General features: G+C 58.0%; 107 protein-coding genes, 1 tRNA gene, 4 pseudogenes and 1 riboswitch (1 of these 113 only partly in view). Of the genes and pseudogenes, 31 read left to right on the top strand and 81 right to left on the bottom strand.

Features of this window, described 5'->3' with window-relative positions; all coding sequences use genetic code 11:
- The 5 genes from GXM22_RS06370 to GXM22_RS06345 form a co-directional block, all read left to right on the top strand.
- On the top strand, positions 1-400 hold the 3' portion of the coding sequence (locus tag GXM22_RS06370; RefSeq protein ID WP_005933814.1) for an ABC transporter permease. It extends 338 nt beyond the left edge of the window; only the last 400 of its 738 coding nucleotides appear in the window; its start codon lies off the left edge, out of view; it ends in the stop codon at positions 398-400.
- 462 nt (positions 401-862) lie between these two features.
- Positions 863-1,303: an RNA polymerase sigma factor gene (locus GXM22_RS06365; RefSeq protein ID WP_021421424.1), complete on the top strand. Its 441-nt coding sequence runs from the start codon at positions 863-865 to the stop codon at positions 1,301-1,303.
- Complete coding sequence (locus GXM22_RS06360) at positions 1,284-1,544, top strand: helix-turn-helix domain-containing protein (protein ID WP_005933821.1); 261 nt, start codon at positions 1,284-1,286, stop codon at positions 1,542-1,544. Before GXM22_RS06365 ends, GXM22_RS06360 begins: the two co-directional genes overlap by 20 nt.
- 432 nt (positions 1,545-1,976) lie before the next feature.
- Complete coding sequence (locus GXM22_RS06350; RefSeq protein WP_009905235.1) at positions 1,977-2,180, top strand: excisionase; 204 nt, start codon at positions 1,977-1,979, stop codon at positions 2,178-2,180.
- 79 nt (positions 2,181-2,259) lie between these two features.
- The gene (locus tag GXM22_RS06345; RefSeq protein ID WP_022398882.1) at positions 2,260-3,453 is read left to right on the top strand and encodes a site-specific integrase; all 1,194 of its coding nucleotides are present in this window, start codon (positions 2,260-2,262) and stop codon (positions 3,451-3,453) included.
- 194 nt (positions 3,454-3,647) lie between these two features.
- Here GXM22_RS06345 and GXM22_RS06340 read toward each other — a convergent pair whose 3' ends face one another.
- The 10 genes from GXM22_RS06340 to GXM22_RS06295 all read right to left on the bottom strand — a co-directional run bounded on the left by GXM22_RS06340 (position 3,648) and on the right by GXM22_RS06295 (position 18,309).
- Positions 3,648-4,637: a diacylglycerol/lipid kinase family protein gene (locus GXM22_RS06340; RefSeq protein ID WP_035394383.1), complete on the bottom strand. Its 990-nt coding sequence runs from the start codon at positions 4,635-4,637 to the stop codon at positions 3,648-3,650.
- Between the two features lie 388 nt (positions 4,638-5,025).
- A complete protein-coding gene (locus tag GXM22_RS06335; protein WP_050762802.1) occupies positions 5,026-7,332 on the bottom strand; it encodes an ATP-dependent Clp protease ATP-binding subunit in 2,307 nt (768 codons plus the stop codon).
- 278 nt (positions 7,333-7,610) lie between these two features.
- Entirely contained in the window at positions 7,611-7,871 is a 261-nt protein-coding gene (locus GXM22_RS06330; RefSeq protein ID WP_035394508.1) for a TIGR03905 family TSCPD domain-containing protein, read from the bottom strand.
- A gap of 191 nt (positions 7,872-8,062) precedes the next feature.
- Positions 8,063-8,911: a PHP domain-containing protein gene (locus GXM22_RS06325; protein ID WP_005933828.1), complete on the bottom strand. Its 849-nt coding sequence runs from the start codon at positions 8,909-8,911 to the stop codon at positions 8,063-8,065.
- A 269-nt stretch (positions 8,912-9,180) separates the two neighbouring features.
- Positions 9,181-11,457: a hydratase gene (locus GXM22_RS06320; protein ID WP_099357202.1), complete on the bottom strand. Its 2,277-nt coding sequence runs from the start codon at positions 11,455-11,457 to the stop codon at positions 9,181-9,183.
- A gap of 205 nt (positions 11,458-11,662) precedes the next feature.
- On the bottom strand, positions 11,663-12,862 hold the full coding sequence (locus GXM22_RS06315; protein WP_147585142.1) for an aspartate kinase: 1,200 nt from the start codon (positions 12,860-12,862) through the stop codon (positions 11,663-11,665).
- Positions 12,863-12,898: 36 nt separating this feature from the next.
- The gene (gene thrB, locus GXM22_RS06310; protein ID WP_005933837.1) at positions 12,899-13,804 is read right to left on the bottom strand and encodes a homoserine kinase; all 906 of its coding nucleotides are present in this window, start codon (positions 13,802-13,804) and stop codon (positions 12,899-12,901) included.
- Between the two features lie 16 nt (positions 13,805-13,820).
- Complete coding sequence (locus tag GXM22_RS06305; protein WP_005933838.1) at positions 13,821-15,056, bottom strand: homoserine dehydrogenase; 1,236 nt, start codon at positions 15,054-15,056, stop codon at positions 13,821-13,823.
- Positions 15,057-15,097: 41 nt separating this feature from the next.
- Positions 15,098-15,538 carry an ACT domain-containing protein gene (locus GXM22_RS06300; RefSeq protein ID WP_035394385.1) on the bottom strand — a complete coding sequence of 147 codons (441 nt, stop codon included), beginning with the start codon at positions 15,536-15,538 and terminating at the stop codon, positions 15,098-15,100.
- 320 nt (positions 15,539-15,858) lie between these two features.
- The gene (locus GXM22_RS06295; protein WP_005933844.1) at positions 15,859-18,309 is read right to left on the bottom strand and encodes a transglycosylase domain-containing protein; all 2,451 of its coding nucleotides are present in this window, start codon (positions 18,307-18,309) and stop codon (positions 15,859-15,861) included.
- Between the two features lie 658 nt (positions 18,310-18,967).
- On the opposite strand from GXM22_RS06295, the gene GXM22_RS06290 reads away from it, so the two are divergent.
- Positions 18,968-19,357, top strand: coding sequence for a hypothetical protein (locus GXM22_RS06290; protein ID WP_035394388.1), 390 nt, complete (start codon positions 18,968-18,970; stop codon positions 19,355-19,357).
- 158 nt (positions 19,358-19,515) lie between these two features.
- On the opposite strand, the gene GXM22_RS15040 is transcribed toward GXM22_RS06290, so the two are convergent.
- The 3 genes from GXM22_RS15040 to GXM22_RS06280 form a co-directional block, all read right to left on the bottom strand.
- Positions 19,516-19,653, bottom strand: a complete 138-nt coding sequence (locus GXM22_RS15040) for a hypothetical protein (RefSeq protein WP_005933846.1) — start codon at positions 19,651-19,653, stop codon at positions 19,516-19,518.
- Between the two features lie 270 nt (positions 19,654-19,923).
- The gene (locus GXM22_RS06285; RefSeq protein WP_005933847.1) at positions 19,924-21,618 is read right to left on the bottom strand and encodes a DAK2 domain-containing protein; all 1,695 of its coding nucleotides are present in this window, start codon (positions 21,616-21,618) and stop codon (positions 19,924-19,926) included.
- A 28-nt stretch (positions 21,619-21,646) separates the two neighbouring features.
- Positions 21,647-21,997, bottom strand: coding sequence for an Asp23/Gls24 family envelope stress response protein (locus GXM22_RS06280; protein ID WP_005933848.1), 351 nt, complete (start codon positions 21,995-21,997; stop codon positions 21,647-21,649).
- Between the two features lie 372 nt (positions 21,998-22,369).
- Between GXM22_RS06280 and GXM22_RS06275 the strand changes: the two genes are divergently transcribed.
- Positions 22,370-22,837 carry a CBS domain-containing protein gene (locus GXM22_RS06275; protein ID WP_005933851.1) on the top strand — a complete coding sequence of 156 codons (468 nt, stop codon included), beginning with the start codon at positions 22,370-22,372 and terminating at the stop codon, positions 22,835-22,837.
- A gap of 171 nt (positions 22,838-23,008) precedes the next feature.
- Here the strand turns inward: GXM22_RS06275 and GXM22_RS06270 are convergent, their stop codons facing one another.
- Both GXM22_RS06270 and GXM22_RS06265 read right to left on the bottom strand, forming a co-directional pair.
- A complete protein-coding gene (locus GXM22_RS06270) occupies positions 23,009-24,484 on the bottom strand; it encodes an AAA family ATPase (protein WP_005933855.1) in 1,476 nt (491 codons plus the stop codon).
- A 179-nt stretch (positions 24,485-24,663) separates the two neighbouring features.
- Complete coding sequence (locus GXM22_RS06265) at positions 24,664-25,026, bottom strand: type II toxin-antitoxin system HicB family antitoxin (RefSeq protein ID WP_035394391.1); 363 nt, start codon at positions 25,024-25,026, stop codon at positions 24,664-24,666.
- Between the two features lie 264 nt (positions 25,027-25,290).
- Between GXM22_RS06265 and GXM22_RS15350 the strand changes: the two genes are divergently transcribed.
- Together GXM22_RS15350 and GXM22_RS06255 are read left to right on the top strand one after the other, a co-directional pair.
- The gene (locus tag GXM22_RS15350) at positions 25,291-25,413 is read left to right on the top strand and encodes a hypothetical protein (RefSeq protein ID WP_005933860.1); all 123 of its coding nucleotides are present in this window, start codon (positions 25,291-25,293) and stop codon (positions 25,411-25,413) included.
- 268 nt (positions 25,414-25,681) lie between these two features.
- Positions 25,682-27,466, top strand: a complete 1,785-nt coding sequence (locus tag GXM22_RS06255; protein ID WP_005933862.1) for a Na/Pi cotransporter family protein — start codon at positions 25,682-25,684, stop codon at positions 27,464-27,466.
- A 141-nt stretch (positions 27,467-27,607) separates the two neighbouring features.
- On the opposite strand, the gene GXM22_RS06250 is transcribed toward GXM22_RS06255, so the two are convergent.
- The 16 genes from GXM22_RS06250 to GXM22_RS06175 form a co-directional block, all read right to left on the bottom strand.
- The gene (locus tag GXM22_RS06250) at positions 27,608-31,861 is read right to left on the bottom strand and encodes a PolC-type DNA polymerase III (protein WP_005933863.1); all 4,254 of its coding nucleotides are present in this window, start codon (positions 31,859-31,861) and stop codon (positions 27,608-27,610) included.
- 530 nt (positions 31,862-32,391) lie between these two features.
- Positions 32,392-33,438 (bottom strand): flavodoxin-dependent (E)-4-hydroxy-3-methylbut-2-enyl-diphosphate synthase, encoded by a 1,047-nt coding sequence (gene ispG / locus GXM22_RS06245; protein ID WP_005933865.1) that lies wholly within the window; start codon positions 33,436-33,438, stop codon positions 32,392-32,394.
- Between the two features lie 19 nt (positions 33,439-33,457).
- Positions 33,458-34,606 carry a M50 family metallopeptidase gene (locus GXM22_RS06240; protein WP_099357204.1) on the bottom strand — a complete coding sequence of 383 codons (1,149 nt, stop codon included), beginning with the start codon at positions 34,604-34,606 and terminating at the stop codon, positions 33,458-33,460.
- A 9-nt stretch (positions 34,607-34,615) separates the two neighbouring features.
- Positions 34,616-35,767 (bottom strand): 1-deoxy-D-xylulose-5-phosphate reductoisomerase, encoded by a 1,152-nt coding sequence (dxr, locus tag GXM22_RS06235; RefSeq protein ID WP_099357205.1) that lies wholly within the window; start codon positions 35,765-35,767, stop codon positions 34,616-34,618.
- A gap of 16 nt (positions 35,768-35,783) precedes the next feature.
- Positions 35,784-36,644: a phosphatidate cytidylyltransferase gene (locus tag GXM22_RS06230; RefSeq protein ID WP_005933875.1), complete on the bottom strand. Its 861-nt coding sequence runs from the start codon at positions 36,642-36,644 to the stop codon at positions 35,784-35,786.
- A 30-nt stretch (positions 36,645-36,674) separates the two neighbouring features.
- Positions 36,675-37,388 (bottom strand): polyprenyl diphosphate synthase, encoded by a 714-nt coding sequence (gene uppS, locus GXM22_RS06225; RefSeq protein WP_035394393.1) that lies wholly within the window; start codon positions 37,386-37,388, stop codon positions 36,675-36,677.
- A 112-nt stretch (positions 37,389-37,500) separates the two neighbouring features.
- Positions 37,501-38,055 carry a ribosome recycling factor gene (gene frr, locus GXM22_RS06220; protein ID WP_005933879.1) on the bottom strand — a complete coding sequence of 185 codons (555 nt, stop codon included), beginning with the start codon at positions 38,053-38,055 and terminating at the stop codon, positions 37,501-37,503.
- An 87-nt stretch (positions 38,056-38,142) separates the two neighbouring features.
- Positions 38,143-38,853 (bottom strand): UMP kinase, encoded by a 711-nt coding sequence (gene pyrH / locus GXM22_RS06215; protein WP_005933880.1) that lies wholly within the window; start codon positions 38,851-38,853, stop codon positions 38,143-38,145.
- Between the two features lie 164 nt (positions 38,854-39,017).
- Positions 39,018-39,299 carry a helix-turn-helix domain-containing protein gene (locus tag GXM22_RS06210; RefSeq protein WP_035394514.1) on the bottom strand — a complete coding sequence of 94 codons (282 nt, stop codon included), beginning with the start codon at positions 39,297-39,299 and terminating at the stop codon, positions 39,018-39,020.
- A complete protein-coding gene (locus GXM22_RS06205; RefSeq protein WP_099357206.1) occupies positions 39,296-39,655 on the bottom strand; it encodes a type II toxin-antitoxin system RelE/ParE family toxin in 360 nt (119 codons plus the stop codon). The genes GXM22_RS06210 and GXM22_RS06205 overlap by 4 nt, the downstream gene beginning before the upstream one ends.
- A 126-nt stretch (positions 39,656-39,781) precedes the next feature.
- A tRNA-Gly gene (locus GXM22_RS06200) sits at positions 39,782-39,856 on the bottom strand.
- A 52-nt stretch (positions 39,857-39,908) separates the two neighbouring features.
- A complete protein-coding gene (locus tag GXM22_RS06195) occupies positions 39,909-40,250 on the bottom strand; it encodes a hypothetical protein (protein WP_005933882.1) in 342 nt (113 codons plus the stop codon).
- A gap of 146 nt (positions 40,251-40,396) precedes the next feature.
- The gene (locus GXM22_RS06190; protein ID WP_005933883.1) at positions 40,397-40,795 is read right to left on the bottom strand and encodes a hypothetical protein; all 399 of its coding nucleotides are present in this window, start codon (positions 40,793-40,795) and stop codon (positions 40,397-40,399) included.
- A gap of 28 nt (positions 40,796-40,823) precedes the next feature.
- The gene (locus GXM22_RS06185; protein ID WP_035394396.1) at positions 40,824-42,119 is read right to left on the bottom strand and encodes a diaminopimelate decarboxylase family protein; all 1,296 of its coding nucleotides are present in this window, start codon (positions 42,117-42,119) and stop codon (positions 40,824-40,826) included.
- Positions 42,120-42,293: 174 nt separating this feature from the next.
- Positions 42,294-44,192 (bottom strand): polysaccharide biosynthesis protein, encoded by a 1,899-nt coding sequence (locus GXM22_RS06180; RefSeq protein ID WP_005933885.1) that lies wholly within the window; start codon positions 44,190-44,192, stop codon positions 42,294-42,296.
- Between the two features lie 117 nt (positions 44,193-44,309).
- Positions 44,310-45,920, bottom strand: coding sequence for a putative polysaccharide biosynthesis protein (locus GXM22_RS06175; protein ID WP_099357207.1), 1,611 nt, complete (start codon positions 45,918-45,920; stop codon positions 44,310-44,312).
- Positions 45,921-46,097: 177 nt separating this feature from the next.
- Here GXM22_RS06175 and GXM22_RS06170 point away from each other — a divergent pair, with 177 nt between their 5' ends.
- The 6 genes from GXM22_RS06170 to GXM22_RS06145 all read left to right on the top strand — a co-directional run bounded on the left by GXM22_RS06170 (position 46,098) and on the right by GXM22_RS06145 (position 56,792).
- Positions 46,098-46,931, top strand: a complete 834-nt coding sequence (locus tag GXM22_RS06170; protein ID WP_154276326.1) for an Mrp/NBP35 family ATP-binding protein — start codon at positions 46,098-46,100, stop codon at positions 46,929-46,931.
- Between the two features lie 77 nt (positions 46,932-47,008).
- Entirely contained in the window at positions 47,009-47,260 is a 252-nt protein-coding gene (locus tag GXM22_RS06165) for a DUF1653 domain-containing protein (RefSeq protein ID WP_005933896.1), read from the top strand.
- A 152-nt stretch (positions 47,261-47,412) separates the two neighbouring features.
- A complete protein-coding gene (gene gdhA / locus GXM22_RS06160; RefSeq protein WP_005933898.1) occupies positions 47,413-48,765 on the top strand; it encodes an NADP-specific glutamate dehydrogenase in 1,353 nt (450 codons plus the stop codon).
- Between the two features lie 190 nt (positions 48,766-48,955).
- Positions 48,956-50,527 carry a hydroxylamine reductase gene (gene hcp / locus GXM22_RS06155; RefSeq protein ID WP_005933900.1) on the top strand — a complete coding sequence of 524 codons (1,572 nt, stop codon included), beginning with the start codon at positions 48,956-48,958 and terminating at the stop codon, positions 50,525-50,527.
- A 237-nt stretch (positions 50,528-50,764) separates the two neighbouring features.
- On the top strand, positions 50,765-55,300 hold the full coding sequence (gene gltB / locus GXM22_RS06150; RefSeq protein ID WP_147585143.1) for a glutamate synthase large subunit: 4,536 nt from the start codon (positions 50,765-50,767) through the stop codon (positions 55,298-55,300).
- Positions 55,301-55,313: 13 nt separating this feature from the next.
- Positions 55,314-56,792 carry a glutamate synthase subunit beta gene (locus GXM22_RS06145; protein WP_005933909.1) on the top strand — a complete coding sequence of 493 codons (1,479 nt, stop codon included), beginning with the start codon at positions 55,314-55,316 and terminating at the stop codon, positions 56,790-56,792.
- A 134-nt stretch (positions 56,793-56,926) separates the two neighbouring features.
- Here GXM22_RS06145 and GXM22_RS06140 read toward each other — a convergent pair whose 3' ends face one another.
- The 7 genes from GXM22_RS06140 to GXM22_RS06110 form a co-directional block, all read right to left on the bottom strand.
- Entirely contained in the window at positions 56,927-58,921 is a 1,995-nt protein-coding gene (locus tag GXM22_RS06140) for a hypothetical protein (RefSeq protein ID WP_157747402.1), read from the bottom strand.
- A 127-nt stretch (positions 58,922-59,048) separates the two neighbouring features.
- Positions 59,049-59,124, bottom strand: a riboswitch (cyclic di-GMP riboswitch).
- A 204-nt stretch (positions 59,125-59,328) separates the two neighbouring features.
- On the bottom strand, positions 59,329-59,631 hold the full coding sequence (locus GXM22_RS06135) for a PASTA domain-containing protein (RefSeq protein ID WP_242651643.1): 303 nt from the start codon (positions 59,629-59,631) through the stop codon (positions 59,329-59,331).
- 82 nt (positions 59,632-59,713) lie between these two features.
- Entirely contained in the window at positions 59,714-60,049 is a 336-nt protein-coding gene (locus tag GXM22_RS06130) for a type II toxin-antitoxin system RelE/ParE family toxin (RefSeq protein WP_005933915.1), read from the bottom strand.
- Positions 60,042-60,308, bottom strand: coding sequence for a type II toxin-antitoxin system Phd/YefM family antitoxin (locus GXM22_RS06125; protein ID WP_005933918.1), 267 nt, complete (start codon positions 60,306-60,308; stop codon positions 60,042-60,044). The genes GXM22_RS06130 and GXM22_RS06125 overlap by 8 nt, the downstream gene beginning before the upstream one ends.
- A 109-nt stretch (positions 60,309-60,417) precedes the next feature.
- On the bottom strand, positions 60,418-62,142 hold the full coding sequence (locus tag GXM22_RS06120; RefSeq protein ID WP_035394404.1) for a PASTA domain-containing protein: 1,725 nt from the start codon (positions 62,140-62,142) through the stop codon (positions 60,418-60,420).
- A 158-nt stretch (positions 62,143-62,300) separates the two neighbouring features.
- Positions 62,301-63,038, bottom strand: coding sequence for a YebC/PmpR family DNA-binding transcriptional regulator (locus GXM22_RS06115; RefSeq protein ID WP_005933929.1), 738 nt, complete (start codon positions 63,036-63,038; stop codon positions 62,301-62,303).
- Between the two features lie 178 nt (positions 63,039-63,216).
- Positions 63,217-64,761 (bottom strand): RsmB/NOP family class I SAM-dependent RNA methyltransferase, encoded by a 1,545-nt coding sequence (locus tag GXM22_RS06110; RefSeq protein ID WP_097772283.1) that lies wholly within the window; start codon positions 64,759-64,761, stop codon positions 63,217-63,219.
- Positions 64,762-64,850: 89 nt separating this feature from the next.
- On the opposite strand from GXM22_RS06110, the gene GXM22_RS15035 reads away from it, so the two are divergent.
- Positions 64,851-65,006 (top strand): hypothetical protein, encoded by a 156-nt coding sequence (locus GXM22_RS15035; protein ID WP_005933941.1) that lies wholly within the window; start codon positions 64,851-64,853, stop codon positions 65,004-65,006.
- 70 nt (positions 65,007-65,076) lie between these two features.
- Here the strand turns inward: GXM22_RS15035 and GXM22_RS06105 are convergent, their stop codons facing one another.
- The 11 genes from GXM22_RS06105 to GXM22_RS06055 all read right to left on the bottom strand — a co-directional run bounded on the left by GXM22_RS06105 (position 65,077) and on the right by GXM22_RS06055 (position 74,204).
- Entirely contained in the window at positions 65,077-65,481 is a 405-nt protein-coding gene (locus GXM22_RS06105; RefSeq protein WP_035394406.1) for a Mini-ribonuclease 3, read from the bottom strand.
- 311 nt (positions 65,482-65,792) lie between these two features.
- A complete protein-coding gene (gene obgE / locus GXM22_RS06100; protein ID WP_005933947.1) occupies positions 65,793-67,076 on the bottom strand; it encodes a GTPase ObgE in 1,284 nt (427 codons plus the stop codon).
- A 295-nt stretch (positions 67,077-67,371) separates the two neighbouring features.
- Positions 67,372-67,623 (bottom strand): 50S ribosomal protein L27, encoded by a 252-nt coding sequence (gene rpmA / locus GXM22_RS06095; RefSeq protein ID WP_005923362.1) that lies wholly within the window; start codon positions 67,621-67,623, stop codon positions 67,372-67,374.
- Positions 67,624-67,637: 14 nt separating this feature from the next.
- Positions 67,638-67,949 carry a 50S ribosomal protein L21 gene (gene rplU, locus GXM22_RS06090; RefSeq protein WP_035394408.1) on the bottom strand — a complete coding sequence of 104 codons (312 nt, stop codon included), beginning with the start codon at positions 67,947-67,949 and terminating at the stop codon, positions 67,638-67,640.
- Between the two features lie 131 nt (positions 67,950-68,080).
- Complete coding sequence (gene lgt / locus GXM22_RS06085; protein WP_005933951.1) at positions 68,081-69,139, bottom strand: prolipoprotein diacylglyceryl transferase; 1,059 nt, start codon at positions 69,137-69,139, stop codon at positions 68,081-68,083.
- Positions 69,136-70,455, bottom strand: coding sequence for an EF-P 5-aminopentanol modification-associated protein YfmH (gene yfmH, locus GXM22_RS06080; protein WP_005933954.1), 1,320 nt, complete (start codon positions 70,453-70,455; stop codon positions 69,136-69,138). The genes lgt and yfmH overlap by 4 nt, the downstream gene beginning before the upstream one ends.
- On the bottom strand, positions 70,448-71,731 hold the full coding sequence (locus GXM22_RS06075) for a M16 family metallopeptidase (protein ID WP_005933958.1): 1,284 nt from the start codon (positions 71,729-71,731) through the stop codon (positions 70,448-70,450). The genes yfmH and GXM22_RS06075 overlap by 8 nt, the downstream gene beginning before the upstream one ends.
- A gap of 19 nt (positions 71,732-71,750) precedes the next feature.
- Positions 71,751-72,563: a M15 family metallopeptidase gene (locus tag GXM22_RS06070; RefSeq protein WP_005933963.1), complete on the bottom strand. Its 813-nt coding sequence runs from the start codon at positions 72,561-72,563 to the stop codon at positions 71,751-71,753.
- Positions 72,564-72,826: 263 nt separating this feature from the next.
- Positions 72,827-73,111 (bottom strand): pentapeptide repeat-containing protein, encoded by a 285-nt coding sequence (locus GXM22_RS06065; RefSeq protein ID WP_005933968.1) that lies wholly within the window; start codon positions 73,109-73,111, stop codon positions 72,827-72,829.
- Positions 73,098-73,565, bottom strand: coding sequence for a GNAT family N-acetyltransferase (locus GXM22_RS06060; RefSeq protein ID WP_187115648.1), 468 nt, complete (start codon positions 73,563-73,565; stop codon positions 73,098-73,100). The genes GXM22_RS06065 and GXM22_RS06060 overlap by 14 nt, the downstream gene beginning before the upstream one ends.
- Positions 73,566-73,739: 174 nt before the next feature.
- Positions 73,740-74,204 (bottom strand): Hsp20/alpha crystallin family protein, encoded by a 465-nt coding sequence (locus GXM22_RS06055; protein WP_005933975.1) that lies wholly within the window; start codon positions 74,202-74,204, stop codon positions 73,740-73,742.
- Between the two features lie 327 nt (positions 74,205-74,531).
- Between GXM22_RS06055 and GXM22_RS06050 the strand changes: the two genes are divergently transcribed.
- On the top strand, positions 74,532-75,488 hold the full coding sequence (locus tag GXM22_RS06050) for a pyruvate kinase (protein WP_147585144.1): 957 nt from the start codon (positions 74,532-74,534) through the stop codon (positions 75,486-75,488).
- A gap of 40 nt (positions 75,489-75,528) precedes the next feature.
- On the opposite strand, the gene GXM22_RS06045 is transcribed toward GXM22_RS06050, so the two are convergent.
- Positions 75,529-76,248, bottom strand: a complete 720-nt coding sequence (locus GXM22_RS06045; RefSeq protein ID WP_005933981.1) for an ATP-binding protein — start codon at positions 76,246-76,248, stop codon at positions 75,529-75,531.
- A gap of 99 nt (positions 76,249-76,347) precedes the next feature.
- On the opposite strand from GXM22_RS06045, the gene GXM22_RS06040 reads away from it, so the two are divergent.
- Complete coding sequence (locus GXM22_RS06040; RefSeq protein ID WP_005933988.1) at positions 76,348-77,013, top strand: Crp/Fnr family transcriptional regulator; 666 nt, start codon at positions 76,348-76,350, stop codon at positions 77,011-77,013.
- Between the two features lie 32 nt (positions 77,014-77,045).
- Here the strand turns inward: GXM22_RS06040 and GXM22_RS06035 are convergent, their stop codons facing one another.
- Entirely contained in the window at positions 77,046-77,156 is a 111-nt protein-coding gene (locus GXM22_RS06035; protein ID WP_306414105.1) for a sigma factor-like helix-turn-helix DNA-binding protein, read from the bottom strand.
- Between the two features lie 103 nt (positions 77,157-77,259).
- Between GXM22_RS06035 and GXM22_RS15415 the strand changes: the two are divergent.
- Positions 77,260-77,418, top strand: a pseudogene (locus GXM22_RS15415) (helix-turn-helix domain-containing protein); the annotation flags it as partial.
- A 99-nt stretch (positions 77,419-77,517) separates the two neighbouring features.
- Here GXM22_RS15415 and GXM22_RS06030 read toward each other — a convergent pair.
- The 3 genes and pseudogenes from GXM22_RS06030 to GXM22_RS15455 form a co-directional block, all read right to left on the bottom strand.
- Positions 77,518-78,084 carry a CPBP family intramembrane glutamic endopeptidase gene (locus tag GXM22_RS06030; protein WP_005933994.1) on the bottom strand — a complete coding sequence of 189 codons (567 nt, stop codon included), beginning with the start codon at positions 78,082-78,084 and terminating at the stop codon, positions 77,518-77,520.
- A 47-nt stretch (positions 78,085-78,131) separates the two neighbouring features.
- Positions 78,132-78,398: pseudogene (locus tag GXM22_RS06025) on the bottom strand (TnpV protein); the annotation flags it as partial.
- Positions 78,392-78,604 (bottom strand): annotated as a pseudogene (locus tag GXM22_RS15455) (helix-turn-helix domain-containing protein); the annotation flags it as partial. The pseudogenes GXM22_RS06025 and GXM22_RS15455, both read right to left, overlap by 7 nt.
- Before the next feature lie 196 nt (positions 78,605-78,800).
- Here GXM22_RS15455 and GXM22_RS06015 point away from each other — a divergent pair.
- From GXM22_RS06015 to GXM22_RS06005, 3 genes are all read left to right on the top strand, one after another.
- Positions 78,801-80,192, top strand: coding sequence for a sodium-dependent transporter (locus tag GXM22_RS06015; protein ID WP_035394411.1), 1,392 nt, complete (start codon positions 78,801-78,803; stop codon positions 80,190-80,192).
- Between the two features lie 268 nt (positions 80,193-80,460).
- On the top strand, positions 80,461-81,393 hold the full coding sequence (locus GXM22_RS06010) for an AEC family transporter (protein WP_035394413.1): 933 nt from the start codon (positions 80,461-80,463) through the stop codon (positions 81,391-81,393).
- Between the two features lie 65 nt (positions 81,394-81,458).
- Complete coding sequence (locus GXM22_RS06005) at positions 81,459-82,592, top strand: SLC13 family permease (RefSeq protein ID WP_005934005.1); 1,134 nt, start codon at positions 81,459-81,461, stop codon at positions 82,590-82,592.
- A 157-nt stretch (positions 82,593-82,749) separates the two neighbouring features.
- Here the strand turns inward: GXM22_RS06005 and GXM22_RS06000 are convergent, their stop codons facing one another.
- The 11 genes from GXM22_RS06000 to GXM22_RS05950 all read right to left on the bottom strand — a co-directional run bounded on the left by GXM22_RS06000 (position 82,750) and on the right by GXM22_RS05950 (position 91,032).
- Complete coding sequence (locus GXM22_RS06000) at positions 82,750-83,496, bottom strand: alpha/beta fold hydrolase (protein ID WP_005934007.1); 747 nt, start codon at positions 83,494-83,496, stop codon at positions 82,750-82,752.
- 19 nt (positions 83,497-83,515) lie between these two features.
- Positions 83,516-84,112, bottom strand: a complete 597-nt coding sequence (locus GXM22_RS05995) for an L-2-amino-thiazoline-4-carboxylic acid hydrolase (RefSeq protein ID WP_005934009.1) — start codon at positions 84,110-84,112, stop codon at positions 83,516-83,518.
- Positions 84,109-84,771, bottom strand: coding sequence for an L-2-amino-thiazoline-4-carboxylic acid hydrolase (locus tag GXM22_RS05990; protein WP_005927508.1), 663 nt, complete (start codon positions 84,769-84,771; stop codon positions 84,109-84,111). Before GXM22_RS05990 ends, GXM22_RS05995 begins: the two co-directional genes overlap by 4 nt.
- The gene (locus GXM22_RS05985; protein ID WP_005927504.1) at positions 84,768-85,694 is read right to left on the bottom strand and encodes a ketopantoate reductase family protein; all 927 of its coding nucleotides are present in this window, start codon (positions 85,692-85,694) and stop codon (positions 84,768-84,770) included. Before GXM22_RS05985 ends, GXM22_RS05990 begins: the two co-directional genes overlap by 4 nt.
- Positions 85,691-86,533: a class I SAM-dependent methyltransferase gene (locus tag GXM22_RS05980; RefSeq protein ID WP_097772299.1), complete on the bottom strand. Its 843-nt coding sequence runs from the start codon at positions 86,531-86,533 to the stop codon at positions 85,691-85,693. Before GXM22_RS05980 ends, GXM22_RS05985 begins: the two co-directional genes overlap by 4 nt.
- Positions 86,534-86,544: 11 nt before the next feature.
- On the bottom strand, positions 86,545-87,318 hold the full coding sequence (locus GXM22_RS05975; protein ID WP_005934018.1) for an alpha/beta fold hydrolase: 774 nt from the start codon (positions 87,316-87,318) through the stop codon (positions 86,545-86,547).
- A 14-nt stretch (positions 87,319-87,332) separates the two neighbouring features.
- Positions 87,333-87,824, bottom strand: coding sequence for a hypothetical protein (locus GXM22_RS05970; RefSeq protein WP_005934022.1), 492 nt, complete (start codon positions 87,822-87,824; stop codon positions 87,333-87,335).
- Positions 87,809-88,525, bottom strand: a complete 717-nt coding sequence (locus GXM22_RS05965; protein WP_005934026.1) for an L-2-amino-thiazoline-4-carboxylic acid hydrolase — start codon at positions 88,523-88,525, stop codon at positions 87,809-87,811. The genes GXM22_RS05970 and GXM22_RS05965 overlap by 16 nt, the downstream gene beginning before the upstream one ends.
- A complete protein-coding gene (locus GXM22_RS05960) occupies positions 88,522-89,385 on the bottom strand; it encodes an MBL fold metallo-hydrolase (RefSeq protein WP_005934029.1) in 864 nt (287 codons plus the stop codon). The genes GXM22_RS05965 and GXM22_RS05960 overlap by 4 nt, the downstream gene beginning before the upstream one ends.
- Positions 89,386-89,394: 9 nt before the next feature.
- Positions 89,395-90,003: a class I SAM-dependent methyltransferase gene (locus GXM22_RS05955; protein ID WP_005934031.1), complete on the bottom strand. Its 609-nt coding sequence runs from the start codon at positions 90,001-90,003 to the stop codon at positions 89,395-89,397.
- 246 nt (positions 90,004-90,249) lie between these two features.
- Entirely contained in the window at positions 90,250-91,032 is a 783-nt protein-coding gene (locus GXM22_RS05950; protein WP_005934033.1) for a ZIP family metal transporter, read from the bottom strand.
- Between the two features lie 290 nt (positions 91,033-91,322).
- On the opposite strand from GXM22_RS05950, the gene GXM22_RS05945 reads away from it, so the two are divergent.
- From GXM22_RS05945 to GXM22_RS05930, 4 genes are all read left to right on the top strand, one after another.
- Positions 91,323-92,159 carry a hypothetical protein gene (locus tag GXM22_RS05945; protein ID WP_005934035.1) on the top strand — a complete coding sequence of 279 codons (837 nt, stop codon included), beginning with the start codon at positions 91,323-91,325 and terminating at the stop codon, positions 92,157-92,159.
- Positions 92,160-92,259: 100 nt separating this feature from the next.
- On the top strand, positions 92,260-93,363 hold the full coding sequence (locus GXM22_RS05940) for an FMN-binding protein (RefSeq protein WP_005934036.1): 1,104 nt from the start codon (positions 92,260-92,262) through the stop codon (positions 93,361-93,363).
- Positions 93,360-93,818: an FMN-binding protein gene (locus GXM22_RS05935; RefSeq protein ID WP_005934038.1), complete on the top strand. Its 459-nt coding sequence runs from the start codon at positions 93,360-93,362 to the stop codon at positions 93,816-93,818. The genes GXM22_RS05940 and GXM22_RS05935 overlap by 4 nt, the downstream gene beginning before the upstream one ends.
- Positions 93,815-94,714 (top strand): 4Fe-4S binding protein, encoded by a 900-nt coding sequence (locus tag GXM22_RS05930; protein WP_005934040.1) that lies wholly within the window; start codon positions 93,815-93,817, stop codon positions 94,712-94,714. Before GXM22_RS05935 ends, GXM22_RS05930 begins: the two co-directional genes overlap by 4 nt.
- Positions 94,715-94,875: 161 nt before the next feature.
- Here GXM22_RS05930 and GXM22_RS05925 read toward each other — a convergent pair.
- The 6 genes and pseudogenes from GXM22_RS05925 to GXM22_RS05900 all read right to left on the bottom strand — a co-directional run.
- Positions 94,876-95,010: pseudogene (locus GXM22_RS05925) on the bottom strand (arsenate reductase/protein-tyrosine-phosphatase family protein); the annotation flags it as partial.
- 1 nt (position 95,011) lies between these two features.
- Positions 95,012-95,401, bottom strand: coding sequence for a C-GCAxxG-C-C family protein (locus GXM22_RS05920; RefSeq protein WP_005934047.1), 390 nt, complete (start codon positions 95,399-95,401; stop codon positions 95,012-95,014).
- A 32-nt stretch (positions 95,402-95,433) separates the two neighbouring features.
- Entirely contained in the window at positions 95,434-96,060 is a 627-nt protein-coding gene (locus GXM22_RS05915) for an alpha/beta fold hydrolase (RefSeq protein WP_005934049.1), read from the bottom strand.
- 17 nt (positions 96,061-96,077) lie between these two features.
- On the bottom strand, positions 96,078-96,848 hold the full coding sequence (locus tag GXM22_RS05910) for an EFR1 family ferrodoxin (RefSeq protein WP_005934051.1): 771 nt from the start codon (positions 96,846-96,848) through the stop codon (positions 96,078-96,080).
- Positions 96,849-96,924: 76 nt separating this feature from the next.
- Positions 96,925-97,542: a Type 1 glutamine amidotransferase-like domain-containing protein gene (locus tag GXM22_RS05905; RefSeq protein ID WP_005930833.1), complete on the bottom strand. Its 618-nt coding sequence runs from the start codon at positions 97,540-97,542 to the stop codon at positions 96,925-96,927.
- A gap of 90 nt (positions 97,543-97,632) precedes the next feature.
- Entirely contained in the window at positions 97,633-98,004 is a 372-nt protein-coding gene (locus GXM22_RS05900) for a Gfo/Idh/MocA family oxidoreductase (protein WP_005934061.1), read from the bottom strand.
- Between the two features lie 202 nt (positions 98,005-98,206).
- Here GXM22_RS05900 and GXM22_RS05895 point away from each other — a divergent pair, with 202 nt between their 5' ends.
- The 5 genes from GXM22_RS05895 (at position 98,207) to GXM22_RS05875 (ending at position 104,980) form a co-directional block, all read left to right on the top strand.
- Positions 98,207-98,860 carry an NAD(P)H-hydrate epimerase gene (locus GXM22_RS05895; RefSeq protein WP_005934063.1) on the top strand — a complete coding sequence of 218 codons (654 nt, stop codon included), beginning with the start codon at positions 98,207-98,209 and terminating at the stop codon, positions 98,858-98,860.
- Positions 98,861-99,068: 208 nt separating this feature from the next.
- Positions 99,069-99,632 carry a TetR/AcrR family transcriptional regulator gene (locus GXM22_RS05890; protein ID WP_005934066.1) on the top strand — a complete coding sequence of 188 codons (564 nt, stop codon included), beginning with the start codon at positions 99,069-99,071 and terminating at the stop codon, positions 99,630-99,632.
- A complete protein-coding gene (locus GXM22_RS05885) occupies positions 99,629-102,010 on the top strand; it encodes a glycoside hydrolase family 2 protein (protein ID WP_005934068.1) in 2,382 nt (793 codons plus the stop codon). Before GXM22_RS05890 ends, GXM22_RS05885 begins: the two co-directional genes overlap by 4 nt.
- Entirely contained in the window at positions 102,001-103,386 is a 1,386-nt protein-coding gene (locus GXM22_RS05880; protein ID WP_005934070.1) for a glycoside-pentoside-hexuronide (GPH):cation symporter, read from the top strand. The genes GXM22_RS05885 and GXM22_RS05880 overlap by 10 nt, the downstream gene beginning before the upstream one ends.
- Entirely contained in the window at positions 103,379-104,980 is a 1,602-nt protein-coding gene (locus tag GXM22_RS05875) for a glycoside hydrolase family 36 protein (protein ID WP_005934073.1), read from the top strand. Before GXM22_RS05880 ends, GXM22_RS05875 begins: the two co-directional genes overlap by 8 nt.
- A gap of 141 nt (positions 104,981-105,121) precedes the next feature.
- Here the strand turns inward: GXM22_RS05875 and GXM22_RS05870 are convergent, their stop codons facing one another.
- From GXM22_RS05870 to GXM22_RS05825, 10 genes are all read right to left on the bottom strand, one after another.
- Complete coding sequence (locus GXM22_RS05870; protein WP_005934074.1) at positions 105,122-105,391, bottom strand: ADP-ribosylglycohydrolase family protein; 270 nt, start codon at positions 105,389-105,391, stop codon at positions 105,122-105,124.
- A gap of 43 nt (positions 105,392-105,434) precedes the next feature.
- Entirely contained in the window at positions 105,435-105,848 is a 414-nt protein-coding gene (locus GXM22_RS05865) for a PDDEXK family nuclease (protein ID WP_005934076.1), read from the bottom strand.
- Positions 105,849-105,851: 3 nt separating this feature from the next.
- Complete coding sequence (locus GXM22_RS05860) at positions 105,852-106,382, bottom strand: O-acetyl-ADP-ribose deacetylase (RefSeq protein ID WP_005934078.1); 531 nt, start codon at positions 106,380-106,382, stop codon at positions 105,852-105,854.
- 1 nt (position 106,383) lies between these two features.
- The gene (locus tag GXM22_RS05855; protein ID WP_035394417.1) at positions 106,384-106,911 is read right to left on the bottom strand and encodes a cysteine hydrolase family protein; all 528 of its coding nucleotides are present in this window, start codon (positions 106,909-106,911) and stop codon (positions 106,384-106,386) included.
- Between the two features lie 114 nt (positions 106,912-107,025).
- The gene (locus GXM22_RS05850; protein ID WP_005934081.1) at positions 107,026-107,238 is read right to left on the bottom strand and encodes a hypothetical protein; all 213 of its coding nucleotides are present in this window, start codon (positions 107,236-107,238) and stop codon (positions 107,026-107,028) included.
- Positions 107,239-107,335: 97 nt separating this feature from the next.
- A complete protein-coding gene (locus tag GXM22_RS05845) occupies positions 107,336-107,833 on the bottom strand; it encodes a YolD-like family protein (RefSeq protein ID WP_005934083.1) in 498 nt (165 codons plus the stop codon).
- Complete coding sequence (locus tag GXM22_RS05840) at positions 107,814-109,319, bottom strand: Y-family DNA polymerase (protein WP_005934086.1); 1,506 nt, start codon at positions 109,317-109,319, stop codon at positions 107,814-107,816. Before GXM22_RS05840 ends, GXM22_RS05845 begins: the two co-directional genes overlap by 20 nt.
- A gap of 170 nt (positions 109,320-109,489) precedes the next feature.
- Positions 109,490-111,544 (bottom strand): TIM-barrel domain-containing protein, encoded by a 2,055-nt coding sequence (locus GXM22_RS05835; RefSeq protein WP_005934091.1) that lies wholly within the window; start codon positions 111,542-111,544, stop codon positions 109,490-109,492.
- A 150-nt stretch (positions 111,545-111,694) separates the two neighbouring features.
- Positions 111,695-111,931: a hypothetical protein gene (locus GXM22_RS05830; protein ID WP_005934094.1), complete on the bottom strand. Its 237-nt coding sequence runs from the start codon at positions 111,929-111,931 to the stop codon at positions 111,695-111,697.
- Positions 111,932-111,962: 31 nt separating this feature from the next.
- A complete protein-coding gene (locus GXM22_RS05825; RefSeq protein ID WP_005934096.1) occupies positions 111,963-113,063 on the bottom strand; it encodes a glycoside hydrolase family 172 protein in 1,101 nt (366 codons plus the stop codon).
- Positions 113,064-113,391: the final 328 nt, after the last annotated feature.

Genomic DNA, 113,391 nt, shown 5'->3' with positions numbered 1-113,391 from the left:
ACTCTTTTATTTGCTGCTTTTCGGCATTACATTTTTAGTTGAAGTTATTTTGCATTTTAGGGGCTTGTCTATCAAAATGATTTTAAGTTTTTTCAAAATCTATTTACTTGACGGCATTGGGATTTTCTTTGCTATTGCACCTGTTATTGCGGTTGTATCAAGAATAAAGAAAGGCTATTGGCTTGCTTTGATTTTTACAGTAATTTATTCTTTTGCAGGATTATTCACAAGTATATCCGATGTTCTTTCGGCTTGCTATCCTATTACTGCTACATTCAATATTTCCGGCTATTATTCTGCCACCTTTGGAGAAATCATTATTAGCCTTATGAGTTTGTTCTTTTGTGGATTGTTTTCTGTCTTGATTTTAATATCTAAAAAAACAATCAAAAATAAGTAATGATACAACCAACATCTGCCGGACGACGGCAAAGAAAAAAAGCCGTCGCAGAGCAGCCATATTTTCACGCGCCTATTCTATTTCGGCGGCTTTGATTTTCAGAGCCGCCGTTTCTTTTTGTCTGTACGACGACCCTTAACCATGTAGACATGGCGGCTTTAGGAGGTGCCGCCATGAGTTATAAACCACATCAACAAATTCTTACATTCTTTGATTTATCAAAAAAAGCCCGACCGCCACCGGGGATATTCCTACCCTTAGATATGAACTATTAAATCATCTAAATACTTTTTATTATTCCTATGCGCCTGTCCGCGTTTTTTTGCGGACGGGCGCATTTTGTATGCTTAAAAAATTTTTTGAAAAAATTTCCGAAAATATTTGGCATTTTTTCAAGGCTCCGTATTACCCCGCGAAAAGGGGGAAGCACCACCAACTTTCAACAAGAAAGGAGGTGAGAATGTGGAACCTAATAGCAGGGAGTTTTATAAGCAATGTTCTTTTCAGAAGTATTGCAATGCGGTATTGCACAATGAAGCGTGCGACGCTCATAGAGAGCTTCGTACACATAAGGCAAAGGAAGTAACCTTTTCTGACATGACCTTAGATGAAGCGCGACAGCTACATACCTTTGATGAATATTTCAAACGGGAAACTGCTGAAACCGTCTTTGAAAAAGCCGGAAAGAAAATCACGCCGAAGTTGCTTCTTGAAGCAATCCGTACTTTGCCGGAAGAAAAGCGCAAAGCCATATTGCTGTATTATTTCGAGGGAATGAGCGATACAGAAATTGCAGAGTTGCTCAATACACCGAGAAGCACAATACAGTACAGACGGACAAGCTCTTTTGAACAATTAAGAAAATATTTGGAGGAAAATGCTGATGAATGGGACGAATGGTAATCAACCCGGCTACCCTGAAAATGCCCTTGTTCCTTATCCTGTCATTGTGGCAGCGACAAAGGGCGACCCGGACGCTATGAAAATGGTCTTGCAGCATTTCAGCGGTTATATAGCCCGTTTATCCATGCGAAAGTTATATGACGAGCGTGGAAATGTTTATTTTGGTATAGACAACGACATTCGGGAACGGCTGCAAGCCAAACTGATGATGGCTGTCCTCAATTTTAGAACAGAGAAATAACCGCAATCGGCGGTGGAACGTCTTTACTCCCCCTTTTCCGTTCCGCTGCTAATGCGGCAACACAGCCATTTTGAACCTTGACAAAGAAAGCGGCGCAATAGAACGGCGACGCAGCATAAGGCAAATCGGATACGTTCCTTTTGTGCCGAGCCATACGGCGGGTGCGCCATGACCTTTCTCCTACGGGAAAAGCGAGCGAACAACACCACCGCTGCAAAGCAAGTGTAGCAACTTGCGGGCGATAACGCACAGAATACATAATGATACTTCCTTACAGCCATAGTCCGAGCGTTAGAAGCGTCGCAGGCAATGGGTAGGGCTTCGGCAGACCGCCGGAGGGGTGCAAGTCCCATGAGGTTACGCTAATAGCCGTCCGATTAAAGCCTATGTTACAAATTGACTTTTGACCCATTTAGAAAGGGGGACGACAAATTGAACAATAACGACGTGCCGATTTGGGAAAAGTACACTCTTACCATAGAAGAAGCCGCAAAATATTTCCGTATCGGAGAAAGCAAGCTGCGGAAACTGGCAGAAGAAAATCCCGTCCCGGACTGGGTAATGATGAACGGAAACCGTATTCAGATTAAGCGTAAGCAGTTTGAAAAAATGATTGATACGGTGGACGCAATCTGATAGTGAAATCGAGCCTTGAATGTGGTACAATGTAGTCAAGCATATCAAGGCTCTTTCCATTATGGAAAGGAGCATAACGATGTCGGAAAAAAGACGGGATAATAAAAATCGTATTCTCCGCACCGGAGAGAGCCAGAGAAAAGACGGGAGATATGCCTACAAATATATAGATACCTTTGGAAAACCGCAGTTTGTGTATTCTTGGAAGTTAGTACCTACGGACAAAACCCCGGCAGGAAAACGCGACGATATAGCGTTGAGGGAAAAAGAGAAAGAAATCCAAAAAGACCTTGACGACGGTATCGACCATATCGGAAAGAAAATGACGGTCTGCCAACTCTACGCAAAGCAGATACGCCACCGGGCAAATGTGCGGCATGGTACAAAGCAGGGGCGAAAACAGCTCATGCGGATTTTGCAGGAGGATAAACTTGGAGCCTGCCGGATTGAAAATGTGAAGCTCTCCGACGCAAAGGAATGGGCATTACGCATGAAAGAAAAAGGTTACGGCTTCAAGACTATCAACAACCACAAGCGTTCCTTAAAGGCTGCTTTTTACACAGCCATACAGGACGATTGTATTCGTAAAAATCCATTTGACTTCCAGTTGAACACAGTCCTTGAAGATGATACGGAACCAAAGGAACCTCTATCCCCTACGCAGGAAGCGGCTTTTCTGTCCTTTGTGCAGCATGATAAAGTCTATCAGAAATACTACGACGAGATTATCATACTGTTAGGGACAGGGCTTCGCATTTCGGAACTCTGCGGACTGACGGAAGCTGACATTGACTTAGACAAACAGCTTATCAATGTAGACCACCAACTTTTGAAGATTGCAGATGTGGGTTACTATGTGGAAACGCCTAAGACGAAAAGCGGCAATCGGGTTATTCCTATGAGTGAAAAAGTGTTGGAAGCATTTCAACGGGTGCTGAACAAACGGAAATATGCACAGCCTGTTATTTTAGAGGGCTACACAAAGTTTCTGTTTCTTAACCGGAACGGCTTGCCAAAAGTGGCAGTCAACTATGAAAGTATGTTCCGGGGGCTTGTAAGGAAATACACCAAAACGCAAAAGGTAGCATTGCCAAAGGTAATGACACCGCACACCTTACGCCACACATTCTGCACCACGTTAGCAAATGCAGGAATGAACCCAAAGGCATTGCAGTACATCATGGGACATTCCAACATCAATATGACGCTGAACTATTACGCGCATACGACTTCCGAAACGTCGATAACAGAAATGAAGCGGCTGATTGCATAAGTAGTAAACGGAGAATTTACTACTCCACATACTACTTTTGAACACCAAAACATACGGGGATATAAGAAGATTTGAGAATATCTTCCATAACAAAAAATGCCGGAAAAGCCTGTAACAATAGGCTATACCGGCATATAAGAACTTTTGAAAAGATAGTCAAAAATTACTTTGTGATTTATGGTTTAAACATCTTCTTATTTTACATCCACGCTGCTTCTTTTCGCCACAAACCGCTCATACGCCGGGGCGGGCAGGAGGATGCGGCCGCTCAGGGGGCGCAGAACAGCCTCCACCGCATCACAGGGGGCGCACTCGCCGTCGGCGGTGGCAACGATGGGGCCGCGGCCATCGGCGGGGCGCAGCGCCACCCGCCGGGCACGGCGGTAGAGGAAGTAGGGCTTTGCCTCCTCGGTGAGCTGGCCGTTCACAAAATGCCGACCGCTCTTGTACATCCCCAGCAGCTTGGCAATGGTCAGCCGCCCCACCCTGCGGACGATCATCACGTCCAGCCAGCCGTCTGCGGGGTCGGCCTCGGGGGCGGCAAGGAAGCCGCCGCCATAGGCCCGGCCATTGCAGATGGCGCACATCAGGCAGTCCACGGTCAGTTCCTCGTCGTCGATGGTAAAGGTGACCCTGCGGCCGATGTGGCCGCAGAGCTGCTCCACAATGGAGAGCAGGTAGGACACCTCGCCGCCGCACAGGGGGATGCGCCGGAACTTGGGGATGCCGTAGGCCACCTGCGCGTCCAGACCCGCCGCGCAGATGGTGGCGGACAGGCCCAGACTGGTCTCCAGCAGGTCGATGGTCACTTCCCCGCCCGCCAGCTGGGCATCGAGGTCGGTGAACTCTGCTCGGGTACCATAGGTGCGCAGGAAGTCGTTGCCGCTGCCGTAGGGCAGGCAGCCCACGGCGGCGTTGGCAAAGCCCTGCACGCCGGTCATGGCTTCCATGAAGGTTCCGTCGCCGCCCGCTGTCCAGATGCGCAGACTGTCCCCTGCCTGCGCTGCCTCCTGGGCTGCGGCACGGGCCAGCTCCCGGGCGTGGCCCGCATATTCGGTGGTGTGGATGGTATAATCCGCCGCGCTCCACCCGGCCCGGGCGGCAGCGGCTCTGATCTGCGGGATGAGCTGGACAGTGCAGTCCTGCTTGCCCGCAGCGGGGTTCAGTAAAAACAAATAGCGCATGGTTTCCTCCTTGGGGCATTTCGCTTTCTCTATGATAAACGAAAACGCCGGAGGATGCAAGGGGGAAGCGTGCTCACCCTCTCAGTCTCGCTTCGCTCGCCAGCTCCCCCGAAGGGGGAGCCAATGCATCTGTAAGGGGAGAAGGTGCTTACGGCTAAACCTCTCAGCCGTCGCTGACGCTCGGCAGCTCCCCTAGTAGGGGAGCCCTTGGCAGACCGTCGCGTTTTCGAGGTCTGGCGCTTCGCTCCTGTTGGCCCTGCTGGCGCAAAGTCTTATCCTTGCGGCAGATGTCGGTTTTGGAACCGACAGGCGATCATTGCGAAAAATGAACCTTATGCCAAGGGCCCCACTATTAGGGGGGCTGGCACGCGGAGCGTGACTGAGAGGTTTAGCCGATGGTTTGCTCTACTACTTTCCCCTCTTCCAACACGATTGCCCCATCCACCGTGCAGTCGGCGGTCCAGTGCTGGCCGGTGTGGGCCGTGCCGGAGGCGATCTGGTTGGCGAGGGCCTGTTCCACGGCGCGGTCCACCTGCCGCCGCAGCTCCCGGGCCCCATAGGGCGAGCGCGCCCTTGCGGCCAGCACTGCCCCCACCCGGGGCGTATGGGTCAGCTGATACCCATTGCGGGCGGCACGGGCTTCCAGCTGGCCCAGCAGCTTCTCGGCGATGGCACACAGGCTGTCCTCTGCAAGGGGACGGAACACGATGAGCTCATCCAGCCGCCCCACCAGCTCGGGCCGGAACCACTTCTTGGCTTCCTCAATGGCCTGGGCCGACTGCTTCTCGAACACGGCCTCGCTGCCCGCTGCAAAACCCAGCGGGGCGCTCTGCCCGGCCAGAAAGCGTGCCCCCAGGTTGGAGGTGAGCAGGACGATGGTATTGCGGAAATCGGCCTTGCGGCCCATGGCATCGGTGAGCTGGCCGTCCTCCAGGATCTGCAGCAGGATATTCTGGATGTCCGGGTGGGCCTTTTCGATCTCGTCAAAGAGCACCACGCTGTACGGGCGGCGGCGGACGGCTTCGGTGAGCTGACCGCCCTCATCGTGGCCAAGGTAGCCCGGGGGCGCGCCCAGCAGGCGGGCCGTGGTGTGCTGCTCCTGATACTCCGACATATCGAACTTGAGCAGGGCCTTCTCGCTGCCGAACCAGCTGGCGGCAAGGGCCTTGGCAAGGGCGGTCTTGCCCACGCCGGTGGGCCCCAGAAAGAGCATGGCCCCCATGGGGCGGCCCGGCTCCCCCAGCCCGGTGCGACTGCGCCGGATGGCCCCGGCCACCGCCGCCACGGCCTTCTGCTGGCCCACGATCTCGGCGTTGAGGCGGGATTCCAGCTTGTCCAGCCGTTCCCGCTCCTTCTCCCCCACCCGCTCCACGGGCACGCCGCTGGCCTGCGCCACCACCCGGGCAATGTCCTCCCGGGTGAGGGTGGGATCTGCTTTTCCCTCCCGCTCAGCGCGGATGCGGGCAGCGGCACAGGCCTCGTCCACAAGGTCGATGGCCTTATCGGGCAGGAAGCGCCCCGGCAGGTACCGCACCGAGAGCTCCACGGCCTCCCGCAGCGTCTCGGGCGGCAGATGCACGCTGTGGTAGCGCTCGTAGCGGGGGGCAAGGCCCTCCAGGATCGCCGCAGCCTGCGCCGGGGTGGGCTCCTCGATCTGCACCCGGCCAAAGCGGCGCTCCAGTGCGGCATCCTTCTGGATATGGGTGCGGAACTCCTGATCGGTGGTGGCCCCGATGAGCTGCAGCTCCCCCCGGGCCAGCACGGGCTTCAGGATGCTGGCGGCATCAATGGCCCCCTCTGCCGCGCCGGCTCCCACGATGGTGTGGAACTCGTCCACAAACAGGATGGCGCTGCCGTCCCGCACAAGCTCCTCCAGAAGGGTCTTGAACCGCTCCTCAAAGTCGCCCCGGTACTTGGTGCCCGCCACAAGGCTGGCCATATCCAGCGCCAGCAGCCGCCGCCCCTGCAGCATCCGGGGCACATTCCGGCTGGCGATGCGCTGGGCAAGGCCCTCGGCAAGGGCCGTTTTGCCCACGCCCGGCTCCCCCACCAGACAGGGGTTGTTCTTCTGGCGGCGGCACAGGATCTCCACCATCCGGTCCAGCTCCGCATCCCGGCAGAACACCGGGTCCAGCTCGCCGTCCACCGCGCGGCGGGTCAGGTCGCGGCAATACTTATCGCTGGCGCGGCTGCCCCGGGGCATGGCGCTGGCCCGGGGCGTGCCGGGCAGGATGAACTGCCCCGAGATCTGGCGGCACTCCCGCACGGCCTCGGCCAGCTGCACCCCCATGGAGGCCAGCAGCACCCCCGCCGCGCAGTCGGTATCCTCCAGCATGGCACAGAGCAGGTGCTCCGGTTCCGCCTTGGGCAGGTGGGCGTTCTGTGCCCCGATGAGGGCATAATCCATGGCCCGGCGCAGGTCTGGGGCCAGCGCCTTTCTGTCCAGCTGGCGGGCCGGGCTGGTGCGGCCCTCGGCCAGCTGACGGCGCACGGCGGGCTCGGTGATGTTCTTGCCCGCCAGAAACCGCCCCGCCGGGCCGCGGTCGGTCTGCAGCATGGCAAGCAGCAGGTGCCCGGTATCCGCCCGGGCACAGCCCATGCTGCCCGCAAGCTCCACGGCTTCGTCCAGCAGCAGCCCTGCCTCCCGCGAAAACCCCTTGTGTCTGCCCATGCCGAATGCTTCCCAAATGCTCATGCTCTGCTCCTTGCTGTATTGTTTCATACACAGCAAAGTATAGGCCCGGTGAATGGAAAAAAATCAGCAATTTGTGTCAACCCTCTCAGTCAAAGCCTATCGGCTTTGCCAGCTCCCCCGAGGGGGGAGCCAACTGCGGCCTGGCCTTCAGGGGCTGCAGAATCAAAACGATGCGTTGGCTCTCCCTTCGGGAGAGCTGTCGAGCAAAGCGAGACTGAGAGGGCGCTGCACAGCAAAAAAGCGCCGTGCAATGCACGACGCTTTCTCTGCGTTGATGGTTACATCTCTGCCAGAGCCTTTTTCAGGTTCTTAGCGATCTGGTCGGGGCAGCTGGTGGGGCGGGGGCCGCAGGTGGTACCCTCCATGCGGGCGATGGCATCCTCAGCCTTCATGCCCTTGAGCAGGCGGCTGATGCCCTTGAGGTTGCCGTTGCAGCCGCCGATGACCTCAACGGACTCGATGGTGTGGTCATCGTTCAGCACGATGTTGGTCTGCTTGGAACAGGTGCCCACATTGGGGAAGCTGAAAGATTTGCTCATGGAAAACATCCTCTCTTTTTGACTTGCCTGCATTATACTATAAATCTCACGAATCTGCAAGCGTCAGCCGCAGCGAGGGAGTTTTTCCAAGCGAGTGTCCGCTGGGGTGGGACCCTGTTGCCGCAGGCAATAGGGCGGGCGATGGAATGGCCCGTTTCACTCGCGGGAAAAAGCTCCCGAAGCGCGGCGGGTCACCGTCTGCGCTTCCGGGCCAGCTCCTCGATCCGCGCGATCTGGTCATCGGGAGTGGTGCAGGTGCCCACGGGGTAGACCTTTTTGTGGTTGGCCCCGTGGAAGTCGGTGCCGCCGGTGTGGATGAGGTGATACTGCCCACAGAGGGCGGCACACTCGGCCTTGTCCTCGGGGCTGTTGCTGGGGTGGTCGATCTCGATGCCGTCCACCATCCCCTCCCTGACCAGTTCCCGGAGCAGGGGCATACTCTTGTACACGGTGGGGTGGGCGAACACCACCACGGCACCGGCGGCTCTGGCTGTGGCCAGCACCTCCCGCACCGGGATATACTCGGGCGAGTGGAGCACCCTGCCCCGCGGGTTCCAGCCGAACAGCTCATGGTAGCGCTCGCCGTAGATGCTGTCGGCAAGGCCCAGCTCCCGCAGCGCCTGCATGATGCCGCTCTTATAGAGCACGCCGCTGTCTCTGGCGTATTCCAGCGCCTGCTCGGTGCGGAACTGGGGGAAGATGGCTTCCAGCTCCCGGGCGCTCTGCAAACAGCACTCGTTGCGGCGCTGGCGCATGATATCGCAGTGGCGGCGCAGGGCCTCGCTCTCGGGGTCAGGCCAGTAGGCCAGCAGGTGGACCCGGTGCTGGCGCTCGTAATCGTAGCCAGTGAGCTCGGTGGCCGGGATGAGCTTTACCCCATCCTGCACCGGGTGGTCGTAGGCATACTGCACGCTGCGCAGTGTGTCGTGGTCAGAGATGGCCATAGCATCCAGCCCCACCCGGGCTGCCATCAGGGGCAGCCGGGCCACGGGCACGGAACCGTCGGAATAGGTGGTGTGGTTGTGTAGATCGCCGGGCATGGAATGGAACCTCCTGAGAATGTAACGGGTTAAACCTCTCCGTCATCTTCGCTAACGCTCGATGCCACCTCCCCTAGTAGGGGAGGCCTTGGCATAAGGTTCATTTTTCGCTATGATCGCTGACGCTCCAAAACGCACTCCTGCCGCAAGGATAAGGCTTTGCGCCAGCAGGGCAAACAGGAGCGAAGCGCCAGACCTCGAAAACGCGACGGCCTGCCAAGGGCTCCCCTACTAGGGGAGCTGCCGAGCGTCAGCGACGGCTGAGAGGTTTAATGCTTATAATAATTGATCAAACACCCGTCTGCCAAAATCTCCCGCTCATCGGAGGTCAGCGGTGCCATATAGAGGGCGAAGGGCTTCACTTCCTCACCCAGCACATAGGCAGGGATGTTCTGCAGATCGCCTTTGAGGGCTTCCCGGACATGGGGGATGAGGATGTAATCCCCTAGGCCGAAGGGAGCCGCACCGTTGAGCTGGAAGGGCAGCATGCCCCAGTTGATGAGGTTGGAGCGGTAACGCTTGGTGGCGTACTCGTTGACGATGTTGGCCCCGGCCCCCAGCACGCGCTGGCAGCTGGCGGCCTGCTCACGGGCAGAGCCGTCGCCGGGCTTGACGGCAAAAATGGTGGAGGCCAGCTGCACATCGTCCCAGGTCAGGGCCTCGCAGCCGGGCACGGCGCGGATCTTTGCCAGCAGGGCGGCATCCCCCTGCCCGGCCCGGCGGGCGGCTTCCTCGGCCTGCACGGCCTTGGCGCGCCCCACATAGGCGGGGTCCTTGCGGCTGAGGGTGAACTCAGCCAGACCCAGGGGGTTGGAGCGGTAGGAAGAGGTCTCACCCGAGGGGATGAGCTCGTCCGTGGTGGTGACGGGGTCGGTGATGTAGGAGGCCACCTTCAGCAGCAGGTTGTCGCCCAGCGGGGCGATCTCGGGCCAGTCCTTGATGTTGGGGCCCAGCTTGAGCAGGGCATCGTAATCGCCGTGGCCAAAGCCCTGATACACCCGGGCCTCGTAGCTGGAGGGATCGTAGTGGTATTCGGGCACGGTGGGGTCGTAATCCACCTCCGTTGCGGGGGTCAGGATGCCGCCGTTTGCCGTGGTGGCGGCAATGCTGCGGGCATCCATCAGGGCCACGCCTGCCAGCTGGCCGCTGCCGGGCTTGGAGCCCTCGCGGCTGGGGAAGTTGCGGGTGGTGTGGCGGATGGACAGCGCCCCGTTGGCGGGCACATCGCCCGCGCCGAAGCAGGGGCCGCAGAAGGCCGTGCGGATGGTGGCACCGCTGGCCATCAGGTCAGTGAGCACGCCGGTGCGGTTCAGCTCCATCATAATGGGCTGGCTGCCGGGGTAAACGCTGAGGGCGTAATCCCCGCAGCCGCCGGTATGGCCCTTGAGGATGGAAGCGGCCTCGTAGATGCTGTCGAACAGGCCGCCCGCGCAGCCCGCGATGACTCCCTGATCCACCCGGAGCCTGCCGTTTTCGATCTTGCTGCACAGATCCAGCTTCACGTCAGAACGGCCCACCAGCTTCTGGACGTTCTCCTCGCATTCGTGGAGGATGTCCTTGAGGTTGGCGTTCAGCTCCTCAATGGGAAAGGCGTTGGAGGGGTGCATGGGCAGGGCGATCATGGGCCGGATCTTGGAAAGGTCCACGCTCACCACGCCGTCGTAATAGGCCAGCTCTGCCGGGTGCAGGGGCTTGTAGTCCCCTGCCCTGCCATGGACCGTGAGGAACTGCCGGGTCTTTTCATCGGTCTCCCAGATGGAGGAAAGGCAGGTGGTCTCGGTGGTCATGGCATCAATGGCGTTGCGGGTGTCCTGCCGCAGGGAGGCGATGCCGGGGCCCACAAACTCCATGACCTTGTTCTTGACATAGCCGCTCTTGAACAGCTCACCCACCAGTGCAATGGCCACATCGTGGGGGCCGCAGCCTGCGGGCAGAGCGCCGGTCAGGCAGATGGCCACCACGCCGGGGCGGGCCACATCGTAGGTGCGGCCCAGCAGCTGCTTTGCCAGCTCGCCGCCGCCCTCGCCGATGGCCATGGTGCCCAGCGCGCCGTAGCGGGTGTGGGAATCGGAGCCAAGGATCATTTTGCCGCAGCCCGCAAAGCGCTCACGCATGTACTGGTGGATGACCGCCATGTGGGGCGGCACAAAGATGCCGCCGTACTTTTTGGCAGCGGACAGGCCGAAGCGGTGGTCATCCTCGTTGATGGTGCCGCCCACGGCGCACAGGCTGTTGTGGCAGTTGGTCAGCACATAGGGGATGGGGAACTTTTCCAGCCCCGAGGCGCGGGCCGTCTGGATGATGCCCACAAAGGTGATGTCGTGGCTTGCCATGGCATCGAACTTGATCCGGAGATCCCGGTCATTACCGCTGGTGTTGTGGGCGGTGAGGATGCCGTAGGCCATGGTGCCCTTGTAGGCCTGGCCGGCCTGCTCCGCAGTCACGCCTGCGGCTGCCAGTGCCGCAGGAGCCTGCGCGTCGGCAGGCACCCACTGCCCCCGCAGGTAGTATGCACCCGAGGCGCTGCATTTGATCGATTCCAACATAATACTTTCCCCTCGCTTTTGCAAAAAAGGACTGCGGCGCTCCGGGGCAACCCCCCAGTCTCGCTTTGCTCGACAGCCCCCCTAGTAGTGGGGCCCTTGGCATGGCGTAAAGCTTTGCCATTTTGCCAAGGCCGCCCCTATCAGGGGCGGTGGCATTGCGAAGCAATGACGGTGGGGTTTTCCAGAGCACCAGCAGTCCTGTCAATCAGTCAAACAGCATATCGTGGATGGCGCTGACCGCCTTGTCAGCGTCGTCACGGGCAATGATGCAGGAGATCTTGATCTCACTGGTGGAGATCATCTTGATGTTGTTGTTGTTGTTGGAGAGTGCCTCGAACATCTTGGAGGCAACGCCGCTGTGGCTCTGCATACCGGCACCCACGATGGAGACCTTTGCGCAGGTCTCGTCGCAGGTGGCATCCTTGAACTTGCCGCTCTCCTTGAGCACGCGCATGGCGGTCTCAGCCTCGCCCTGGGCGCAGGTGAAGGAGATATCCTTCTTGCCGTCGCGGCCGGTGGACTGCAGGATGATATCCACATTGATGTTCTTCTGGGCCAGCAGGCCAAAGATCTTGAAGCTGGTGCCCGGCTCATCGGGAACGTTCAGGATCGTGATAACGGCAACATCGGTGTCCTTTGCAACACCCTTGATCAGCATACCTTCCATGTCTTTTGTAACCTCCTTGACCACCGTACCGGGCACGGGATTCAGGCTGGACAGCACTTCCAGCTCCACATTATACTTCTTTGCCAGCTCCACGCTGCGGTTGTTCAGCACCTGCGCACCCAGAGAGGCCAGCTCCAGCATCTCGTCAAAGGTGATCTCTTCCAGCTTGCGGGTGTTGCGCACCTTGCGGGGGTCTGCGGTGTAAACGCCTTCCACATCGGTGTAGATCTGGCAGCGGTCTGCGTGCAGGGCCGCTGCAATGGCCACGGCGCTGGTATCAGAGCCGCCGCGGCCCAGGGTGGTGATATCATCCAGCTTGTTCAGGCCCTGGAAGCCTGCCACGACCACCACGCGGTTGCGCTCCAGCTCGGAGGAAATGCGCTCGGTCTCCATGCGGGTGATGCGTGCCTTAGTGTAGGCACGGTCGGTGCGGAAGCCCGCCTGCCAGCCCGTCAGGCTGGTGGCGTGGCAGCCCAGCTCGTTCAGGGCCATAGCCAGCAGCGCGATGCTGATCTCCTCACCGGCGGCCAGCAGCATATCCATCTCACGGGCCGAAGGGTTGTGGGTGATCTCAGCAGCCTTTGCGATCAGGTCGTCGGTGGTGTCGCCCTGTGCAGACACCACCACCACCACGTCATTGCCCGCCTTGTGGGTGTTGGCCACGATGCGGGCCACGTTGAAGATACGGTTCCGGTCCTTCACCGAAGAACCGCCGAACTTCTGTACGATCAACGCCATAGTTTGTCACTCTCCTCTAGTTTCTCCCAATTTATATCATTCCACAGTTGCGCCGGTATTATCTGCATCCAGCTCTAACAGTGTAAATGCTTCACATCCGTCCAGGCCTTCCAGCGTTTCCAGCCCGGCACGCAGCCCGGCATAAAAGCGCTCAGCCTCCGCGCGCTCGGCCACCGCCATCACGGTGGAACCGGCACCCGATACATACACGGCCTTTGCCCCGCACTGCTTTGCCAGCGCGAACACCTCCCGGGAACCGGGCATCAGGGGCATCCGGTAGGGCTGGTGGAGCTTATCCTCGGTGGCAATGCCCAGCAGGTCATGCCGGCCCTCACAGAAGGCGGCAGGCACCAGCGCGGCCCGGGAAAGGTTATACACGGCATCCTTGTGGGCCACCTGCTTGGGCAGGGCCGCGCGGGCGGCCTCCGTCAGCAGCTTGTAGTCCGGCACAATGGCCGCAAAGCAGAGGCTCTGGTCCACATCCCGCTTGACGGAGTAGACCACGCCGTCCTCAAAGACGCTGCTGGTCAAACCGCCCAGCAGGGCCGGGGCCACGTTGTCGGGGTGGCCCTCAATGGCCGTGGCCAGCGTCAGCAGCTCCTGGGTGTTGAGCACATCGCCCAGCATCCGGTTCGCGCCCAGCAGGCCCGCGATGATGCAGGCCGAGGAGGAACCCAGGCCCCGGGCCATGGGGATGGGGTTGGTCTGCACGATCTTCAGGGGCGGGATTTTCTTGCCCACCTTGTCGAACAGGCCCTTGGCCGAGCGGTACACCAGATTGCTCTCGTTGCGGGGGATGCGGGTGCCGTCCGCCGCCGAGATGTCCAGCTTATCGCTCTCCTCAAAGGTCACGGTGTTGTACAGGGTCACGGCCAGACCCAGCGCGTCGAAGCCGGAGCCTACATTGGCGCTGGTGGCCGGAACAGAAACTTTGATCTTCATGGTCCGTCCCCTTTTCTCATGCTTCCTCGGGCAGCTTTTTCAGCACCAGCTTCACGCTGCCGCCCACGGTCTCCACCTTGCGGGCTGCCTCGGCCATGGCCTTTGCGTCGGCCTGCTCCACCAGATAGGAGCAGCCGTCAAAGTGCTCATCCACCACACGGCCCTTACCGTAGATGGCTTCCACCACGGCGGGAGCAACGCCCGCTGCACGCACATAATATGCGGCGGGAGCCGGGTCGGTGAGCATCCCCTCCACCGGCTCCGCAGGCTGCCAGAACAGGCTGTCGTGGACCTTGGAGCCGTTCTTGAGGGCATCCACCACATCGGCCACCACGGCGCTGGCGGTGGGCAGCTTGCCCGCGCCCTTGCCGTAGAACACCACGTCGCCCAGCATATCGCCCTTGACCAGCACGGCGTTGAACACATCGTCCACACCGGCCAGCTGGTGGCTCTTGGGCACCAGGCAGGGCTCCACACCGGCGGCCACGCTGCCGTCGTCGCCCCGCTTCATCCACGCGATGAGCTTGATGACGCAGTTCAGCCGCTCCGCCGCAGCCACATCGGCCACAGTGATGTCCCGGATGCCCCGGGTGGGGATGTTCTGGGGGTAGATCTGGTGGCCGCAGACCAGCGAGGACAGGATGGCGATCTTGCGGCAGGCATCCCGGCCGTCCACATCGTCGCCGGGGTCCTTGGTCTCGGCATAGCCCAGCTCCTGCGCGATCTTCAGGGCCTCGTCAAAGCCCAGGTTCTCCCGCACCATCTTGGTCAGCATGAAGTTGGTGGTGCCGTTCACGATGCCCTCCACCTCGGTGATGACGTTGGCGGCCAGGCACTGATGCATGGGGGTGATGATGGGGGTGCCGCCGCCCACGGAGGCCTCGAACAGGAAGGCACAGTTGTGGGCCTTGGCCAGCGCCAGCAGCTCCGCGCCGTAGGTGGCCACCATCTCCTTGTTGGAGGTGCACACGCTGCGGCCGCTCTCGAGGCAGGCCTTGACATAGGGGTATGCAAAGCGGGTGCCGCCGATGGTCTCCACCACCACCCGGATCTCCGGGTCTTCCAGAATGGTATCGAAGTTCTTGATGAAGAGGTTTGCCGCCGGATGAGCGGAGAAATCCTTGGGGTCAAGGATGTACTTGACCTCCACCGGCTCACCGGCCCGGCGGGAAACACCGGCGGCGTTGCGGCACAGCACCTCGTACACGCCGCTGCCCACCGTGCCAAAGCCTAAAATCGCGATCTTTGCCATAGTTCAACCCTCGTTCCTATTTCCTGACTGTTCTGGTGCCCTTACAGGTTATACCCGCAGTGCACGCCCACCACCATGCGCTGGCGGCTCAACCGCTCCGTCAGCTCCTCAGGGGTCATCTGCATGGTATCGGTGCGGATGGTAACGGCAACCAGCGCTGCGCCATTTTCCGGCGTGGACTGGTTGATGGTAACAATGCTTGCCCCGGCGGCGCTGATGCCTGCCAGCAGGCTTTGCAGCGCGCCTGTTTCATCCCGGAGCGTTGCCATTACGGTCACGACCTCGCGGCCATTTTCGGAATCAAAGATGCAGTCCTTATATTTATAAAAAGCACTGCGCGAAAGATCCACGCTGCGGGTGGCAGCCGAGATGCTGCGCACTTCCCCGCTTGCCAGAAGCTCCTTGGCCTTGACCACTTTCAGGAAGACCTCGGGCAGGACCTCCGCGTCCACCAGATAAAAACGGCGTTCCAACTTGTTCACCTCACAAACACAAGTGTTCTTACAGGGAATATAATAGCATCCGGCCCCCTGCATTGCAAGAGACCGGATGCTTTTTTGTCAGATTATCCAGTTTTGGAGCGTGAAGTGGCAAGCTGTCGCACCGGAATTGAGAAAGTGTGACTTTTAGCAGAGGCTGGCCTTGTGCCCTCTCCGTCATCCCTACGGGATGCCACCTCTCCCAAAGGGAGAGGCTTTGGCAAAGAGGATGAGCTTTACGCCATGCCAAGGGCTCTCCCTTCGGGAGAGCTGTCGAGCGCAGCGAGACTGAGAGGGCCGTCTGGAAGGGCCGCCTAAAAGGTTCAATCCGTATCCAGCCCGGTGGTATCCTGACCCACAACGGGGGCGGTGTCCGCGCTCTGCGCTGCGGCCACGCCGCTGCTGTGGGAGTAGTTGCAGGTATCGGGCAGGTCATCGGCACGGTAGTAGCCGGTGGCGCGGCTGGGGCAGTTGGCCCCGGCCAGCAGGCCGCTCTGGGTGCAGTAGGCGCGCTCCACCACGCCATCGCTGGTGGGGAATGCCTTATAGGGCAGGTTTGCCTGCACCTGCTCCATATAGGCCTTCCACGCCATGACACAGGTACGGGTCTTGGCCTGATTCTTGCCCAGGGTGTTGGTCATATCGTAAGGCGCGTCGTAGCCCCACCAGACAGCGGTGACATAGTAGGGCGTGCCGCCCACGAACCACAGATCCTTTTCGTCGCTGGCGGTACCGGTCTTACCAAAGGACTCCATGCCGTTGGAGTTGGGGTAGCGGCCGCTGGCGGTGCCCACGTTGGAGTAGAGCACGTTCTTGAGCAGACGGTTCATAATATAGGCTGTCTGCGGGGTCAGGGCCTGATAGCTGGTGGCGTTGTTCTCCAGGTAGATGTTGCCGTCCCGGTCCAGCACACGGGTGTACAGGTGCGGGGTGGTGTACTCGCCGTCATAGAAGATCTGGAAGGCAGCGGCCAGCGCCGTGGGGGTCACGCCGTGGGTCTGGCTGCCCATGACCATCTGGGCAAGGCCCACGTCGTTGGCGGGGTCCAGAGTGGTCAGCTGCAGGGTGTTGTAGACAAAGTTGAAGATGTTGCTTGCGCCCACCAGGTCGCCCACCCGGATGGCGATGGTGTTCAGGGAGCGGGCCAGACCGTTCCACAGGGGCAGGTCGCTGCCGTCACCATAATTGCCGCCGTAGTTGCGGGGCCAGCTGCGCCATGCGTTGGGGTAGGCCTTGAGCTGACTGTCGGAAAGGCCCATCAGGCCGTTTTTGCGGCAGTAGTCCTCATCCCGGATGACCATGTCCTGCTTCTGGTACAGGGGCGAGTTGTTGAGCATGGTGGACCAGTTCACCAGCCCGTACTCCACGCCCAGCGCGTACGCGCCGATGGGCTTGATGGTGGAGCCGGTCTGCCGGGTCACACTGTAAGCACGGTTCAGGGAAAGGCTCTTGGTCTTTTCGCCCAGACCGCCCACCATGGCCAGCACATTGCCGTCATAGTCCAGCGTGACCATGGCCGCCTGGGTGCGGACATTGCGGTAGTAGTACACGGTGCCGTCGTCGCCGGTGCGGGTCTTGGGAGTGCCATCGGCGTTCATCACCTGCACGTCATCGTCCGAGATGCTGGTCACCTCTTCCTCATGCCAGCCGGCCGGGAAGTAAGCGACGCCCTCGTTGAGCATCAGGTTCTCCATGGCCGTCTGCATCTTGGGGTTGACGGTGGCCTCGATGGTATAGCCGCCGGTGTAGAGCATGGACTGGGCCGTGGATTCGTCCACGCCCTCCTTGTCCATGATGTCGTGAACCACCTCGGTGAAGAGGGCATCGGTGAAGTAGCTGGTCACGGAGGAGGTCTTCTTGTTGGTGTCCTCCTCGGCCAGCACAAGGGGCTGGGCCGCGCCGTTGCGGTAATCCTCCTCCGAGATGATGCCCTGCTGCCACATATTATACATGATGAAGTTGCGGCGGTGGATCAGGTTCTCGGGGTTGGTGTAGGGGTTGTAGTTGGTGGGGTTCTTGGTGATGGACGCGATGGTAGCGCACTCCCAGAGGGTGAGCTGGCTCACGTCCTTGTTGAAATACTCGTTGGCCGCTGTCTGAACGCCCTGAATGGTGCCGGTGAAGCTGATGGTGTTCAGGTAGGCCTCCAGAATGGTCTCCTTGGAGTAGGCGCGGCTCAGGCAGAGGGCGCGGTAGATCTCGCGCAGCTTGCGCAGCGCACCCTCCACGCCGCTGGCGCTCTTGTCGCTGGTCAGGTTCTTGATGAGCTGCTGCTCCAGCGTGGAAGCGCCCTGCTTGGAGCTGTAAATGGGCAGCAGATACTCGTTGACCATGGCACCGATGGTGCGCTTGAAGTTCACGCCCGGCTCGTTGTAGAAATCCTTGTCCTCGGTGCAGATGAACGCATACTGCAGGTTGGTGGGGATCTGTTCCAGGTCTGCCCAGACGCGGTGGCTGTTGGAGGAGCGCAGGGTGGCATACTCCACCTGCGCGCCGGTGTCGGGGTCGGTGGCCACCACGGTGCTGGACTGGCTCAGCTCGATGTTGTCCAGGTCCAGCAGGTTGCCGTCGTTGGCCGTGGCCTGCACGGCGTAGTACACCGCCGCCACTGCCGCCAGGCTGCACACCATGATGCCCAGGCAGATGAGGGTGGCCAGCGTGCGGCCCAGCGCCCTGAGGATGGGGTGCTTCGCCTTTTCCCGGGGATCCTTTGGCTCCCTGGGGGCACGCCCGCGCTTGGGCGGCTCTTCCCTGCGGCTGTTGCTCACATTCACTTTACGTCCCCCCGTGGGCTGCACGTCCGTGCGTGCAGCGCCCCGGTGGATCTTTCTCGATTCGTTTGAGATAAGGATCGCCTCCTGACGTGGTGGTATCGCTTATGGAGCGGGACACTGTCCCGCATAGCCTCTTTGCCGTTATCGCTTCGGGGTCAGGCCTCGCCTTGGTACAACCTCTCAGCCTTCGCTGACGGTTAAACCTCTCCGTCATCTTCGCTTCGCTCGATGCCACCTCCCCTAGTAGGGGAGGCCTTGGCATAGGGTTCATTTTTCGCAATGATCGCCTATCGGCTCCAAAACGCACTCCTGCCGCAAGGGTAAGACTTTGCGCCAGCAGGGCAAATAGGAGCGAAGCGTCAGACCACGAAAACGCAACGGCCTGCCAAGGGCTCCCCTACTAGGGGAGCTGCCGAGCGTCAGCGACGGCTGAGAGGTTTAACCCCGTTATCGGCTGCTTACAGCTGAAAGGTTGGACAAAGGCAGGCCTTGCCGTGGGCCTGCCGCCCCTATTTCTAATCAGATACTGCTAGTATAGCACACTTCCCCCCGTAAAGTACAGCATTCCGGTGTGAAAATTGTGCACTTCTGTCTCAGGGGCGGCATTTTTGCGCATACTACCGCTGGAAAGACCCGCTGGAAAGGAGTGATTTTCTCCATGCGGAAAGTAGTTCTCTGCCTGTTTTACGCCCTGTGCGCCTTTGCCATCGCCTTCAGCCTGTTCTGGATGGCCCTGCCCCGGCTGGCGCTTCCCTCCCCTGCACCGGGAGCGGACAGCGCCGCCGAAACGCCGGTGCCCTCCGAGCCGAGCCTTGCGGCCCAGACTCTGCCCGACACCGGCCAGCCCACCCAATACCTGCTCCGGGACGAGGGCGGCATGGTAGCCGTCTACACCTGCGGGCCGGATGGCTCCCCCACCCGCCTTGCCCGGCAGACAGGCATTTACGTCAATCTCCTGCCAGAGAATGACGCGCTGCGTGTCAAGCAGGGCATGACAGTGACGGGAGATGCCGCCCTGCAGGAGGTGCTGGAGGACCTGGGCGGGTGAACCGCTCCGTCCGGATTGCGGCCCCCAGCGTGAACTTGACAAACCATCGCAAATCAACTATACTATGAACAGAAAGAGCGCTGGCCGCAATATGGCCAGCTCCACGTTCCCTTTTAAGTCAAAAAGATTGACCGCCGAGTTTGTGAGACTGGGGGCGGTCAATCTTTTTTGCTTTTATCGTTCTTCTCGTGAGAAATTTTCCAGCCAGCATCAAATGCAGCTTTCGCAACTGAGACGAGCAGGCTCAAAAGAGCAATTGCTACCGTCAGTACCGCGCAAACTTCTGTCAGAGTCATCCGACATCCCTCCCTTCGCCGACAGGCGGCTCCGGGAAAGGATCCAATTCAAAAAAGTTCCGTTCCCATCCGCCTGGCTTCCTTCCGGAAAATAGGCATTCGGGAGCGCGAAGTTGACCACCTGCATTGCAGACAGCGCTTTTCTCCTGCTGTTTCCAGCATTAGCTACAGTATAGCATAGAAACTGACAATGTGCAATCAACAAACCCCCTGTGCCATGGTCTGGTACAGGGGGTTGTTTTGCGGTTCTGTTTCAGCCGGAGTGCAATTTTACTCCACGCTGATCATATAATAGTATACGGGCTGGCCGCCGCGGATGTGGCTGACCTCAACGTGGTTGGGGCACTTTGCCTTGACGATCTCGGTCAGCTTCTCGGCCTCCTCGTCGGAGACATCGCAGCCGGAGATGATGGTGACAAAGCTGGAGTCCTTCTTGCACATGCTGCGGGCCAGGCGGTAGGTGGCCTTGGTCAGGTCGGTGGAGGTGGCAACGATCTTGCCGTTCTCCAGAGCCATGATCTCGCCCTTCCGGATCCGCTTGCCGTCAAACTCGCTGTCGCGGGCAGCGTAGGTAATGAGGCCGGTGCTGACCTTGTCGGCGGCGGCCATCATGTTGATGGTGTTGGTCTCAGCGTTGGCGGAGGGGTCGAAGTTGAGCAGCGCGGTGATGCCCATGGGCACGGTGCGGGTGGGCAGAACGATCACCTGACGGTCAGCCAGCTTCTGGGCCTGCTCCGCTGCCATGATGATGTTCTTGTTGTTGGGCAGCACGAACACGGTCTTGGCGGGCACGCTCTGGATGGCGGCAAGGATGTCCTCGGTGGCGGGGTTCATGGTCTGGCCGCCGGAGACGACAGCGTCCGCAGCCAGGTCGGTGAACACGGCCTTCAGGCCCTCACCGGCGGCAACGGCCACAAAGCCGTAGTCACGGCTGGGGTCCACTGCGGCGTAAACGAACTCGCTGGCCTGTGCGGGAGCCTTTTCAGCGGAGGCCTGCTTTTCCAGGCTCTTGCCCTGCTTCTGGCGGGCCAGGAACTGCTCGTGCATGTTCTCGATCTTGAAGTTGGTCAGGTAGCCGTACTTGATGGCCTCGCTCAGGATCTTGCCGGGGTCAGCGGTGTGGACATGCAGGTTGATGACATCGTCATCCTCGATGCAGACCACGCTGTCGCCGTTGGATTCGGCAAAGGCGCGCATCTTTGCGGCGCTTGCGCCCTCGTACTTGTTGATGAGGAACTGGGTGCAGTAGCCGTTCTTGATGTCCTCCACCTTCATCAGGTCGTCGGTGAACACGCCCTTGCCTGCGTTCTCGGTGGAGAGCTTGGCCTTGTTGGGGGTGCCCTCGCCGCCGGCCACCATGGGCTCGCCGTGGAACACCTTACCCATGCCCTCAAAGATGATCATAATGCCCTGGCCGCCTGCGTCCACAACGCCGGCCTTTTTCAGCACGGGCAGCAGGTTGGGGGTATCCTCCAGCGCCTTCTGGCCTGCGGTCATCACCACATCCCACAGGGCGGGGATCTCCTCGGCACCGCAGGCGGCAGCTTCCTCGCTGGCCACCCGGGCAACGGTCAGGATGGTGCCCTCGGTGGGCTTCATCACGGCCTTGTAGGCACCCTCCACGCCCTTTTTCAGGGCGGCGATGATGTCGGCGGTGTCGGCCTCCTTCTTGCCTTCCAGCGCCTTGGAGAAGCCGCGGAACAGCAGGCTGGTGATCACGCCGGAGTTGCCGCGGGCACCGCGCAGCATGGCGGAGGCAGCGGTCTTGGCGGCCTCACCCACGGTGCAGCCGTCGTCCAGCGCGTTCAGCTCTGCCACGGAGGCACCCACCGTCATGCCCATGTTGGTGCCGGTGTCGCCATCGGGCACGGGGAAAACGTTCAGCTCGTCCACACGGGAGCGCTGGTTGTTGATGTTGTTCGCGCCGGAGATGATCGCGTCGCGCAGGATCTTACCAGAAATCATTGTCCTTACTCCTTAATAAAAAGTTCCATCAGGCGATCACGTCGTCCACCGACACGATCACACGGGCAACCTTCAGGCCGGTGGCCTGCTCCACTTCGTCCTTGACGCGGTGCGAGATGCTGCGCGCGGCGGTGGAGATGTTGAGCCCATAGCTGACGGCAATGTGCAGCTCGATCACGAGACGGCCCTCTTCCTGTGTGACACGAACGCCCTTTTCAGAGTAATCGTTGCCGCGCACCACGCTCTTGACCACGTCGGTCAGGTCGCGGGGGGTCATTGCGGCCACGCCGTAGCATTGTTTGGTTGCTTCGCCTACCAGCGTAGAGAAGTACTCGGCGGAAAAGCTGACATCTCCCAGCGGGAAACGGGAAGTGATCATAGTCGCTCTGCTCCTTTATTTGAAATCTTGTTGGGGTGGCCCGGCTTGCCGCGGCAAACCCGCCGCATACCGGGAAAGGAATCGGTATCCTTATTATACAACTTCCCACGCCCTGTGTACAGCACAATTTCCAAAGGGCGGGCAATGTGAGCCGATTCGTGTTCCTATTATACCACAAAACCCTGCCCTGTGCACGGTTTTCCTGCATGTTTTGCAAAAAGGCCGGGCGCGACTGTGAATAAATTCTAAAAAGTATGATTTTTGACTTTATCCGCCTGTGGAAAAGTGCTAAAATCAAAGCAGAGGAACGGGAGCTGCGCCCTTACGGCAGAACCACTGTTTACGATAGGATAACGATTGGAGAGCTGTTTGATGAACATTTTGTTTTTCCTTTCCCCCAAGCAGGACCTGATGTATGTCTACGATGACTTCACCCTGCGGCAGACGCTGGAAAAATGGGAGAACAACCGCTACGCATCCATCCCGGTGCTCAACCGCAAGGGCGAGTATGTGGGCACCCTGACCGAGGGGGATATCCTCTGGGGGCTGAAACAGCAGCACGGGCTGGACATTGAAGCCGCCGAGGATGTGCCCATCTCGAGCTTTGCCCACAAGCGGGATTACAAGGCCGTGACTGTCACCACCAGCATGGACCAGCTGATCGAAGCGGCCATGAACCAGAACTTTGTGCCCGTGGTGGACGACCGGGGCATCTTTATCGGCATCGTGCGGCGGCAGGCCATCATCCGCTACTGCTACGACAAGGCCCGCACCGAGGCCCGGAAGGCCCAGAGCTCCCCGGATGCCTGCCCCAAGGGCAGCCTTGCGGCGGGAGGGTAAGGCCCTCACCCTCTCAGTCAAAGCCTTGCGGCTTTGCCAGCTCCCCCGAAGGGGGAGCCCTTGGCATTGCGCAGGGCTTTTTCTCGTTATACTAACATTCATCATTGAAGTCATTGAAATCATTGCTCTTCATTGCCACCAGTCAATGACAATCAATGATAACCAATGATATCAATGATAATTATGTCTTAACGATAACTGTGCAGACACTGGAACCGAAGCATTGTTATCGGCTCGTTCCTGTCGAAAGTTATGCTTTCTCCCAGCGTTTCCATTGCTGTTATACCAATATCTAATAGTATCTCGTTCCCAAAGCATAGGTTGCAGCTCCTGAATACGCTTTGAAAGCATTTGCAGATTTGGTGCCAGCTCGGTATGGGCGTACCGCTGGCCCATCTCCATCAGGTTCTTGGAGTAGCCGCTCCACGTTCCATCCCCCTGCTGCAAGAGCACCCGCAGGGTCTTGACGATGGGCTCTGCCTCATACTCGGCCACCCGGCGCTGCGCGGCCAGCTGGGCCGCCGTGCCCTGCATGACCCAGCGGCAGCGGGCCTTATCGAAGCGGATGACCCGCTCGCACTGCTCGATGTCGCGGCCGGTGAGCAGAAAGCCTGCTTCATCGTCCATCCGGCTCTGCTTGTCCAGCACGATGGTGAAATCCGCCGCACCCAGGATGCCGGTGGAGCCGTTGATGTTGTCGAAGCTGTCCTCGGGGTTCTTGCTCTTGCGGGTGTGGTGCACCAGCAGCACGCAGATGCCCCGGCTGTCGGCAAAGGCCTTCAGCCTGCCCATGTAGTCGTAGTCGGCATCGTAGGCATTCTCAAAGGGCTTTGCCTTGGGCTTGATCTTGGATAAGGTATCGATGCAGACCAGATGGATGTCCGGGTTGGCATCCAGATACTCCCCCAGCATTTCCAGCAGGCCCTCGCCCAGCCGTTGGGCCTGAAACATAACGTGCATGTTAGCCGGGGCGGGCCTGCCCTCCAGCAAGCGGCGCAGGCGGGTCTGCATCCGGCTCTTGCCGTCCTCCAGGGCGAGGTAGAGCGTGCCGTGCTGCTGGGTGGGGAACCCCAGGAACGGCTCCCCCTGTGCCACGGCAAGGCAGAGGTCCAGCACCATCCAGCTCTTGCCCAACTTGGGCTTTGCCACCAGCACCCCCATGCCCATGGGCAGCAGGCCCTCCACCACATGGCGGATGGGCGGCAGCACCATTTCAGACAGCTCCCGGGCCGACCACGCCTGCACCCCGGCAGGCTTTGCGGTCTCCGGCTCCGGGGCAGCCTGCTGCGGGGCGGCCTCCGGGTCGGTCAGGCTGTTGATGTAATCGGCGTAGTCCTCGCCGATGCGGGCCGCGAACGCCTCCTTTCCGATCTGCTCGTACTCGTCGGCCACGCGGTCCTGCCAGCGCCGGAGCTTGAGCTCCAGCCCGTTCCAGAGCCGCAGTTCCCGGGCCCGCTCCTGCACCAGATGATACCGCTGGTTCTGGTCCGCAGGCAGGCCCCGGAAGGTAAACCAGAAGGTCAGCCGGGAAAAGAGCTTCTCCTCAGTGTCGGCCTTGTCCAGCCACCGCAGGAAATCGTTCTCGTCCGCCGGGCTGAACTGCTTTGCCTCCCGCCAGTTCCCCACTGCTTCCTTCATTTCGTTCATGGAAACACCTCTTTCTTTTGCATTACACAGCGTTGTTTTGTTACCCAAAGTGTAACATCTTTTGGTTGTATCGTCAACGAGTATGTTCCGGCGATTTTTCGCGCGAAAAATGCGAAAAAAGAGGGAGAAAATAAGAAAAGCCCCCGCTCACCAGAGCGAAGGGCCGGAAAGCTTTCCTTTTACCCTGCGTGCAGGGCATCATTTTTTGCCAGCAGGTAAACGCAGTACTGATTCATACTGATGCCTTCCCGCTGGGAGTGCTCCGCCAGAGCGCGGTGCAGGCTGCGGGGCAAGCGGAGCTTGAACTGCCCGGAGTAATCCTCCAGACTGTCCGGCATCGGAATGGATACGCCCTCTTCCAGTGCGGCCTCCAGCCAGACCCTCTTAGCATCCCGAGCATTCTCCACAGCGCTTTCAATGGTCTCGCCGCAGGTCAGGCACCCCGGCAGATCGGGATAGGAGACAACATAGCCGCCCTCTTCCCTGTCCTCTACAATCTCCATCCGATACGGAAGAGCCAGATATTCATTCAGCGTTTTCATCGTTTTTCGCCTCACTCTCTACGATCTGACGCACCATTTCCACATATACTTTCTTGATCGGTTCGTGCTTGGGTATCGTAATGGGCATACAGTTTGCTTTGTGGTGTCGTATGTGGTGTCATATTCATTATATGCTGGCTTATGAAAAAAGTCAAGCGGACTGCTTGAAAGTCCCCCTTATCGTACCCCGCATCTGGTATACTCCTCTTGTCGAACAAAACAGGAGCGGCCCGGAGGCGGGCTGCAGGAACAGGAGGGAACACCATGAGTGAGTACGAGATCCGATCTGTAGGCGGCCATGTGGAGGTTTATACCCAGGGCGGGGTGTTCCTCTTCTCGGCGGACACGGTGCGGGAAGCCATGGAGGAGCTGGACGAGGCCGCATGACACATTCCCGGCAGTTCCCGGAAGCATGTCAGGAGCGCGCAGGGAAAGCTCAAATGTAAAATACCTGTAAAATATAAGAAAAGAACAGTTGACAAAAGGACAAAGCGGCGCGGAAATGCAGTAAAAATGCAAAAAACATGTAAAATAACGCTTGTTGTCCGGGGGAGTTCAATGCTATAATAAAAAGGACGGCGTTCAGGGCAGGAAGCCCCGGGCGGCCGTCCTTGGTTTGTTGTAAGAGCAAAAGGAAGTTTTTAGGAGTATCGAGATGGATATCACACACATCACCTCATTGTTGGGCGGTATTGCGCTGTTCCTCTATGGTATGTCGATCATGGGTGCCGGCCTGGAAAAGCTGGCGGGCGGCAAGATGCAGGGCGTGCTGCAAAAGCTGACCTCCTCCACCATCAAGGGTGTCATTTTCGGCACCCTCATCACCGGCGTGATCCAGTCCTCCGCAGGCACAGTCGTCATCTGTGTCGGCCTTGTCAACTCTGGCATTATGACCCTGACGCAGTCGGTGGGTGTCATCATGGGTGCAAACATTGGTACCACGGTCACCGGTCAGCTCATCCGCATGGCGGATATCTCGGGTGAAAGCCTTCTGCTGACCCTCATCCAGCCCAAGACGTTTGCGCCGGTGGTGGCATTTGTCGGCTGCATTTTTTATGTGTTCCTGCGCAACGCCAAAAAGAAGAACATCGGCCAGATCATGCTGGGCTTCGGCATCCTGTTCACGGGCATGAGCCTGATGGACACCGGCGTGTCCCCTCTGCGGGAGAGCGCAGCCTTTCAGGAGCTGTTCGTCAGCATGACCAACCCCGTGCTGGGCGTGCTGGTGGGCATGGTCGTCACCGTCATCATCCAGTCCTCCTCGGCCTCGGTGGGTATCCTGCAGGCCTTGTCCAGCACCGGCCTTGTCACCTTTGGCAGCGCCATCCCCATCATTCTGGGTGCCCACATCGGCACCGCCTTTACCCCGCTGCTGACCATCGGCGGCTCCTCCAAGGACGGCAAGCGCGCCGCCCTGATCCACCTGTATTTCAACATCATCGGCAGCTTTGTGCTGCTGGGTGCCATCTACGCCGTGCGGTACACCATCGGCATCCCGGTGTGGGGCGACGTAATGAACAAGAGCACCATTGCAAACATCCACACCCTTTCCAGTGTGGCGGCCATGCTGTTGTTCCTGCCTTTCAGCAGTGTGCTCTCCAAGCTGGCCATGCTCACCGTGCCCAACAGTGCCGAGGAAGCACAGGAGATGAGTATGCCCGTGCTGGATGAGCGTCTGTTCAAGAGCCCGGCCGTGGCCCTGCAGCAGGCCAAGAGCGCCGTGGTTAAGATGTCCCGCCGTGCCGCCCGCAACGTCAGCCTCTCCACTCCCCTGCTGCTCAAGATGGATGAGGACGTGGTGAGCGCCATCAATGTGCGGGAGAACCTCATTGACCGGATGGAGGTGGAGATCTCCAACTACCTCATCAAGATGACTGACCAGGAGCTGGGCGACGACGAGAGCCACGCCGTGACCGAGCTGCTGAATTTTGTCACCGAGTTCGAGCGCATCGGCGACTACGCCGTGAACATTCAGGAAAAGGCCGTGGAGCTCTACGAGAAAGAGGCCTCCTTCAGCGACATTGCCAAGAACGAGCTGAAGCTGCTGGATTCCGCGCTGGAGCAGATTCTGACCCGCACCAACGATGCCTTTGAGAACGATGACATCGCGCTGGCCCGTCAGGTGGAGCCGCTGGAAGAGGTCATCGACATTCTGGTGGAGAAGCTCCGCGACGGCCACATCAAGCGCCTGAAGGACGGCATCTGCTCCATTGATACCGGCGTGGTGTTCCTGGATGTGCTGAACAATGTGGAGCGCATCTCCGACCACTGCTCCAACGTGGCGGCCCGTCTGGTGGGCACCAGCGAGGGCGATGACTACGATTCCCACACCCTCAAGAGCCTGATGCACCACAACCCCAGCAAGGAATACTCCCTCATGTACGAGGAGTGCTGCAAGGAGTACCTTACCCCGCTGGCCGCTATGGAAAAGGAAGCGTAAGGGGGCCAATGCATCTGCAAGGAAAGCAGCTGCTGCACCACACAACTCAAAAATCCCCTGCCGGATATTGGCAGGGGATTTTTTGTTGCACTTGATGAACGATTCGGAGCCTGAGCCTGCCTCCCCCCAAAATTCAAGGGGTCAGAAGAAGCTCACCTGGCTGCTTTCGGGCAGGTCTGCCAGCACACCGGCGCTGCGCAGGCTTTCCAGCACGGCGCTGGTCACGCCGGTGGCCTGCTGGAGTTCCTCCACGGAGATATACTCCTGCCCGTCGATGGTGGCCCGCTCCAGCGAGGCGGCGGCAGTGCCGCCCACGCCTTTCAGGGCACAGAAGGGCAGGCGCACCTTGCCATCCTCCACGATATACTTGTTGCCGCGGCTCTTGCCCAGCTCGATGGGCAGGAACGCATACCCGCGGGAGAGCATTTCGTTGACCAGCTGCAGGCTGACCAGCACGTCCTCGTCCTTGGCGTTCTTCTCCTCTTTCAGGCGGCGCTTCACCGCCTCCATGTGGGCGCGGGCCACAGCCGCACCGCCCACAGCGGCCTCATAGTCGATATCATCGCCGCGCACGGTGAAGTAAACGGCGTAGAACTCTGCCGGGCGGTAGAGCTTGAACCACATCAGCCGGATGGCGCTCATCAGGTAGGCCACAGCGTGGGCCTTGGGGAACATATACTTGATCTTGCGGCAGGACTCGATGTACCAGTCCGGCACCTCGTGCTCCCGCATGGCTTCCTCCCAGCCGGGCTTGAAGCCGCCCTTGGCCACCTTGCCCTTACGTACAGCCTCCATGATATCAAAGGCCATCTTGGGCTCCAGCCCCTTGCGCAGCAGGTAGAGCATGATGCTGTCACGGCAGCCGATGACCTCCGCGATGGTGCAGGTGCCGCTGCGGATCAGCTCGTCGGCGTTGCCGGTCCAGACATCGGTGCCGTGGGACAGGCCCGAGATCTGGATCAGCTCCGAGAAGTTCCGGGGCCGGGCCTCCACCAGCATTCCGCGCACGAAGTTGGTGCCCATTTCCGGGATGCCAAAGGTGCCGGTCTGGCTGTCGATCTGCTCCGGGGTCACGCCCAGCTCCTCCGGGCTGGTGAGCAGGCTGTACACCCGGGGGTCGTTCATGGGGATGCTGTCCACGGGGATGCCGGTGTACTCCTCAAAATACTTGTAGAAGGTGGGCATGTCGTGGCCCAGCTCGTCCAGCTTGAGCAGGGTGTCGTGGAGGTACTTGAACTCGAAATGCGTCGTGAGCAGGCCGCCCGCCACATCATCCGCCGGGTGCTGGATGGGGCAGAAATCGTAGATCTCGTAGGTGTCGGGCACAACGACCATGCCGCCGGGGTGCTGGCCGGTGGTGCGCTTGACACCGGTGCAGCCCAGGGTCAGGCGGTTCTCCTCGGCGTGGTTGACGGTTTTGCCGCGGGCTTCCAGATACTTTTTGACGTAGCCGTAGGCGGTCTTGTCCTGAATGCCGGACACCGTGCCCGCCTTGAACACATTGGCCTTGCCGAAGAGCTCCTCGGTGTAGCGGTGGACGTTGGACTGATACTCGCCCGAGAAGTTCAGGTCGATATCAGGCTCCTTGTCGCCGTAGAAGCCCAAGAAGGTCTCAAAGGGGATGTCGTGGCCGTCCACCAGCATCCGGGTGCCGCAGTGGGGGCAGTCCTTATCGGGCAGGTCAAAGCCGTCGTCCACGCTGCCGTCGGTGATGAACTCGCTGTACTTGCACTTGGGGCAGCGGTAGTGGGGCGGCAGGCTGTTGACCTCCGAAATGCCGGAGAAGTGGGCCACGGCAGAGGAGCCCACCGAGCCACGGCTGCCCACCTGATAGCCGCCTGCGTTGGAGTAGGCCACCAGCTTGACGGCAATGACGTACAGAACAGCGTAGCCGTGGCCGCAGATGGAGTCCAGCTCCTTTTTCAGGCGGTCCTCCACGATCTTGGGCAGGGGGTCGCCGTAATCCCGCTTGGCGTGTTCCCAGGTGGCATCGCGCAGCTGCTGCTCCGCACCCTCGATGCTGGGCGGGTAGGTGCCGCGCGGAATGGCCCGCACGTTGTTGTCGATGGTGGCCGCGATCTTGCGGGGGTTGGTCACCACGATCTCGTAGGCCTTTTCCTTGGGCAGGTAACTGAACTGCTTCAGCATATCCTCCGTGGTGCGGTAGAACAGCGGGGGCTGGGTGTCCGCATCCTTGAAGCCGTTGCCCGCCTGCAGCACCGTGCGGTAGATGGCATCCTCCGGCTCGGTAAAGTGCACGTCGCCGGTGGCGATGACCGGTTTGTGCAGGTCCTCGCCCAGCCGGATGATGGTGCGGTTGAAGTCCTTGATGACTTCCTCGCTCTCCACCTTGCCGTCCCGCACCATATACTCGTTGTTGCCCAGGGGCTGGATCTCCAGCACGTCGTAGTAGGAGGCGATCTTCTTCAGTTCCTCGTAGGAGCGCCCCTCCACAACGGCACGGTAAAGCTCGCCCGCCTCGCAGGCGCTGGTCAGGATCAGGCCGTCGCGGTACTTGTTCAGCAGGCTGCGGGGCACACGGGGCTTCTTGAAGAAGTAGTTGACGTGGGCCTCGCTCACGATCTTGTACAGGTTCTTCAGGCCCATCTGGTTCTTGACCAGAATGATGAGGTGGAAGTACTTCTTTTTCAGCACCTCCCGGTTGCCGCCCAGACCGGTGTTGATGCCCTCCACGGTGGTGACCTCTTTCTCGGCAAGGTCGCTGAGCATGACGCAGAAGATGCGGCCCAGCGCGGCGGAGTCCTCGCAGGCGCGGTGGGCCTCGTAGCTGGGCAGCTCCAGATGCTTGTTGATGGTCCCCTGCTTGTAGTTGTGCAGGCCCGGGTACATGGCCTGCGCCATGGTCAGGGTGTCGATATAGGTCGGCTCAAAGGAAATGCCGCTGCGCTTGGCGGCGGCTTTCAGGAAGCGGATATCGAACGCATGGGCATTGTGGGCCACCAGGATGCGGCCATCCGCGAACCGGAGAAAGGCTTCCAGCGCTTCCTTTTCCCCGGGGGCATCGGCCACCATCTCGTTGGTGATGCCGGTCAGCTCGGTGATCTTGGGGGTGATGGGCTTGCCCGGCTTGACAAAGGTGTCGAACTCCTCCACCACTTCCCCGTTCCGCACGATCACCGCGCCGATCTCGGTCAGGTACTCCACGCCGGGGTCCAGGCCGGTGGTCTCGGTGTCGAACACGCAGAACTCGCCGTCCAGCGGCTGGTCCTTCACGCCGTAGACGCAGGGCACCATATCATCCACAAAATAGGCCTCGCAGCCGTAGATCAGCTTGAAATCCGGGTCGCTCTTGTGGATCTCATCGGTGGCCAGCATGGCCTCCGGGTAGCCCTGACAGACACCGTGGTCGGTGATGGCAATGGCAGGGTGGCCCATCCGGTGGGCCAGCTTGACAATGCCGCCCGGGTCGCAGAAGGCATCCATGCTGGACAGCTTGGTATGCAGGTGAAGCTCCACCCGCTTTTCCGGGGCGTTGTCCTCCCGCTTTTTCCGTTCCACGAACAGGACATCGTAGGGGTAGACGATGTAGTCATGCTCGTACTTGTCGTAGGTGCAGTCGCCGCGCACCAGCAGGGTGGTGCCCTTGGGGATGTTCTCCCACTTGGAGCAGTCCTCCCCTTCCTGCGCGCGGATCTTCAGGTTGATGGAGCCGGTGTAATCGGTGATGGACACCGTGTAGATCTTGCGGTAGTTGCCCTTGACCTCGGTAAAGAACACGTCGCCCCAGATCACGCACTTGCCGCCCTCGCCGCCCAGGTCCTTGAGGGGGGTGAGGTTCTTGGGGGTGAACATCTTGCCGTGGAAAATGGTCACGGGCTTGTCGGTCAGGTCAAGGCCCTCCACCTTGATGGAGGGGGCGGTGTTCTTTTTCTCGAACTTGACCACCGGCGGGGCGATCTTGCGCTCCAGCTTTTCTTCCATCTGGCGCTGTTCGGCCTCGCCCACCGCGCTTGTCAGGGTGACTTTGGGCCTGACACCGGTGTGGGCGGCAACGCGGTCCGCCAGCAGGCGCTCAAACTCCATCTCCTGCAAAAACTTGGTGCCGTGGCAGACCCCCACCGTGATGTTCTGGCCGGTGATGGTGATCCGGCACCGGTCCAGAAAACCGTTGATGGGGATGCCGTCCCGCTTCATCTCCTCCATCAGCTCCCGCAGGGCGGCTTCGTCCAGCGTGGCATAGCCAAAGAGGTTGTCGATCTTCAGTTCAAAGCCCTCATAATCCGGCTGCAGGGAGGCCAGCAACCGGGCGCACAGCCCCTTGTCCAGCGGGGCGGCACTGCGCAGGGTAAAAACGACCTGCCGCTCCTGCCGCAGCATCCGGGCATGTTCCACGATCACGCGCCCGAAACTGGCCGCGAAATCCGGGTCCGCCATGAACTGCGGCCATAGCTGAGATACAAGTGGTGTCACGATGGGTTACTCCTTTTGATGTTATTTCTGAACCTCTCAGGCGCTTCGCCTGCGCCCTCTCCGTCATCCCTGCGGGATGCCACCTCTCCCAAAGGGAGAGGCGATTGCGGCATGACCTTCAGGGGGTGCTGACGGGGTTAAACCTCTCAGCCGTCGCTGACGCTCGGCAGCTCCCCTAGTAGGGGAGCCCTTGGCAGGCCGTCGCGTTTTCGTGGTCTGGCGCTTCGCTCCTGTTTGCCCTGCTGGCGCAAAGCCTTATCCTTGCGGCAGGAGTGCATTTTGGAGCCGATAGGCGATCATTGCGAAAAATGAGCCCTATGCCAAGGCCTCCCCTACTAGGGGAGGTGGCATCGAGCGTTAGCGAAGATGACGGAGAGGTTTAACCGTCAGCGAAGGCTGAGAGGTTTAACCATCAGCACCCTCTCCCCTTGCAGATGCGTTGGCTCCCCCTTTGGGGGAGCTGGCGAGCGCAGCGAGACTGAGAGGGTTGTCTCTCAGATCTTATAGATTTCCTCCATGAACTGGTCGAGGATATTATCCCCGGTCAGCTTCTTGATGGGCTGGCCGTGGATGAAGAGGACAGCCTCGCCCTTGCCGCCTGCAATGCCGATATCGGCTTCGCGGGCCTCGCCGGGGCCATTGACCACGCAGCCCATGACGGCCACCTTGATGGATTTCTTATAGCCCTGCAGGCGCTTTTCCACCTCGTTGGCGATCTCGGTGCAGGGGTACTGGGTGCGGCCGCAGGTGGGGCAGGTGATGACCTCGGGGCCAGCCACGGGGAAGCCCACGGCGCGCAGGATGTTGTAGCCTGCTTCCACTTCCTTCTCAGGCTCGGCGGCCAGCGAGACGCGGATGGTATCGCCGATGCCCTCCAGCAGCATCCCGCCAATACCCATGCCGCTCTTGAGCAGGCCCATCTGGTAAGTACCGGCCTCGGTCACGCCCACATGCAGGGGGTAATCGGTCACAGCGCTCAGCTGGCGGTAGGCCTCCATCATGCGGGGCACGTTGGAGTTCTTGATGGAGATGACGATGTTGTTGAAATCGAACTTCTCCAGCAGGCGGACATGGTACAGAGCGCTTTCCACCATGGCCTCGGGCACGGGCGCGCCGTACTTTGCCAGAATGTGCTTTTCCAGGCTGCCGCCGTTCACGCCGATGCGGATGGGGATATTCTTCTGCTGGCAGGCCTGCACCACGGCCTTGACCCGGTCGTCGTCGCCGATGTTGCCGGGGTTGATGCGGATCTTGTCCACACCAACGTCGGCGCAGGCCAGCGCTGCCTTGTAGTCAAAGTGGATATCCGCCACGATGGGGATGTTCACCGCGTTCTTCACGGCCTCGATGCACTTGGCATCCGCCGCGCTGGGGCAGGTCACACGCAGGATCTGGCAGCCCGCCGCCTCACAGCGCTTTGCCTGGGCAACGTTGCCCTCAATGTCCTCCACGGGGACATTCAGCATGGTCTGCACCGCAATGGGGTTGTTGCCGCCAATGGTCACATTGCCGATCTTCACTTCTCGTTTCAGCTGCCGCATGGTCGTTTTCCTTTCCGTATCACATTGCCCCGGTAATGAGCCGGAGGATATCGTTGTAAGTTGCAAAAATCATCAGCCCGAACAGCAGCGCAAAGGCCGCCACGGTCAGGCCGCTCTGGATCTTTTCGGGCACGGCATGGCCGGTCACGCCCTCAATGAGCAGGAACACCACTTTGCCGCCGTCCAGCGCCGGGAAGGGCAGCAGGTTGAAGATGCCCACATTCACGGTGATGAGCGCCAGCATCTCCAGCAGGTCCTGCCAGCCGTAGCTGGCGGCCTGCCCGATGGCCGTTACGATGCCCACCGGGCCGGAGAGGTCGTTGATGCTCTCCCGCCCCCGCAGCAGGTCGGAGAGGGAGGCAAAGATGATGCGCCCGTAGTAGAGCACGCTGTTGCCCGCCTCTTTCAGCACGTTCAGCGGTGTTTTTTTGATGCCGTAGACTGTAAAGCCCAGGCTCATGTGGGTCTCGCCCTTGTCATCCTGCCAGGTGTCGAACTGCACACCGGGCAGCTCCACCTTTTTGCCGTCCCGCAGAACGGTGAAATCGGCGGTGTAGTCCTCCGTGCGCATCAGCTCATAGAGGATATCGTTTGCCACAAAGCAGCGGCGGCCGTTCACCGCAAGGATCTTATCCCCTGCCTGCAGGCCGGTCTGGCCGCAGAGGGCGTTTTCCTCCACCTGATAGAGGACCTTGCTGGTGATGGGTTCGCTCTGGGCCGTGATGAGGATGGCCATGACCACAAAGCCCAGCACAAAGTTCATCCCGGCACCCGCCAGCATGATGAGGGCCCGCTGCCAGACAGGGGCCTCATTCAGAGGAATACCAGCAGGCTTTTCCTCCTCGGGGGAAGTCTCCGCTATGCCAAGGGCTCCCCTATCAGGGGAGCTGCCGCCATCGGCGGCTGAGGGGTTTGACCGTTCCTCCGCCTGCTTGCTCTCGGGGCTTTCCTCCCCTTCCAGCGCCACAAAGCCGCCCACGGGCAGGGCGCGGATGCTGTACTGGGTGCCCTTGCGCACCCGCTTGCACAGCACCGGCCCCATGCCGATGGAGAACTCGTTGACCTGCACACCGCAGAGCTTTGCTACCATGAAGTGGCCGAACTCGTGGATGGCGATCACGGCGCTGAACACGAACACCGCAGCAATAAAGGTGACAATAAAAGACATCAGTTCTCCTTACAGGTGCGCTCTCACAAAGGCGCGGGCCATCTTGTCGCACTCATACACATCGGCCAGGGTGTAATCGCCGCCAAAGCTGTCGCTGTCCACAACAGCCTCCACCAGTCGGCCGATATCGAGGAAGCCGATCTTATCCTCGAGGAAGAGCTTCACTGCCTCCTCGTTGGCACCGTTGGCGGCGCAGGGGCCCAGACCGCCCTTCTTGATGGCCTTCTTGCAGGCAGCCAGGCAGCGGAAGGTCTCCTCGTCGGCCACATCGAAGGTCAGCAGCTTCAGAGTGGTAAAGTCCAGCTCGGGCACCACACCGGGCACACGGGCCGGGTAGGTCAGGGCGTACTGGATGGGGATGCGCATATCGGGCACGCCCAGCTGGGCGATGATGGAGTTATCGCTGTACTGCACGGCAGAGTGGACAATGCTCTGGCGCTGCACCACGATCTGGATCTTCTCGGGGGGCAGGCCGAACAGCCAGACCGCCTCGATCAGCTCCAGGCCCTTGTTCATCAGGGTGGCGGAGTCGATGGTGATCTTGGCACCCATGTTCCAGTTGGGGTGCTTGAGGGCATCGGCCTTGGTCTTGCCCCGCAGCTCCTCGGTCTTCATGCCGAAGAAGGGGCCGCCGGAGGCCGTGAGCAGGATCTTGGTCAGGCTCTTGGCGCTCTCCTTGTCCTGCAGGCACTGGAAGATGGCGGAGTGCTCGCTGTCCACAGGCAGCAGCTTCACGCCGTGCTTTGCCACAGCCTGGGTCACCAGGTGGCCGCCCGTGACAAGGCTCTCCTTGTTGGCAAGGGCCAGATCGTGGCCGCTCTCAATGGCGGTCAGGCTGGCACCCAGACCGGCGATGCCCACCACACTGTTCAGCACCACATCGGGTCCGTCCATGGCGGCCAGCTCCTTCAGGCCCTCGGGGCCGGTCAGCAGCCGGGGGGCGTTGGCACGGCCCGCCAGAGCCGCGTCCAGCCGGGCGGCGGCATCGGGGTCGGTCATGCAGACATACCGGGGGTGGAACTCCTCGATCTGCTCCAGGATCTTCTCCACATGGCTGTGGGCGGAAAGGCCGAACACCTCATACCCCTGGGCACGGATGACATCCAGGCTCTGGGTGCCGATGGAACCGGTAGAACCCAGCAGCGTGATTTTTTTAGACATAAGCTACCTCCTGCATTCAGTGATAGAAAACAGCGATGACCACCATGGTGACGAACGGCGCAATGAACATGACGCTGTCGAAGCGGTCCAGAATGCCGCCGTGGCCCGGGAAGATGGTACCATAATCCTTGATGCCGCACTGGCGCTTGACCACGCTGGCGAACAGGTCGCCGTAGATGCCCAGCACAGCGGCCACACAGGCCAGCAGGGCAATGATCACGTACATCGAAACGCCGATGTTGGTGCGGGTGAACGCCTCCATCCGGTTGGCCGCAATGGAGTAGATCACGGTGGCGATCACGCCGAACACCATGGTGCCCAGCACGCCGCCAATGGCTCCCTCCACGGTCTTTTTGGGGCTGACCACGGGGCAGAGTTTGTGCTTGCCAAAGGCTCTGCCTGCAAAGTAGGCGCAGGTATCGCCGCCCCAGGCAAAGCAGAGGATGAGCAGAATAAAGAACATCGCGTCATAGCCGTAGGTCTCCACCGGCAGCAGCTCCTTCAAACGGATAAAGGAGTAGAAGCAGAAGATCACGATGCCGGAAAACATCACCAGACCGCTGGCTTTTGCAAAATCCACCTGTGCGTTGCGCACCACCAGATAGATGCCGAAGAACAGCACCATCAAGAAGGATGCCGGCATGACCAGCCGCCGCCACACCTGATAGCTGGACAGCATGATCAGCAGGGTGTAGGGCACAAACACGGCGTACATGGGCCATTCCTTTCTGCCAAAGCCCAGGGCCTTGAAGACCTCGTGGATGGCGATCAGGGTAATGGCGGCAATGACAAAATTGAACACCAGCGTGTCAAAGGTGAACAGCACCCCGATCAGGACGAGGATGCCCACAATTGCGGTTATGATACGAGTTTTCATTCAAATTTCTCCTTTTGGGAATTGCAAGGGTCAGATGCCGCCAAACCGGCGGGAGCGCTTGTTGAACTCCGTGATGGCGGCATCCAGGTCATCACGGGTGAAATCAGGCCAGAGCACATCCATCTCCACCAGTTCGGCGTAAGCGGCCTGCCAGAGCATGAAGTTGGAAAGGCGCTTCTCGCCCGAGGGACGCAGGATGAAATCCGGGTCCTTCTGGCCGGCGGTATACATGTGGTCGCTCATCATCTCTTCGGTGATGTCCTCGGGCTTGAGGGTGCCCTCTGCCACCTGCTGGGCCAGCTGCCGGGCGGCCCGCACGATCTCGGGGCGGCCGCCGTAGTTCACGGCAATGTTCAGGGTCATGCCGGTCTTGGCAGCGGAGTCCTCCTCCAGCTCGTTCATCAGCTTCTGGAGCTTTGCATCCAGCGCGGCCCGATCACCCAGGAACTTGATGCGGATGTTGCGGTCCTTATAGTTGAAGCCCTTGAGCAGATACTCGCCGAACAGCTTCATAATGGCGGAGACCTCTTCCAGCGGGCGCTTCCAGTTCTCGGTGGAGAAGGCGTAGAAGGTCACGGACGAAACGCCCAGCTCCTCGCAGTAGTTGGCGATATCCTGAAACACGGCGGCACCCTTTTTGTGGCCCGCGGTGCGGGGCAGGCCCCGCTGCTTGGCCCAGCGGCCATTGCCGTCCATGATGATGCCGATGGAAAGGCCCTCGGCAAATTCTTTGGGATGGTTCATAATCATTCTCCTGCGTTTGCGGGGCGGGGGTTCCCTGCCCCGGTTTCGGCAAAAAGTGCCGCGCACTCGTTCCAGCGCACGGCACCTCACACATTTCGTTTCGCCGCGGCGATCAGACGGACATGATCTCCTTCTGCTTTTCCTCAACGGCTGCGTCGATGTTCTTGATATACTTGTCGGTCAGCTTCTGGACCTCTTCTTCCATGGTCTTCTGGGTATCCTCGGTCAGCTCACCGGCCTTCTTCATGGCCTTGGCCTTGTCCATAGCGTCGCGGCGGACATTGCGCACGGCCACCTTGGCCTCCTCGCCCAGCTTGGCAACTTCCTTTGCCAGCTGCTTGCGGCGCTCCTCGGTGGGAGCCGGGAAGTTCAGGCGGATGGTGGAGCCGTCATCAATGGGGGTGATGCCCACGTCGCTGGCCATGATGGCCTTGCTGATGGCGCGCAGCAGGGTGCGGTCCCAGGGGGTAATGGTCAGGGTGCGGGCCTCGCTCACGGCCACAGAGGCCACCTGCTGGATGGGAGTGGGGGCACCGTAGTAGTCCACGCTCACCTTGTCCAGAACGGCGGGGTTGGCGCGGCCTGCACGCACAGCGGCCAGCTCGCGGTCCAGATGCTCCACGGAGCTCTTCATCTTTTCTTCAAATGCCTTGGTGTTGCTGCTCATTGTCCTTTTCTCCTGTTATATATTGTTCTGCACAGGCGCTGTAATTGCTGCCTGTTCCATTCTATGGTACGGGGATGCGGGCTATGCTCAGCCCTCGTAGACCAGGGTGCCAACGTTCTCGCCCTGCACGGCCTTTGCAATGTTGTCCGGGTCGGCCAGGTCAAAAACCAGGATGGGGAGCTTGTTGTCGCGGCAGAGGGTGGCGGCAGTGCCGTCCATCACAGCCAGGCGATCCTCCAGCACCTTGGTAAAGGTCAGGGTGTCGTACTTTTTGGCATCGGGGTACTTGTGGGGGTCCTTGTCGTACACGCCGTCCACCATGGTGGCCTTGAACATGATGTCCGCGCTCACCTCAACAGCACGCAGGGCCGTGGTGGTATCGGTGGAGAAGAAGGGGTTGCCGGTGCCGCCGCCGAAGATGGCGATCTTGCCGTCTGCCATGGCCTTCAGGGCATCCTTGCGGGTAAAGGCAGGAGCCACCTGCGGCATGGTGATGGAGGTGAACACCTCGGTCTCCACCCCCAGCTGCTCCAGCTTGTCGGAGACGGCCAGCGCGTTCATCACGGTCGCCAGCATTCCGATCTTGTCGGCCAGGGTGCGCTCCATCTTACCGCTGGAACGGCCGCGCCAGAAGTTGCCGCCGCCCACCACGATGCCGATCTGCACGCCCAGGTCGTGGGCCTTTTTCACGCCGCCGCAGATCGCGTCCATGGTCGGCTCGTCAAAGCCGGTGCCCTTTTCGCCGCCCAGGGCCTCGCCGCTGATCTTCAGAAGGATCCGCTGATATTTCAATGCCATATCAATACACCACCTAAATCATTTCTCTCATCAGGCCGGAGTTTCCCCTGCCCCTGATTTATTCATCTTATTTTACTATAAAATCGCTTCAAAGTAAACAGGTAAAGTGAACAAGCTCTCCCCATCAAAAAAGCAGACAGCCCGCAGGCCATCTGCTTGGAGGTTCACTTTGCCGGAACAAATTCGATCTTGACCCGCATCCCCATACCGGCAGCCAGCCGCTGCAGGGTGCGAAGCGAAGGATTTCCGTTGCCGCGCTCCAGCTTGCTGATGTCTGTCTGGGCAATGCCGGTGCGCTCGGAAAGCTGCTGCTGGGTCAGTCCGCTTTCCTTCCGGGCGGCAAGGATCGCCTCGATCACAGCAAATTCGGGGTCAAGGGCATCCCACTCTGCCTTAAACTCAGGATCTTTCATCTGTTCGTTGAGAAAATCATTGAAATTGGTCATTGCGAGCACTCCTTTCGGCTGAGATAATCGGCACGGTACTGCTTTGCAAGTGCGATCTCGGAAGCAGGTGTCTTCTGCGTCTTTTTGACAAAGCCGTTCGTAAGGATGATCCTTCTGCCGATCACAAAAAAGTACAGCACACGGGTAATGTCGGAGCCGAACTTGGTGCGGATCTCAAAAATGCCATCCTCCAGATGCTTGGAGTACGGCTCCCGCAGTGAAGGCCCTTCCTCCCGGAGAAGCCCGACCGTGCGCACGACCTTGGCCCGCATTTTCGCATCCAGAGCCAGAATAAACTCTTTCGCCGGTTCGGAGCCATCGGCTTTGTCATAAAATTCGATCTCGTATTCCTGCACGCCGCCGCCTCCATTAAATAGTGGTTTTATCCTATATTCAGTATAGCGGATCAGGCTGCCATTGTCAAGTGGGTTACAGGCAAAACAAAAAGCGCCGATTCTGAACGAATCAGCGCCTTTTCTGCATGGAGCGGGCAATGGGAATCGAACCCACCTCCTCAGCTTGGAAGGCTGATATACTAGCCGATGTACGATGCCCGCGAATGCAGGAAGAATTATACCACGTTTTGGCTCAAATGTCCAGTGCTAATTTTTAAGAACCGGACTTCATGCCCAGATAGACGGTGCCCACGCCCGCAGCGATGTTCAGCAGGCCCATGCCGATGCCAGCCACGCTGGAGAAATAGGTCAGGGTGGAATCGATGATGAGGTTGCCGTTGATGGTGCCTTCCGGCTCAGGGTACTTCTCGGGGTCCTTCTTCTGCAGCTGGACCGCCACACCTGCAATGTTGGAGACATTCAGGTAGGCCAGCATACTGGTGGCCAGGCCCATAACGGTGGAGCCCAGTGCCATCCAGTTGATGGACAGGCCGCCGCTGGTGTACTCCATTTCCTCTTCAGCCAGAGGAGCATAATTCTTGGGATAGTTGATCATGGTTTTGTACCTCCAAATGTGTTTCAAGAGGGGTCATCGTGGTTTCATTATAGGTTCTGCGGCTCCGGCTGTCAAGGGTCGAAACTTCAGCAGACAAAAGCAGCGCCCTCCCTTCTTCAGGGAGAGCGCCGCGTTCCGGTTCTCTCTTATTTTTTCTCAGAGTCGCCCTGCTGCTCCTGTTCCTGCTCCCTGCGCAGCTTTTTGATCCGCTTCTTCTCGCTTTCCACATGGGGCCAGGGCCAGGAGAAGCCCTCGTTCTCGCGGCACCATTTGACCAGCGGATAGAACGAGAACGCCAGCCCGAACAGATACAGCAGGACGTAGAGCGCGCCGGAAAGGCTCACCAGCGCGTCCAGCGCGCCGATGAGCGCCATGATCAGGCCCGCCTTCAGGAAGAACAGGCCGTTCTGGCGGCAGTATTCCGGGAAATTCTCCGCCTTGACTGCCTGACGGCCCTGATCTCCCCACACACGGGGATTCTTCATCACCGAGTAGCCGTAAAAGACCATCATCAGGCCGCAGGTAAGCTGGAATCCAAAAAACATATCACACCTCGCAGGTTTTCAGGGGGACTCAGTCGTCGTAGCCCTCGAACAGGGGCTTCATGGCGGGCAGGAAGTCCAGCGTTGCAAAGTAGTCGCGGGGGGTCTCGGCGCGGCGGATGAGGCGGTGAGAGCCGTCCTCGCAGAGCAGGACCTCGGCGCTGCGGAGCTTGCCGTTGTAGTTGTAGCCCATGGCGGAGCCGTGCGCACCGGTGTCGTGGATGTAGATCAGGTCACCGATGTCGATCTTGGGCAGCATCCGGTCAATGGCGAACTTGTCGTTGTTCTCGCACAGGCCGCCGACCACATCGTACTTGTGGTCGCAGGGGGCGTTCTCCTTGCCCAGCACGGTGATGTGGTGGTAAGCGCCGTACATGGCGGGACGCATCAGGTTGGCAGCGCAGGCATCCAGACCGATGTACTCCTTGTAGATGTGCTTTTCGTGGATGGCAGTTGCCACCAGCGCACCGTAGGGGCCGGTGGTAAAGCGGCCCATCTCGGTGAAGATGGCCACATCGCCCATCCCTGCGGGCACAAGGATCTCCTCAAACTTCCGGCGCACGCCCTCGCCAATGGCCATGATGTCGTTCTCGGTCTGGTCGGGGCGGTAGGGGATGCCCACGCCGCCGGACAGGTTGATGTAGCCGATGTGGGCACCGGTGGCCTTCTGCACACGGACTGCCAGCTGGAACAGGATGCCTGCCAGCTCAGGGTAATAGGCATCGGAGATGGTGTTGGAGGCCAGGAAGGCATGGATGCCAAAGTTCTTTGCACCCTTTGCCATCAGCTTCTTGTAGCTGTCGATCATCTGCTCCTCGGTCATGCCGTACTTGGCATCGCCGGGCTTGTCCATGACCTGGAAGCCCTCCTCGCTCTCGCCCAGCTGGAAGGTCCCGCCCGGGTTGTAGCGGCAGAAGATGTTCTCAGGGATCCCGGCCACACGGTCCAGGAAGTCCACCATGGTGGCATCGTCCAGGTTGATGTATGCGCCCAGCTCGTATGCCTTCTTCATGTCCTCCACGGGGGTCTGGTTGGAGGAGAACATGATATCGCTGCCGGTAAAGCCGCAGGCCTCGCTCAGCATCAGCTCGGTCAGGGAGGAGCAGTCCACGCCGCAGCCCTCTTCCTTCAGGATCTGCAGGATGATGGGGTTGGGCAGCGCCTTGACGGCAAAATACTCCCGGAAGCCCTTGTTCCAGCTGAAGGCCTTGTTGATGCGGCGGGCGTTCTCACGGATGCCCTTTTCGTCGTAGACGTGGAACGGGGTGGGCACGTCCTGGATGATCTCCTGGGCCTGCTCTTCGGTCAGAAACGGTCTCTTTTCCATAATATACTTCCCTCTCGTTTTTATAGCGCATACGGCTTTGGAGCCGCAGTTGCGAACGTAGTTTACTCCCTCAGTCTGCTTCGCAGACAGCTCCCTCGGAGAGGGAGCCTGACCGCACGGCAAAGCCTCCCTCCCTGAGGGAGGTGGCATCGCGCCAGCGATGACGGAAGGAGTTTACACCTTTAGATTTTTCCGGGTGGGGGTAAAGGTGGGGATCATCTTTTCCAGCTGATCCACCACGCCCTCGTCGTTGTGCTGGGCGGCAGCGGCAAGATCCTGCAGCTGCTGGTAGAACACGGCCAGGTCGATATCCCGGGGCGATGCCACAAAGATCTTGTTGTGCTCGGTGCGGCGCATCTTGCCCTGCTCCTCGTCCATCATCAGCTCCTCGTAGAGCTTCTCGCCCGGGCGCAGGCCCACGATCTTGATCTCCATGTTCACGCCCGGCTCGTAGCCATAAAAGCGGATGAGCTGCTTGGCCAGATCCATGATCTTGACCGGCTCGCCCATGTCCAGCACATAGATGCTGCCGCCCTCGGCCAGCGCGCCTGCCTGCAGCACCAGCTGGGCCGCCTCGGGAATGGTCATAAAGTAGCGCTCGATGTTGGGGTCGGTCAGGGTGACAGGGCCGCCCTTCTTGATCTGGGCCTCGAACAGCGGGATCACGCTGCCGTGGCTGCCCAGCACGTTGCCAAAGCGGACCGCCACGCACTTCATGTCGGTGTTGCCCGCAAAGGTCTGGATGAGCATCTCACAGATCCGCTTGGTGCAGCCCATCACGCTGGTGGGGTTGACCGCCTTGTCGGTGGAAAGCTGGACGAACCGCTCCACGTCGTGCTCGCTGGCACTGGTGAGCAGGTTCTTGGTGCCCAGCACGTTGTTCTTCACGGCCTCGGCGGGGCTGATCTCCATCAGCGGCACATGCTTGTGGGCCGCCGCATGGAACACCACGGTGGGGTGGTAGGTCTCAAATACCTCGTCCAGCCGCTTTTTATCCCGGATGGAGCCGATCAGCACGGTCACAGGGATGTCGCGGCCGTACTTCTGCTGCAGTTCCATCAGCAGCTCGTAGGCGCAGTTCTCGTAGATATCAAAGATCAGCAGCTTGCCGGGCCGGAAGCGCATCACCTGGCGGCAGAGCTCGCTGCCAATGGAGCCGCCGCCGCCCGTCACCAGCACGGTCTTGCCGGTGAGGTAGCCGGAGATCTTCTCGTTGTCCAGCGTGACCTCGTCACGGGAGAGGAAATCGGCGGTGTTCAGCTCACGGAACGCACCCTGCTGGGGGCCGTTGCTGCCCACCAGCTGGGGATCGCTCAGGATCTGCACCGGGCAGTGGGTGGAAACGCAGAGGTCGATGACATGGTTCAGCCTGCTGCCCCGCAGGGTGGGGATGGCAATGATGATGTTGTGGATGTTGTACTGGGTGCAGAGCTGGGGGATCTGCTCCAGCGTGCCCTTGACCGGCACGCCGTGGATAGTCTGTCCCTGCTTGACCAGGTCATCGTCCACCGCCACAACGGGGTGGCCGTAGCTGCTGTTGGATTTGCAGACATTGATGGCCCAGGCGCCGGCCTCGCCCGCGCCCACGATCATCACGGGGCGGTTGGGGTCCTTGTTGGGCACGCCCCGCAGCCGCTCGCCGATGGGATGGTTCAGGAAGAGCCGCCATGCCAGACGGCTGCCTCCCACCAGCAGGAAGATGAGGACAGCGGCCATGGCGTTGGCGGAATCGAACAGCACGCCGTGGACGCAGAAATGGTTCACGAAATAGACCACCCCCGTGGGCACGGCGATCATGCCGCCCAGACGGATGAGGTCACGCTCCCCGGCATACTTCCAGAGCACATGGTACAGCCCGCCCGCCAGAAAGCTGAGCAGGTAGAGCGCCACGATCCAGGGCAGATTCTGGTAGAGCAGGGCACGGTTGTGGGGCCACCAGCTGGCCTCCACCGCGCCGTCGGCCCGGAGCAGCAGGGCAAAGTAAAAGCTGAATATCACGATGGCCGCGTCCAGCAGCACCAGGATCATCCGGCGCAGCAGCACCTGCGGCACAAGCTTCTTTGTTTTCTTCACAAAAATCCTCTTTTACATCGGGGCGGGATCTGTCCGCACCCGTTTTTCCCGGCGTTGCCGGCCGCAGGGGCCAAAGCCCCATGCGCCTGTTCCGCCATAATATCCATTGTATTATACTCAATTCTCCCCCCTGTGTCCAGAACAATTCCGATTCTCCGGGCTTTTCTGCTGCTCCCTGCGGGATTTTTCTGTCCGCAGGATGGCCCGCACCTCTTCGCCCAGCCCCAGCGGCCACTGCACGGCAAGGCAGACTGCCGCCATGCCAAAGCCTCCCGCGCAGAGCGCCGCCAGCCGGGTGGGCGTGCTCCCGCTGCCCAGCCACCCTGCCAGCAGAGTGCGCAGGCCCTCGCCCGCCCCCGCTGAGACCAGTGCCGCCAGCGCCGGAGCCCCCAGCCACCGCCAGAGCCTGGGCTTCAGCCCGCTGACGTGCAGCAGACGGGCTGTATTCATCTGGCAGGTATAGGCACTGGACAGCAGGATCACCCACAAAAAGCCCTTCATCCCCCATCTGGGCAGGAGGAGCAGCACCCCCGCAATGCGGAGCACCGCGTCCCACAGGCTGTACCGGAACACGGCCTTCTGCTCCCCCATCCCCTTCATGGCACCATCCACCATGCTCTCCAGATACATCAGCGGCATGGCCGGGCCCAGCACCCGCAGATAGAACCCGGCCTCCTGGCTGTGGTAGAGCAGCAGGGCCAGTGGCTCGCCCCACACCCAGAACAGCGCCCCAGCCAGCGCCGAGAAGCAGCCCGTCAGCCGGAGCATCCGGTCCAGCAGGCAGTCCAGCCGGGCGCGCTCGCCCCGGATGTGGGCCTGGGTGATCTCAGGCATCAGCAGCACCGAAAGGCTCCCCAGCAGCCCAAAGGGAAAGGTGAGCAGAGGCAGGGCCATCCCCTTCAGGCTGCCGTACTGGGCCACCGCGGCACTGCGGCCCCCGGCATCCAGCAGGCAGACCGTCAGGCAGGCGGGCACCAGCATGTTCTCCGCCGTGTGCAGGGCGCTGGCAAGGCACCGCCCGCCCTCCACCGGCCACAGGATCTCCCAGAGCCGCCGGGCAGGGTCGGCAGGCCGTCGGGCCTTTTCTGCGCCGAACGCATGCACCGCCTCCCCACGGTAAAACAGCAGCAGGATGCAGGCCGACACCGCTTCGCTCACCGCCGTGGCGGCCAGCACCGCCGTGCAGCGGGCGGTCACGTCCGGCGCGTTCCCCCATTCCAGCGCGTACCAGATGATCCCGATGCGCACGCTCTGCTCCACCAGCTGGCTCAGCACATTGGGCTCCACCCGCCGCCGGGCGATAAAGAACCCCCGCAGCACAGCCGAGAGGGCCATCCAGGGCATCCCGAAGGCCGACACCCGCAGTGCGCCCGCTGCCCGCACATCTCCCAGCCACCACCGGGCAGCGGCCCCGGCCAGCCCGTACTGCGCCGCCATGGCCGCCGCGCCCAGCAGCAGCCCCGTGCCCGCCAGCCGCACCAGCATCCCCCGCGCCTGTGCCCGGCCCCGGGCCAATTCCTCAGCCATCAGCCGGGTGGCCGCCACCGAGACCCCCGCCGTTGCCAGCGTGACAAAGAGCGCGTAGACCGCCAGCACCAGCTGGTACAGCCCCATCCCCTCGCCGCCCAGGGCGTTGGCCAGATAGATGCGCAGGCCCATCCCGGCCAGCCGCAGCAGGACATCCGCCCCGGTCAGGAGGGCGGCGTTTTTCAGGTAGCTCTGCCCCATGGTATTCCTCCTTCCCCCGCACAGGCGTTCGGTTCAGTGTATGCGGCCTTTCCCGGGCAATATGCACTCTTGTGAAGATGAGCGCCCCTGTGGGTTGTTTCCCACCCGGTTTTATGGTATGATATGGGTTGGTCAAGACGATCTGTCTAATTAAGATAAAGGAGAAAAGGTTAGAGTATGAGCGAAGAATGTACCCATGACTGTTCCACCTGCGGGGCAGCATGTTCTTCCCGCACCGCCGCACCTGAGCACGATGCCCCCAACCCCAACAGCAGCGTGAAAAAGGTCATCGGCGTTGTTTCGGGCAAAGGCGGTGTCGGCAAGAGCATGACCAGTGCCCTGCTGGCCTGCGCCATGGCCCGCCGGGGCTACCACTGCGGCATCCTGGATGCCGACATCACCGGCCCGTCCATCCCCAAGCTGTTCGGCATCCATGGCCGTGCCATGGCCGATGAAAAGGGCTGCTGGCCCATCCAGAGCCGGATGGGCATTGATGTGATGAGTATCAACCTGCTGGTCGAGAACGAGGAGGACCCCGTTGTGTGGCGCGGCCCCGTGATCGCCGGTGCGGTCAAGCAGTTCTGGACCGATGTGGTCTGGAAGGACGTAGACTTCCTGTTCGTGGACATGCCTCCGGGAACCGGCGACGTGCCCCTGACCGTGTTCCAGAGCCTGCCCGTGGACGGCATCGTGGTCGTTGCCAGCCCCCAGGAGCTGGTCAGCATGATCGTGGCCAAGGCCGTGAACATGGCTGAGATGATGAAGGTGCCCATGCTGGGCATCGTGGAGAACATGAGCTACATCGTCTGCCCCGACTGCGGCAAGAAGATCAGCGTGTTCGGCGAGAGCCATGTGGATGAAGTGGCTGCAAAGCACGGCCTGCCCGTGCTGGCCAAGTGCCCCATCGACCCCCAGCTGGCTGCCTGCTCTGATGCCGGCATGATCGAGGCCTACCCCGGCCAGTACCTTGAGGGTGCCGCCGATGCCTGCGAGAAGCTGCTGAAGAAGTAAATCATGCACCTGTCCCCCGCCAGCGCCAGCCGCCTGCGGGGGATTTTTTGAATATCCCTGCAGAAAGGAGAACGCAAATGCCGAACGAACTCAAGATCGGCCGGGTGTACCGGCACTTCAAGGGCGACTTTTATCTGGTGGAGGCCGTTGCCAACGATTCCGAAACGGGGGAGCCCTTTGTGGTCTACCGCAAGCTCTACGGGGACGGCGGGCTCTGGCTGCGGCCCCTTGCCATGTTCCTCAGCCCCGTGGACAGGGCAAAATACCCCGATGCCGCGCAGGAATATCGCTTTGAATTGCAGGAGATCCCCAGCGCCGCCGGGCACTGACGCTGTGAAGCGGATTCATTTTTATTTTGGCTTCACTGAAACATTTTCCGATTTCCTCTATTGTAAATCGCTGCACAAAGCTTTATAATGATAAAGCGCTCTGTGATAGTGGGCAGAGCGAGTGTAAATAATGGGAAAAGGAGTATTCTATTATGCTGACGAATGAATACCTGAAGCGCGTTTACGATGGCCTTGCACAGCGCAATGCCAATGAGCCTGAGTTCCTGCAGGCTGTCCGCGAGGTGCTGGAGAGCATCCAGCCCGTGGTGGAGAAGCATCCCGAGTACGAGAAGGCTGGCCTGATCGAGCGTCTGGTCGAGCCCGAGCGCATCATCACCTTCCGTGTGCCCTGGGTCGATGATCAGGGCAAGGTCCAGGTGAACCGCGGCTACCGCGTCCAGTTCAACAGCGCCATCGGCCCCTACAAGGGCGGTCTGCGCTTCCATCCCTCTGTCAACCAGGGCATCCTGAAGTTCCTGGGCTTTGAGCAGACCTTCAAGAACAGCCTGACCACCCTGCCCATGGGCGGCGGCAAGGGCGGCTCTGACTTTGACCCCCATGGCAAGAGCGACATGGAAGTCATGCGTTTCTGCCAGAGCTTTATGACCGAGCTGTACCGCCACATCGGCCAGTTCGTGGACTGCCCCGCCGGTGATATCGGTGTCGGCGGCCGCGAGGTTGGCTACATGTTCGGCCAGTACAAGCGCCTGACCAACAGCTTCCAGGGCGGTATGCTCACCGGCAAGGGCCTGACCTTCGGCGGCTCTCTGGCCCGTACCGAGGCCACCGGCTACGGCCTGTGCTACTTCACCGCCGAGGCTCTGAAGTGTATGCGCAACGACAGCTTTGAGGGCAAGACCGTGGTCATCTCCGGTTCCGGCAATGTTGCCATCTATGCCTGCCAGAAGGCTCAGTCTCTGGGCGCAAAGGTCGTTACCATGTCCGATTCCAACGGCTACGTCTACGACCCCAACGGCATTGATCTGGCTTACGTCAAGGAGCTGAAGGAAGTCCGCCGCGGCCGCATCAAGGAGTATGCCGAGACCCACGCCGGTGTAACCTACGTTGCCGACTGCTCCAAGGTCTGGACTGTCCCCTGCGACATCGCCCTGCCCTGCGCGACCCAGAACGAGATCAACAAGGAGTCCGCTGAGGCTCTGGTCAAGAACGGCTGCACCGTTGTCTGCGAGGGCGCAAACATGCCCAGCACGCCCGAGGCCATCGAGGTCTACCTGTCCAACGGTGTCCTGTACGGACCCGCAAAGGCTGCCAACGCCGGCGGCGTGGCCACCTCCGGCCTGGAGATGAGCCAGAACTCCGAGCGTCTGAGCTGGAGCTTTGAGGAAGTGGATGCCAAGCTGAAGGGCATCATGGAGGGCATCTTCCACGCTTCCTATGACGCTTCCGTTGCCGCCGGTTCCGAGGGCAACCTGATGGTCGGTGCAAACTGCGCCGGTTTCCTGAAGGTGGCCACCGCCATGATGGCACAGGGCATCACCTACTAATTGTTCCAAAGCATTTTCAAGAGCTGCGTTCGCAAGAGCGCGGCTCTTTTTGTATCTATTCGCTGGCCGCATCTCCGGGAGCTTTTCCCGGCGGGTCAACGGACATTCCATGACTGCCCCTCGTGCGGCCTGTATAAAGCCCCGCCAACCCGTCCATACTGACCACATCAAGCGAAGAGAGGGTTCTGAAATGGACGAACAGATGTTTTGTTTTCAATGCGAGCAGGCGGCGCACTGCACTGCCTGTACCGGTAAGGCCGGTGTCTGCGGCAAAAGCGCGGACACGGCAGCGGCGCAGGACCGCCTGACCGGTGCACTCATCTCCTACGCCAGCCAGCTCATCGGCGAGGGGCGGGCCCCCGCCCCGGAACAGGCACTTCTGCTGATGGAAGGGCTGTTCACCACCATCACCAACGTGAACTTCGACCCGCAGACCGTGGACCAGCTGACCGAGAGCATCCATGCGGCCTGCCCCGGCATCGGGTTCGACTACGACATGGCAAACCTCTGGCACGAGCCGGACGAGGACATCCGCAGTCTGAAATCGTTCGTCCTGTTCAGCCTGCGCGGCATGGCAGCGTACAATTACCATGCGCGGGTGCTGGGCCGCATCGACCCGGAGCTGGACCGCTTCTTCTGCGAAGCATTGCAGGCCGTTGGCAGCGAATGCTCCATCGACGCCCTCTGGGCACTGGTACAGAAGACCGGCAAGGCCAGCTACCGCTGCATGGAGCTGCTGGACGCCGCTAACACCGGGGCCTTCGGCCAGCCGGAGCCGGTGGAGGTGCCGCTCGTCATCGAGAAAGGGCCGTTCATCGTCATTTCCGGCCACGACCTCTACGACATGAAGTGCCTGCTGGAGCAGACGGCGGGCAAAGGCATCCACGTCTACACCCACTCGGAAATGCTCCCCGCCCACGGCTACCCGGAGCTGAAGCAGAAGTACCCGCATCTGAAGGGCAACTTCGGTACAGCCTGGCAGAACCAGCAGCGGGAGTTTGAGGACATCCCGGCCCCGATCCTCTTCACCACCAACTGCATCATGCCCCTGCGGGAGAGCTACGCCGACCGGGTGTTCACCACCTCGGTGGTGTCCTATCCCGGTGTCCCGCACATCGGGCCAGAGCGGGATTTCTCCCCCGTCATTGCCAAAGCACTGGAACTAGGGGGCTACCCGGAAGACACCGCCATGCCCGGCATCAACGGCGGGCGCAGCGTCGTGACCGGCTTTGCGCGGAGCGCTGTGCTCTCCCACGCCAATGAGATCGTTGCGGCCGTGAAAAGCGGGCAGATCCGCCATTTCTTCCTGGTGGGCGGCTGTGACGGCACCCGGCCTTCCCGCCGCTACTACACCGAGTTCGCCAAGCTCACCCCGCCCGACACCGTGATCCTGACGCTGGCCTGCGGCAAATTCCGCCTGAACGACCTGGATCTCGGAACCGTGGCGGGCCTGCCCCGCATCCTCGATGTGGGCCAGTGCAACGACGCATACAGCGCCATTCAGATTGCGCTGGCGCTGGCCGATGCGTTCCAGTGCGGCGTCAACGACCTGCCGCTCTCGCTGGTGCTCTGCTGGTTCGAGCAGAAGGCCGTCTGCATCCTCATCGCACTGCTGGCGCTGGGCATCCAGAACATCCGGCTCGGCCCTACCCTGCCCGCCTTCCTCTCGCCGGGCGTGGTGCGCGTTTTGCAGGAAAAGTACAATCTGATGGCCGTCACGACACCGGAGCAGGACCTGAAAGCGATTTTGGGCGAAGGATGAATCCGTTTCATCTCATCATCAAACCGCACAAGATGCGCTGCGATTGTGCTTTCACGTTTGGTGCAACTGTCGCTTGAAAAATTTTCAGCGTTCAGTATAATTATAGGTACCGGAACAAAGGCGTTCCAGAAGGGTGAAGTCTACCCTTCTGGGGCGCTTTTTTTGTTTTCTGTGCAAGAGGCTGCGGATCGTGCCGCGGCCCAGAGGATATTTTGAGAGATAAGGATGGGAAAGGCAATGGATCAATTTACGGAAAACGCCACGCCTCTTGGCCTGTATGACCCTCAGTTCGAGCACGATGCCTGCGGCATCGGCGCTGTGGTGGACATCAAGGGCCGCAAGAGCCATCAGACGGTCAGCGATGCCCTGAGCATCGTGGAGCGTCTGGAGCACCGCGCCGGTAAGGATGCCGAGGGCAAGACCGGCGACGGCGTGGGCATCATGCTGCAGATCAGCCACAAGTTCTTCTCCAAGGTGGCCGATGAGCTGAACATCAGCCTGGGCAACGAGCGGGAATACGGTGTCGGCATGTTCTTCTTCCCCCAGAACGAGCACCTGCGGGCACAGGCCATGAAGCTGTTTGAGCTGGTCACCCGCAAGGAGGGGCTTGAGTTTCTGGCATGGCGCAGGGTGCCGGTAGACCCCGATGCCGTGGGCCAGAAAGCCCGGGACTGTATGCCCTCCATCTGGCAGTGCTTCATCAAAAAGCCTGCCCGTGTGAGCAAGGGCATTGATTTTGACCGCAGGCTCTACATCATCCGCCGGGTGTTCGAGCAGGCCAGCAACGGCACCTATGTGCCCAGCCTGTCCAGCCGCACCATCGTCTACAAGGGCATGTTCCTGGTGCACGATCTGCGCCTGTTCTACCTTGACCTGCAGGACGAGGATTATGAGTCCGCCATTGGCATGGTGCACAGCCGCTTTTCTACCAACACCAACCCCAGCTGGATGCGTGCCCACCCCAACCGGTTCATCCTGCACAACGGCGAGATCAACACCATCAAGGGCAACACCGATGCCATGCTGGCCCGTGAGGAGAGCATCGAGAGCCCCATCCTGCAGGACGACATGAACAAGATCCTGCCCATCATCAACACCTCCGGCTCGGACTCCGCCATGCTGGACAACGCGCTGGAGTTCATGGTGATGAACGGCATGGATCTGCCTCTGGCTGTGATGATCACCATCCCCGAGCCCTGGGAGAACAACAAGAACATCAGCCAGAAAAAGCGCGATTTCTACCAGTATTACGCCACCATGCTGGAGCCCTGGGACGGCCCCGCCGCCATCCTCTTCTCCGACGGCGACGTGGTGGGCGCGGTGCTGGACCGCAACGGTCTGCGCCCCAGCCGCTACTATATCACCAAGGATGGCCGGATGATCCTGTCCTCCGAGGTGGGCGTGCTGCCCTGCGCCCCGGACAACATCCTGATGAAAGACCGCCTGCGCCCCGGCAAAATGCTGCTGGTGGATACCGTCAAGGGCGAGGTCGTGGATGACGAGAAGCTGAAGGAATACTACGCCAGCCGTGAGCCCTACGGCGAGTGGATCGACCGGAATCTGGTCCGGCTGAAGGACCTGAAGATTCCCAACATCAAAGTCCCCAGCTACACCGGCGAGGAGCTGACCCGCCTGCAGAAGGTCTTTGGCTACAAATACGAGGAAATCAAGGAGCTGATCCTGCCCATGGCCCGGGCCGGTGCCGAGCCTTCCGGAGCCATGGGCACCGACACCCCGCTGGCTGTCCTGAGTGACCAGCACCCCCCGCTGTTCAACTACTTCAAGCAGCGGTTCGCACAGGTCACCAACCCGCCCATCGATGCCATCCGTGAGAAGGTGGTCACCTCCACCAGCGTCTATGTGGGTGCCCACGGCAACCTGCTGGAGGACAAGCCCGAGAACTGCAAGGTGCTCAAGGTGCAGAACCCCATCCTGACCAGCACCGATCTGCTCAAGATCAAGCACATGAACGTGCCCGGCTTCAAGACCGCCACGGTGTCCATCAATTACTATAAGAACACCAGCCTGGAAAAAGCCATCGACCGCGTATTTCTGGAGGTGGACCGCGCCTACAAGGACGGTGCCAACATCATCATCCTCTCTGACCGCGACATCGACGAGTACCATGTTTCCATCCCCAGCCTGCTGGCCGTTTCTGCCGTGTCCCAGTACCTCATCCGCACCAAGAAGAGCACGGCCATGGCCCTCATCCTTGAGAGCGCCGAGCCCCACGAGGTGCACCACTTTGCCACCCTGCTGGGCTACGGTGCCTGCGCCGTCAACCCCTATCTGGCCCACGACACCATTGCCCAGCTCATCGACGAGGGTCTGCTGGACAAGGATTACTACGCCGCCGTGGATGACTACAACAAGGCTGTGCTGAACGGCATCGTGAAGATCGCCTCCAAAATGGGCATCTCCACCATCCAGAGCTACCAGAGCAGCCAGATCTTTGAGGCGGTCGGCATCTCCAAGGATGTCATCGACAAGTACTTCACCGGCACGGTCAGCCGTGTGGGCGGCATCGGTCTGGAGGACATTCAGGCGGATGTGGAAGCTGCCCACAACGCCGCCTTTGACCCGCTGGGTTTGGATATCAACATGGAGCTGGCCGACGGCGGTGCCCACAAGTTCCGCAGCGGCAAGGAAGAACACCTCTTCACCCCGCAGACCATCCATCTGTTCCAGAAAGCCTGCTTCACGGGCGACTACAAGGCCTTCAAAGACTTCACCCGCACCGTGGACAACATGGGTGCCGAGGGCATGCACCTGCGCAGTCTGCTGGACTTCAGCTATGATCCCAACGGCGGCATCCCCCTTGAGGAGGTGGAGCCCGTCAGCTCCATCGTCAAGCGGTTCAAAGCCGCTGCCATGAGCTACGGTGCCCTGAGCAGCGAGGCCCACGAGACCATCGCCATCGCCCTGAATCGTCTGGGCGGCCGGAGCAACACCGGCGAGGGCGGCGAGCCCGAGGAGCGCTACCAGAGCGAGAGCAACTCCAAGATCAAGCAGGTAGCCTCGGCCCGCTTCGGCGTGACCAGCAAATATCTGGTCTCCGCCGAAGAGATCCAGATCAAGCTGGCACAGGGCGCAAAGCCCGGCGAGGGCGGCAACCTGCCCGGTGCCAAGGTCTACCCCTGGATCGCCAAGACCCGCCACAGCACCACCGGCGTGGGCCTGATCTCTCCCCCGCCCCACCACGACATCTACTCCATCGAGGATCTGGCCGAGCTGATCTATGACCTGAAGAACGCCAACCGCCACGCCAACATCAACGTGAAGCTGGTCAGCGAGGCCGGTGTCGGCACCATTGCCGCTGGTGTTGCCAAGGGCGGCGCACAGGTCATCCTTGTTTCCGGTTACGACGGCGGCACCGGTGCAGCCCCCCGCACCTCCATCAAGAACGCAGGCCTGCCCTGGGAGCTGGGCATCGCCGAGACCCACCAGACCCTGATCCTGAACGGCCTGCGCAGCCGCGTCCGCATTGAGAGCGATTCCAAGCTGCTCTCCGGCCGCGATGTTGCCATCAGCTGTATGCTGGGCGCTGAGGAGTTCGGCTTCGGCACCTCCCTGCTGATGTGCGAAGGCTGCGTGATGATGCGTGTCTGCAACCTGGACACCTGCCCCATGGGCATCTGCACCCAGAACCCCGAGCTGCGCAAGCGGTTCAAGGGCAAGCCCGAGTATATCATCAACTACCTGACCTTTGTGGCGCAGGAGCTGCGGGAGTACATGGCCAAGCTGGGCGTGCGCACCATCGACGAGCTGGTGGGCCGCACCGACCTGCTCCATGTCAAGCCCAGCGCTGCCGGCAGCCGTGCCGCCAAGATGAATCTGGACTGCATCCTGCACAACCCGGCCATTGCAAACAGCAACGTCCACTTTGTGCCTGCCGACACCTATGACTTCCACCTTGAGAACACCCTCGACATGAAGGTGCTGATGAAGAAGTTCAAGCTGGGCAGCAAGGCACCCCAGAGCGTCCGGCTGGAGGTCTCCAACACCGATCGCGCCCTGGGTGCCATCTTTGGCAGCGAGATCACCCGCAAGTACGGCAGCTTCCTGCCCGACGATGTCTATACCGCCGAGTGCATCGGCGCAGGCGGCCAGAGCTTTGGCGCGTTCATCCCCAAGGGCCTGACCCTCAGCCTGACCGGAGACTGCAACGACTACATGGGCAAGGGCCTGTCCGGCGGCAAGATCATCGTCCGCCCGCCCGAGGGCATCGGCTACAAGCCCGAGGAAAACATCATCACCGGCAATGTGGCCCTTTATGGTGCCACCAGCGGCAAGGCCTTCGTCTCCGGCGTGGCCGGTGAGCGCTTCTGCGTCCGCAACAGCGGCGCGACCGCCGTTGTCGAGGGCGTGGGCGACCACGGCTGTGAGTATATGACCGGCGGCACTGTCGTGGTTCTGGGCCAGACCGGCAAGAACTTCGCAGCCGGCATGACCGGCGGCGTGGCCTACGTTCTGGACGAGAACTGGGATTTCTACCAGCGGGTCAACAAGGAGACCGTGAGCCTGGAGCCTGTGGAGCACAAGTACGATGTTGCTGCCCTGAAGGAGCTCATCCGTGAGCATGTGGAAGCCACCGGCTCCCCCCGCGGCAAGGAGATCCTGGACAACTTCAGCGAGTACCTGCCCAAGTTCAAGAAAGTCCTCCCCTACGATTACGACCGGATGCTCCGGGTCATCGCTTCCATGGAGGAGCGCGGCCTGGACGGCGAACAGGCACAGATCGAAGCATTCTACGCTGTGCAGAAGAAGAAGTAAGGAGGGCTGGATCATGGGCAAGATCACTGGATTTATGGATTACACGCGCAAGACCAGCACGGATGTCCCGCCGCTGGAGCGCATTGAAAATTTCAACGAGTTTCACGTCTGGCTCTCCCGCGAGGAGCAGCAGACCCAGGCCGCCCGCTGCATGGACTGCGGCGTGCCCTTCTGCCAGGCCGGCATGATGATCGGCGGCATGGCATCGGGCTGCCCGCTGAACAACCTGATCCCCGAGTGGAACGACCTGGTCTATCAGGGCAAGTGGGAGCTGGCGCTCCACCGTCTGCGCGCCACCAACCGCTTCCCGGAGTTCACCAGCCGGGTCTGCCCCGCCCTGTGCGAGGCCGCCTGCACCTGCGGTGATGTGACCGGCAGCAGCGTGACCGTGCGCGAGAACGAGCACGCCATCGTGGAAACGGGCTACGCCAAGGGCTGGCTCCACGCCGCCCCTCCCCCGGCCCGCACCGGCAAGAGCGTGGCCGTCATCGGCAGCGGCCCAGCCGGTCTTTCGGTGGCCGAGTACCTGAACATCCGGGGCCACGCCGTCACTGTGTTTGAGCGCGCCGACCGCGTGGGCGGCCTGCTGATGTACGGCATCCCCAACATGAAGCTGGACAAAGCTGTCATCGAGCGCCGCATCAGGATCATGCAGGCCGAGGGCGTGGAGTTCCGCACCAGCATGGATGTGGGCGGTGCCGTGGATGCCGAGAGTATCCTGAACAGCTACGATGCTGTGGTGCTCTGCTGCGGTGCCAAAAAGGCCCGTGACCTGAACGTTCCGGGCCGGGATGCCAATGGCGTGCACTTTGCCGTGGATTACCTCACCAGCGTGACAAAGAGCCTGCTGGACAGCAAATTTGCCGACGGCAGGGCCATTGATGCCAAGGGCAAGAACGTTCTGGTCATCGGCGGCGGCGACACCGGCAACGACTGCCAGGGCACGGCCCTGCGGCAGGGCTGCACTGATCTGGTGGCTCTGGAAATGATGCCGCAGCCCCCCAAGGAGCGTGCCGCCAGCAACCCCTGGCCCGAGTGGCCCCGGGTGCTCAAGGTGGACTACGGTCAGACCGAGTGCATGGCCAAGTTCGGCAAGGACCCCCGTGTCTACCAGACCACGGTCAAAGAATTCCTCAAGGACGATGCAGGCAACCTGACCGCTGCCGTCATCTCCTACCTCAAGCCCGAGCGTGACCCCGAGACCGGCCGCACCAACATGGTGCCCACCGGCGAGGAGTTCACCTACAACTGTGAGCTGGCCTTCATTGCCGCCGGTTTCGTGGGCTGTGAGAGCTATGTGGCCGATGCCTTCGGTGTCAGCCTGACCGGCCGCGGCTGCGTGGACACCGACCACTTCCGCACCAATGTGGACAAGGTGTTCGCCTGCGGCGATATGCGCCGGGGCCAGAGCCTTGTCGTCTGGGGCCTGCGCGAGGGCCGCGACTGCGCCGCCGAGGTAGACCGCTACCTCATGGGCTACACCAACCTGTAAGCCCGCATCCCGGTCATTACTGAACCATTCTCTTTCCTATCCTAAACAGCAGAAGCGGGAGCCCGTTAAAAGGCTCCCGCTTCTGCTGTTTTTTGGGATATTAAAACGACGTGAACGGCTGGTTTCCCGACTGCTTATTTATTCAGCAGATCGGTATGGTCTGCGCCGCCCACGGTCAGGCTTGCGGCCTCCTTGGTGTGGGTCAGGGTGAAAATCGTCGTCTCTGCACCCTGCGCCAGCAGCGTGTCGATGGAGACGGTGCTCTCACAGAGCTGAGTGCGGAACACCAGCACCTCGGCACCCTTGGCCTTGAGCTCCTTCAGGGCGTGCAGACTGCCGGTCAGGCTTGCGCTCTGGGCCGGGACCGCGATCAGCACGCGGCCGTCCTTCACGGTCTGCTCATAGGCCGGGGCACCCACCACCCGCAGGGGTGCATAGGAGACGGTCTCCTCTGCGGTGCTGTCCGTTTCGGGGGTGGAACCCTCGCTCGGCGTGTTGTCCGTGTCAGAGGGCTTTTCGTCCGGTTTCTCTGCCGGCTCCTCGCCCGGCTTCGGGGCAACATAGTTTTCGTCTACCGCCTTCTCTTTCTCATTGCAGCGGGTGCAGGTACGGGTCTTGTGGCCCGCACCGTCCGGCACCCACTCGCCAAAGGCGTGGCCGAGGGCAGGGCTTCCCACTTCATTCGTTACAGTTTTCTGCGTACCATCAACCGAATCATACGTTGCAGTATAAGTACCCTTGCCCTCTTCTGTGCAGGTTGCCTCACGAGTTACAGTCCATTTGCCAGCATAATTCACACGGGAAACAACCTTATTGCCCTTTTTGTATTTGACTTCGAGTGTCTTGTTTTCAACATTCCACTCGCCGACTTCCTCGGAATCAATAGTAACATTATCCGGATCACTGCGATTATTCGGATCCGTATAATGAATCACAGATTCGCTCTTCTTATTCTTACCGTTTCCTAAGTTGTTGGCACCTTCACCGCCGTAGGCCAAAAACGTTCCTCCACAGAGGTACAACTCGGAACCTTGGCCTTCCTCACCACTACCAATGCCAGCGCCACCTTCACCACCGGTTGCAGTTGTAGTTCCCGAATAGGAAGCGAACGATTGCAATCTGCCGCCTTTTCCGCCTCCGATTCCAGCAGCTCCAGCAGAACCGACAGCCGTTATCGTCATATCTGTCTCCCCTGCACCACTTTGGCCAAGTTCGACCATATTAGCACCGGCTCCACTGCCTCCGCCAATACCGGCACCGCCGCCTGTGCCGGTTGCTTTGATCGTACCATCACGAAAATAAAGGCCTAAGCCATTTTTCCCTTCTGCACCACCAATACCTGCACCACCTTCACCGCCAGTTGCAGTCACATTACCGCCGGTAATCGTTACAAACTCCTCAGAAGTCCAGAAATTATACTGTTCTCCCGAAGCATTTACACCACTGCCGATGCCTGCGGCACCTTTACCACCGGTTGCATCAATCGTACCGCCATTGATAACAATATTATTACCCCAATCGCTAGAAGTAGTCACGCCGTTGTTTTCCTTACCGTCGGAAGTTTTCGCACTGCCGCCAATACCGGCGCCGCCTTCGCCACCAGTAGCAGTCAGACTGCCGCCATCCTTATCATCATCTTTAATATACAATGAGCCTTTTCCTTCTACCGCATTCTTTTCCAAGCCAGCATGACCATCTGCATCGGAACTGTCTAGTGTGTTTTTTCCATTCAATTCCAATTGAACACTACCATTACCGGTAACTGTCATTGCAGCTTTCTCGGAAGATTTGATATTCACATCCTCCAGCGTCACTTTAGCTGTTTGACCTTTATCCGATTTAACCGTTACCGTATTGTCCGTAGTTTTCACCTCGTCGGTCTCGGCATCCTTGGTGGTAATTACCACGTCGTTATCCAGACGATCTTTGATCTCGCCCTTATCGTCTGAAACGTATCTGCCATCACCATCCGTCTGTGTCACGGTCTGTTGATTGTTTTTGAATCCAACGCTGATATCGCCCTTGGTCAGGTCATACACATCCGCAAAGGCTGGGGCGGCGATGGAACTGACGATGGAGAGCACTGCCGCTGTGGACAGGACCCGCAATGCAAGCTTTTTACATTTCATAATAACCATCCTCCTAAAGAAACTTTTCCAAAGACCTTTCCCCGGCAAAACAAAAAGCGCCGCACCTGCCGTCTGGCGGATGCAACGCTCTGGTTGACACTTTAAGATGCTCCTGCGGGAGCGGATGAAATACAACTGGCTGCCATCTTACAGGCCCTATAGCTTCGCGTCGCAGCCTTTCGGCTGGTTTGCCGGTTCTTCAATTTTGCATGGTCTTTAGTTCATTATACCCCCCCCCCCATTAAAATAATCAAGGTTTTTTAAAAAATTCAGCAATTATCACAAAAATATAGAATGTTGGTTGTTCTGTTTGGATAAAAAGACGCAAAAAAGAGGGCTGTTGCTGACTCCTTCGGGCACGGCGGAGCCGTGCCTGAGGGAGTTGTGCAACAGCCGCTCGATGAATCTTAGTCCGTATCATACACCGTATCGTCCGGCGCGGTCTCCCCCGAAGAGGAAGCGCTTTCGCCGCTGCCGGAATCGGAGGCGGCGGGCGGTTCGGTGGTGATCTCCACACTGGGGTCGGCGGCGATATACACAGTGATTACACTTCCGGCTTCCACCATGGTGCCTGCATCCTCACCGCAGGAAACCACACACCCAGCCACAAGGGAGCCATCATTGACGACCATAAAGCAGCTGGGAATCAGTCCTGCTTTCTGTATCCTCTCAATTGCGTCATTTTGCGGAACGCCTATGACATTAGGCATCTCCACCATCTGCGGGCCGCGGCTGACCACCAGATCGATGGTGCTGCCCTTTTCGATGACCTCTCCGGCAGGCCGCTTTGCGTCAATCTTCTCTCTTCAATTCTTCTTGCAGCAGCCGTTTGAACAAAACAGGGTAATTACTTGCACCATGCACGATATGGTAGACGAACACAGTATCCACAATCAGCCGATAGACGCAGAGATACTGCCCGGCGATCACATAGCGATAGCCGCTTTTCAGCAGTTCGGCATCTCTTGGAAGCGAACCCGACAGCGGGAAACGTTCCAACCGCGAAAGAGAATCCAAGATCCGATCCGTGATTTTTCGGGCAGAATTCGGCCCTACCAGATTCATGTGAAGCTCTGCGATCGCTTCCAGTTCCCGCTGTGCCGACTCCAGAATTTCGATCTTAGCCACGACGATAGATCTCCTCCAGCCGTTTTCTGGAATCCTCCAGCGTGTAAGCCGGAGCACCAGCAAGCCTTCCCTGTTCCGCTGCTTCCAGCTTTGCCCGGAGTTTCAACGCCTCTTCCCGCTGTTCGAATGCTTCAATGCTCATCACAACAAGGTCACCCTCTCCATTTTTTGTAATGTAGATTGGCTCGCCCGCTCCGTGCGCCAGATTTGAAATGGAACCGTAGTCATTGCGAAGCGCCGTAGACGACTTAATAATCATAGTGCGCACCCCCTAAATGATTCTAATATAATTCTATCAGAATCATTCATTTTCTTCAAGCGTTCTCATCAAAAAAGCGGCCCGCCCTCTCCGGCAGGCCGCTTTGCGTTCAATCCGTATCGTTTTCGGTACCGGCCCCACCGGTCGGCGGCTCCGTCTGCGCGGCAGACGGTGTGGTACCGGCAGAAGGGGTCGTGGTCTCGGGCGGGGTGGCGGGCACCTCGGCCTCGACCTCTGCCGCCATATAGACGATGATGGTCGAGCCGACCTCCACCATGGCACCGGGCTCCTCGCTGCAATAGGCCACACAGCCCGAAACATAAGAGCCATCGTTATAAATGGGATAGAAGCTCGCATTCAGCCCCACCTGCGCCAGCTGCTGCTCCGCGCCGTCCCGGGTAAAGCCTGCCACGTTGGGCATCTCCACCATCTGCGGGCCGCGGCTGACCACCAGATCGATGGTGCTGCCCTTTTCGATGACCTCTCCGGCTTCAGGGGTCTGACGGATGATCTTGCCTTTTTCCACAGTATCACTGTATTCCATGGTCACATAGAACAGGTAATCCCCGGCATAGCTGTTGTTGTTGCGCACCTGCGAATCGTAGTTCATCCCCACAAAGTCAGGGGCCAGATTCACCGGCTCTGTCACCAGCGAGCTGGCCGGTTCGGAGGCCGGGGTGGATTCCGCAGGCTTTGCGGTGTGCAGCCCCTGATTCACCAGCCCCCACACGATGAGCAATGTCAGGATGGCCAGCAGGATCAGGATGGCCGCCAGCAGGTTGCGCAGGCTGAGGATATGCTTTTTCCGTTCCTCCTCCTCGGTGGACTGAGGGCGCGGCGCGGCCTGCTGCAGAGTCTGGGTAAGCTCCGTGGTATACTCCTGGCTGCTCAGTGCCCGGAACAGCTGGGGCACAGTCTGGATGCGCTCGGCAGGACTGAGCTGCAAGCCCATCCAAAGCACATCCGAAACATACTCCGGCACCGCCCGTTCCAGCGTGCGGGCGCGGGGGTTGGAGTCCGACACCAGCCTCTGTGCCGCAGGAACAGGGCTCTGCCCGCAGACCATCCGGTAGACCACGGCGGCAAGGCTGTATTCGTCGGTGTAACGGCCCTCGAATTCGGTGGTGGAATACTGCTCCGGTGCCGAGTAGCCCTCGTACAGCTGCTCGTGCAGGCCGCTGCCCGCCGTGCGCAGCCCCACGGTGGCGTAGCCCGTCAGGCGTGCCCGGCCGTTTTCCAGCACCCGGATGTTTTCCGGGCAGATGCCCCGGTGCACCAGCCCCACCTGATGCATGGCCGCCACGCCGTCAAACACAGGCTGCAGCATATTGCGGGCCGTCTCCGCTGAAACCGGGCTAGGGCGCTCATCCAGCCACTGCTGCAGCGGGATGCCGCCGGGGTTTTCCATCACAGCGTAGACGGTGTTGTTCTCCTCGAACACGTCCAGTACAGCCTCCAGACCGTTTGCGGGGGTGATGCGCTGGATGGAGCGGTAGAGATCGGCAAAGTCCATCCGGGTGGTCTTGAACAGCACCTCGCTGCCCAGCTTGGGCCGGAGCAGCGCGTCCGTGCCCCGCTCCGCCGACAGCGTCAGGGGCATATACTCCTTGATGGTCACCCGGAACCGCCCGACGTTCTCCACGCCCCGGTACAGGATGCCCTCGCCGTCGATGCTCTGCATCTCGCCCACGGTATACCGTCCGGCCAACAGCGTGCCCACCGGCAGGCTGCCCGCCGGGTTGCGCCCGGCCAGTACCCCGCCGCAGTGCGGGCACACCGACACCCGGCTCTCCAGCTCACCCATGCAGTACGGGCAGATGCGTTTTGCTTCCATGTGCGCCACCTCGTTTCTTCGTGGTCTGTTTCAAATCATTGTACCATATTTGCCCCCGCCGCGCAATCCGCAAAGCAAAAAAGCGCCGCCCTCTGAGTTTTTTCACAGGGGGCAGCGCTTTGATTTTCTATTACAGAGTCAGCAGGCGCAGATACACCTTATTCCGGCAGGTCCTCTTCGTTCTCGAGGCTGTGCCAGACGTTCTGGACATCGTCGTTGTCCTCCAGGGCATCCAGCAGCTTGCCCATTGCCTTGAGCTGATCGGGGTCGGTCAGACGGGTGGTGGTCATGGGGACCATGGCCAGGTCGTCGCTCAGGATCTCGTAGCCCTTCTCTTCCATGGCCTTGACCACAGCGGAGTAGTTCTCGGGATCGGTGGTGATCTCAGCAGCCTCTTCGCCTGCATCAAAGTCCTCGGCACCGGCATCCAGAGCATCCATCATGGCCTCATCGGCATCCTTGTCCTCCAGAGAGATGTCAATGACACCCTTCTGGCTGAACAGGAAGGCCACACAGCCCATAGCGCCCAGGTTGCCGCCGTTCTTGTCGAAGTAGTGGCGCAGGTCGGCAGCGGTACGGTTGCGGTTGTCGGTCAGGGTCTCGACCATGACAGCAACGCCGCCAGGGCCGTAGCCCTCGTAGGTGATGGCCTCGAACTCGGTCTTGTCACCGCCCTCAGCCTTCTTGATGATGCGCTGGATGTTATCGTTGGGCACGCTCATGCGCTTTGCCTTGGCGATCAGGTCTGCCAGCTTGCTGTTGGAAGCCGGGTTGGGGCCGCCGTCACGGACGGCAACGCTGATCTCGCGGCCGATCTTGGTAAAGACCTTTGCTCTTGCGCCATCGGTCTTTTCCTTCTTGCGCTTAATGTTGTTCCATTTGCTATGTCCAGACATGGGAACCTCCTAAAGTTTTATCGAAATCTCCGCCTGCGGGCAGACGGGCTGTGGTCGCCCGCTTGTGGCAGCACACAAAATCTAACTCTATTATTGTAGCACAATCACGAATCCCATTCAAGGGCTCCGGGCGTGTTTTTCGCTTGTTCGTGTTGGAAAACCGGCTTTTCAGGCCGGTTTACAGCAACCGCAGGGCCTTGGGGTAATGGTTTTTGACCCGTCCGCCCGACACCTTGCCGCCGCCCATGGGGCAGCCATCCACGGTCACGCAGCACCAGCCATCGGCGGCAGTGTCCGCGGCGATCTCACGGCCGGAAAGGTACTCCGTTACCCGCGGGTCGGCAAGAGTCAGTGCTTCACGGTTGGTGCAGAGCGCGCCGAATGCCGTGAACAGGTGGTGCTCCGGCACAAAACGGCCCTTCTGCACGCTGCCCACGAACACCCCCGCCCGCAGGACATGCAGTCCCGTCTGCGGGAAGGGCACGGGCAGCAGAACGCTGCCGCCATGCACCACGGCAGGGCGGTCCGCCAGCGCCGGGAAATACTGCCGGGCAAACTCCTGCCATGCAGCAAGGCTCTGGGCCGGGGTGGCCTCCCCTGTCCCGGCATCCCGGCTGCGGGCGCTGCGGCCCTGCACCGCCTCCCGCAGGGCACGGCTGCTCTCCCGGCGGGCACTGCGGGCATCCGGGGCCTTGGCAGGCTTGCCGCCCTTGCTTCCCTTCTGCTTTTTGCTCTGCTCTGCGGCAGCAGCCAGCCAGAGCTCTTCCTCTGCCGTATAGGTTCCGGGGGCAGGCAGCGCCCGCGGCGTGCCAGCCTTGACCAGACGGGCAATAAAATGCCCCTCGCCGCCCTGACAGGGCCAGATCCGGCGCACTTTGCTCACATCCAGCGGCAGGCCGCCGGTGCGGTTTGCCTCACCCGGGCTGCCAAAGCTGTAATCCACATTGCCGAACACATCGGCCAGCGTGAACTCCGGGTGGCGCTGCAAAAACGCCGCCACCTGTCCCTCGTCCTCTTCCGGGGCAAAGGTGCAGGTGGAGTAGATCATCTCGCCGCCGGGGGCCAGGCAGGCCGCTGCGTTGTCCAGGATCTGTGCCCCCAGTGCGGCGCACTGCTTTACCAGCGCTTCACAATGCTGGGTCACAGCCACGGCTTCCTTGCGGAACATCCCCTCGCCGGAGCAGGGCGCATCCACGAGAACACGGTCAAAAAACTCCGGCAGAGCAGCGGCAATGCGGCCGGTGTCCTCGTTCAGCACCACGGCGTTGGGCACGCCCATCCGCTCCAGATTGCTCCGGAGCACCTCGGCGCGGGCGGCAACGAACTCGTTGCTCACCAGCAGCCCCTGCCCGCCCAGCGCTGCCGCCAGCTGGCTGCTCTTGCCGCCGGGGGCCGCGCAGGTATCCAGCACCCGCATCCCGGGCCGGACCCCCAGCAGGGGCGCGGCACTGGAAGCGGAAGGCTCCTGCGAGTAGAACACGCCCGCATGGTGGTAGGGGTGCCGCCCGGGCTTGAAGGCGGGGTCCTGCACCACAAAGCCCGCCTTGCAGAAGGGCGAGGGCTCCACCGGAAAATCTGCCTGCGCGGCAAACTGCTCCGGCGCAGCACGCAGGGCCGAGACCGTCACGCCCCGGGCAGCAGTCTCCTGCGGGGCGGCATAGAGAGCATCGAACCGGTCGCCCAGCAGAGCGCGCTCCCGGCGCTCAAAATATTCCGTAGGCATGAAAGCTTATCCTCCCATGAATAAAGCCGCCGTTCGCGGCAAAACTAAGGCTGTGAGGGAAAGCCCCCTCACGAAAGGAGTAACGAACCATGAAGGACCACAGCGAGAATCGCACCGAAAACCGCACGAACAACTGCAAGAACCAGAGCCAGAACCGCACCACCAATCAGACCACCAACGAGCACAAGCACCCCAACCAGTATACCAAGGGTGCTGACGACGAGGGTGCCAAGAACAAGAAGTAACACCGCATAAGAAAGCCCGCTGCCTTCCCTGCACTGTTTTCCAGTGCGGAAAGCAGCGGGCTTTCGCGTTTTATTTCTGGTTCGGGTCAAACTGCTGCCACAGGGCATCGAACAGCTCTTCCACACGGGCCATCTGCCCGGTGAGGTAGAGCCAGCCCAGCAGGCACTCAAAGCCGGTGGAAGCGCGGTATTCCTCGGGGGAAGCGTGCTTGGCCACACTGGCCTTGCTGGCGTTGCGGCCCCGCTTGAACACGGCCAGCTCCTCCTCTGTGAAGAGCGGCTCCAACAGCTGCTCCTCCCGGAACTGTGCCCGGGCAGAGACATACTTGACCTTTTCCACATTGAGCTTGCCTGCGGACATCCGGTGGTGCCGTGCCAGACGGGTGCGCACCAGCAGTTCCAGCACGCTGTCCCCCACAAAGGCCAGCGCCAGCGGATTCAGCTCACGGGGGTCGATGGTTTCCGATTCGTTCATCGTAGTAATACCCTTCGTCTCTGTCCTCCCGATCAGGTGATTCTTCATTCAACCTCTCAGTCACGGGCTAACGCCGTGACAGCTCCCCTAGTAGGGGAGCCTTTGGCAGAAGATTCATTTTTCGCTATCATCGCCTATGGCTCCAAAACCATCATCTGCCGCAAGGCAAAAAACGACGGCAGCAGGGCCAAAAGTAGCGAAGCGCCAACACTCGAAAATGCGACGATATGCCAAGGCCTCCCCTACTAGGGGAGGTGGCATCGAGCGAAGCGATGATGACGGAGAGGTTGGACAGAGCTGAAACCTTTCCTTTAGAAGATATAATCGAACTGATATTCACCAATGAGGATGGTGTCGTTCTCCTGCACGCCCTTTTCCACCAGTTCGGTCAGGATGCCGCTCTCGTCCAGTTGACGCTGGAAATACTGCAGGCTCTCGTAGTCATCCACATTGCTGCCGGCCAGGATATACTCCAGCCAGGGCGCGTCGATGCTCCACACATGGGCCTCCAGCCGCTGGATGGTATAAGCACGGTCGTTGGCCTTGGGCTCGGGCTTCTTGTACTCGGGGGTGAACACGGGCACCGGCGGGATATCCTTCAGGCGGTTGTAGACCAGGCCCGGCAGCTCCCGCACGCCCTGCATGGTGGCGGCAGAGATGGGCACAAAGGTCAGGCCCTTGCCCTCCACATAGCTGCGGAAGCTCTCGATCTGCTCCTCGGTGGCCAGGTCGCACTTGTTGCCCACCACGATCTGGGGGCGCTGTGCCAGCTCGGGGCTGAACTTTGCCAGCTCCTCGTTGATCTTTTCAAAGTCCTCCACCGGCTCACGGCACTCGCTGCCGGAGACATCCACCACATGCAGCAGCAGGCGGCAGCGCTCCACATGGCGCAGGAAGTCGTGGCCCAGACCGACACCCTCGCTGGCACCCTCGATCAGGCCGGGGATGTCGGCGCAGACAAAGCCGGCACCCTCACCCACCGACACGACACCCAGGGTGGGCACCAGCGTGGTGAAGTGATAGTTCGCGATCTTGGGCTTGGCCGCGCTGATGGTAGAGATGAGGGTAGACTTGCCCACATTGGGGAAGCCGATCAGGCCCACATCAGCAATCAGCTTCAGCTCCAGCGTCACCTGGATGTCCTCGCCGGGCATACCGGGCTTGGCAAACTTGGGGATCTGGCGGGTAGGCGTTGCAAAATGTGCGTTGCCATAGCCGCCGCGGCCGCCCTTTGCGATGGTGACGGGGGTGTGGTCGGACAGGTCCGCGATGACCAGCCCGCTCTCCGCGTCCTTGATCACGGTGCCCAGCGGCACCTTGATGATGAGGTTTTCGGCATTCTTGCCGTGGCAGAGGCTTGCGCCGCCCTTGCCGCCCTCGGGGGCAGTGTACTTGCGCTTGTAGCGGAAGTCCATCAGGGTGGAAAGATGATCATCCACCACAAAGATGATGTCACCGCCGCGGCCGCCATCACCGCCGTCCGGGCCGCCAGCGGCCACGAACTTCTCACGATGGAAGCTCACTGCGCCATCGCCGCCCTTGCCCGCATGGAGCCAGATGGTGGCGATATCGATAAAATTGGTTTGTGCTGCCATACAGCCCCTCCTATTCTTAAAAAGCCTTTTACCTATATTCAGCTCCCCTACTAGGGGCAACGGCAACGACCACCGCCAGTGGCGGATTAAGGGAGTTGTTGTTGGGGCCGCGGCCAGCAAGATGCGAGTGTCAACCTTGACACGAAGCAGATGCTGGGAGCCGCAACTCGTAGCTGGCCGCGCCAAAGCGCGGACTGAGAGGTTTGATTTCCAAACAGAAAAGGCTTTTTCGTTACCTAAAAAGAGCCGGGCCACGAGGGTCCGGCTCTTCGGGTTGCAGTTTTTCAGGCAGAAGTTACTGCTTCACGCTGCACTTCTTGCCGCTCTTGCCCACGCGCTCAAAACGGACAGTGCCGTCAACCAGAGCAAACAGGGTGTCATCGCTGCCCTTGCCAACGTTCTCACCCGGCATGATGTGGGTGCCACGCTGACGAACCAGGATGTTGCCGGCCAGAACGAACTGACCGTCTGCACGCTTGGTGCCCAGACGCTGTGCTGCGGAATCGCGGCCGTTCTTGGTGCTGCCTACGCCCTTTTTATGTGCCATTGTAATTTACCTCCTTAGCCGTTGATCGCAGTGATCTCAACCTTGGTGTAGGGCTGACGATGGCCCATGCGGCGAGCACTGTGCTTCTTTGCGCGATAGGTGATGATGTTCAGCTTCTTGCCCTTGCCATTCTTGATGACCTTGGCAGAAACGGAAGCGCCCTCAACAACGGGAGCGCCAACCTTGACAGAACCCTCCTCGCCAATAGCGAGAACCTGATCAAACTTCACTTCGGAGTCGGCCTCAACGTCCAGCTTTTCGATGTAGACGATGTCGCCCTGCTCCACGCGGTACTGCTTACCGCCGGTAACAATGATTGCGTACATTTGTTTCATTCCTTTTCGTTGTACTCGCTGGTCGTAAAGGCAGGCCCTCACGGGGCCGTTTCCGGTGCCCACACCATGCGGCTAGAATATTATAGCAGAAAAAAGTCCGCTTTGCAAGGGCTTTTTGCACTTTACTCCGGATTTTTTTCGTTCTTTTCCGGGTGTTCGCGCCGGTCCAGCGCTTCCTTTACGGTTTCATTCCACGCTGCCGTTTTCTCAACGAACTCCGCGCGGGATGCAGAGGCCGGCAGAGCAGCGTCCGTCCCCGCAAAAGTGGTGGGGCCGTCCAGCTTTTTCATCCGTGCCCGGTTCTCGCTGTTCAGAGGCAGCTCTACCATCAGGGGCTTGTCCCTGAACTTCCTTGTCAGGAGGATCTCGGCGATCACGCCGCCCACAACGGCAACGCCAGCCACCAGCTGGGACACCCGCAGGCCGATGCTTGGCACCAGCAGCAGGCTGTCGGTGCGGAGGGCTTCGATCCAGAAGCGGCCCGCACCGTACCAGATGAGGTACCGCAGGGCGATATCCCCTGCAAACCTGCGCTTTTTGATGTAGCGCACCAGCAAGAACAGACCCACAAAGCACCAGATGCTCTCATATAAAAAGGTGGGATGCACCGGCAGGTTCGGGTCGATGGTCACACCTTTGGGCACCGTGACCACGCTGCTCGTCAGGTAATCGTGGGTCGCCTGGCTGTACATGCCCCAGGGCAGGGTGGTGTTGCAGCCAAAGGCCTCCTGATTGAAAAAGTTGCCCCAGCGGCCGCAGCCCTGCCCGATGAGGAAGCCCATGGCCGCCAGATCAAACATGGGCAGCATGGGGACCTTCCGCCACTTGCAGGCCAGACCTCCGAACAGAAAGGCCCCGATGACGCCGCCATAAATGGCAAGACCGCCATCCCGGATGGCCAGCACATCTTTCAGGCTGTGGTACTGATAGGGCGAAAGGGCCACATAGTAGAGCCGGGCACACAGAATGCCCATGACCACGCCGATGAGGATGACATCCACCATGGCATCGGCATCCACACCAAACTCCACACTGTGCCGGAAGGCGAACACCAGCGCCAGGCACATGCCCACGGCAATGCAGACACCGTACCAGTAAATGTTCATGCCTCCGATGGAAAAGGCCACACGGTCAAGCTCAAAGCTCAGCCCCAGCCCCGGAAACTGCACCAGATTCGTCATTCTTCCATCTCCTCCTCATCGTCCGGCTCTTCCCCGGCCGTGCCGTCGGGCTGGATGTACATCACAGCCATCCGCTCCTCGCTCAGGATCTTCTGCAGCGCTGCGTCGGCATCCTCTGCCGTCAGCGCCGCCAGCGTGGCGATCTGCTGGGCCACGGTCTGGCCGCTGAGGGCAAAGTCTGCCATCTGGCTGGCCGAGTCCTCCACGTTCTCCAGATTTTCGATCAGCTGGCCGTATTTTTCATTCTTGCACAGGGTAAAGATCTCCCGGTCCACGCCCTCAGCACGGATGCGCCGGATCTCCTCCAGCAGCAGCTGCTTCACGGTGTCGGGCACATCGCTCTCGCCGGTGAACAGGATGCAGCAGCAACCGTCCACCCGGAGCACCTCCCCGCCAAAGCCGGGATTGGTCAGGCCCTCATCATAGAGCTTCCGGTAGAGCCTCGACATGCCGCCAGAGATGCAGCAGAGGATGAGGTCATACAGGATCTCGCTGCGCAGGTCGTCATGCTGCAGCGGCTGCTCCTTGAAGCCGATGCCGAAGCAGGGCTTGGACACCGGCATTGTAATGGTCTTTTCGGCAGCGGCCAGCGTCATGGGTTCCTCTGTCCAGAGCCGCTGCACCCGCTCCACCGGGCGCGCTTCCATCAGGCCGTGGCGCGCACAGGCCGCCAGGATCTGCTCCATGCTGGTGCTGCCTGCGGCGGCCAGCACCATGTTGTTGGGGGCATAGAACGCCTTGCAGCAGTCGTACAGCATCTCCGGCGTGATCTCTGCAATGCTTTCCACCGTGCCCGCAATGTCGCTGCGGATGGGGTGGCTGTGATACAGGCACTCGCACAGGCCGGTGATGAGCCGCCAGTCGGCGCTGTCATCATACATTTTGATCTCCTGCCCGATGATGCCCTGCTCCTTGGCGATGGTCTGCTCAGTAAAGTAGGGCCGGCCCACCATGCCCAGCAGCACATCCAGGCTTTCGTCCAGCTGCTCGGTGGCGGTAAACAGGTAGCAGGTGCGGTCAAAGCTGGTAAAGGCATTGGCATTGGCACCGGTCTTGGCGAACTTTGCAAAGGCATCGCCGTCCTCATCCTCAAACATCTTGTGTTCCAGAAAATGCGCCACACCGGCGGGCAGGTGCACTTCCCTGCCGTCCACCCGGAAATCCCGGTCGATGGAGCCAAAGCGGGTGGCATAGATGACATGAGTGCCGGAATAGCCCGGCATGGGCCGCACCAGCACCGTCAGGCCCGAGGGCAGCACCTTCCACTCATCGGCGGCGGCCTCGGTCAGGGCACGGTTCGTGTTCTGTTCAGGCATGGGCGCTCTCCTCCTCTCGGGTCAGAAGATAGCTGACTGAAAGGGTCAGCTGCCGCAGAACGGTGCGGACATCCTCCTCGGTCACAGCCTGCAGGGCCGCGCGGGCATCGTCCGGGGTCTGCACCGGGCCGCCCCGCAGCACCTCCATGTAATACCAGGTCTCAATGCCGCCCAGCGTATCCTCAATACCCGCCATCCCGCTCAGCAGGGAGCGGCGGCAGTCCTCAAGTTCCTCAGCCGTGATGGGGCCGCTGCGCAGGTCATCCAGCTCCTTCAGGATCGCTTTTTCGGCCCGGGCCGCGTCGGCGTGCTCCACGCCGCTGTTCACAGCCATGCTCCCGGTAAAGCTCTGGAAGCTGGACGAGCAGTAATAGCACAGATGATCCCGTTCCCGCACGTTCAGGAACAGGCGGCTGGTCACACTGCCGCCATACAGCGCCATGGCAAGCCGCACCGCCGCCATCTGGTCGGGGCGCATGGGCACGCCCAGCGTGAACAGCATGCAGAGCTTGGCCTGCACCGTATCAAAGCACTCTACCCTGCGCACGGCATCCTGCCGGGGCATGGCAAGGTTCTCGCACAATGGCAGCGGGGCCCGCCCGATGTGGGAAAGCTCTTCCAGCAGGGCCTGCTTCACCTGCTCGGTCTCCGCTTCCCCGCAGCCCAGCACCAGCAGCTCAATGCTGGCGGTGCGGAGCATCTCACGATAAGCCTCTGTCAGCGTCTCCGGGGTCAGACCGTCCACCTCGTCCAGATAGCCCTCCTGCCGGATGCCGGCGGGGCTGCTCCCAAAGAACTCCCGGTTGGCCTGCCGCTGGCAGTAGATGCGCTTTTCGTTGATCTCATCCTCCAGCGCCTTTTTCAGCATCTGCTTTTCGATGGCGACCGCCTCCGGGTCAAACACACCGCCCACAAAATAGGGATGGAACGCCGTGCCCAGCGCCAACGCGGCATACTCCCGAGTCAGGGCCTCGCCCTCCAGTGCAAAGCGGTCCTTGATGCCGGTCACACTGACGCAGAGGTTGTGGTTTGCACCCAGCGGGCGGGCATCCACGGTCAGGTCCGCGCCGTACAGCCGGGCAAGCTTTTTGGTCATCTGGGTCATATCCGGGCAATCCGCATAGCCCCGCTCCATCAACAGAGGCAGCAGGGCGTGGGCGGTTGCCGTCTCCCGCCGTGCCGGAAACGCAAAGTGGATGCTGATCCGGCAGCGGTTGAATTTCTGCGCCGGGTCCCAGGAAAGATGGACCCCGGGCGCGATCTCGGTTCGTCTCAACAGTCGTTCTCCTTTTTTGTTACAGCTTTGTGCGCTCCAGTGCAAGGAACTCCTCCAGCGAGAGCCCGGACGCGCGGATGGCGAGGGCATTTTCCACCCCCACATAGCGCCAGTGCCAGGGCTCGTATACCATGCCGGTGGCGGCCTGCCGCTCCTCCGGCCAGCGGAGGACAAAGCCATACTCCGCAGCGTAGGCGGTCAGCCACTCGTAGGCGCGGGTATCGGCAAAGCGGGTGGTCTTTTCGGTGCAGTCCGGGCTGAGAATGTCCGCCGCATAGCCGGTGGCCTGCTCGCTGGCATTGGCCGGAGGGCAGACGCAGGCGGCATAGGCCGCTGCCTCCTCTTCGGAAAGCCCCTTTTCCAGATACACCTGCTTCCGGGCATCAAAGGCCGCTTCCCGTGCGGAAACATCCTGATAGCCCGTCACCAGTTCCAGCGTGATACCGTCTGCCGCCGCAGCTGCCGCCATGGCGCGGTACTGCTCTGCGGCTTCCGCTTCCAGCTGCTGGCCCGTGGCATCATCCGCCACCGCAAGGGCCGGGGCAGGCTCTGCGTCCAGCGGCAGATTCCCGTTCACCAGCACCAGCCGGGCATCGGCAAGGTTCAGCTGGTATTCGGTGCCATCGTAGTTTCTGGCCACAAAGGTCTCCGGCCCCGCGATCAGGGCGTGGGCCTTGGGCAGCAGCCATAAAATGCCGCTGGTCATCAGGGCAACAGCCGCGCCGCAGGCCGCCAGAAACACGGCCCAGTTCCGTGCCAGACGCAGGCAGCGCCGGATCCTCCACTCCCGCCGGGTCATCCGCCGCCGGGGCGCTTGCTTGTTTTGGTTCATCGATATCGGTTCCCTTCTCACATCATTTCGCAATGCACAGCCGCACAATTACATTATTTTATTATACACTTCTTTCGCCGGGGTGTAAACGGAAAGGGATGTTAAAAAATTGTGTCTTTCAAAAAAGGGAGTTCCGTTACGGACGAACGTCCGAGCAGAACTCCCTTTGGGGTTTATAAAAATCCCGCGTTAAAGCGCTTTCCTCAATTCAGAATTTTCCCGTCAATGGAGAGGGTGACCGGCTGCCGTGGCAGAGGACTCGTTCAGGACAGCTTGATCTTCAGGTCTGCCAGCAGATTCACGGCCTCCGGCAGCGAGAATTTCGCATCCTTCAGGCGGCTGCCCAGAATATCCACCTTATAGCCTGTGGCATCCCGGAAGTCGGCTTTCCGCAGATCACACTGGTAAAATTCCGTTTCGTGCAGCTCTGTGCCCATGAAATTCACCATCTGCATCTCGCACTTGGCAAACATGGAACCCACGATCTCAGTTTTCTTCTTTGATAAACCAGAAGTTGTCTGTCTGATTTCTTCGTCAATTTTTTTCATAGAATACTATATCCATTTTTTCGTTTATATGCTCAACCTTTCCAGTTTGAACATATCCCATTTTCTCATATAGATGTAGATTTCCCTTTTCTTGTAAAATTGTATCCAAACACCAATGGTCAGAACCATATATATTTTCAAGTTCAATCATTGCTTGTTGAGCATATCCTTTATTGCGAAATTCACCCATAATCCAAATTGGCGAAATTCTTTTTCTACTTCCATCGTTTTTATTAACTATTCGTACTGCACCAACAACTATATCATTCTCAACGATATAATAATAAGTTGTCCAAGGCTGTTCAAATTTAGCGATTATTTTTTCTAAGCTTTCAGTTGCCGGACTCATATCGAAATCTTGATATTTATCTAAAAGCTCTGTAAATGCCTCTACTTGCATTTTCCAGATGGTTTCTATATCTTCTCTCGTTGCTTTCTTTAATGTGATAGCCATTATCCTTCTCCTTCCTGTAATCGGTCGCACAAATCCCGAGTTGTCGTTCTCAGTATACCATGATCTCTCTCTGCGGAAAAGATATCAGGAAACAAAAATGGCCCCGGAGGGCTTGTTGCAGCTCTCCGGGACCATCTTATGTGCGTGTGTGACTTGGCACACACGACCGGCATTTTACTCGATTTCAATCAGATTCGGGTTCTCAGGCAAAGCCTTCGTCTGCTGAGGAGCAGGCAGCTCAACATGCAGGACGCCATCCTCGAACTTTGCATGGATGTCTTCCTTCTTCACATCGCCCACGTAGAAACTGCGTGCACAGGTGCCGGAGAAGGTCTCGCGCCGCAGATAGCGACCCTTCTGATCCTTTTCGTCATTGCTGTGGCTGCGCACTGCCTGAATGGTCAGGTAGCCGTCGTTCAGATCCATCTGAACGTCTTCCTTCTTGCAGCCCGGCAGATCAACCGCTACTTCGTAGCCGTTGTCCGTCTGTTTGACATCGGTCTTCATCATGTTTGCACCGCGCTTACCAAAGGTATCACGCGCCTCACGGTTCATCATACGTTCCAGTGCAGCGTCATTCCAGAACGGATCGAAGAAATCATCGAACAGGTTTTCATGGAAAACAGTCGGCATAAGCATAAATCATTCCTCCAATCCCGGCGTTCGGGTCGGGGCAAAAAATCTGAAGCGCCCATTCAGAAGGGCTTTCCGGGGAGCCTAGCGGCTCTCCTTTTGCCCTTCCTCCTGAGCACGCCACTGTTATAGCACCGTTAATTAGCAATGTCAATAGTAGAGTGCTAATATTCACGAAAAAATAATACTTCTGCAACAATTTCTTGGTTCTGGCTCTCCCCGTTTTCCCCTTTGGGGCGGGCTGCCACGCTTTTTTTCGTTGCCGCCTGGTTTGGCACTTTTCAACGGTCCCGTTCCGTGTTACAATAGGAAAAAACGAAACCGGGTGATTTTTTGGAATTTTATGGTACCATTGGCCCCGCCTGTGCCCAGCTGGAGACCTTGCAGCGCATGGTGGAAGCTGGCATGACGGGCATCCGCATGAACCTTTCCCACGGGCCCCTTTCGGCCCACAAAGACTGGCTGGATATCATCCACGCCGTGGGCATCCCCCAGCTGCTCATCGACCTGCAGGGGCCGGAGCTGCGCATTGGCACGCTGCCCCAGCCCCTTGTGCTGGAACCAGGCCAGAGCCTCCGGCTGGGGCAAGGGGGTGTCCCCTGCCCGGCGGCGCTGGTGCATGCAGCCCGGCCGGGCCAGGACCTCCTGCTGGACGACGGCAGGCTCCTTGTGCAGGTGGCCGAAGCCGATGGCGCTGCCCTGCAGTGTACTGTGGTACGGGGCGGCACCCTGCAAAGCCGTAAAAGCCTTGCGGCACCGGGGCTGACGGTGGCCTCCCCCACGTTGACGGAGGAGGACCTGCAAAACCTGCAGCTGGCGGGAGCCTGCGGCGTTACCGGGGTGATGCTTCCCTTCGTGCGGGGGGCTGAGGACATCCGCACCCTGCGCCGGGCGCTGGAACAGGCCGGGGCCGGGCAGATCCGCATTTTTGCCAAGATCGAGAGCCTTGCGGGGGTACAGGCCCTGCCGGAGTTCCTGCCCCTTGTGGATGAAGTGGTCATTGCCCGCGGGGACCTTGGCAACGCCATACCCCTGTGGGAGCTGCCCCGGTGTCAGAAACAGCTTTCGGCGGTCTGCCGGTCTGCCGGGGTGTCCTTTATGGTGGTGACCCAGATGCTGGACAGTATGTGCAGCCGGGCGGTCCCCACCCGCGCCGAGGTCAGCGACATCTACAACGCCGTAGCAGACGGCGCTTCCAGCGTGATGCTCACCGGGGAGACCGCCGCCGGGCAGTACCCGGTGGAGGCCATGGAGTATCTTGTGCGCACTGCCCGCACCGCCTTGGAATAACCCAAAGTCAAAGACACTCGGTCGATCTGTGTTGCCGCATTTAGTCCAGAATTTTTCCGTCAATGGAAATGGTGACCACCTGCCACGGAATGAACTTTCCGCTGGTCTGCAGTGCCTTTTTTGCGGCCATCTCCAAGCCGCCGCAGCAGGGCACCTCCATGCGGAGGATGGTCACGCTCTGGATGTCGTTGCTGCGCAGAATCTCGGTCAGCTTTTCGCTGTAATCCACAGCATCCAGCTTCGGGCAGCCGATGAGGGTCACCTTGCCGCGCATAAATTCCTGATGGAAATTGGCGTAGGCATAGGCCGTGCAGTCCGCTGCGATCAGTAGCTTTGCGCCCTCAAAGTAGGGCGCATGGACAGGTGCCAGCTTGATCTGCACCGGCCAGTTACGGAGCCGGGAAACTGACTGCACGGGGGCAGAAGCTGCGCTTTCGGCGGCCTCCGGCTGTTCCAGCATCCGCATCCGGGAGCCGGGGCAGCCTCCCTCGTGGAGATGCTTCATCTTCTCCTGCAGCTCCTTTTTCTTTTTGTTCTCCTGCACCGCCGCCTCGTCGTAAGCGGGAGCTTCCCGCTCTTCAAAGGTGATGGCACCGGTGGGGCAGCCCGGCAGGCAGTCGCCAAAGCCATCGCAGAAATTCTCTTGCACCAGCTTTGCCTTGCCGTTGATGATATCAATGGCACCTTCATGGCAGGCGGTTGCGCACAAGCCGCAGCCGTTGCATTTTTCTTCGTCAATATGGATGATCTTCCGAATCATATCTATACTCTCCTGTTGTGGGTGTTTTTTGCATTTGCATCCTTATTATAGTATACTAAAGGCAGCTTGTATGTTTGAATTCCAACAAGGAGGGCTTTTATGCAAAAATATCTGCCTGTTCTACGGAACTGCCCCTTTTTTACCGGGCTTACCGACAATGAGATTTTGTCCATCCTGCACTGTGTCAGTGCAGCGAAAATCACCCGGCCCCGGGGCTCCTACATTTTCCGTGCCGGAGATTCCACAGAGGTCATGGGGCTGGTACTGTCCGGCTCCACCCTTGTGATCCAGGAGGATCTTTGGGGACACCGCAACATCCTGTCCAAGTGCAATACCGGAGACTTTTTCGGGGAGCCTTACGCCGCCACCCCCGGTGCCATCCTGAACATCAGCGTGGTGGCAGAGGAGGATTGCGAAATTCTGCTGCTGAACGTCAAGCGGCTGCTCACCTCCTGCCCCACCGCCTGCGACCATCACCAGAAACTCATCCGCAATCTGGTCAGCGTTCTGGCAAACAAAATACTGCTTTTTAACGATAAGATCACCCATGTCAGCAAGCGCACCACCCGGGAAAAACTGCTGTCCTACCTGTCTGCCGAATCCATCCGGCAGTCCTCCCTTTCCTTTGACATTCCCTTTGACCGTCAGCAGCTGGCGGATTTTCTCTGCGTGGAGCGTGCCGCCATGTCGGTGGAGCTTTCCAAGCTGCAAAAGGAAGGGCTGCTGGTCACCAAGCGGAATCACTTTGAACTGTTGACCCGTTGATCGCTCCATGCGCCGCCCGCAGGCGGCACCCTTTATTCTCCCGGTGATTCTTGAAGCCAGCCTTTGCGCAACTGTTCCAGTGCGTGGGTCTCAAGCCTTGAGACATAACTTCTGCTGATCTGGAGCAGCTGTGCCGTTTCCAGTTGGGTCAGGGGCGGCTGACCCGCCAGCCCGTCTTCTTTATGACCGAGCCGCGAATTACGGAAGTATCATTGTCTGGAAGTACCTGAAGCTGCATATTCAATTTTCAAGGGTAGCCGGGATGAAAAGCTCGTTGTACTTTACTGCAAGCAGCTTGGTATCGACTATAAAAATCTGTCAGACGAAGAATTTCGCTGGCTCATTCGGATTCTCAAAAAGTCAAAGAAAATGGGAACGCCTATCAGCCAGAGGAAAAAACGGTAAAGAAAAACCGCTGTTGCATGGTTTGTTGGCTTCCATGTAGCAGCGGTTCGTGCTGTGGTTATTCAGTTGATATTGTGTAAAGCGATAAATTGTAAGCTATCAATCGCCACTTAGGCGTGTTTTCCCAATAACAATGTAAAACAACGGTATCATTATAACCATTGCTGCTATGATATGTACATATATGAAACTTTGTGTTCCTGTAACAAGAAACAAACTTGTTATTGTATAATTCCATAACCAATGAAATCCTGTAGGCATCCAAATACTCTTTGTAGTGTAAAACATTTCATTGGCAAATATTCCATATAGAAAAGGAAAAATAAACATTACCAGAACAGAAATATTATCGGTATTAAAAATATGTGGTAGTGTAAAAATAAGTGCAGCGATTACGCAACTCAAATACTTATTTTTACATTTTTGCAGCAACAGCCCAAAAATAATTCCTCTAAAAATAACTTCTTCAATAAAGGACACGAAAAAGTAAAATATGATTTTTCCTTTATGATTCATCAACAGTGATAAAAAACCAGTGTCTTGAAGAATTATATTTGATTTGACTGATGAATAAACTATAAACAATACAATGATTGGCATTATAGCCCCAACTGCAAAATTCAGAAAATCTATTTTTCTAAAATATAACCCTATGCTTTTTAACATAACGCACCTTTTAACCTCTGATTTGTCATAATCCTGACACCATACTATTATGAATAAATTATCTCATGCAGAATAATTTCTTCTGCCCGATTGTGAATGTTATTGCATCGCCGCACCCATTCCATTTGACGGGTACACTTTAATTTCTCGGTTACGCCCTCGGCAATTTTTATCTGCTCCATGATGGTATCTAACCGTTCCTGTGCCTGTTCGTTCAGGTCTGCAAGATATGTCCACAATTCTCCGGTCAGTATCAATGTGTTCAATCTGGCTGGGTGGACTTTTCTCAAATATTCCCGGTGCATCCGTCCGTGCTGATGTGCTTTCCCTCTTTGCTCATGTTGGCAATCATATTCGTTGTCATACCGGCGGCAAGCCTTAAATCTTCTTTTCTCATATCACGCTCTATCAGTGCGCCAGAGTGGTTTATAGTTGATGTGCATATTGTTTTCCTGCTTTTCTATCCATACCACCGGGCGGTTGCCCCGGCAGGAACTTTTCTCTTATTATAACACCAATCTTATGAAATCACAATTTATTCTTGTTGTCTGCCGCTGATACCGTCTGGATTGTGCTTTTCCTTTCTTTTTGTTCCCGCATCTCAAGCGCTCCATAAGCAAAATTTATAGGTCATAGTAAATTTATTCGGTTTACTGATATGATACTTCATGTTATACTATATTACAATAGGAAATATGGATAGGAGTTTCAGAATCATGGAAAAGAAAGCAAGCAGTTTCTCCGGACAAATCGGATTTGTCCTTGCTGCCGCCGGAAGTGCGGTGGGTGTCGGCAACCTGTGGCGGTTCCCGTACCTTGCCGCAAAAGATGGCGGCGGTTTGTTTTTGCTGGTGTATCTGGTGCTGGTGCTGACCTTCGGTTTCACGCTGCTCACCTCGGATATCGCCATTGGCCGCCGCACAAAGCAGAGTGCCATCCGCGCCTACGAGACGATGCGCCCCAAGTGGAAATTCCTCGGCATCCTGACTTTTCTGGTGCCAGTTCTGATTATGACCTACTATGCCGTCATCGGCGGGTGGATCACGAAATATGCGGCAGTCTACCTGACCGGACAGTCTGCTGCCGCTGCTGAGGACGGTTATTTTACCAGCTTCATCACCTCGCCAGTCTCCCCTGTGGTGTTCGCTCTGCTGTTCATGGGCGTGACTGCTTTCATCGTGTACAACGGCGTGGAGGGAGGCATTGAGCGGGTGTCCCGCTACATGATGCCCATTCTGCTGGTTCTGGTGGTGGTGATTGCGGGTTACGCCCTCACCCTGCGCCACGAGGATGCCTCCGGCCAGATGCGCACCGGTCTGGAGGGTCTGCGCTACTACCTGACCCCGCACATGGAAGGGCTGACTGTCAGCCGCTTTTTGCAGATTTTGCTGGATGCCATGAGCCAGCTGTTCTTCTCCCTCAGCGTGTCCATGGGCATTATGATCACCTACGGTTCCTACGTCAAACCGGACGTAGACCTGAACAAAGCGGTGAATCAGATTGAGATCTTCGATACCGGCGTAGCCCTGCTGGCCGGTGCCATGATCATCCCCGCCGTGTATGTTTTCTCTGGCACCGAGGGCATGAGCGCAGGCCCCAGCCTGATGTTCGTCTCGCTGCCCAAGGTATTCAACGCCATGGGCAAGGCGGGCATGTTCGTTGGCATCCTGTTCTTTGTCACTGCCATTTTTGCCACCCTGACTTCCTGCATCTCGGTGCTGGAATCCATCACCGCCAACTGCATGGAGATCTTCCACTCGGGCCGCAAAAAGACGGTGCTTGTGCTGGCGGTCATCTATCTGGCCGCTTCCGCCATCATTGCGCTGGGTTACAGCATCTTCTATTTTGAAGTACAGCTTCCCAACGGATCGGTGGGTCAGCTGTTGGATATCATGGACTATGTCAGCAACAGTGTTATGATGCCTTTCATTGCCCTGCTGTCCACCATCCTGATTGGCTGGGTCATGACACCGGATTACGTCATTGACGAGATGCAGCGCAACGGCGAGACCTTCCGCCGCAAGAAACTCTACCGGGTGATGATCCGATATGTTGCTCCGGTGATGATGCTGGTGCTGTTTTTGCAGTCCACCGGGATCCTTGCTTAAGCCGTGAAGCCCCCGCTGGCTTTTGGGAAACCGGACGAGCAGAAAGGGATTTACCCCGACACGCTCGGTTCCGTTATCACCTGATCCACGCCATTGAGGGTGCATATAAGTATCGGAAAGACTGATGATACCAGTTTTATCGGATGGTTCTGCGGAGCCATCCGTTTTTCTCTTATTCTGATCGCATTTTTTCTGTTTTCTCTTGACGATGTCCCGCCAATGGAGTAGGATGGTGCTGCAAAAACGAATTGCAAAAGAGGAGATTCAAATGCAAATCAGCCTTTTATTGATGCAGCAGATCGCGCAGCTATTTCTGATTCTGCTGATGGGATATGCCGTTGTGAAAACCGGCTTGTTGAAGGCATCGGACAGTAAGGTGCTGTCTGTGGTCTTTGTCTATCTGGTCATGCCTTGTGTCGTTCTGAACGCCTTTCAGATCAAGGATACACCGGAGATCCGCACCGGGCTGCTTTATTCCATGGGCATCGCCGTTGGAATGCACGTTGTATTTCTGCTTCTGAATGCGCTGTTCCGCAAAGTTCTCAAGCTGGACGCAGTGGAGCAGGTCAATGTCATTTACAGCAATGCCGCCGCGCTGGTCATTCCCATCGTGCAGGCCCTGCTGGGGGAGGAATATGTTGTCTACTCCTGCGCCTTTGTCATTGTACAGCTGGTGCTGCTCTGGACCCATGCCAGTGCCTGCCTGCAGGGGTCTGCCCGGCTGGAATGGCGCAAGCTCCTTACCAATGTCAATCTGATTGCCATTGCAGCCGGTGCTCTGCTGTACCTGCTGCACATCTCGCTGCCCGCCCCAATCACCAGCACACTGAGCAGTGTCGGCAATATGATCGGCCCCATGGGAATGCTGCTGGCAGGCATGGCCATTGCGGAAGTCCCCCTCAAAAAGGTTTTCTGCACCCCGCGCAACTATCTGCCGGTATTTCTGCGTCTGCTGGGTGTTCCGCTGGTCATCGTCCTGCTACTTTGGGCAGTTCACGCATCCCTTTGGATCCCGGACGGCAAGTCCATCCTGATGACGGTCTACCTTTCTGCCATTACCCCCGCCTGTGCAACGGTCACCTCCATGGCACAGCTCTATGACCGGGATGCTTCTCATTCCAGCGCGATCTATGTCCTGAGCACGCTGCTTTCCATCCTGACCATGCCGCTGATGATCGGGTTGTTTGAGCTGTTGCTCTGAAATACAAAAAAAGGCCGTCCGGCACCGTAGCAGGGCAGCCTTTACAACTACAAGGATGTGTCTCTATGAAACTACTCAAACAATTCATTCAGCAGGAAACGGTCCTCACCGCAGCCGCTGTGCTGGCCGTTGTCTCCGCCTTCTTTGTTCCACCGGATGTGCAGTATCTCGGCTACATCGACCTGCGCACGCTGGCGATCCTGTTTTCCCTGATGACGGTCATGGCCGGGCTGCGGCGGCAGGGCTTTTTTGATGGCCTGGGACGGGCATTGCTGTCCCGCACCCACAGCACCTTTCAGCTGACACTGGTACTGGTCGGGCTGTGCTTTTTCGGAAGCATGTTCATCACCAACGATGTTTCCCTGCTGACCTTCGTTCCCTTTACGTTCGTGGTCCTGAGCCGTTTGGAAGCGGATGTCCGCCGCTCCCTTCTGGTCCCGGTGGTCTGTATGCAGACCATTGCGGCAAACCTTGGCAGTATGCTGACCCCCATCGGCAACCCGCAGAACCTCTATCTTTACGGAAAAAGCGGCATGAGCATCGGGGGATTTGTGCTTCTTATGCTGCCCTACACACTGGTCTCTCTGCTCCTGCTGCCGACTTGGGCAGCGCTGGTCTGCCGGAAAGCCTCTGCCACCCTCTCCGTGGACGAGCTTGTTTCTTCTTCTGCATCTCAGGGGGATCAGAAGATCATCCTGCTGTATCTGGTTCTGTTTGCCGTTTGCCTGCTGTCCGTGATCCGGGTGCTGCCCTATGGCATCGCCTTTGCCGCTGTACTCGTCTGCGTTCTTTTTGCAGACCCGCACACCTTACGGGCAGTGGACTATTCCCTGCTTTTGACCTTTGTGGCTTTTTTCATCTTCATTGGCAATCTGGGGCGCATTCCGGCATTTTCCGGCTGGCTGCAGGAGTTTCTGACCGGCCGGGAAGTGCTGGTGGCGGTTCTTGCTTCGCAGGTCACCAGTAATGTTCCCGCCGCCCTGCTGCTGTCCGGGTTCACGGCAGAGACACAAGCCCTCATCATCGGCACCAATCTGGGAGGTCTTGGCACTTTGATCGCATCCATGGCCAGTCTTATTTCCTACCGGCAGATTGCACGGGAGCTGCCACAGGGGAAGAAGCAGTATTTTGGGCTGTTCACCCTATCCAACCTGATCTTCCTTGCGATCCTGCTGGGCGTGTGGTTCTTGCTCCGTTGACCGGGGCAGATGACTTATGGTTTTTCTATAAAGCTAAAAAAGGGAGTTCCGTCACGGACGAAGGTCCGGGCAGAACTCCCTTTGGTTTTATCGTATGCACCAGCGGATAAACCGCTTTGTTTCTTCTTTCTTCATTTTCTTCGCTTCCTGTTCGTAATCATAATAGCCAAAAGCGTTCCAGCTCCGACACAAGCAGTGCCGGATGATTGATGATCTCGCCATGGCCGAAACCGGGGAAACAGCGGACGATCAGGCTCGGATATGCCGTCCGCAGCCGCTGGATAGCCTTTTTCATGTGCCCTTCTTTTTCTCCGTACCAACAGGCGACCTTTGCATCGGGCTGTACCAAAAAGTCCGTTCGATAGAGATAAAGTCCTGCCTCCCAAGTGGCCCGGACGGATTCCAATCTGATATGATCCGGGATACGGCGGAGCATAGTCTGCATTCCCTGCTCCGTCTGCCCCATAAAGCGCAGCGCCCATGCAGGCATGTACTTTTCGTGTGCCGTTCGATATTGCTTTTGCGGCATGACCTTCAAAATCAGTCGATTCAGCACTCCGAAATCCAGATACTCCGGCCCGCTGAGGATCATCCGATCGATCTGAACGGTTGGGGAAGCCTTCAGAAAAACAGCCGGTCCACAGCCCAGCGACTCTGCAAAAAGCAGATCCAGCCGTCCGTTAAGCTCTTTCTCAATATAACCGGCCAACTTGTCCGCCTGATTCTGGGCGGTCGTGTAGGTTGTTTTGCCTGTTCCGTCAAAGCCATCGAAGCTGACGGCATACACGCAGAATTTCCTTTCCAGCAGCGGGATCAAATCCTCAAACTGCCGCCAGCACATAAGATTTCCGTGCAGCAGCATCATGGTCTTTCCCTCTATATTGCCGAATCGTTTGATTTCCATTTCAATATGCCACCCACTATTATCTGACCTTCATGCAGAAATCGCAACGGTCATTTCCACGCCCTAGCGTCATGCTTCTCTCCCAGATCAGCTTCGGATGCAGCCCGGTATAGCTGATGTCATCACTGTCACAAAAGCAGCGGCACAGCTCCGGGCAGCCGTATTCTGCGCAGGTGTCGTGATAGGGACACTTCATCATATCCACACGCCAGACGCCGTTACCGGTCTGCAGTTCTTTTGGGGCAAAGCCCGCCGCCGGGCCGAAAACGCTCCGGGTGGATTTGACGAAAACGCCGGGAACAAGGCGGTAAAGCCCCGGTATGTGCAGCAGGGCGGCAAGCTGTTTGTGGCTCGTTCTCGCCAAGTGCTCCACATAGCCGTGAACGGTTTGCAGTGCCTCCTCTTTCGGCATGACCCGCTGCAAGGTCTCGTAGGCCGAAATGCCCGGCAATATCTGCCGCTTGAGGTGATATTGCTTTTCCTTGCTTGCACCCGCATTTTCAGCCAGCAACGCACTCAGGCGTATATCGAAAGCGGTGTTCAGTTCCTTTGCCCGCGCGGGAAAGCGCAGTGCCACAGTCTCCCGGAAATCACGGGAGAGATAGGTTTCCTTCATCGTCCTGCCTCCGTTCCAGCTTTCACGAAGCCCTTCTTTTTATACCCGCAGTCGCAGTATGGGCCGCCGGAGGCGAGAGTGTACTGCCGCACAAAGTTCGTCGCAGCGCCCGCTTCGCTCATGGTGTAGTCCAGATGGCACAGGGCAGGGGTCAGATCGTACAGCCCCAGTTCCTTCATCAGCACACAGATGCCGCACTTGGTAAAGCGTCCTTCATAGCCGCTGCCGTCAGGGTATTCGTAAAATTCCATGTTCCACGAGTAGGGGTTGCGGTCGGCGGCTTTCAGAGCAGCGGTGGCCTTCATGGCGGCAATATCCTTTGGGGTAAACTTGCTTTTTCCGCTCTTGCGGCAGAACCACTGCATGGGCTTTGTCATCATGGACTTTGCGTAGTAATCCGTCAGCCTGTCCACCTCCGGACGTTGCGGCATGGAGAGGATGAACGCGCCGAGCATTGCGCAGTTGACGATGTTCATCTTGAAGCGGTCCGCTTTTTCAAACTCCGGTAGCCTGCGGATGATCTGCCGGTATTGCGGCTTTGCCTTTTTCGTGATGGCTCTTGCGGTGGCTGCATCATAGCCCAGCACAGCGGTCAGCTGCTTTTGAAAGGAGCCTGAAAACAGCACCCACATTCCCATAGGCATCCCGGCGTATTTCATTGCAGATACCTCCCGGCTTCCGTTTCCAGTGCCTGCCATACCGGGTAGGCTGCGCCATGTTCATCGAAAAATTTCTTAAGATCCCGGTTCAGCGCACTCATTTCGTCGATGGCGTTCATGGCATGGTCGGAGGCGCAGAGTTTTCCCAGCGAGGTGGCGCACATCAGCTTGAAAAAGCGCAGGCAGGTCTTGCGGTATTTCTCCCCTTCAAAGTCTGCATCCTCCTTGGGCAGAATGGTGTGCCCGGCATCTCGGATGGCGCGGTATCCCTCGATGTTGGCATCCAGCACACGGTTCAGGTACGCGGTATCGCCCCTGAGCTTTTTCAGGTCGCCGTCTGTCTTATAGCAGGCGAAGGCCGCAGGCATCACAAACGCGGCATGGCAGAGCAGATAGTCCTCCATGTTCGGCTCGTAAACGACCTTATATTTTGTGCCGTGGAAGATGCGCCCGATCAGCTGTTTATTGGAGATTGCACCCGGCAGCTGTCCGATGGTGATCTTTTTCAGGTCGATGGAGACAACCCGGTCAACCTCCCGATGCCCCGCAGAAAGCGCAAAGGCAAACAGGACGTTCTTTTCCGGAAGTGCCGCCGCCAATGCTTTTGTCTGTACGTTGTTGCCCACAAAAACGATGTTCTTCGTCCGGTTCGCCCGCAGCGTGTCCAGAACGGAATCCAGCTGTGTATAGCGCAGGACCACAAAGATCACATCGTACATTGCATCCGGTGCAAGTTCAGTCACCACCGGAATGCGGCTGACCGAGGTGCGGAGCGAAAATTTGTCCTTGATCCGCAGGCCGTTCTGCTTGATCTCCGCAGCCCAGTTTCCCCGCGCAAGCAGAGTGACATCCTTTCCGGCGCGCAGCAGATTTCTTGCCAGATTGCACCCCAGAACGCCTGCACCATATACCAGAATCTTCATTTCTTGCCTCCAAATCTGATCTTCACGATCTGCATTTTCATCCCGTTGTCTCCAACCTTTGCGAGGAATCGGAAAAAGCCGCTGACGGAAGGATCTTTCAAATCGTTGTAACCCAGCATATAGCCGCGGCTTGTGACCTGCAGACGGCTGTCCCACTCGCCAATCTCCTTGGGGGCATCCGAAACCGCGAAATATGCTCCCACATCCTTGATTTTTGCCGTTCTGAGCCATGTTTTGGCAATCATCTTTACCGCCGTGCGGTTGGCAGCATCAAAGACCAGCACTCCGCCGGGGAAAGCGTCCGCCATCCCCTGCACCAGCGCCTTGACCTGCTGGGTCAGGAAGTAATAGAACACCCCGGAGGCAAAAAACACCGCCCCGCCGGAGGCATCGATCTTGTCAAACCATGCGGGGTCTTTCAGGTCGCAGGGGATGTTTTGCTCCCGCTCCCCGGCGGGCAGCAGCTGCTGCCGCAAGGCAATCACATCCGGAAAGTCCAGATTGTAGATCTTGCATCTGCCGTTGTCGCAGGCTCTGCCGGTGTTATCCAGCCCGCAGCCCAGATTGACCACTGCCGCGCAGGGGTGCGTTTTCAGGTATGCCTGCACCTCAAAGGCAAGGTCATTCTGCCGCATGGCGACCTCCAGCGCACCGAACCGCTGCATCAGGCTGCGGGAGTTTTTCTCTGCCTCTGAAAAGTCGTAGTCGATCTGGTCGATCAGATGCACCGCTGTTTCGTCCCGATAAAGGTTTGGGTACAGTTCGGTGCACAGCTTCCGGGAATACAGCGGGAGGATCAGCGTCTCCTGCACGGTGTTTTTCTCGATTTTGTATTTCATATCGGGTCCTCTCACTTTCTGATAAACGGCAGCTTCGGCATACCGTCCTGCTCAGCGATAAATGCCAGCATTTCAGCAAAGCCCTTCGGATCACGAATCTGATATTGCATGTGATCGTATCCTTCAAATATGGGGTAATTGCCGCAGGGATAGGCTTCTATCACCGCTTGACGGTATTTGAAATGATCTTCTATGCTGCCAAACTCGAAATAGAGATGCTTTTGCAGTTCTTCGGAAAGTGCTGGAAAGGGTTTATCCTCCAGGCTGTCCAGAATCTGTCGCCGCAAATTTGTGTAGGTCAGATTTTTCCCTGCGGCTATAAAATACGGCTTTATGGAATCATCGTCACACCACAGGATCTTTTTCAATGTGCCGCTCTTTGACCAGTACAGGCTCTTGATGGCCAGATACAGAAACGGTGTCATCATGCGGCGCGTACCTTTTCCGATTTGTGCAAACTGCCCGCCGTCAAAGAAAACATGTCCGATGGGCAGCTTCGTGCCTGTCAAAAACGCCATGGCAAGGTCAGCACCGATCGAAGAAGCCACAACCAGTTCAAGGCGTTCCACCCCCTGCGATTTCAGGTATTCTTCCACCTGACGAACCTCGTCCGCCTTGCTGACATATTTCTGCCCTTTGCAGTACACGGTGGAGGTAGGTAAAATGCAGAAATACCGATCCTGTAAATAGTTTGCAACCGGTTCGCTGCTCTCCCCCGTCACGCCCATTGCGTGAAAAAACAAAACAGCGGGAGCATTCCGATTTCCCAATGTCTTAAACTTCATTGTCTCTCCTTTCCTCAGTGAATAAAAGCCGTCATAAGGACCGCCAGCGCCGCCGCTATGACTGCCATACCTACCGTACCGAAAAGCCATTTTTTCTGTTTGTCTTTTGCAGTAATGTAGGGCTTCAGGTCCTCTGTTCCTGAAATCGTCCATGCGTTCGTGTGCCCCACCCAATAGCCGTCAACCAACAGGCGGTCCATGAGATTCATAACGGACAAGATAACGAGTAACTGCCAGAAACTCTGAACAAAGCCCTTTGCACCGTTTATCCCATAGACACAGACCAGCACATAGCCGATATAGCCGGGAATGCAGACTGCTTTGAACAGCAGGCTGTTGCGTCGGATGCGTTCCGGGCTTGTAAGCCCCAGTTTTACGCACCTCTGCTGCACCGCCGGGCTGTAAAGATGCACCATCCCAACAGCCCCTTTGCAGATGCCCGCAGCGCAGATCAGAACCAGCAGAACTCCCAACCCAAGACCTTCCAGAATCACCTGTAAGAGCATTCCCTGTTCCTCCTGTATCCGTTTTCGTCCCGGTATTCTGGATGCTCCTTTAAGTACGGATCCTTGTCGCCGCAGATGGTATAGTCGCATCGGCAGCCGTCCACGCAGGTGGTCGTCCGCACCAGCCTTGCGTGGAGCAGCTCCATGGATGCAAAATCCACATTGCACAGGGCGGGCATGATGTCTGCAAGGCCGTTTCTGATAGCAAATTCCGCTGCGGGACAGGCGGTAAATTCATAATAGATCGGCTTGTTCTTTTCGTAAGGAGCCACCGTCATTTCATAATCGTGCCACTTGTCACAGCCCGCTTTTGCCCGAAGGAACGCTATGTGCATCAGTTTCTTCCAGAACGGCATGTTACAGTTCACGAATTTCAGTTTGCGGAAGGACGGCAGAATCAGATTTCCTTCTATCTCTTCCATTTCGCGGAATGTGACCACATCCCGGCACACATCGTAAAAGCACATGATGGCGATGCAGTCGTAGGTGCCGCCTACGCCGTTGTGAAAATTCTTTTTACCGCCGAGGTCGGTGCGCCACTTGGAAAGAAGCTCTGCGTATCTCAGCTGCACCTGCTCCCAGACCACCTCGCGCTCCACCTCCGGATAGTGCAGAGTGATTTTCGCCAGAATTTCCTTTTTGCAGGGTTTGGAATATAGCACATGGCAGTTACGGTCAATTTGTAATTCGCTGTCCTTCATCTTCCCACGCCTTTCAGAAAACCGCTCTTTGCATTTTCTTCGGTGTCGTCCGATTCGTCGTAGGCATCATAGGGCGCCGATGGGTCGTGTACTCGTTTTTTGAATGGTGAACAGCACTTGTCCTTGTGGGCAAACGCAAAGGCAAAATTGTCCGTCCATCCCGTGTGACCGGTGATGAAATATGGATGCAGCCCACGTGCGCGCAGTTTCCGCTCCAGCTCCGCCAGTGACTGCACAGCCAGCTTATTGTCCTCCGCCAGCGAGGAAATGAAGCTGTAGCCGCCGTCCGCGCCAAACCACAGCGTGTCGCCAGTAAAAAGGTACTTATCGTCAATGAGGTAGACCACATGTCCCCATGTATGACCGGGAACCAGAAAACACTCGATCCTGACGCCGTCAATATCAAAGGCCTCTCCATCGTGAAGCAGCTGCTTTTCGTTGTAGATGGTCACTTGCGGCAGCTTATAGAGATGATAAATAACCTTGCGGCGTGCTTCTCCGATCAGATACCGGTTCTCGATCTCGCCGATGTACAGATTCGCATTCCGGAACAGCCCCGGACTGTCTGCTTCCACCGCACCCACATGGTCGGTGTCCTGATGGGTGATAAGAATATGGTGTATCGACTTCGGATCAATCCCAAGCCAGCCCATTTTTTCGGCAAGGCGGTCGTAGTTATATCCCGCATCGACCATAATGGTCGTATCGCCTTTGCGGTAGAAGAAGATGTTCGCCACCCATTCGCGCACGCAGGCAACATTCTTGTCGATCCAGCCGGTGTTCAAAGGCTTGAAGATTTCCTTGCCCCGGTACATCCAGCTCATTGCTTTTCTTTGAAATTCCGTTGCTTTTTTCGACATAATCACACCTCATTTCTGTGCTGTGATGCAAAGCCAGCCCTTTTTATTTTTGTGGCTCTGAATCTGACAAAATCCTGCTTTTTCCAGATACCCTTTCAGTGCAGTATCCGTATAGATGGTCATACCATCGATGATCCGCGTCCATTTGTCGTCTTTTGTCGTTTCGCCGTTTGCTTCGTTACAGATGAAAAAGATTCCGCCTGGCTTCAGCACCCGATAGACCTCTCGGAAATTCTGCGCAAGCTCCGGCCAGAAATAGACCGTCTCAAAGGCGGTCACCACATCAAACTGCTCCGCTTCAAACGGCAGCTCTGCCACACTTGCCTGTTGCACGGTACACCGTCCTGCCGCAATGGCTCTGGCATTGACTTTTCGCGCTTTTTCTACACTGACTGCCGAATAGTCGATGCCCTGCACCTTGCCGTTGGGGCACAGTTTCAACAGCGTTTTAATGTTCGCTCCACCGCCGCAGCCGCAGTCCAGCACCATGGCATCCGGGGCAGGCTGTAAAAAGCGCAGCCCCCATTCTGCCATTGCGCTGTGTCCAAAGTTCATCATAGCAACCATGATCTTCCCGCCAAGGCCTACGGGCTTTCGGGTGTTTTCAAAAAAGGACATAACGCCACTCTCTTTCTATTTTCCGCTCACAATGCAATGCTTTTTACCAGATGCGCCCACTGCTCCGGGTGGCAGGCCAGCAATTCCTCGTGCTGCAAGTTAGGTAAAGCTAACTTTCTGTTCTATAAAAAGCCGCTTCTCAGCGGTCCTTCTGCCAAAATAATACGCCCTGCCGTCTCCTCTGTCAAGAAGTTTAAGCATTTTCGGAGATTCCGAAAAAGATTTCGCTTTCGAGGACTCCAGCCGTCACCCCAGTGCTACGTCCAGCACCATCATCACGCTGAAGCCCACCGCGAAAAATACCGTGCCAACGTTAGAGTGCTGCCCCTGGGACATTTCCGGGATCAGTTCCTCCACCACCACATACAGCATGGCTCCGGCGGCAAAGCTGAGCAGATAGGGCAACGCGGGCACCACGATGCCTGCCGCCAGAATCGTCAGCACTGCCCCGATGGGCTCTACGATGCCGGACAGTACGCCGCCCCAGAACGCCCGGCCTTTTTTCATTCCTTCCGCCCGCAGGGGCATGGAAATGATGGCACCTTCCGGGAAGTTCTGGATGGCAATGCCAAGGGAAAGTGCCAGCGCCCCGGCGGCAGTGATCTGAGTAGTCCCAGCAAGATACCCGGCGTAGACCACGCCCACTGCCATGCCCTCCGGGATGTTGTGCAGCGTCACCGCCAGAACCATCATGGTGGTGCGCTGGAGCTGGCTTTTTGGCCCTTCAGCCTGCAAGCTGTTCTGGTGCAGATGCGGGATGAAATGGTCCAGCAGCAGCAAAAACAGGATGCCCAGCCAGAAACCCACCGCCGCCGGGAAAAATGACAGCCTGCCCAGATCCGCGGCCTGCTCCATAGCCGGGATCAGCAAGCTCCATACCGATGCCGCCACCATCACTCCGGCGGCAAAGCCGGTGAGGGCGCGCTGGATGCCGTCACGCAGAGAGTTTTTCAAAAAGAACACACAGCCCGCCCCAAGGCTTGTGCCCAGAAAGGGGATCAAAATCCCCCAGAATGCGTCTTGTATCATGTAGTACCTCCTTGTGGTTAAATGCAACTAACCGCACAAGCAGTATACTGCGCTCCGGCAAAAAGGTCAAGGGCTTTGCGGTATAGAGGGTGCTGTCGGCACCTTTTGCCAAAAAATTATCCTCCATAAACATCCCTGTTTTTTCTTGACAACGCCCAGTGGGAGTGCTATTTTTATTTCGCGAATTTGTTTTGCCTAACCATCTGAGGCGCTTTGCCTCTGCATTTTTTTGCATCAATTGTTAGGTGAAGCTAACTGTTTTTTCAAAACTGAGATAGAGGTGTGTTACCATGAGATTGAAAAAAGTATTTGCAGGTGCACTTGCGGCCGCTATGCTGGTATGCGCTGTGGCAGTCCCGGCCTTCGCTGCGGAAGAGGTAGAACAGGAAAACTGCCTGACCTCCAGCTATGTCCAGATGAACATCCCCTACGCTGACTTCTACAAGGCTGCCGGTGTGGACAACGCATCTGAGATCGACGCTGTGACCAGCGCCACCAAGAACAAGACCCGTGCGGGCAACCTTGCCGCCGGTTCCTACCACGTCAACGCAGATGGCACCGACATCACCGGCGTTTCCTTCCCGGTCAAGGTGCTGACCCCGTGGGCGCTGAAGAACGCAAAGCAGGTCACCGATGCCGACAGCTACGACATTACCGTTACCCTGAAGGGCAAGGAATCCACCACCACCTACACCGGCGCAGATGCCTTGTTTGAGAACGAGAGCTATGCTTACTACAAGCTCAGTGAGACCCCTGCCTACTACATCACCGCATGGTATAACCTGCTGAGCGGCAAGTGGGAGTTTGGCAAGGTCAACGCCACCGAGACCACCGTAGAGGGCACCACTGTGGAGCTGAATACCAACGGTCACCATACCACCTACGAAATGAAGATCTCCGGTTTTGATCTGGACTACAAGGCCAACAAGGTCTACGGCGTAGTTCTGACCACCGCCGATGGCAGTGAGTACGGCCTGCATCATGTGACCAACATCTGGCATGGCACCAAGCTGGGCTTCAATGCCGATGATCCTTACTTTGCATCCATCATCGGCAAGACGATTACTCAGATCACCTTCTACGCCGCCGACGGCGTGTATGTCCTGCCGGTCAATGTGGCGCTGTGAATACACGGGAAACTGCCTAATTTATTGTAGAATATAACGCAAAACGGCAAGGTCGCTTGGCATCAGGCGGCCTTGCTTTTCCGTGTCAGGAGGAGTTGGAATGAACAAAAAACGATGCCATACACTGCTGCCGCTAGTGCAGCTGCTCCCGACGGTGGCGACAGCGGCAGCTGTACTTTTTGCTCTGTCCCGCACCGTTCCGGTGCTGGCCGCCGTACCGGAAAAGCTGAAAACCGTGGTGGAGCAGCCTGTGGAAGCCGCTTCCTCCGAAGCGGAGGAAGAAACCCTGCCCAAGCTGCCCTATGCCGACGGCGTTTACGTCGGCTCTTCCCGGGGCTACGGCGGTGCCGTCCGAGTACAGGTCACCATGGAAAACGGCAGCATCACGGAGGTGGAGATCTTGGACGCATCCCACGAGACCAAGCAGTTTCTGCGGCGTGCCAAGCGGCTTTTGACCACCGTGGTGGAGACTCAGAGCTGGGAGGTGGATGCCGTTTCCGAGGCCACCTACACCAGCCGGGGCATTCTGGGCGCAGTGCAGAACGCCCTGACCGGCGAGGTGGTCAACAATCCCCTGCCGCCCCAGCCAAAGCCCGCTGCAACGCTTGTGGTGGAGGAATTTACGGCTCCCTCCATCTACTTGGACGGCATCTACACAGCCGAAGCCATGGGCTTTGAGGGACAGATCACAGTGCAGGTCACGGTGGCAGAGGATAAGATCACCGATATCACGATCCTGAGCGCCGAGGACGAGGAGGAATATCTCTCCCGGGCAAAACAGGTCATCCCCGCCATTCTGGAGGGACAAAGCCCCAACGTGGATACTGTTTCCGGCGCCACCTACTCCTCCACCGGAATTCTGAACGCAGTCAAGCTGGCACTGGCAAAGGCCGCTGTTGCCCCGGCAGAGGAAACCGCTCCGGAGCAGACTGCATCGGAAGAGACGGCAGAGGAAACCGCACCGTCTGAAGCAGCAAAGCTCGGGGAAACGCCGGTCACCGCGCCCACCGTGGAGGTGGTGCAGCCGGAGGAAGAGAGCGCCGTTCCCGTGTGGCTCAAGGAAGTATGGCAGCAGCTTTTCCCGGCAGATGCACCGGCTTCCTCTGAACCGGCATCTTCTGAGGAAGTGCTGCCGACATCCGAGCCGGCACTGCCGCCGGAAGAGACCGGGATTGAATCTGAAACGGAAGGAGCAGCAGAATGAAATACAAAAATTTTCTCCTCCGGGCGGTGAACCTGCTGCTAATTTTGGGGGTACTGTGGCAATACCAGCAGGTGGCGCTGATCCGGGCGGCAGCGGTAAGCCAGCGCAAGCAGGAAATTGCCGAAGTTGAAGCCTACAATGCTTCCGTTTTGCAGGCGCAGAGCGCAGCACAGGCAGAGCAGAGCGGCTACCGGGACGGCATCTATGAGGGCAGCGCCTATGGTTTTGGCGATGTCATTCGGGTGTCGGTGACTATCCAGAACGGAAAAATGACCGATATTGCGGTGCTGGATGCTTCCGGCGAGGATAAGCCCTACTATAAGCAGGCGCTGCCTTTGCTGGACGAGATGCTGGCAGTGCAGTCTGCTGAGGTGGACACCGTTTCCGGCGCTACCCTCACGGCAGAAGGACTTATCGGTGCGGTAGAGAACGCACTGGGAAAGGCGGCAGGATGATGGAAAAAACACAGGCAAAGCCTTTAACAGCGGCGCAGCAGCGTCAGCGGGACAAAAAGCGCCGTACATGGCTGCGCACCGGGGTGCAGTTGTTCTTCTTTGTGTCCATGCCGGGCGCATTCGTGGCCGGGTTTTCCGGGGTAAAACAGATCTTTCTGCACATCGGTGCAGGCGAGGTGCTCTCTGTGGACAGCTTCACACTTTCCCTGCTGGGGCTGTGCGGCTTCACCCTGCTTTTCGACCGTTTTTTCTGTGGGTACGCCTGCGCCTTCGGCAGCTTGGGCGATGCCGTCTGGGCGCTTTCCGGGCTGATTCAGAAAAAGCTGTTCCACCGCAAAAAGCAGCTCCGTCTGCCAGAGCGGGCGGTGCTTTTGGGGCAGAAGGTCAAATATCTGCTGCTGGCATGGCTGGTAGCACTGTATGTGACCCGGCAGGAAAAGATGCTGACCGGCGCAAGCCCGTGGGAGGTGTTTTCCCGCCTGACGGCTCTGCATCTGCCGCCGGAGGGCTTTGGTGTGGGCATCGGGCTGCTTGTGCTCATTTTGCTGGGTATGGCGGTGCAGCCCCGGTTCTTCTGTCAGTTCCTCTGCCCCATGGGAGCGGTGTTTGCCCTGCTGCCGGTGCTGCCATTTGCGCGGCTGCACCGGCAGAGCGACGGCTGCATCCCGGGCTGCAATGCCTGTAAACAGCAGTGCCCGGTGTGCCTGAAGCTGGAGGAAACCAGCCTGCGCAGCGGGGAATGCATCGCCTGTGAAGCCTGCGTTGGCACCTGCCCCAAGCAGAACATCCACCGGTGGGATATGGCCCTGTGCAAGAGCCTGTGGCTGCCGGTGCTGGGTAAGGCGCTGCTCTTCTTCCTGCTGGGCTGCTGGCTGGGCTTTTGCCGATTCATCTGAACTAAAAAGGAGGCTGCTGCGCAGTATTTGTGCATCAGCATCCTTTTGGCTGGGAGATCTATCATTTCGATACGCCGGAGCATCTGTGGACGCTCCGGCGTACCATTTTTACAGGGAAGACTTCTGCTCCAACAGGTCTGTCATGCTGCGCAGGCTGATGCCTCGGTGCTTGTGGCCGCCGAGGCGATTTCAAACTGTGCGGAAATCCCCGCCTTTTCCACTAAATCCTTCATCACAAATTCCGCCATAGGGCTGCGGCAGATATTCACATGGCAAACAAACAAGATCTTCTTCATCTTACTCTCCCAGCACCTCGCCCAGTGCCAGAACAGCGTTGCGGACGCACTCCGGGCACGGGCACAGCGGTGCGCCGTTCTCTATCCCCTTCAGATCCTTGCAGATGGTAGCACCGCACTTTTCCTGAAAATTTTGCAGCAGCTCCTTGGAAATGCGGGGTGTGCCCTTGCCGTCGGTGACGATGCCCGCCACCATCACAGCGCCGATCAGTGCGCCGCAGGTGCTCTCCATGCAGCCCATGCCGGCGGCATAGCCTGCGCCCAGCTTCATCAGGGTGTCGGCATCCACCGGCAGCTTGTCCTCAAATGCCTTCAGCACCGCCTGTGCACAGTTGCACTGTCCAGTAGCTTTCCATGCGGCAGCCTGTGCCGCCCGTTCTTCGATGTTCATTTTACAGTCCTCTTTCTTTGATGAATCGTAGTTTATTCGACATTATCATAAAATTCCTGTAACACTGTTGCCAATTCCTCCGGAGATTCTATGTTTGCTTCATGGCCTGTTTTCAAAAGTTCATGGAAGTGGGAATCGCTCAAATAACCGGCAAGTTCCTTTGAGGCTTTTTTGTTTGCGTTGTCCTTTTCCCCACAAACGATCAATGCCGGACAGGACACCTTACATAATGAATCCCTGAAATCCAATTCCGTCATCGTACCGCACAAACTGATCACATCTGCTTTTTTGAGGCCAAATTGCTTGAACATTGTATTCGGCATAAAGCGAAACAGCATATTCTGGAACTTCAATAGCTTTTCAGGCATTTTATATTGTGCTGCAATTAGCACCAGTGCCTTTACTTTATTCGGATGGTCTATCGCATAATTCAGTGCCAGAACAGCACCCAAGGAAAGCCCGCACAAAACGATTTCGTCATTTTCCTTGTTGCACTCTTCTGAGAATGCAGTATACAGCTCCTTATAAGTGGCCGCTTTTCCTTCCAGCATCTCTGCCAAGCTCAAGCTGGCGCTTCTATCCGAGACCGTCGTTTCTTTTATTACTCTGTCCCAACTGTCTGGTTTTTGTCCCAACCCATGCAAGTATAAAAACTTCATCTAATTTCCGCTCTCCTTCACACGTCCTGCTGCTTCCTTTCCAGCGCTTCAAAGTGATACCGGGGCTTTCCCCTGCTCTTCTTGCCGTACTCGATGGCCTCTTTGGGGCAATAGCAGATGCACGCCATGCAGTGGGTGCAGTTTTTGCCCCAGAGCGGCTTTCCGTTTTCCAAACGGATGTTGTTCAGGGGGCACAGCTCCACACACTTACCGCAGCCGATGCAGGCACTCGTTGCCCGGAAGGCCTCTGCTTTTACAAAAAACCGATAGAACACCGGGTTCACCGGGCCGCTCATAAAGCGGTCGTAGAGGTTGTCTCTCGGCGGGGGAAATTCCTGCCCGGCCTTGAGCTGGGTCAGCACCTTCTGAAGTTCAGGCTCTGCCTGCCCCACGATGCTCTTTGCCTGCTCTTTTGGGGGTGCATTAAACATGGCAATGTAGTTTTCCGGCATGATGATCTGGGCTGTACCCATGTACTGCAGCTGCTTTTGCGCCGCAAGCTGCCGGTTATAGCCTGCCGCATTGCCGATCTCACTGCCGCAGTCCATCACAAACCAGATACGCTCTGCCCCGGTCAGCGCGGTTTTGCCCAGCCACTCCGACACCACCCGGGGGATGCGCCATGCGTAGGTAGGCGTGACCAGCACCACATCCCGGCCAGTCTGCACCGGAGCGGTATCCCTTGCCTTGATGCAGGCGTTCAGGTCGTAAAGCGGCATCTCCAACCCTTCGGCAATGCGCCGCGCCAGATACCGGCTGTTGCCGGTTCCCGTAAAATAAAGTACCATGGCTGCTCCTTCATTTTGTGTTTTTCAGTTACCTGTCTGCCCGGCAGACTGGAATTTGACTAATCCTACATGTGCATCATATTACACTCATGTAATTATCCTCTACATAAACAGCTTTTCCATCAGCAAGCTTAATCTCATCTTTGCCGTTCGGTAATACTGTTGTTTCAGAACCATTCCAATGGGGGATAATAGGATTGTCAATAATATGTAATCCATCTGTTAAATTTCCCGCCGCATACATACTTCCTGCACTGATTCCGACATATATAAGTCCGTTTTTAATTGCATTATTAAGTATTCTATCAAAACCAGTTCTAGACATTTCACGACAAAGCACAGATACATCACCACCACTGACAAAAACAGCATCAAATTGGTTTAATTCTTCAAAAGTTAATAGCCTTGTAAGCATAAACGGGGTTGTAACATACGAAGAATAGGTTCTTTGATAGTCTTTTGAAAGAATTAATTCCAGATTGTACACTAATATATTTTCGTACTGAATTCCCATTAGAAAGAGTTCATGAAAACATATTGCAAGCGACTCTCTTGCACCATCTGTTTCAATGCCAGCTGTTGGAATATAAAGCACTTTCACATCCTTCGGACACTTTCCAATAATATCAAAGAATTTCTCTTTCATCTTATCGGTCAACCCTGCAGATGTAAGAAATAGATGTTTTCCATTCATATTCTTTTACCTCGTCAAACTCCGAGTTGTCGCGCTCCGTATGCCATAGTCTCCGCACGCAAAAAAAGCCCTTTGCGGCAAGGTGTGTGCTTACACCTCGCCCGCAAACTTCATGCCCCAGCTCATGCGGGTGTCGTACATCAGGCGGGTCAGGGCAAGGCTGTCCTGCGGGGTGTAGCGGTCGCTGTCGGTACGCCCCAGTTTGACGCAGCGGCTTGCTTCCCGGATCTCGTACTCAAAGCCGTTGATGTCCACCGAGCAGCGGATGACCTCCGGGTCTGCGTCAAGGGCTTCGTAGGAGTCATAGCAGCGAGGAATGCCATACTGCTGTGCAAACGCCTGTGCGCTTTCCATGTGCCGTGACCCCACGGCAACAAGCCGCTCCCCCTCTGCGCCCATCTGTTCCACTGTGGATGCAAACTTTTTGGCAATGGTGCCGGTGGCTAAAATTCCCCACTTCATAACGGTACCTCCAGGTTTATTACTTTGGATTCGTTGTGTTCAGTATACCATGGTTTTCCCCTACGGAAAAGATAGTGAAAAGCAAAAATGCCCCCGGAGGGCTTGTTCCAACTCTCCGGGGACAGATTCTATGCACCGGTATCTTTCATCTTGTTCCAAACATTCTCATCCATTATAATAGAGATAGAAAGAAGGTGCCAACATGAAACATCGCATTGTGACGGCTGCGCAGATGAAGGAAATTGAACGAGCCGGGGATGTCCACGGTCTGCCCTACCTGCAAATGATGGAAAATGCCGGACTGGCGGCTTACGCTGAACTGCAAAAGCAGTTCCCGCATCCCGGCAGGCTGCTGGTGGTCTGCGGAAAGGGCAACAACGGCGGCGATGGGTTCGTGATTGCCCGTGCTGCAGCAAAAGACGGTTGGAATGTGACCGTTCTTCTGGCTGAGGGCGAGCCGAAAACTGCGGACGCCACCCGCAATTTTGAGCGTCTGCACTCCCTGCCGGTGCCTATCTGCACCGACTGCTCTGTACTGGAAACCCAGTACTTTGATGCTGCTGTGGATGCCCTCTACGGCACCGGGTTCCATGGTGAATTGCGGCCTTCCGGCCTTGCTGCCTGCGGGCTGATGCGCCGTCTGCACAAGAGCGGTGCCTTTGTGCTTGCCGTAGACCTACCCAGCGGCATCAACACGGATACCGGGGAGGTTGCCGAGGGTGCTGCCCATGCAGATTTGACCGTAACCTTCGACAGCTATAAGCCTTTACATATCGCAGAAGCTTCTGCGCCGCTGTGCGGAAAAATCGTCTGTGCCGACATTGGCATCCGGGACGAATGGCACCCGGAGTTTTGACGAGGCTTGCCGCTGCGGAAAAGCACCTGCACGCAAAAGACCCCGGCAGCTTTCAAGGCACGCCGGGGTTCTTTTTGTCATTCTGCTGCAAAATGTCTGCACTTTCTTGGCAGAACGCAGAAAATGCGGAAACCGCTTGATTTAGCTCGGTTTCCGCACTAGAATGGAAACCAGAAAAGCAAGCACAGTTTCCACAAGGAGGACGCTCATGCAGGAAAAGCTCGATGCGCTGGTGCGCATACAGGCGATGCAGTTATTCCGTCAACAGGGGCTGCATTTCACCATGCAACAGGTGGCAGAGCCGCTGCACATCAGCAAAAAGACCATCTACACCGTTTACCCCTCCAAGGAGGCGCTTCTGCTGGACATGGTAGACCACGCCTTTGCGGACATCCACCGCTGCAAGCAGGAAATTCTGGCAGGCAGCGGTACTTTGCAGGAAAAGCTGCGGGCAGTCATCATTGCCATGCCGACGGAATATGCTGCGTTGGACCTGCGGCAGATGAAGGAGCTGGACGAAAAATACCCGATGGTGGCGGCGCGGGTGCGCAGTCAATTGGAAAACGGGTGGGAACCCACCATGGCGCTGCTGGATCAGGCTGTGGCAGAGGGGGTCATGCGCCCGGTATCCCTGCCGGTGCTGCGGCAGATGATCACCGCGTCCATTGAGAGCTTTCTGGCAGACCGCAGTCTGGCAGAAAGCGGGGTGCAGTATGTGGCTGTACTGGAGGAAATGATCTCGATCTTACTGGAAGGAGTGCTGCCGCGATGAAACACAGTTTTTGCGATGATTGGGAGTTTACCCACCACTGGACCGAAGCCTTTGGCAAGGGGCTGCCTGTACCAAAACAGCAAGCCGTCCGCTTGCCCCATACCTGCCGGGAGGTGCCACTGCACTATGCCTCCCCGGCCGATTACGAGATGGTCTGCGGCTACCGCAAACGGTTCCGGGTGCCGCCAGTGCAGGCTGCGCCCCGGCTGTTCCTCCGCTTTGACGGAGCCGCCCATCAGGCGGTGGTGCGGGTCAACGGCAGGGTTGCCGGGCAGCACCGGGGCGGCTATACCGGCTTTGCGGTGGAGATCACAGACCTTGTGGACCGGGAAGGTGAAAACCTGCTGACCGTGCAATTGGATACCCGTGAAGACCCGGCCATTCCACCCTTTGGCTTTGTCATCGACTACCTGACCTACGGCGGGCTGTACCGGGAGGTCTGGCTGGAAGCTACGGCAGAGAGCCGCCTGACCGATTTGTTCGTCTACACGCCCACCCTGCAAGAGGCCGTGGTGCAGTGGACGGCAGAGCTCACACCCGCAGCCGTGGCGGTCCGCATCCGGCTGGAGACCGCAGACGGCACCCTGCTGGCAGAGCAGACCGCACAGGCGGCAGAAGCCGGGAAGATGCAGTTTTCCGTCCCGGACGCACAGCCGTGGGATACCGAGCACCCGGTGCTGCATCATGCCGTGGCAGAACTTTTGAACGCAGCCGGACAACCCATCGACCGCAAACAGGTGACGTTTGGCTTCCGCACCGCAGAGTTCCGGGCGGATGGCTTTTACCTCAACGGAATAAAGACCTTCCTGCGGGGTCTGAACCGACACCAGAGCTACCCTTACATCGGCTACGCCGCACCGGAAAGCCTGCAGCGGGAGGATGCCCGCATTTTGCAGGAGGAACTGCACTGCACTGCCGTGCGCACCAGCCACTACCCCCAAAGTCCATATTTTCTGGATGAGTGCGACCGGCGGGGTCTGCTGGTGTTCACCGAGCTGCCGGGCTGGCAGCACATCGGAGATGCTGCATGGAAAGACGCTGCCTGTGCAATGTTACAAGAGATGATCTTGCAGAACCGCAATCATCCCAGCATCATCCTGTGGGGCGTGCGCATCAACGAGAGCGTGGACGACGATGCCTTCTACACCCGCACCAATCAAATTGCTCATCAGCTGGACCCCAGCCGCGCCACCTCCGGCGTGCGGTATCTGGAAAAAAGCCATCTGCTGGAGGATGTCTACGCCTACAACGATTTTTCCCACAACGGCGTAACGCCCGGCGCAAAGCCCAAAAAGGACGTGACCCCGGATATGGGCAAGGCGCTGCTCATCTCGGAGTGCAACGGTCACATGTACCCCACCAAGCCCTTTGACGATGGCCCTCATCGACAGGAGCACGCCTTGCGGCACGTCCGGGTGCAGAACGCCGCCTATGCCAGCGGAGAGCACGCCGGGTGCTTTGGCTGGTGTATGTTCGACTACCAGACCCACAAGGACTTTGGCTCCGGGGATCGCATCTGCTACCACGGGGTGCTGGACAGCTTCCGCAACCCCAAATTGGCGGCAGCGGTCTATGCCAGTCAGGGTGACGCTGACCCGGTGCTGGCGGTCAGCTCCTCCATGGACATCGGCGATAACCCCGCCGGGCAGCTGGGCACGACCTACGTTTTCAGCAATGCCCAACAGGTAAGGCTTTACAAAAACGACGTGTTCGTCACCACCCTGCGCCAAAGCGAGTGGACGGCGCTGCCCCACCCTCCCTTTGTGATGGACGATACCATTGGCGAGCTGCTGGAAACGCAGGAGCACTTTTCCCCCGCCAAGGCAGCCGCTGTGCGAGACTGCCTGCTGGCCGCCGGAAAATACGGCTTGGCGGGACTGCCGCTGGCCTACAAGGTCAAATTCGGCTGGTGTATGCTGCACTACAAAATGACCTTTGAAGATGGCGTGGCCCTTTACGGCAAATATGTGGGCAACTGGGGCAGCGAGGCCACCCGCTGGCGGTTCGATGCCGTGCAGGATGGCACCGTAGTGCGTAGCGTGACCCTTTGCCCCAGTGCAAAGCTGCACTTGGAAGTCAAGGTCAGCCGGACGACCCTGCGGGAGCAGGATACCTACGATATGGCGGCTGTCCGGGTGCGCATTCTGGACGAGAATGGCACCCCTGCCCCCTACGCACAGTTCCCGGTGCAGTTTGCGGTGGAGGGCAGCGCCGCCCTTGTGGGCCCACAGACCGCCGTTGCCGAGGGCGGCATGACCGGAACCTATCTGCGCACCGTGGGCACTGCCGGAGAAGCCCTGCTGACCGTTTCTGCACCGCAGACCCAGCCCGTTGTGCTGCGGTTTACCATTGAAAAGGAGGACGCTGTATGGAATTGACCCTGAAACAGAAAGCCGCGTTCGGCATTGGTGCCGTGGGCAAGGATATGGTATATGCCCTGTCGGCTTCTTACGTCATGTATTATTATCAGGATGTGCTGGGGCTTTCGGCCAGCTTTGTGGGCGTCGTGCTCATGGCTGCCCGGTTCTTTGATGCCTTCAACGACCCCTTTATGGGAGTTCTGGTGGCAAAGACCCGCACCCGCTGGGGGCGTTTCCGTCCGTGGATCTTTTCCGGCACGCTGCTCAATGCGCTGGTGCTCTACGCCCTGTTTGCCGCCCCGGTGCTGGATGAAGCGGCGTTGATGGTCTATTTCAGCGTGGTGTACATCCTGTGGGGCGTCACCTATACCATGATGGATATCCCCTACTGGTCCATGATCCCGGCCGTGACCCGCACCCCAAAAGACCGGGAGAACCTCTCCATGGTGGGGCGCACCTGTGCAGGCGTTGGCTCTGCCCTCATCGCTATGTTCACCATGCTGCTGGTGGGAGCCCTTGGCGGCGACAGCGAGCGCGCTGGCTTCCGCTGGGTGGCATTGATCGTAGCGGCAATTTTTGCAGTGACAGAGCTGGTGTGCTGCATTTCCATGAAAGAAACCACCCCCAGTGAGATGAAGACCGCCACCGTAAAGGAGATGTTCTCCGCCCTGTTCCGCAACGATCAGGCTATGGTAGTGGTAGGCAGCATCGTGCTGATCAACTCGGCGCTGTACCTTACCTCCAACTTCATCATCTATTTCTTCAAATACGACCTTGGCGGTGCAGGCTGGAAAGCCACCTACACCCTGTTTTCCACCGTGGGCGGTGCGGCGCAGATTCTTGGCATGATGGTGCTTTACCCCTTGCTGCGCAAAAAGTTCAGCAGTACGCAGGTATTTTACCTGAGCCTTTTGCTGGCGCTGTGCGGCTACGGCATGCTACTGGTGTTCTGCCTGACCGGCCTTTCCCATAGCCTTGCCATGTTGTGCATTCCGGGCGTGGTGGTGTTCGCCTGCAACGGTATGCTGAGCGTGCTGACCACCCTGTTCCTTTCTAACAGCGTGGATTACGGTCAGCTCAAGACCGGGCGCCGGGAGGAGAGCGTTATCTTTTCCATGCAGACCTTTGTGGTCAAGGCTGCCTCCGGTGTGGCGGTATTCCTGACCGGCATCGGGCTGGACCTCATCGGTCTTGTGGGCAACACGGAGGAGACCGGCCCGGTGGCAGTACAAAGCGCCGGAACCCTGCTGGGTCTGCGCCTGATGATGACCGTTCTGCCCATGCTGGTACTGGCTGGTGCGCTGGTGCTGTTCCGCCGCAAGTTTGTTCTGACCGATGCCCGCGCTGCCGAGATCAGCGCACAGCTCCACGGGGAGGAAACGCACCATGACTGAAATGCTGCACTGGTACGCAGAAACTTCCGGCGGCGTACAGACAGGCAACTGCACGGTCACGGAGAATGGCGGTGCGCTGCATCTGACGGCAGACCTGCCCGCCGGGACGCTGAAGGCGGTGCGTGCCGAGATGCCGTGGACGATGGAAGCAGACGAGCGTCTGTTCATGAACGGCTACCAGACATGGACCTACAGCCCGGAGCTGGACCGGAACGGCAAGCTGCGCGGCACCGACCACATCCCCGGCTTTCTGCGCAAAAAATATGCCTTTGACCGCTACGGCGATTATCATTTTGCGCCTTATGGGCATCAAAAGGGGCAGAGCCACGGCTTTTCCTACTGCTATTTCCGCAAGGGCACACAGTTCCGGCTGGTGGCATCGCTGGACGAGAAGCCGGGCTACACCATCCTCCGCTACGACAGCGGCAAAGCCCTGCTGACGCTGGAGCGTGACTGCGCCGGGGTGGAGCATCCCGGCGGCAGTTTCCCACTCCTTGACCTGTTTTTTGCCGAGGGCGGCGAGACCGAGGTGTTCGACGGCTGGTTTCAGGCTATGGGCATCAAGCCCCGGACTGAAAAGAAGCTGGCAGGCTATTCCAGTTGGTACAACCGCTATCAGGACATCACCGAGGATACCATCCGGGAGGATCTGACCGGCTGCCGCAGCCTGCTTTGCCCGGGAGACCTGTTCCAGATCGACGATGGCTGGGAGCCGGAGGTGGGCGACTGGCTGGAAACAGATGCACAGAAATTCCCCCACGGGCTGAAAGGCATGGTGGAGGAAATTCATGCCACTGGCTTTCAGGCCGGGCTATGGCTTGCACCTTTTGTGTGCGAAAAGGACTCTGCCCTTTTCCGGCAGCACCCGGACTGGCTGCTGAAGGTGAACGGTGCACCGTGGTGCTGCGGCTGCAACTGGAGCAGCTTTTATGCGCTGGATCTCGACAACCCGGCCGTGCTGGACTATCTGCGCCGGGTGTTCGACCGGGTGCTGAACGACTGGGGCTTTGACCTTGTCAAGCTGGATTTTCTGTACGGTGCTGCCCCCTTTGGCAACGCCCGCGAGAGCCGGGCAGCCCGGATGTACCGTGCTATGGAGCTTTTGCGCACATGGTGCGGGCAAAAGCAGATTCTCGGCTGCGGCGTACCGGTGATGCCGGCTTTCGGGCTGGTGGATTACTGCCGTGTCAGCTGTGACGTAGGGCTGGACTGGGACGATGTGTGGTATATGCGCTTGTTCCACCGGGAGCGGGTGTCCACAAAGCAGGCCATCAACAACACGCTATTCCGGCGGCAGCTCAATGGCCGTGCCTATGGCAGCGACCCGGATGTGTTCTTCCTCCGGGAGGAAAACTGCAAGTTGACGGCAGAGCAAAAACGCACCCTTGCCACAGTCAATGCCCTACTGGGCAATGTGTTCCTTACCTCGGATATGCCGTCTCACTACACGGATGCGCAGCGGGCAGAGTACCGCCGTCTGCGCACCCTCTTTGAGCACGCCACGCAGGTGCAGGCAGAAGCGGAAAACGACCGTCTCTATATCCGGTATCTGCTGGACGGAACTCCACAAAAATTATGTTTCGACCTGTTCTGACAGTGCGAACAAACCACAACAAAACCACACCCGCCCATGTACTGTGCTTTGCACACAATACGCAGGCGGGTGTTTTGCTGTTCTTCCGGTACGATCCTCAGTTTTTTAAATACAGCTTGGGTCTGTGCAGCACCGACGGTGTCACATCCTGCGCTCAAGGTTCTGCCGGAACAGCTCATACGCCGCCCGCAGATCCTCCGGCAGACGCTTCAAGGTCTCTGCCCGCAGTTCCTGTGGCATCCCGTAAAAGGCTTCGGCAATGCCGCCGGTGATGCAGGCAAGGGTGTCGCTGTCGCCGCCCAGAGAGACCGCATTGCGGAGCGCATCTTCAAAGCCGGTGCTTTCCAAAAAGGCGACGATGGCATCCGCTGTTACCTTGGTGATGTCGTTGCGGATCATCAAAAAAGGCATGCTGGTTCCTCCCTCATGTGGTTTTCTTCATTCCATCCCATTTTCATGTTTCCCGCTGCTCCACGATTTCCAGACTGTCCCGCCCGACATAGCAAAGCAGAAACAGCACCCTCACGCCTGCGGCTTTCGCTTCGGCCAGCGCTGTGCCAAACTCCGGCCTGACAAGGTCAAACTCCTGCTTTGAAAGCCATTCTCCTACCACCTTGTTGGGTGCCTGACTGTCCATGTTGACCCAGCCAAGTTCCTGCTTGTGTACCGCCACAAGGTCGTATTTTGTCTTGCGCTTCGGGTTGTCCGACACTTCCAGACGCACCGCCGCACCGGGCAGCAGCAGTTCCCTGCACCGTCCGGTGTTTTTGACATGGACGGTTTCCACCACACCGTTCACGTTTACATGGGCAATAAAACGGTTGGGGCGGTCAAGAAAAATGCCGTCCGCGATCTCTCTGTATTTCAATGTTTACTCCATTTTTGTCTGATACGCCTGCTTCGTCCGGGCATCAAAGCAGCAGAAGATGACCTTCATATCGTAGTCGGCGTGGCTTTGCAGCCAATCAGCCACTGTATCCACCGCAATTGGGGTGGCGGCATCCAGCGGATAGCCATACACGCCCGTAGAAATTGCCGGGAAGGCGATGCTGTGGATGTCGTAGGTCTTTGCCAGCTCCAGCGAATTGCGGTAGCAGTCTGCCAACTGCACAGCATCCTCCGGGGTGCCGGAGTAGATGGGGCCCACCGTATGGATGATATACTTCACCTTCAGCCGGTAGCCCCTTGTGATCTTCGCTTCGCCGGTGCGGCAACCGTGCAGGGTGCGGCACTCGGCAAGCAGCTCCGGCCCTGCTGCCCGGTGAATGGCTCCATCCACGCCACCGCCTCCCAACAGACTGCGGTTGGCCGCATTCACGATGCAGTCACAGTCCAGCTTGGTAATGTCTCCCTGCACTACTTGAATCTGATTCTTGATTTTTGGGGGAATCGTTGCAGACACCTCACTTTTTGAGCAGTTCCAGTGCCTTATCCATAGGCACGCAGCTAGCATAGAGATCCGGCCAGAGGAATTCATTGTAATAGCGGTAGCTCTGCTCCCCTGTCATATACTCGTTGTCCCGCGTTGAATTTGCATAGGCAGGGACGATCATATGAAAATCGTGCTCAAAGCCTGCTTCTATCGTTGCATTGATGCAGAAGTCGGTCATGATGCCGCAGACCATCACATCTTTTTCGCCCTTTGCGGTCAGATATTCCAGCAATCCGCTCTCTTTCTTGAAAGCGTTGCATACAGTCTTGACGAACCGTTTTTCGGTCTGCAGTGGTGCAAACTCAGAATAGATATCAAACTCATCATCCCCGATGGAGAAACCGGTGCCGGGCCCATCATCATGCTGGACATAGACGACCTCGATTCCCTGTTCGCGGGCAGTCCGGATCAGCTCCTTGATGTTGCTGACAAACTTTTCAAACGCATACAGGCGTTCATCCACGATACCTTTCTGTGTATCCACAACCAATAAAACCATGTGTAAGCCCTCCTGTTTTTCTTTGATTTCATTCTACCATAGACCGTTTCTTTCTACAATCGGATTCAAAAAATCCCCACAGGGAAAACCTGTGTTTCACCTGCGGGGCTTGAGTCAGCTCCCCATACCGAGGAGCACCAGCACGACCACCACCGCAATGGCGATGAGGCAGCCGCAGCCGCTGCCATCTCCCCCGCCGCCGCCATTGTTGTGATTTCCGCCGCCACCGCCGCCAGACGAACCGCCAAAGTTGCGGTTGAAAGCCGTCATGTACTGGGCATAGCCCGTGTCGCCTTTGCCGAAATAGCCATAATCACCGTTTGCCATTGTATTTTCCTCCGTCTGAAGTGTGTTTTGCTTCTTCTGAGGTCATTTTACAAAAGGTGATGTCCCATAAACATCTCTTTCAGCATTTTTTGTCATCTCATTCTTCTCCGATGCCCAGATACACATCAATGTCCATGATCCCCTCCCCGCTGACCTCCACCAAGTCCTCAAAGGGCACCACGGTATCGCCCACCTGCAAAGTGCGGAACACCGGATCGATGCGGTCTGCTTTTCCGGTCAGGGTGATGTAATTGCCCACCGCCGGAACCTCCGGGTGGGCGGTATCCTCTTTGAAGTACCGCACCGTGATGGTCATGCCTTTCGTGACTTGCATCAGCCGATCGGACAGGGCGGACGTTTCTTCCTCGGTCAGAATGCGCTTGGTCACGCGCTCGGTGCGCTGCTTTTCTGCGGCAAGCTGCTCGTCATAGCCCCGCAGCGGAGAGAAGGGCGAGAAAATTTTGGCACGGTTCTGAAGGGTCATGCGAAGGTGCTTGCGGAGGGATTCTTCGTTCTGGGGGCGTTCCATCTCTATGATGTCCCCGTACTTTTGGGCGGTCTCCTGCCCGGCCTTGCTATTTTTGTAGTTTTCCATCTGAACCTCCTGCACTGTGCCCGCCGATCTGTGCGTTGCGCTGGCGCATGGTGGCACCTTCTTCGTAGCTGCTGGCTTTCAGCACGGCGTTTTTGCCGTACTTGTTCTTGATGCCCAGCATGGCTTGCTGGAGTTTTTTCTCCTTTTCCAGCTTCTTCGTGTCGGTGAAAAAGTCCACCTGATAGAAGCCCTCGTCCGGCGTGACCTTGTTGGCGTTGATGGTAATGCGCCGCACCGTCAGCGCCGGGTCGGTGATGCGCTCAAACAGCTTTGCGCTTTCGTTGATGAGGGTGCTGCCCAGATTGGTAGGGGCATCAAACCGAACGGTGCCGTGGGCTGCCTTGGGGATAACTCTGCCGTAGCGGTCGGTCTGGGTCAGACCACGGTAGCCGCCCTTGTCCACGTTCTCCCGGTCGTAGCCTATCTCCAAGGTGATGGATTCCGTCACCAGCTTCTTTTCGGTGAGCCGGAACATCAGAATCTCTGCCATCTCTCGGACGATGAGCTTTGCCTTATCGTTGGGGTAGGGGCAGGTCAGCACCTGCCCCTCGCTGATACTGTTGGTGCTGGGCTTGTAGCTTTTGATCTCAGCCATACCGCAGGGCTCATAGCCCCATGCGTGGTCGATGAGAATTTCTGCATCCACGCCAAAAATTTCATACAGACGATCTTCTCCGTAGATAGAAAACCGTGCCAAGTCCCCCATCGTATAAATGCCGTGGGCTTCCAGCTTTTTCACGGTGCCTGGGCCTGTCATCCAGAAATCCGTCAGAGGGCGATGATTCCACAGCAGATACCGGTAGGACTGCTCGTCCAGCTCCGCAATGCGGACACCATCTTTGTCCGCCGGGATGTGTTTTGCCACAATGTCCATGGCCAGCTTTGCAAGGTAGAGGTTGGTGCCGATGCCTGCCGTTGCGGTGATTCCAGTGTTGTACAGCACCTCCCGCACCATGGTCATGGCAAGCTCGTGGGCGCTCATGTGGTAATAGGGCAGATAGCCCGTCACATCAATGAAAACCTCGTCGATGGAGTAGGGGTAGATATCCGCCGGGGACACATATTTGAGGTAGGTCTTGTAGATTTGGGTGGAAACGTCCAGATACCGCTGCATCCGGGGCGGCGCAACAATGTAACTCAACCCCAGTGCAGGGTCTGCGTTCAGGGCATTGGCATCAAAAGAGGTGCTGGCAAAGTGATATTTGCCATCTTCCCCACGCACCGCCTTTTTCTGCCGGATGGCAGTTTGCAGCCGCTGAGCGTTGACCTCTTTCACCCGCTGAACGGCTTCAAACAGCCGTGCTCTGCCGGGGATCTTGTAAGCTTTCAGGGAGGGCGATACCGCAAGGCAGATGGTCTTTTCGGTGCGGGAAGCATCTGCCACCACCAGATTGGTGGTCAGGGGGTCCAGATGGCGGTCTACGCACTCCACCGAGGCATAGAAACTTTTCAGGTCGATTGCCAGATAGGTGCGCTGCGCTGCCATACTTCAGCCCTCCTTTGCAAAAGTCACAACTATTTATTTTATTATAATAAATAGTTGCACTGTTTTCAAGATGGAACGCTATTTTATCTGTGATATAGACAACAAAAAAGAGTGGCAGCATTTCAAGCTGAAACGCTGCCACTCTGTAGGAACTGCGTAATGACTGACGATTATCCTTCTACTTTGACCGTAGCACGATCACTCTTTGTATTTCCATCTGCATCCAGCGTGATATGCACAAAATGTTCCGGCTTATCATAATCCTTTGTCTCGCCGTCATCGGTATAGTATTCATAGGATGCACCATCGGGAGCATAGGCAAGCAGGCGCAGGTCTGCAAAATCCACATCGGCAACGCTCTGGATTTTTTTGCCGTCCTTGGCAAGGGGCAGAAGGTGTCCCTTGCGCATAAAGAACACCACTTCATCCAGCTCCACCGGAATGTAATGATGGCCTGCTGGCAACACGCTGGTTTCGATGCGGTTGCTTTCGCTGCACTTTACCCGCACCTGCAGCATCTCCTCCGGCAGATAAACATACCGACCGCGGGCATTTTGCTCATATACCGGGGCAATCAACAAGCTTTCACCGATCATCACCTCATCCTCCACCCGGCGGGCAAAGTCGTCCCCCGGGAATGCGAACGCCAACGGCATACAGTACATGCCGTTGTGCAGAGCAGCCTTCATGTACTCGCTGTAAATGTAGGGCAGCAGCAGGTAGCGCAGCTGTAAAATCCCGGCAAAGGCAGCCTTGTTCTTAAAGCGGTAGGGTTCCTGCCGGCGGGTGCCGTTGGCAGAGTGGTTCCGCAGCAGCGGAGAGAAGATGCCCAAGCCGTACCAGCGCAGCACCAGATCCTCCGTGGTATTGCTGCCAAAGCCGCCAATGTCGGGGCCTTCGTACAGGAAGCCGCACATATTCAGGGAGGGCATCATGTGCAGCGCAAGCAGAATGTGGCTCCACCAAGAATGGTTGTCGCCGGTCCAGATGCCGCCATACCGGTGCATCCCGATGCAGGCAGAACGGGAGTATATCAAAATGCGCTTGTCCGGCTCCAGCCGCTCAAAAGCCTCGCCTGCCGCACGGGTCATGTTATAACCAAAAAGATTATGTACCTTGTCGTGCCGCATACGCCCCTGTTTGGTGTTGTGGTAGAACAGCTTATAATCGTTTTCGTTGTTGGAAAGCCCTGCCACCATGCCGGTAAAAGCACCAAAGCTGGAAATATCCAGGTTTTGCTTGCTGTATTTCTCAATTTGAGCAAAAGTCTTTTTCAGTCTTTCTTCTGCGTAGAAGATAGCAGGCTCGTTCATATCATTCCAGAAGCCCTCGATCCCCTGATCCAGCAGAACTTTATATTGACTGCCAAACCAAGCACGGGCTTCCGGGTTGAGCATATCGGGGAAGTGTACCCGTCCCGGCCACACACCGGCTACAAAGGGGGTGCCATCCTGATTCGTGCAGAAGTAGCCGTTTTTCACGCCCTCCTCGTACACATCATATCCCTCTTCGACCTTGACTGCTGCATCGATGATGGGGACAAGATGGATGCCCTGCGCTTTCATCTCAGCGGCAAAGTCTGCAAAACGCGGGAAGCGCTGCGCATCCACCGTAAAGTCCTTGTAACGCTCCATGTAATCGATATCCAAAACCACAGCGTCCAGCGGCATATGATTGGCACGGTAATTTGCCACCACCTCGCGGACCTCGTCCTCGTTCATGTAGCTCCAGCGGCTCTGGGCGTTGCCAAAAGCCCATTTGGGCGGAATATAACTGCGCCCCACCAACTGGCGGAACTGGTGCACAATATCGGTCAGGCTCTCGCCCTCAATGATGTAGAGATCGTAATTTTCCTCGGCCACCGTGATGCGTAAGGTATCCAGGTCGGTGTAGCCGCAGTCAAAGGTGACCTTGCCCGGGTAGTCGATAAAAAAGCCAAATGTATCCTTGCCGGACACGATCATAAAATTATAAGCACCGTACAGCGAGGATTTGCCCTCGGTATGGTTGCCGTCATCGGAGCACTTGCTTTCGTACACCCACCCGCGCTTGTTGATACCACGGACGTTTTCGCCAAGACCATACAGAATATCCTGCGGTTCCATGGCATAGGAGAAACCATCCGGCTCCTTGGTCAGATAGGGTATCGTTTCCATCATGGGCAAAAAAGAACCCACTACACTTTCGGTATCAAACGGTTGACCGTATTGCTTTTTGTAGATCATAGTAAAATATCTCTCCTCTGTTTTTGAATCGTCACAGTGTAAAACGTACCAACATATTTTTGATGGACAATTAAGAAACTCTGACATTGGCTGGAGCAATTGGGGCTTCAGCCTTATTTTCAACCCAATAGCTGCGGTTGTGCAGCTATTTCAATACAAGATCCTTGAAACGTGATGTTCCTGTTTGCCCAGATACAGCTCCACGATCATTCGTCCGTTTTCGGTGTTGCAGAGGTCCTCTTTGCAATAGTCAGACAGGGCGGCGTTCAGTTCCGCCTCCGGCACATCGGTCTGGTACAGCAGAATGTGCAGCTGCTGCTCTGCTGTCTCGCTTCCCTGCTCCCTGTCAGGCGGCAGGGTCACGTCTGCATGGATATGCAAAGTCATAAAACATATAAAATAGGAAAAGCGTCAAAAATCATCTTGGCCAGCGCTCTTTTCTGGACATGAGTGGCGCGAATGGTACATGAGGATGCGTCTGGTACCAGTAAGCTGTGGTAGCGACATCATCCTGACGTTCAAAAAGACCTCCGTGGCTGACACCAATCTGCTGCAGAGTTACCTTAAGGTCCTTCTCAAAAAGGATAGGATCAAGAAGGTGCCAGCGGTAGAAGCTGCGTTGTGGCATCTGATCATCATTGTGGTAATCATTATGAAGGAAGGTATCGTGGCTAGAGTAGTAAGGATAGCCAAGATACGGAGTACAGTACTGATTTTCAACGGTTTGGCCATTTTGCTGTGTTGCAAAGCTCCAGGCACCGCCGAAGTAATCTTCTGTTCCAGTTCCGCAAATGGTTGGATAATCCTTGTCTCCATCGATGTAGAATTTCATCTCACCTTCTCCGTACCAGTAGCGTTCGAGGCTGGTAAGCGCAAGATAAGTTCCAACGTACTGGCCTTTCCCTTTGATGTTGTCGAGGACAACGTAGTCTTTTGCCTTTTCCGTTATGCGCTGACGACGCCACTGGGCATGGAAATAGGCAGCATCCTCCGGAACCGTTGTCAGGCAATAGTCGATCTGATAAAAGAAGGCCGGAATCGGCTCATCACACTGATTTTCAATGGTAATACGTGCGTTTTTACGGAACGGCATCGGGAAATAGCTGTTGAAACCACGGGTCGGATTGACAGCAATCGGGACTGAGTTTACCTGGTAGGAAACACCGAAGCCGCAGCAGAAGAAATCGCCAAGCGGGCATTCAACGGATGGGAATTCTTCATCGTCCCAGTACATGCGCAGAACAAGATCCCGCAGAACATAACGGTTACGTTCACTGGTACGGTCTGTAACGGTGATCCAGATGTGCTGAATCATGCCTTCTCCCTGGATCTCACCAAGTGTTACGGTCTCTCCTGCTTCTATTTTCGGGATACACGGGGAACCTTTTCTGGACGGACCAAGATCGCTGGATGCCATGCCGCCTTTTCCTTTTTCTCCGTTCCGGTTTTCCCAGTTGATGGAACGGGACTGTCCGTTTTTCAGCCGGAAAATATTCTGTAAACCACAATCAAACATCATATATTCCTCCTACTCACAAATGAGCAACTGTCTTTTATGTTGAATTGAATTCATTCAAACAATTCCGCTTAACAGGTACAGTCTCCACCCATGTTCCAGTTGATTCCTTGAAGGGGATTGCTTGCAAAGTTGTTATTATTGTACACTTTTATTTGTATAAAAGCAATGTGCTACTGCCATAAATCTTTAGCACCACACTCATGAATGCATAATGGTGTCCCGAAAGTACACTACACTTACTGCTCCATCCGTAGCAAACTTTTCAACCGCACCTGCTGCACAAAGGACGAAGCCCAGCGGCTGTGTGAAGATTGGCTTATAAAACAGG

Source organism: Faecalibacterium duncaniae (genome assembly GCF_010509575.1).
Classification (GTDB): domain Bacteria; phylum Bacillota; class Clostridia; order Oscillospirales; family Ruminococcaceae; genus Faecalibacterium; species Faecalibacterium duncaniae.
The sequence above is the reverse complement of the archived record's forward strand: the minus strand, read 5'-3'. Positions and strand labels throughout refer to the sequence as shown.

Excerpts from the sequence above, each read along its gene's own strand:
- GXM22_RS05975 (WP_005934018.1), bottom strand. The coding sequence starts at position 87,318 with ATGAAGTTTAAGACATTGGGAAATCGGAATGCTCCCGCTGTTTTGTTT.
- GXM22_RS05890 (WP_005934066.1), top strand. The coding sequence starts at position 99,069 with ATGCAGGAAAAGCTCGATGCGCTGGTGCGCATACAGGCGATGCAGTTA.
- GXM22_RS06325 (WP_005933828.1), bottom strand. The coding sequence starts at position 8,911 with ATGCCCGGCGATCTACACAACCACACCACCTATTCCGACGGTTCCGTG.
- GXM22_RS06265 (WP_035394391.1), bottom strand. The coding sequence starts at position 25,026 with ATGAAAACGCTGAATGAATATCTGGCTCTTCCGTATCGGATGGAGATT.
- gdhA (WP_005933898.1), top strand. The coding sequence starts at position 47,413 with ATGCTGACGAATGAATACCTGAAGCGCGTTTACGATGGCCTTGCACAG.
- GXM22_RS05825 (WP_005934096.1), bottom strand. The coding sequence starts at position 113,063 with ATGATGTTTGATTGTGGTTTACAGAATATTTTCCGGCTGAAAAACGGA.
- GXM22_RS06335 (WP_050762802.1), bottom strand. The coding sequence starts at position 7,332 with ATGAGCATTTGGGAAGCATTCGGCATGGGCAGACACAAGGGGTTTTCG.
- GXM22_RS05895 (WP_005934063.1), top strand. The coding sequence starts at position 98,207 with ATGAAACATCGCATTGTGACGGCTGCGCAGATGAAGGAAATTGAACGA.
- GXM22_RS06030 (WP_005933994.1), bottom strand. The coding sequence starts at position 78,084 with ATGTTAAAAAGCATAGGGTTATATTTTAGAAAAATAGATTTTCTGAAT.
- GXM22_RS05965 (WP_005934026.1), bottom strand. The coding sequence starts at position 88,525 with ATGAAGGACAGCGAATTACAAATTGACCGTAACTGCCATGTGCTATAT.
- GXM22_RS06060 (WP_187115648.1), bottom strand. The coding sequence starts at position 73,565 with ATGGCTATCACATTAAAGAAAGCAACGAGAGAAGATATAGAAACCATC.
- GXM22_RS05995 (WP_005934009.1), bottom strand. The coding sequence starts at position 84,112 with ATGAAGGAAACCTATCTCTCCCGTGATTTCCGGGAGACTGTGGCACTG.
- lgt (WP_005933951.1), bottom strand. The coding sequence starts at position 69,139 with ATGACGAATCTGGTGCAGTTTCCGGGGCTGGGGCTGAGCTTTGAGCTT.
- GXM22_RS06055 (WP_005933975.1), bottom strand. The coding sequence starts at position 74,204 with ATGCTTATGCCGACTGTTTTCCATGAAAACCTGTTCGATGATTTCTTC.
- GXM22_RS05885 (WP_005934068.1), top strand. The coding sequence starts at position 99,629 with ATGAAACACAGTTTTTGCGATGATTGGGAGTTTACCCACCACTGGACC.
- GXM22_RS05850 (WP_005934081.1), bottom strand. The coding sequence starts at position 107,238 with ATGGCAAACGGTGATTATGGCTATTTCGGCAAAGGCGACACGGGCTAT.
- GXM22_RS05910 (WP_005934051.1), bottom strand. The coding sequence starts at position 96,848 with ATGGTACTTTATTTTACGGGAACCGGCAACAGCCGGTATCTGGCGCGG.
- GXM22_RS05920 (WP_005934047.1), bottom strand. The coding sequence starts at position 95,401 with ATGAACATCGAAGAACGGGCGGCACAGGCTGCCGCATGGAAAGCTACT.
- rplU (WP_035394408.1), bottom strand. The coding sequence starts at position 67,949 with ATGTACGCAATCATTGTTACCGGCGGTAAGCAGTACCGCGTGGAGCAG.
- GXM22_RS05970 (WP_005934022.1), bottom strand. The coding sequence starts at position 87,824 with ATGCTCTTACAGGTGATTCTGGAAGGTCTTGGGTTGGGAGTTCTGCTG.
- GXM22_RS06135 (WP_242651643.1), bottom strand. The coding sequence starts at position 59,631 with ATGCCTAATGTCATAGGCGTTCCGCAAAATGACGCAATTGAGAGGATA.
- rpmA (WP_005923362.1), bottom strand. The coding sequence starts at position 67,623 with ATGGCACATAAAAAGGGCGTAGGCAGCACCAAGAACGGCCGCGATTCC.
- GXM22_RS06045 (WP_005933981.1), bottom strand. The coding sequence starts at position 76,248 with ATGATTCGGAAGATCATCCATATTGACGAAGAAAAATGCAACGGCTGC.
- GXM22_RS06145 (WP_005933909.1), top strand. The coding sequence starts at position 55,314 with ATGGGCAAGATCACTGGATTTATGGATTACACGCGCAAGACCAGCACG.
- GXM22_RS06185 (WP_035394396.1), bottom strand. The coding sequence starts at position 42,119 with ATGGAAAAGAGACCGTTTCTGACCGAAGAGCAGGCCCAGGAGATCATC.
- uppS (WP_035394393.1), bottom strand. The coding sequence starts at position 37,388 with ATGAACCATCCCAAAGAATTTGCCGAGGGCCTTTCCATCGGCATCATC.
- GXM22_RS05980 (WP_097772299.1), bottom strand. The coding sequence starts at position 86,533 with ATGAAATACAAAATCGAGAAAAACACCGTGCAGGAGACGCTGATCCTC.
- GXM22_RS06250 (WP_005933863.1), bottom strand. The coding sequence starts at position 31,861 with ATGGCGGACCCGGATTTCGCGGCCAGTTTCGGGCGCGTGATCGTGGAA.
- GXM22_RS05835 (WP_005934091.1), bottom strand. The coding sequence starts at position 111,544 with ATGATCTACAAAAAGCAATACGGTCAACCGTTTGATACCGAAAGTGTA.
- GXM22_RS06040 (WP_005933988.1), top strand. The coding sequence starts at position 76,348 with ATGCAAAAATATCTGCCTGTTCTACGGAACTGCCCCTTTTTTACCGGG.
- dxr (WP_099357205.1), bottom strand. The coding sequence starts at position 35,767 with ATGTCTAAAAAAATCACGCTGCTGGGTTCTACCGGTTCCATCGGCACC.
- GXM22_RS06255 (WP_005933862.1), top strand. The coding sequence starts at position 25,682 with ATGGATATCACACACATCACCTCATTGTTGGGCGGTATTGCGCTGTTC.
- GXM22_RS06175 (WP_099357207.1), bottom strand. The coding sequence starts at position 45,920 with ATGGGGCAGAGCTACCTGAAAAACGCCGCCCTCCTGACCGGGGCGGAT.
- yfmH (WP_005933954.1), bottom strand. The coding sequence starts at position 70,455 with ATGCCTGAACAGAACACGAACCGTGCCCTGACCGAGGCCGCCGCCGAT.
- GXM22_RS06140 (WP_157747402.1), bottom strand. The coding sequence starts at position 58,921 with ATGAAATGTAAAAAGCTTGCATTGCGGGTCCTGTCCACAGCGGCAGTG.
- pyrH (WP_005933880.1), bottom strand. The coding sequence starts at position 38,853 with ATGGCATTGAAATATCAGCGGATCCTTCTGAAGATCAGCGGCGAGGCC.
- GXM22_RS06280 (WP_005933848.1), bottom strand. The coding sequence starts at position 21,997 with ATGATCACTTCCCGTTTCCCGCTGGGAGATGTCAGCTTTTCCGCCGAG.
- GXM22_RS06015 (WP_035394411.1), top strand. The coding sequence starts at position 78,801 with ATGGAAAAGAAAGCAAGCAGTTTCTCCGGACAAATCGGATTTGTCCTT.
- GXM22_RS06005 (WP_005934005.1), top strand. The coding sequence starts at position 81,459 with ATGAAACTACTCAAACAATTCATTCAGCAGGAAACGGTCCTCACCGCA.
- ispG (WP_005933865.1), bottom strand. The coding sequence starts at position 33,438 with ATGCGGCAGCTGAAACGAGAAGTGAAGATCGGCAATGTGACCATTGGC.
- GXM22_RS06305 (WP_005933838.1), bottom strand. The coding sequence starts at position 15,056 with ATGGCAAAGATCGCGATTTTAGGCTTTGGCACGGTGGGCAGCGGCGTG.
- GXM22_RS06210 (WP_035394514.1), bottom strand. The coding sequence starts at position 39,299 with ATGACCAATTTCAATGATTTTCTCAACGAACAGATGAAAGATCCTGAG.
- GXM22_RS06240 (WP_099357204.1), bottom strand. The coding sequence starts at position 34,606 with ATGTCTTTTATTGTCACCTTTATTGCTGCGGTGTTCGTGTTCAGCGCC.
- GXM22_RS06360 (WP_005933821.1), top strand. The coding sequence starts at position 1,284 with ATGAATGGGACGAATGGTAATCAACCCGGCTACCCTGAAAATGCCCTT.
- GXM22_RS06105 (WP_035394406.1), bottom strand. The coding sequence starts at position 65,481 with ATGAACGAATCGGAAACCATCGACCCCCGTGAGCTGAATCCGCTGGCG.
- GXM22_RS06285 (WP_005933847.1), bottom strand. The coding sequence starts at position 21,618 with ATGATTTCTGGTAAGATCCTGCGCGACGCGATCATCTCCGGCGCGAAC.
- GXM22_RS06110 (WP_097772283.1), bottom strand. The coding sequence starts at position 64,761 with ATGCCTACGGAATATTTTGAGCGCCGGGAGCGCGCTCTGCTGGGCGAC.
- GXM22_RS06165 (WP_005933896.1), top strand. The coding sequence starts at position 47,009 with ATGCCGAACGAACTCAAGATCGGCCGGGTGTACCGGCACTTCAAGGGC.
- GXM22_RS06170 (WP_154276326.1), top strand. The coding sequence starts at position 46,098 with ATGAGCGAAGAATGTACCCATGACTGTTCCACCTGCGGGGCAGCATGT.
- GXM22_RS05990 (WP_005927508.1), bottom strand. The coding sequence starts at position 84,771 with ATGAAATACGCCGGGATGCCTATGGGAATGTGGGTGCTGTTTTCAGGC.
- GXM22_RS05855 (WP_035394417.1), bottom strand. The coding sequence starts at position 106,911 with ATGGTTTTATTGGTTGTGGATACACAGAAAGGTATCGTGGATGAACGC.
- GXM22_RS05950 (WP_005934033.1), bottom strand. The coding sequence starts at position 91,032 with ATGATACAAGACGCATTCTGGGGGATTTTGATCCCCTTTCTGGGCACA.
- GXM22_RS06330 (WP_035394508.1), bottom strand. The coding sequence starts at position 7,871 with ATGAGCAAATCTTTCAGCTTCCCCAATGTGGGCACCTGTTCCAAGCAG.
- obgE (WP_005933947.1), bottom strand. The coding sequence starts at position 67,076 with ATGGCAGCACAAACCAATTTTATCGATATCGCCACCATCTGGCTCCAT.
- GXM22_RS06230 (WP_005933875.1), bottom strand. The coding sequence starts at position 36,644 with ATGAAAACTCGTATCATAACCGCAATTGTGGGCATCCTCGTCCTGATC.
- GXM22_RS05945 (WP_005934035.1), top strand. The coding sequence starts at position 91,323 with ATGAGATTGAAAAAAGTATTTGCAGGTGCACTTGCGGCCGCTATGCTG.
- GXM22_RS06340 (WP_035394383.1), bottom strand. The coding sequence starts at position 4,637 with ATGCGCTATTTGTTTTTACTGAACCCCGCTGCGGGCAAGCAGGACTGC.
- gltB (WP_147585143.1), top strand. The coding sequence starts at position 50,765 with ATGGATCAATTTACGGAAAACGCCACGCCTCTTGGCCTGTATGACCCT.
- GXM22_RS06345 (WP_022398882.1), top strand. The coding sequence starts at position 2,260 with ATGTCGGAAAAAAGACGGGATAATAAAAATCGTATTCTCCGCACCGGA.
- GXM22_RS06010 (WP_035394413.1), top strand. The coding sequence starts at position 80,461 with ATGCAAATCAGCCTTTTATTGATGCAGCAGATCGCGCAGCTATTTCTG.
- GXM22_RS05845 (WP_005934083.1), bottom strand. The coding sequence starts at position 107,833 with ATGGAAAACTACAAAAATAGCAAGGCCGGGCAGGAGACCGCCCAAAAG.
- GXM22_RS15350 (WP_005933860.1), top strand. The coding sequence starts at position 25,291 with ATGAGTGAGTACGAGATCCGATCTGTAGGCGGCCATGTGGAGGTTTAT.
- GXM22_RS05830 (WP_005934094.1), bottom strand. The coding sequence starts at position 111,931 with ATGACTTTGCATATCCATGCAGACGTGACCCTGCCGCCTGACAGGGAG.
- GXM22_RS05840 (WP_005934086.1), bottom strand. The coding sequence starts at position 109,319 with ATGGCAGCGCAGCGCACCTATCTGGCAATCGACCTGAAAAGTTTCTAT.
- GXM22_RS06000 (WP_005934007.1), bottom strand. The coding sequence starts at position 83,496 with ATGGAAATCAAACGATTCGGCAATATAGAGGGAAAGACCATGATGCTG.
- GXM22_RS05960 (WP_005934029.1), bottom strand. The coding sequence starts at position 89,385 with ATGTCGAAAAAAGCAACGGAATTTCAAAGAAAAGCAATGAGCTGGATG.
- GXM22_RS05880 (WP_005934070.1), top strand. The coding sequence starts at position 102,001 with ATGGAATTGACCCTGAAACAGAAAGCCGCGTTCGGCATTGGTGCCGTG.
- GXM22_RS05940 (WP_005934036.1), top strand. The coding sequence starts at position 92,260 with ATGAACAAAAAACGATGCCATACACTGCTGCCGCTAGTGCAGCTGCTC.
- GXM22_RS06275 (WP_005933851.1), top strand. The coding sequence starts at position 22,370 with ATGAACATTTTGTTTTTCCTTTCCCCCAAGCAGGACCTGATGTATGTC.
- GXM22_RS06115 (WP_005933929.1), bottom strand. The coding sequence starts at position 63,038 with ATGTCTGGACATAGCAAATGGAACAACATTAAGCGCAAGAAGGAAAAG.
- GXM22_RS15035 (WP_005933941.1), top strand. The coding sequence starts at position 64,851 with ATGAAGGACCACAGCGAGAATCGCACCGAAAACCGCACGAACAACTGC.
- GXM22_RS06125 (WP_005933918.1), bottom strand. The coding sequence starts at position 60,308 with ATGATTATTAAGTCGTCTACGGCGCTTCGCAATGACTACGGTTCCATT.
- GXM22_RS06195 (WP_005933882.1), bottom strand. The coding sequence starts at position 40,250 with ATGATCAACTATCCCAAGAATTATGCTCCTCTGGCTGAAGAGGAAATG.
- GXM22_RS05930 (WP_005934040.1), top strand. The coding sequence starts at position 93,815 with ATGATGGAAAAAACACAGGCAAAGCCTTTAACAGCGGCGCAGCAGCGT.
- GXM22_RS05915 (WP_005934049.1), bottom strand. The coding sequence starts at position 96,060 with ATGAAGTTTTTATACTTGCATGGGTTGGGACAAAAACCAGACAGTTGG.
- GXM22_RS05900 (WP_005934061.1), bottom strand. The coding sequence starts at position 98,004 with ATGAAGTGGGGAATTTTAGCCACCGGCACCATTGCCAAAAAGTTTGCA.
- GXM22_RS06270 (WP_005933855.1), bottom strand. The coding sequence starts at position 24,484 with ATGAACGAAATGAAGGAAGCAGTGGGGAACTGGCGGGAGGCAAAGCAG.
- GXM22_RS06190 (WP_005933883.1), bottom strand. The coding sequence starts at position 40,795 with ATGTTTTTTGGATTCCAGCTTACCTGCGGCCTGATGATGGTCTTTTAC.
- GXM22_RS06320 (WP_099357202.1), bottom strand. The coding sequence starts at position 11,457 with ATGTTGGAATCGATCAAATGCAGCGCCTCGGGTGCATACTACCTGCGG.
- frr (WP_005933879.1), bottom strand. The coding sequence starts at position 38,055 with ATGAGCAGCAACACCAAGGCATTTGAAGAAAAGATGAAGAGCTCCGTG.
- GXM22_RS06120 (WP_035394404.1), bottom strand. The coding sequence starts at position 62,142 with ATGGAAGCAAAACGCATCTGCCCGTACTGCATGGGTGAGCTGGAGAGC.
- GXM22_RS06070 (WP_005933963.1), bottom strand. The coding sequence starts at position 72,563 with ATGAACCAAAACAAGCAAGCGCCCCGGCGGCGGATGACCCGGCGGGAG.
- hcp (WP_005933900.1), top strand. The coding sequence starts at position 48,956 with ATGGACGAACAGATGTTTTGTTTTCAATGCGAGCAGGCGGCGCACTGC.
- thrB (WP_005933837.1), bottom strand. The coding sequence starts at position 13,804 with ATGAAGATCAAAGTTTCTGTTCCGGCCACCAGCGCCAATGTAGGCTCC.
- GXM22_RS05870 (WP_005934074.1), bottom strand. The coding sequence starts at position 105,391 with ATGCCTTTTTTGATGATCCGCAACGACATCACCAAGGTAACAGCGGAT.
- GXM22_RS06315 (WP_147585142.1), bottom strand. The coding sequence starts at position 12,862 with ATGGCGTTGATCGTACAGAAGTTCGGCGGTTCTTCGGTGAAGGACCGG.
- GXM22_RS05955 (WP_005934031.1), bottom strand. The coding sequence starts at position 90,003 with ATGTCCTTTTTTGAAAACACCCGAAAGCCCGTAGGCCTTGGCGGGAAG.
- GXM22_RS05905 (WP_005930833.1), bottom strand. The coding sequence starts at position 97,542 with ATGAATGGAAAACATCTATTTCTTACATCTGCAGGGTTGACCGATAAG.
- GXM22_RS05985 (WP_005927504.1), bottom strand. The coding sequence starts at position 85,694 with ATGAAGATTCTGGTATATGGTGCAGGCGTTCTGGGGTGCAATCTGGCA.
- GXM22_RS05935 (WP_005934038.1), top strand. The coding sequence starts at position 93,360 with ATGAAATACAAAAATTTTCTCCTCCGGGCGGTGAACCTGCTGCTAATT.
- GXM22_RS06290 (WP_035394388.1), top strand. The coding sequence starts at position 18,968 with ATGCGGAAAGTAGTTCTCTGCCTGTTTTACGCCCTGTGCGCCTTTGCC.
- GXM22_RS15040 (WP_005933846.1), bottom strand. The coding sequence starts at position 19,653 with ATGACTCTGACAGAAGTTTGCGCGGTACTGACGGTAGCAATTGCTCTT.
- GXM22_RS05875 (WP_005934073.1), top strand. The coding sequence starts at position 103,379 with ATGACTGAAATGCTGCACTGGTACGCAGAAACTTCCGGCGGCGTACAG.
- GXM22_RS06065 (WP_005933968.1), bottom strand. The coding sequence starts at position 73,111 with ATGAAAAAAATTGACGAAGAAATCAGACAGACAACTTCTGGTTTATCA.